The 115343-nt window shown below is 70.9% G+C and carries 99 protein-coding genes (2 of these 99 running past the window's edge); 48 read left to right on the top strand and 51 right to left on the bottom strand.

What is annotated here, in order from left to right:
* On the top strand, positions 1-791 hold the 3' portion of the coding sequence (locus ABEA46_RS08870) for an acetylxylan esterase (protein WP_345544074.1). 193 nt of this gene lie to the left of the window's left edge; 791 of the gene's 984 nt are visible here — the last part of the coding sequence; the start codon falls outside the window, past its left edge; its stop codon occupies positions 789-791.
* Between the two features lie 63 nt (positions 792-854).
* A complete protein-coding gene (locus ABEA46_RS08875) occupies positions 855-1739 on the top strand; it encodes an alpha/beta fold hydrolase (RefSeq protein WP_345544075.1) in 885 nt (294 codons plus the stop codon).
* 328 nt (positions 1740-2067) lie between these two features.
* Here ABEA46_RS08875 and ABEA46_RS08880 read toward each other — a convergent pair whose 3' ends face one another.
* The 3 genes from ABEA46_RS08880 to ABEA46_RS08890 all read right to left on the bottom strand — a co-directional run bounded on the left by ABEA46_RS08880 (position 2068) and on the right by ABEA46_RS08890 (position 3935).
* Positions 2068-2298, bottom strand: coding sequence for a hypothetical protein (locus ABEA46_RS08880; protein ID WP_345544076.1), 231 nt, complete (start codon positions 2296-2298; stop codon positions 2068-2070).
* A gap of 479 nt (positions 2299-2777) precedes the next feature.
* Entirely contained in the window at positions 2778-3290 is a 513-nt protein-coding gene (locus ABEA46_RS08885; protein WP_345544077.1) for a DUF1697 domain-containing protein, read from the bottom strand.
* Positions 3291-3317: 27 nt separating this feature from the next.
* Positions 3318-3935: a TetR/AcrR family transcriptional regulator gene (locus tag ABEA46_RS08890; protein ID WP_345544078.1), complete on the bottom strand. Its 618-nt coding sequence runs from the start codon at positions 3933-3935 to the stop codon at positions 3318-3320.
* Between the two features lie 73 nt (positions 3936-4008).
* Between ABEA46_RS08890 and ABEA46_RS08895 the strand changes: the two genes are divergently transcribed.
* The 7 genes from ABEA46_RS08895 (at position 4009) to ABEA46_RS08925 (ending at position 9363) form a co-directional block, all read left to right on the top strand.
* Positions 4009-5457, top strand: a complete 1449-nt coding sequence (locus tag ABEA46_RS08895) for an MDR family MFS transporter (RefSeq protein WP_345544079.1) — start codon at positions 4009-4011, stop codon at positions 5455-5457.
* Positions 5458-5578: 121 nt separating this feature from the next.
* Positions 5579-6052, top strand: coding sequence for a MarR family winged helix-turn-helix transcriptional regulator (locus ABEA46_RS08900; RefSeq protein ID WP_345544080.1), 474 nt, complete (start codon positions 5579-5581; stop codon positions 6050-6052).
* 36 nt (positions 6053-6088) lie between these two features.
* Entirely contained in the window at positions 6089-6577 is a 489-nt protein-coding gene (locus ABEA46_RS08905; RefSeq protein ID WP_345544081.1) for a glutathione peroxidase, read from the top strand.
* A 123-nt stretch (positions 6578-6700) separates the two neighbouring features.
* Positions 6701-7126, top strand: a complete 426-nt coding sequence (locus ABEA46_RS08910; protein WP_345544083.1) for a MarR family winged helix-turn-helix transcriptional regulator — start codon at positions 6701-6703, stop codon at positions 7124-7126.
* A 9-nt stretch (positions 7127-7135) separates the two neighbouring features.
* Entirely contained in the window at positions 7136-7708 is a 573-nt protein-coding gene (locus tag ABEA46_RS08915) for a YbhB/YbcL family Raf kinase inhibitor-like protein (protein ID WP_345544084.1), read from the top strand.
* A gap of 114 nt (positions 7709-7822) precedes the next feature.
* Positions 7823-9124 carry an MFS transporter gene (locus ABEA46_RS08920; protein ID WP_345544085.1) on the top strand — a complete coding sequence of 434 codons (1302 nt, stop codon included), beginning with the start codon at positions 7823-7825 and terminating at the stop codon, positions 9122-9124.
* 32 nt (positions 9125-9156) lie between these two features.
* The gene (locus ABEA46_RS08925; protein ID WP_345544086.1) at positions 9157-9363 is read left to right on the top strand and encodes a hypothetical protein; all 207 of its coding nucleotides are present in this window, start codon (positions 9157-9159) and stop codon (positions 9361-9363) included.
* 18 nt (positions 9364-9381) lie between these two features.
* Here the strand turns inward: ABEA46_RS08925 and ABEA46_RS08930 are convergent, their stop codons facing one another.
* Positions 9382-10410, bottom strand: a complete 1029-nt coding sequence (locus tag ABEA46_RS08930; protein ID WP_345544087.1) for an NADPH:quinone reductase — start codon at positions 10408-10410, stop codon at positions 9382-9384.
* A 46-nt stretch (positions 10411-10456) separates the two neighbouring features.
* Positions 10457-11956 carry an MFS transporter gene (locus ABEA46_RS08935; RefSeq protein WP_345544088.1) on the bottom strand — a complete coding sequence of 500 codons (1500 nt, stop codon included), beginning with the start codon at positions 11954-11956 and terminating at the stop codon, positions 10457-10459.
* 132 nt (positions 11957-12088) lie between these two features.
* On the opposite strand from ABEA46_RS08935, the gene ABEA46_RS08940 reads away from it, so the two are divergent.
* Entirely contained in the window at positions 12089-12814 is a 726-nt protein-coding gene (locus ABEA46_RS08940; protein WP_345544089.1) for a TetR/AcrR family transcriptional regulator, read from the top strand.
* Between the two features lie 189 nt (positions 12815-13003).
* Here the strand turns inward: ABEA46_RS08940 and ABEA46_RS08945 are convergent, their stop codons facing one another.
* Both ABEA46_RS08945 and ABEA46_RS08950 read right to left on the bottom strand, forming a co-directional pair.
* The gene (locus tag ABEA46_RS08945) at positions 13004-15628 is read right to left on the bottom strand and encodes a S8 family peptidase (protein WP_345544090.1); all 2625 of its coding nucleotides are present in this window, start codon (positions 15626-15628) and stop codon (positions 13004-13006) included.
* A gap of 173 nt (positions 15629-15801) precedes the next feature.
* A complete protein-coding gene (locus ABEA46_RS08950; protein WP_345544091.1) occupies positions 15802-17139 on the bottom strand; it encodes an alkaline phosphatase family protein in 1338 nt (445 codons plus the stop codon).
* A 313-nt stretch (positions 17140-17452) separates the two neighbouring features.
* On the opposite strand from ABEA46_RS08950, the gene ABEA46_RS08955 reads away from it, so the two are divergent.
* Complete coding sequence (locus ABEA46_RS08955; protein WP_345544092.1) at positions 17453-19657, top strand: outer membrane protein assembly factor BamB family protein; 2205 nt, start codon at positions 17453-17455, stop codon at positions 19655-19657.
* Positions 19658-19702: 45 nt separating this feature from the next.
* Here ABEA46_RS08955 and ABEA46_RS08960 read toward each other — a convergent pair whose 3' ends face one another.
* A complete protein-coding gene (locus ABEA46_RS08960; RefSeq protein ID WP_345544093.1) occupies positions 19703-20683 on the bottom strand; it encodes an Lrp/AsnC family transcriptional regulator in 981 nt (326 codons plus the stop codon).
* A gap of 175 nt (positions 20684-20858) precedes the next feature.
* Here ABEA46_RS08960 and ABEA46_RS08965 point away from each other — a divergent pair, with 175 nt between their 5' ends.
* The 6 genes from ABEA46_RS08965 to ABEA46_RS08990 are packed head-to-tail and all read left to right on the top strand — an operon-like array spanning position 20859 to position 29164.
* Entirely contained in the window at positions 20859-22253 is a 1395-nt protein-coding gene (locus tag ABEA46_RS08965) for an ABC transporter substrate-binding protein (RefSeq protein WP_345544094.1), read from the top strand.
* Positions 22250-23209, top strand: coding sequence for a carbohydrate ABC transporter permease (locus ABEA46_RS08970; RefSeq protein WP_345544095.1), 960 nt, complete (start codon positions 22250-22252; stop codon positions 23207-23209). The genes ABEA46_RS08965 and ABEA46_RS08970 overlap by 4 nt, the downstream gene beginning before the upstream one ends.
* The gene (locus ABEA46_RS08975) at positions 23206-24075 is read left to right on the top strand and encodes a carbohydrate ABC transporter permease (RefSeq protein ID WP_345544096.1); all 870 of its coding nucleotides are present in this window, start codon (positions 23206-23208) and stop codon (positions 24073-24075) included. Before ABEA46_RS08970 ends, ABEA46_RS08975 begins: the two co-directional genes overlap by 4 nt.
* Complete coding sequence (locus ABEA46_RS08980; protein WP_345544097.1) at positions 24072-25457, top strand: Gfo/Idh/MocA family protein; 1386 nt, start codon at positions 24072-24074, stop codon at positions 25455-25457. The genes ABEA46_RS08975 and ABEA46_RS08980 overlap by 4 nt, the downstream gene beginning before the upstream one ends.
* Positions 25454-27616: an alpha-N-acetylglucosaminidase gene (locus tag ABEA46_RS08985; RefSeq protein WP_345544098.1), complete on the top strand. Its 2163-nt coding sequence runs from the start codon at positions 25454-25456 to the stop codon at positions 27614-27616. Before ABEA46_RS08980 ends, ABEA46_RS08985 begins: the two co-directional genes overlap by 4 nt.
* 18 nt (positions 27617-27634) lie before the next feature.
* Positions 27635-29164, top strand: a complete 1530-nt coding sequence (locus ABEA46_RS08990) for an arylsulfatase (RefSeq protein WP_345544099.1) — start codon at positions 27635-27637, stop codon at positions 29162-29164.
* A 93-nt stretch (positions 29165-29257) separates the two neighbouring features.
* On the opposite strand, the gene ABEA46_RS08995 is transcribed toward ABEA46_RS08990, so the two are convergent.
* The gene (locus tag ABEA46_RS08995) at positions 29258-29989 is read right to left on the bottom strand and encodes an alpha/beta fold hydrolase (RefSeq protein ID WP_345544100.1); all 732 of its coding nucleotides are present in this window, start codon (positions 29987-29989) and stop codon (positions 29258-29260) included.
* A gap of 210 nt (positions 29990-30199) precedes the next feature.
* Here ABEA46_RS08995 and panD point away from each other — a divergent pair, with 210 nt between their 5' ends.
* The 3 genes from panD (at position 30200) to ABEA46_RS09010 (ending at position 34718) form a co-directional block, all read left to right on the top strand.
* The gene (gene panD / locus ABEA46_RS09000) at positions 30200-30586 is read left to right on the top strand and encodes an aspartate 1-decarboxylase (protein WP_345544101.1); all 387 of its coding nucleotides are present in this window, start codon (positions 30200-30202) and stop codon (positions 30584-30586) included.
* Positions 30587-30621: 35 nt separating this feature from the next.
* Positions 30622-31485, top strand: a complete 864-nt coding sequence (locus tag ABEA46_RS09005; protein ID WP_345544102.1) for an aminoglycoside phosphotransferase family protein — start codon at positions 30622-30624, stop codon at positions 31483-31485.
* Between the two features lie 149 nt (positions 31486-31634).
* Entirely contained in the window at positions 31635-34718 is a 3084-nt protein-coding gene (locus ABEA46_RS09010; RefSeq protein ID WP_345544103.1) for a VWD domain-containing protein, read from the top strand.
* Positions 34719-34738: 20 nt separating this feature from the next.
* On the opposite strand, the gene ABEA46_RS09015 is transcribed toward ABEA46_RS09010, so the two are convergent.
* The 8 genes from ABEA46_RS09015 to ABEA46_RS09050 all read right to left on the bottom strand — a co-directional run bounded on the left by ABEA46_RS09015 (position 34739) and on the right by ABEA46_RS09050 (position 44769).
* Positions 34739-35668 (bottom strand): ROK family protein, encoded by a 930-nt coding sequence (locus ABEA46_RS09015; RefSeq protein WP_345544104.1) that lies wholly within the window; start codon positions 35666-35668, stop codon positions 34739-34741.
* Positions 35665-36423, bottom strand: coding sequence for a copper homeostasis protein CutC (locus ABEA46_RS09020; RefSeq protein ID WP_345544105.1), 759 nt, complete (start codon positions 36421-36423; stop codon positions 35665-35667). The genes ABEA46_RS09015 and ABEA46_RS09020 overlap by 4 nt, the downstream gene beginning before the upstream one ends.
* Positions 36420-38093: an ABC transporter ATP-binding protein gene (locus tag ABEA46_RS09025; protein ID WP_345544106.1), complete on the bottom strand. Its 1674-nt coding sequence runs from the start codon at positions 38091-38093 to the stop codon at positions 36420-36422. The genes ABEA46_RS09020 and ABEA46_RS09025 overlap by 4 nt, the downstream gene beginning before the upstream one ends.
* Positions 38090-39025, bottom strand: coding sequence for an ABC transporter permease (locus tag ABEA46_RS09030; protein ID WP_345544107.1), 936 nt, complete (start codon positions 39023-39025; stop codon positions 38090-38092). Before ABEA46_RS09030 ends, ABEA46_RS09025 begins: the two co-directional genes overlap by 4 nt.
* Entirely contained in the window at positions 39022-40041 is a 1020-nt protein-coding gene (locus tag ABEA46_RS09035) for an ABC transporter permease (RefSeq protein WP_345544108.1), read from the bottom strand. The genes ABEA46_RS09030 and ABEA46_RS09035 overlap by 4 nt, the downstream gene beginning before the upstream one ends.
* Positions 40042-40082: 41 nt before the next feature.
* Positions 40083-41891: a peptide ABC transporter substrate-binding protein gene (locus ABEA46_RS09040; RefSeq protein WP_345544109.1), complete on the bottom strand. Its 1809-nt coding sequence runs from the start codon at positions 41889-41891 to the stop codon at positions 40083-40085.
* Between the two features lie 156 nt (positions 41892-42047).
* On the bottom strand, positions 42048-43529 hold the full coding sequence (locus ABEA46_RS09045) for a M81 family metallopeptidase (RefSeq protein WP_345544110.1): 1482 nt from the start codon (positions 43527-43529) through the stop codon (positions 42048-42050).
* 61 nt (positions 43530-43590) lie between these two features.
* Positions 43591-44769, bottom strand: coding sequence for an ROK family protein (locus ABEA46_RS09050; RefSeq protein WP_345544111.1), 1179 nt, complete (start codon positions 44767-44769; stop codon positions 43591-43593).
* Between the two features lie 183 nt (positions 44770-44952).
* Between ABEA46_RS09050 and ABEA46_RS09055 the strand changes: the two genes are divergently transcribed.
* The 4 genes from ABEA46_RS09055 to ABEA46_RS09070 all read left to right on the top strand — a co-directional run bounded on the left by ABEA46_RS09055 (position 44953) and on the right by ABEA46_RS09070 (position 49936).
* Entirely contained in the window at positions 44953-46251 is a 1299-nt protein-coding gene (locus tag ABEA46_RS09055; RefSeq protein ID WP_345544112.1) for a BNR-4 repeat-containing protein, read from the top strand.
* A gap of 220 nt (positions 46252-46471) precedes the next feature.
* Positions 46472-47335 carry an SAM-dependent methyltransferase gene (locus tag ABEA46_RS09060; RefSeq protein ID WP_345544113.1) on the top strand — a complete coding sequence of 288 codons (864 nt, stop codon included), beginning with the start codon at positions 46472-46474 and terminating at the stop codon, positions 47333-47335.
* Between the two features lie 53 nt (positions 47336-47388).
* Positions 47389-49122: a cation:proton antiporter gene (locus ABEA46_RS09065; RefSeq protein WP_345544114.1), complete on the top strand. Its 1734-nt coding sequence runs from the start codon at positions 47389-47391 to the stop codon at positions 49120-49122.
* A 37-nt stretch (positions 49123-49159) separates the two neighbouring features.
* Entirely contained in the window at positions 49160-49936 is a 777-nt protein-coding gene (locus ABEA46_RS09070; protein WP_345544115.1) for an alpha/beta fold hydrolase, read from the top strand.
* Here the strand turns inward: ABEA46_RS09070 and ABEA46_RS09075 are convergent.
* Positions 49878-50285 carry an ArsR/SmtB family transcription factor gene (locus tag ABEA46_RS09075; RefSeq protein ID WP_345544117.1) on the bottom strand — a complete coding sequence of 136 codons (408 nt, stop codon included), beginning with the start codon at positions 50283-50285 and terminating at the stop codon, positions 49878-49880. The genes ABEA46_RS09070 and ABEA46_RS09075 overlap by 59 nt on opposite strands.
* A gap of 16 nt (positions 50286-50301) precedes the next feature.
* Between ABEA46_RS09075 and ABEA46_RS09080 the strand changes: the two genes are divergently transcribed.
* Complete coding sequence (locus ABEA46_RS09080) at positions 50302-50766, top strand: SRPBCC domain-containing protein (protein WP_345544118.1); 465 nt, start codon at positions 50302-50304, stop codon at positions 50764-50766.
* A 104-nt stretch (positions 50767-50870) separates the two neighbouring features.
* On the opposite strand, the gene ABEA46_RS09085 is transcribed toward ABEA46_RS09080, so the two are convergent.
* Positions 50871-52496, bottom strand: coding sequence for a solute symporter family protein (locus ABEA46_RS09085; protein ID WP_345544119.1), 1626 nt, complete (start codon positions 52494-52496; stop codon positions 50871-50873).
* The gene (locus ABEA46_RS09090) at positions 52493-52861 is read right to left on the bottom strand and encodes a DUF485 domain-containing protein (protein WP_345544120.1); all 369 of its coding nucleotides are present in this window, start codon (positions 52859-52861) and stop codon (positions 52493-52495) included. Before ABEA46_RS09090 ends, ABEA46_RS09085 begins: the two co-directional genes overlap by 4 nt.
* A gap of 169 nt (positions 52862-53030) precedes the next feature.
* On the opposite strand from ABEA46_RS09090, the gene ABEA46_RS09095 reads away from it, so the two are divergent.
* Genes ABEA46_RS09095 through ABEA46_RS09110 form a run of 4 tightly spaced genes read left to right on the top strand, consistent with a single transcriptional unit; the run spans position 53031 to position 56864 of the window.
* Positions 53031-54266, top strand: coding sequence for a sensor histidine kinase (locus ABEA46_RS09095; protein ID WP_345544121.1), 1236 nt, complete (start codon positions 53031-53033; stop codon positions 54264-54266).
* Complete coding sequence (locus tag ABEA46_RS09100; RefSeq protein ID WP_345544122.1) at positions 54263-54997, top strand: LytR/AlgR family response regulator transcription factor; 735 nt, start codon at positions 54263-54265, stop codon at positions 54995-54997. Before ABEA46_RS09095 ends, ABEA46_RS09100 begins: the two co-directional genes overlap by 4 nt.
* Positions 54994-55398, top strand: coding sequence for a DUF485 domain-containing protein (locus ABEA46_RS09105; protein WP_345544123.1), 405 nt, complete (start codon positions 54994-54996; stop codon positions 55396-55398). Before ABEA46_RS09100 ends, ABEA46_RS09105 begins: the two co-directional genes overlap by 4 nt.
* Positions 55395-56864, top strand: a complete 1470-nt coding sequence (locus ABEA46_RS09110; RefSeq protein WP_345544124.1) for a sodium/solute symporter — start codon at positions 55395-55397, stop codon at positions 56862-56864. The genes ABEA46_RS09105 and ABEA46_RS09110 overlap by 4 nt, the downstream gene beginning before the upstream one ends.
* A 16-nt stretch (positions 56865-56880) precedes the next feature.
* On the opposite strand, the gene ABEA46_RS09115 is transcribed toward ABEA46_RS09110, so the two are convergent.
* Positions 56881-57891 carry a glycerophosphodiester phosphodiesterase family protein gene (locus ABEA46_RS09115; protein ID WP_345544125.1) on the bottom strand — a complete coding sequence of 337 codons (1011 nt, stop codon included), beginning with the start codon at positions 57889-57891 and terminating at the stop codon, positions 56881-56883.
* A 155-nt stretch (positions 57892-58046) separates the two neighbouring features.
* On the opposite strand from ABEA46_RS09115, the gene ABEA46_RS09120 reads away from it, so the two are divergent.
* From ABEA46_RS09120 to ligD, 5 genes are all read left to right on the top strand, one after another.
* The gene (locus tag ABEA46_RS09120) at positions 58047-58970 is read left to right on the top strand and encodes a Bax inhibitor-1/YccA family protein (protein ID WP_345544126.1); all 924 of its coding nucleotides are present in this window, start codon (positions 58047-58049) and stop codon (positions 58968-58970) included.
* 103 nt (positions 58971-59073) lie between these two features.
* On the top strand, positions 59074-60291 hold the full coding sequence (locus ABEA46_RS09125) for an ROK family transcriptional regulator (protein WP_345544127.1): 1218 nt from the start codon (positions 59074-59076) through the stop codon (positions 60289-60291).
* Positions 60292-60434: 143 nt separating this feature from the next.
* Entirely contained in the window at positions 60435-63464 is a 3030-nt protein-coding gene (locus ABEA46_RS09130) for an alpha-mannosidase (protein ID WP_345544128.1), read from the top strand.
* Positions 63465-63584: 120 nt separating this feature from the next.
* Positions 63585-63923 (top strand): helix-turn-helix domain-containing protein, encoded by a 339-nt coding sequence (locus ABEA46_RS09135; RefSeq protein ID WP_345544129.1) that lies wholly within the window; start codon positions 63585-63587, stop codon positions 63921-63923.
* A gap of 56 nt (positions 63924-63979) precedes the next feature.
* Positions 63980-65227 carry a non-homologous end-joining DNA ligase gene (gene ligD, locus ABEA46_RS09140; protein ID WP_345544130.1) on the top strand — a complete coding sequence of 416 codons (1248 nt, stop codon included), beginning with the start codon at positions 63980-63982 and terminating at the stop codon, positions 65225-65227.
* Between the two features lie 168 nt (positions 65228-65395).
* Here ligD and ABEA46_RS09145 read toward each other — a convergent pair whose 3' ends face one another.
* From ABEA46_RS09145 to ABEA46_RS09190, 10 genes are all read right to left on the bottom strand, one after another.
* On the bottom strand, positions 65396-65998 hold the full coding sequence (locus tag ABEA46_RS09145) for a ClpP family protease (RefSeq protein ID WP_345544131.1): 603 nt from the start codon (positions 65996-65998) through the stop codon (positions 65396-65398).
* Positions 65995-66621, bottom strand: coding sequence for a ClpP family protease (locus tag ABEA46_RS09150; RefSeq protein ID WP_345544132.1), 627 nt, complete (start codon positions 66619-66621; stop codon positions 65995-65997). Before ABEA46_RS09150 ends, ABEA46_RS09145 begins: the two co-directional genes overlap by 4 nt.
* Before the next feature lie 241 nt (positions 66622-66862).
* On the bottom strand, positions 66863-68248 hold the full coding sequence (locus ABEA46_RS09155) for a glycosyltransferase (RefSeq protein ID WP_345544133.1): 1386 nt from the start codon (positions 68246-68248) through the stop codon (positions 66863-66865).
* Between the two features lie 72 nt (positions 68249-68320).
* Entirely contained in the window at positions 68321-69904 is a 1584-nt protein-coding gene (gene guaA / locus ABEA46_RS09160) for a glutamine-hydrolyzing GMP synthase (protein WP_345544134.1), read from the bottom strand.
* Positions 69901-70401: a DUF3817 domain-containing protein gene (locus tag ABEA46_RS09165; protein ID WP_345544135.1), complete on the bottom strand. Its 501-nt coding sequence runs from the start codon at positions 70399-70401 to the stop codon at positions 69901-69903. Before ABEA46_RS09165 ends, guaA begins: the two co-directional genes overlap by 4 nt.
* A 10-nt stretch (positions 70402-70411) precedes the next feature.
* On the bottom strand, positions 70412-71242 hold the full coding sequence (locus ABEA46_RS09170; RefSeq protein WP_345544243.1) for an SURF1 family protein: 831 nt from the start codon (positions 71240-71242) through the stop codon (positions 70412-70414).
* 62 nt (positions 71243-71304) lie between these two features.
* Positions 71305-72423 carry a GuaB3 family IMP dehydrogenase-related protein gene (locus ABEA46_RS09175; RefSeq protein WP_345544245.1) on the bottom strand — a complete coding sequence of 373 codons (1119 nt, stop codon included), beginning with the start codon at positions 72421-72423 and terminating at the stop codon, positions 71305-71307.
* Between the two features lie 96 nt (positions 72424-72519).
* Entirely contained in the window at positions 72520-74208 is a 1689-nt protein-coding gene (locus tag ABEA46_RS09180; protein ID WP_345544136.1) for an ABC-F family ATP-binding cassette domain-containing protein, read from the bottom strand.
* Between the two features lie 90 nt (positions 74209-74298).
* A complete protein-coding gene (locus ABEA46_RS09185; protein WP_345544137.1) occupies positions 74299-74583 on the bottom strand; it encodes a DUF2277 domain-containing protein in 285 nt (94 codons plus the stop codon).
* 44 nt (positions 74584-74627) lie between these two features.
* The gene (locus tag ABEA46_RS09190) at positions 74628-75302 is read right to left on the bottom strand and encodes a TetR/AcrR family transcriptional regulator (protein WP_345544138.1); all 675 of its coding nucleotides are present in this window, start codon (positions 75300-75302) and stop codon (positions 74628-74630) included.
* Positions 75303-75398: 96 nt separating this feature from the next.
* On the opposite strand from ABEA46_RS09190, the gene ABEA46_RS09195 reads away from it, so the two are divergent.
* Together ABEA46_RS09195 and ABEA46_RS09200 are read left to right on the top strand one after the other, a co-directional pair.
* The gene (locus ABEA46_RS09195; RefSeq protein WP_345544139.1) at positions 75399-76892 is read left to right on the top strand and encodes an MFS transporter; all 1494 of its coding nucleotides are present in this window, start codon (positions 75399-75401) and stop codon (positions 76890-76892) included.
* A 236-nt stretch (positions 76893-77128) separates the two neighbouring features.
* Complete coding sequence (locus ABEA46_RS09200; protein WP_345544140.1) at positions 77129-78238, top strand: FAD-dependent oxidoreductase; 1110 nt, start codon at positions 77129-77131, stop codon at positions 78236-78238.
* 85 nt (positions 78239-78323) lie between these two features.
* Here ABEA46_RS09200 and guaB read toward each other — a convergent pair whose 3' ends face one another.
* Positions 78324-79826, bottom strand: a complete 1503-nt coding sequence (gene guaB / locus ABEA46_RS09205) for an IMP dehydrogenase (RefSeq protein ID WP_345544141.1) — start codon at positions 79824-79826, stop codon at positions 78324-78326.
* A 337-nt stretch (positions 79827-80163) separates the two neighbouring features.
* Between guaB and ABEA46_RS09210 the strand changes: the two genes are divergently transcribed.
* The 4 genes from ABEA46_RS09210 (at position 80164) to ABEA46_RS09225 (ending at position 84383) form a co-directional block, all read left to right on the top strand.
* Positions 80164-81480 (top strand): branched-chain amino acid ABC transporter permease, encoded by a 1317-nt coding sequence (locus tag ABEA46_RS09210; protein ID WP_345544142.1) that lies wholly within the window; start codon positions 80164-80166, stop codon positions 81478-81480.
* A 2-nt stretch (positions 81481-81482) separates the two neighbouring features.
* Entirely contained in the window at positions 81483-82481 is a 999-nt protein-coding gene (locus tag ABEA46_RS09215) for a branched-chain amino acid ABC transporter permease (RefSeq protein ID WP_345544143.1), read from the top strand.
* A 145-nt stretch (positions 82482-82626) separates the two neighbouring features.
* Positions 82627-83574, top strand: coding sequence for an ABC transporter ATP-binding protein (locus ABEA46_RS09220; protein ID WP_345544246.1), 948 nt, complete (start codon positions 82627-82629; stop codon positions 83572-83574).
* A 71-nt stretch (positions 83575-83645) separates the two neighbouring features.
* Complete coding sequence (locus tag ABEA46_RS09225; protein ID WP_345544247.1) at positions 83646-84383, top strand: ABC transporter ATP-binding protein; 738 nt, start codon at positions 83646-83648, stop codon at positions 84381-84383.
* A 129-nt stretch (positions 84384-84512) separates the two neighbouring features.
* Here ABEA46_RS09225 and ABEA46_RS09230 read toward each other — a convergent pair whose 3' ends face one another.
* Complete coding sequence (locus tag ABEA46_RS09230; RefSeq protein ID WP_345544144.1) at positions 84513-85802, bottom strand: ABC transporter substrate-binding protein; 1290 nt, start codon at positions 85800-85802, stop codon at positions 84513-84515.
* Between the two features lie 235 nt (positions 85803-86037).
* On the opposite strand from ABEA46_RS09230, the gene ABEA46_RS09235 reads away from it, so the two are divergent.
* Genes ABEA46_RS09235 through ABEA46_RS09245 form a run of 3 tightly spaced genes read left to right on the top strand, consistent with a single transcriptional unit; the run spans position 86038 to position 88981 of the window.
* Positions 86038-86262 (top strand): heavy-metal-associated domain-containing protein, encoded by a 225-nt coding sequence (locus tag ABEA46_RS09235; protein ID WP_345544145.1) that lies wholly within the window; start codon positions 86038-86040, stop codon positions 86260-86262.
* Positions 86262-88643, top strand: coding sequence for a heavy metal translocating P-type ATPase (locus ABEA46_RS09240; protein ID WP_345544146.1), 2382 nt, complete (start codon positions 86262-86264; stop codon positions 88641-88643). The genes ABEA46_RS09235 and ABEA46_RS09240 overlap by 1 nt, the downstream gene beginning before the upstream one ends.
* Positions 88644-88654: 11 nt before the next feature.
* On the top strand, positions 88655-88981 hold the full coding sequence (locus ABEA46_RS09245) for a metal-sensitive transcriptional regulator (protein WP_345544147.1): 327 nt from the start codon (positions 88655-88657) through the stop codon (positions 88979-88981).
* Positions 88982-88999: 18 nt separating this feature from the next.
* On the opposite strand, the gene rarD is transcribed toward ABEA46_RS09245, so the two are convergent.
* Both rarD and groES read right to left on the bottom strand, forming a co-directional pair.
* On the bottom strand, positions 89000-90007 hold the full coding sequence (rarD, locus tag ABEA46_RS09250; RefSeq protein WP_345544148.1) for an EamA family transporter RarD: 1008 nt from the start codon (positions 90005-90007) through the stop codon (positions 89000-89002).
* 157 nt (positions 90008-90164) lie between these two features.
* Positions 90165-90461 carry a co-chaperone GroES gene (gene groES, locus ABEA46_RS09255; protein ID WP_308867967.1) on the bottom strand — a complete coding sequence of 99 codons (297 nt, stop codon included), beginning with the start codon at positions 90459-90461 and terminating at the stop codon, positions 90165-90167.
* Positions 90462-90626: 165 nt separating this feature from the next.
* Here groES and ABEA46_RS09260 point away from each other — a divergent pair, with 165 nt between their 5' ends.
* Entirely contained in the window at positions 90627-91814 is a 1188-nt protein-coding gene (locus tag ABEA46_RS09260; RefSeq protein WP_345544149.1) for a THUMP-like domain-containing protein, read from the top strand.
* Positions 91815-91824: 10 nt separating this feature from the next.
* Here ABEA46_RS09260 and ABEA46_RS09265 read toward each other — a convergent pair whose 3' ends face one another.
* From ABEA46_RS09265 to coaA, 9 genes are all read right to left on the bottom strand, one after another.
* The gene (locus ABEA46_RS09265; RefSeq protein ID WP_345544150.1) at positions 91825-92448 is read right to left on the bottom strand and encodes a hypothetical protein; all 624 of its coding nucleotides are present in this window, start codon (positions 92446-92448) and stop codon (positions 91825-91827) included.
* Positions 92445-93512, bottom strand: a complete 1068-nt coding sequence (gene tsaD / locus ABEA46_RS09270; RefSeq protein ID WP_345544151.1) for a tRNA (adenosine(37)-N6)-threonylcarbamoyltransferase complex transferase subunit TsaD — start codon at positions 93510-93512, stop codon at positions 92445-92447. The genes ABEA46_RS09265 and tsaD overlap by 4 nt, the downstream gene beginning before the upstream one ends.
* Positions 93509-93994 carry a ribosomal protein S18-alanine N-acetyltransferase gene (gene rimI / locus ABEA46_RS09275; protein WP_345544152.1) on the bottom strand — a complete coding sequence of 162 codons (486 nt, stop codon included), beginning with the start codon at positions 93992-93994 and terminating at the stop codon, positions 93509-93511. Before rimI ends, tsaD begins: the two co-directional genes overlap by 4 nt.
* Positions 93991-94650 (bottom strand): tRNA (adenosine(37)-N6)-threonylcarbamoyltransferase complex dimerization subunit type 1 TsaB, encoded by a 660-nt coding sequence (gene tsaB / locus ABEA46_RS09280; protein WP_345544153.1) that lies wholly within the window; start codon positions 94648-94650, stop codon positions 93991-93993. Before tsaB ends, rimI begins: the two co-directional genes overlap by 4 nt.
* Complete coding sequence (gene tsaE, locus ABEA46_RS09285) at positions 94647-95168, bottom strand: tRNA (adenosine(37)-N6)-threonylcarbamoyltransferase complex ATPase subunit type 1 TsaE (RefSeq protein WP_345544154.1); 522 nt, start codon at positions 95166-95168, stop codon at positions 94647-94649. The genes tsaB and tsaE overlap by 4 nt, the downstream gene beginning before the upstream one ends.
* Entirely contained in the window at positions 95165-96289 is a 1125-nt protein-coding gene (alr, locus tag ABEA46_RS09290; RefSeq protein ID WP_345544155.1) for an alanine racemase, read from the bottom strand. Before alr ends, tsaE begins: the two co-directional genes overlap by 4 nt.
* The gene (locus ABEA46_RS09295) at positions 96286-96660 is read right to left on the bottom strand and encodes a holo-ACP synthase (protein WP_345544156.1); all 375 of its coding nucleotides are present in this window, start codon (positions 96658-96660) and stop codon (positions 96286-96288) included. Before ABEA46_RS09295 ends, alr begins: the two co-directional genes overlap by 4 nt.
* 95 nt (positions 96661-96755) lie before the next feature.
* Positions 96756-98606, bottom strand: a complete 1851-nt coding sequence (glmS, locus tag ABEA46_RS09300) for a glutamine--fructose-6-phosphate transaminase (isomerizing) (protein WP_345544157.1) — start codon at positions 98604-98606, stop codon at positions 96756-96758.
* A 209-nt stretch (positions 98607-98815) separates the two neighbouring features.
* A complete protein-coding gene (coaA, locus tag ABEA46_RS09305; RefSeq protein ID WP_345544158.1) occupies positions 98816-99781 on the bottom strand; it encodes a type I pantothenate kinase in 966 nt (321 codons plus the stop codon).
* 161 nt (positions 99782-99942) lie between these two features.
* Here coaA and ABEA46_RS09310 point away from each other — a divergent pair, with 161 nt between their 5' ends.
* Positions 99943-101427: a peroxidase family protein gene (locus ABEA46_RS09310; RefSeq protein ID WP_345544159.1), complete on the top strand. Its 1485-nt coding sequence runs from the start codon at positions 99943-99945 to the stop codon at positions 101425-101427.
* Positions 101428-101489: 62 nt separating this feature from the next.
* Here ABEA46_RS09310 and ABEA46_RS09315 read toward each other — a convergent pair whose 3' ends face one another.
* Genes ABEA46_RS09315 through ABEA46_RS09325 form a run of 3 tightly spaced genes read right to left on the bottom strand, consistent with a single transcriptional unit; the run spans position 101490 to position 104709 of the window.
* Positions 101490-103100 carry a tripartite tricarboxylate transporter permease gene (locus tag ABEA46_RS09315; RefSeq protein WP_345544160.1) on the bottom strand — a complete coding sequence of 537 codons (1611 nt, stop codon included), beginning with the start codon at positions 103098-103100 and terminating at the stop codon, positions 101490-101492.
* Positions 103101-103111: 11 nt separating this feature from the next.
* Positions 103112-103696 carry a tripartite tricarboxylate transporter TctB family protein gene (locus ABEA46_RS09320; RefSeq protein ID WP_345544161.1) on the bottom strand — a complete coding sequence of 195 codons (585 nt, stop codon included), beginning with the start codon at positions 103694-103696 and terminating at the stop codon, positions 103112-103114.
* Complete coding sequence (locus tag ABEA46_RS09325) at positions 103693-104709, bottom strand: Bug family tripartite tricarboxylate transporter substrate binding protein (protein WP_345544162.1); 1017 nt, start codon at positions 104707-104709, stop codon at positions 103693-103695. The genes ABEA46_RS09320 and ABEA46_RS09325 overlap by 4 nt, the downstream gene beginning before the upstream one ends.
* A 192-nt stretch (positions 104710-104901) precedes the next feature.
* On the opposite strand from ABEA46_RS09325, the gene ABEA46_RS09330 reads away from it, so the two are divergent.
* The 3 genes from ABEA46_RS09330 to ABEA46_RS09340 all read left to right on the top strand — a co-directional run bounded on the left by ABEA46_RS09330 (position 104902) and on the right by ABEA46_RS09340 (position 108215).
* Complete coding sequence (locus ABEA46_RS09330; RefSeq protein ID WP_345544248.1) at positions 104902-106518, top strand: ATP-binding protein; 1617 nt, start codon at positions 104902-104904, stop codon at positions 106516-106518.
* Positions 106515-107189, top strand: coding sequence for a response regulator (locus ABEA46_RS09335; RefSeq protein ID WP_345544163.1), 675 nt, complete (start codon positions 106515-106517; stop codon positions 107187-107189). Before ABEA46_RS09330 ends, ABEA46_RS09335 begins: the two co-directional genes overlap by 4 nt.
* 81 nt (positions 107190-107270) lie before the next feature.
* Positions 107271-108215 carry a Ppx/GppA phosphatase family protein gene (locus ABEA46_RS09340; protein WP_345544164.1) on the top strand — a complete coding sequence of 315 codons (945 nt, stop codon included), beginning with the start codon at positions 107271-107273 and terminating at the stop codon, positions 108213-108215.
* Positions 108216-108267: 52 nt separating this feature from the next.
* Here ABEA46_RS09340 and ABEA46_RS09345 read toward each other — a convergent pair whose 3' ends face one another.
* The 4 genes from ABEA46_RS09345 to ABEA46_RS09360 form a co-directional block, all read right to left on the bottom strand.
* Positions 108268-111768: an alginate lyase family protein gene (locus ABEA46_RS09345; protein ID WP_345544165.1), complete on the bottom strand. Its 3501-nt coding sequence runs from the start codon at positions 111766-111768 to the stop codon at positions 108268-108270.
* A 115-nt stretch (positions 111769-111883) separates the two neighbouring features.
* Positions 111884-113473, bottom strand: coding sequence for a glycoside hydrolase family 43 protein (locus tag ABEA46_RS09350; RefSeq protein WP_345544166.1), 1590 nt, complete (start codon positions 113471-113473; stop codon positions 111884-111886).
* Positions 113474-113489: 16 nt separating this feature from the next.
* Positions 113490-114452 carry a hydroxyacid dehydrogenase gene (locus ABEA46_RS09355; RefSeq protein ID WP_345544167.1) on the bottom strand — a complete coding sequence of 321 codons (963 nt, stop codon included), beginning with the start codon at positions 114450-114452 and terminating at the stop codon, positions 113490-113492.
* On the bottom strand, positions 114449-115343 hold the 3' portion of the coding sequence (locus tag ABEA46_RS09360; protein WP_345544168.1) for a family 43 glycosylhydrolase. The gene runs 23 nt beyond the window's last position; the window shows 895 of its 918 coding nt (coding positions 24-918); its start codon lies beyond the right edge, outside the window; its stop codon occupies positions 114449-114451. The genes ABEA46_RS09355 and ABEA46_RS09360 overlap by 4 nt, the downstream gene beginning before the upstream one ends.

Genomic DNA, 115343 nt, shown 5'->3' on the forward strand with positions numbered 1-115343 from the left:
CCGGCGACCCGATCGCCGCGTGGCTGCTCGTGCCGACCGGCGCCAAGGGGGCGCCAGGGATCGCGTTGTTCCAGGGATACGGGGGCGGACGCGGTCTGCCGCAGGACTGGCTCGCGTGGCCGAGCGTCGGCTACGTGACCCTCGTTGTCGACACGCGTGGCCAGGGCTCCCGGCAGGACTCGGGTCCGGGAACGGCCGACCCCCACGGTGCGGGCCCGGCCGTTCCCGGATACATGACGCGCGGAATCCTGCAACCCGAGACGTACTACTACCGACGCGTGTTCGCCGACGCTGTGCGTGCGGTCGACACGCTGGTCGGCCATCCCGCGGTCGACCCCGCCCGCGTTGCGGTGACCGGTGGCAGTCAAGGTGGCGGGATCGCGCTCGCGGCCGCAGGACTGCATCCCGGTGTCGCGCTGTGCATGCCCGATGTGCCGTTCCTCTGCCACTTCGAGCGCGCCGTCGGCTTGGCCGATGCGGACCCGTACGACGAGGTCGTGCGGTGGCTGCGTGTGCACCGCGGTAGCGAGGATGCGGCCTTCCGCACGCTTTCGTACATGGACGGGGTCAGCTTCGCCGCTCGGGCGACCAGCCCCGCCCTGTTCTCGGTGGCGCTGCACGACGCCGTCTGCCCGCCCTCGACGGTCTTCGCCGCGTTCAACGCGTACGCCGGCCCGAGCGAGATCGAGGTCTACCCGTTCAACGGCCACGAGGGCGGCGGCTCCGCCCAGTGGCAACGCCAGGTCGCGTTCGCGGGTGCCGTGTTCTCGTCGGGCGCGCAGTCGAACTGATGGTGCGCAGCCCGGACGCGGACGCCTCTGGTCGCGAGGCAAGCGGAGGTCTATTGTTCGCGCATGAGCCTCGCGCTTCATCGGCGATCGCTGCTTGCAGCACTCTTCGTGGGAGTCCTCCTCCTGTCCGGCTGCACAGGTCCGAATCAGCCGGTGTCGGACGCGCTTCCGAGTCCCTCGGGGACGCCCCACGACTCTCGCCTGATCGACGTGGATGGCCACGGTCTCTACCTCGACTGCAAAGGGAGCGGGAGTCCCACCGTCGTGTACGTCCACGGCTGGACCGACAAAAGGACGCACGTGCCCCACGAGGGCGCCGAAGCAATCCAGACGCTGCTCGCCGACGACCACCGCGTGTGCCTCTACGACCGCCGCAACGTCGGCAGCAGCGAGACCGTGGATGCGGCGCAGACCCCGGATGACATGCTCCACGACATGGAGGGCGTGCTCGCCAATGGCGGGGTCGAGCCACCGTACATCCTGATGGCGGCGTCCTTCGGAGGCCTGCTCGCGTACAGCTTTCTGAATCACCACCCCGACCAGGTGAGCGGAGTCGTCTTCCTCGATGCGTTCTTCCCCGACGAACTCGCCCTGGACGCGTACTTGCCGGCCGACAAGACTTTCCAGCACTTCCAGGACGACGACATGTGCTGCACGTTGGAGCGGATCAACGAGTACGCACTCATCGACGGACTGCAGCAGTACATCGGTCACGAGCCCGCGATCCCGATGATCTATCTCGCTGCCGCGCAAGGCCCGCGTGGCGGGTGGAACCCGAAATCCCCTGACTACAGTCCGCATTTCACCGAAGCACAACAGGCCTTCGTCGATCGCTTCTCACCGGGCGAGCTCCGGTGGGTGGATGCGCCCCACTTCATGGAGCCCGAGATCCCCGACGTGATCGCTCAAGCCGTCCGGGACGTGGCTGCCGGGGCAGAAACCGGCTGACCCTCTGGAGCGGACCTGCGAGCCCTGAGCCCGCAGCGCCGCGCGCGCCAGGTCGATCTCCACCGCCCGTCGCGAGTCCGCGATCGCCGGCTGGGAGAGCCGGTATGTGCACGCACTCCGCTCGCCGACGCCGCTTCGTCGAGGTCGGCGGCCGGAACGCCTCAGAATCGGAACGTCACCGCATACCGGAACGTCGCCGGCAGCAGCCGCTGCGCCGGAAGTGCGCCGGGACCGCACGAGCCGGAGCCCAGACCGCTCTGCCCGGCGGCCCATGCGCATGCCGAATCGCGGCAGCGGCACGACAGCGGCGTCGCTGAGGGCAGGCAGATCAGTTCGCGGACACCGGGACAACCAGGGTCCGCACCGAGGAGATCCGTCCTTCACGGACCGCGATGATGTCGATGCCGCGCACGACCGGCGCGCCGGCGGGGCCGAAGGCCCAGGCGAGAGCACCGCTGTCGTCCCCCGTGTACAGGATGCTGTCCTCGACGAACTCGAAGTCGGCGGGCGCCCGTTCCAGCAACGCTGCCGCCTTGGACCCGAGTGCGGCGCGACCCACGCTGGCGCCTTCCGGATCTGTGAACGTGACGTCTTCTGTGTACACGCGGTCGATGGCGGCGCGGCGCGGCGCGCCTCAGCGTCGCGGTTGTTGAAGACCTGGTGCAGATTGGCACTCAAGAGCTCGGCGACCGATGCCATGAATCACCCCTTCATCTCGTCGCTCAGAACTTACATGCGCAACGACGCAGCCGACGGCTCAGACCTGCCGCGGCACCGTGTCGGCGGCTCAAGCCTGCAGCGCGAACACCGTGACGATGGCCGCGACCAGGACGTCCAGCACACCGCAGAACTCGGCGAAGCTCCCGTCCACGACGCGGTGCGCGCGGTGGTGGTACACAGCTCAGCGTGATCCAGGCGATCCTGCACGGCGCATCGGCGGCGGCCTACCGCGGTGAGATCGCCGCGGCGGACGCGCCCCGACTGGTCCACGACACGGTGATCGCCGCGCTCGCCCGCTGAACCGGGAGGGCCGGGCCCTCACCACAAGCCGTGGCGGTCGAGCAGCCGCAGCACCGTGCCGATCGACCGCGACGTTGCCGGCCCGCCGGTCACCTGCTCGACGACGGGGGTGCCGTTGCTCTCTCGCTCCCTCTCGTTGAGCGACACCACCCAGCCCGCGCCAGACGCGATCACTCGGCACCGCCGATGTGTCGCCGCGCGCACCACCGCATCATCGTCGAGGTCGATCACGTCGGCGCCGTGCAACGTGAGTTCCATCCGCGACGCGGCCTGTGCGGTGGCATACGTGCGTCCGAGGTTCGCAATCTCGGACGCCGCCATGGCGAAGCCGGCCCGCGGGTAGCCGAGCGAGTCGAGCATGGCCGCAGCGTCCGCGACGACAGCATCGGGCTCCGCCGCCGAGAAGACGACAGTGCCGTTGCTCTGGAATGTCACAGCGCCGTCGCATCCGGCCACGGCGAAGGCATCCAGAATCATCGCCGTGGACGGATGCCCGCGCTGACCCTGATTGACGTTCCTGAGGAAGGCCACGTACCGCACGCTTGCACGATAGCCCGCTCACGTCTCGTGCGGCCCGGCCTCAGCCCCCGGCTTCACCAGGGGCAGGAACACCTCGTCCACGATCTCGACGATCGCCTCGTCCGACAGCGGCGCCGCATTCATCAGCAGGTCGTGCCGATACAGGTCCACGGCCACCGTCCGCACCCGACGCGTGAGCTTCGCGGGGTCCGCCTCACCTCGCTCGACCGCCCGCGCCAGAATCACATCCAAGGATCCGCCCGCCCGCGCGCCGAGCGCCCGCTCCCGCACGTCGGCGAACGTGCGCCCGGAATCGGCGTAGTACGCACCCATGAAGACGCTCATCAGCGGGGCGAGCTCCGCCCGTGCCAGGTTCGAGTGCCGCAGCGACTCGATCATGTCTCCGCGCAGGCTCCCCGTATCGGGAGGACCGATGCGGTCGCGATTCAGCCCGTACGTGAGTGTCGCGTCCAGCAGTGAATCGCGGTCGGGCCACCGGCGGTAGATCACCGAGCGGCTCGTCTCGGCCTTGTCGGCGACCGCGTCGATCGTGAACGCGTTGTACCCGCCGTCGATCAGCTGCGCCCAGCCGGCGGCGAGGATCGCGTCTTCGAGCTCCTGTCCGCGACGTCGCTTCGCCGGCTGCTCAAGATCCATTTGTGTATCTTATCCGCTCGGCGTACACTCTGCCACGGAGATACACATCTGTATCTTATTTTGAGGAGCGCACATGTCCACCACCACTGCACCGGCCGTGCCGCGCAGCGCCGTCGTCTCCGCGCTCGTGCTCGTCGCCGGCGGCCTCGCCGTCATCTTCGACAGCACGATCATGAGCATCGCGCTGGCCACACTCGCGACCGATCTCAACGTTCCCGTCAGCACGATCCAGTGGGTGACGACGGCCTATCTGCTCGCACTCGGCGTCGCCATCCCGATCGTCGGGTGGGCGCAGGCACGGCTCGGCGGCAAGCGGCTCTGGATGATCGCGCTGACGATCTTCCTGGTCGCCTCGGTCGCCTGCAGCCTCGCGTGGGACGCCCCGAGCCTCATCGCGTTCCGCGTCGTGCAAGGCTTCGGCGGCGGGCTCATGATGCCGCTCATGGCGACGCTCGCCATCCAGCAGGTACCCGCCGGCGCGAGCCTCGGTCGCCTCATGGCCATGGTGAGCCTGCCCGCGGCCCTCGGTCCCATCATCGGCCCGGTGCTCGGCGGGCTCATCCTCAACTGGCTCGACTGGCACTGGATCTTCTGGATCAACGTCCCCCTCTGCCTCATCGGCCTCGCCCTCGCGTGGCGCTTCCTTCCCGCCGATCCGCCCCTCGGCCGCCCGGTGCTCGACTGGGTCGGCCTGGTGCTCGTCTCCCCCGCGCTCGTCGGCATCCTCTACGGACTCTCGAACGTCAGCCAGGACGGCGGCTTCGCCCGCGCGGATGTGTGGATGCCGGTGGCCGCCGGACTCGTGCTGATGACCGCCTTCGTCTTCACGCAGGTGCGTCGCCCGGCCAAGGCCCTGATCGACGTCGGACTGCTGCGCCGGCGCCCGGTGGCGGCATCCTCCGCGGTCCTCTTCCTCTCGGGAGCCTCGCTCTACGGGTCGATGCTGCTGCTGCCGCTCTACTTCCAGATCGTCCGCGGCACCGACGTGCTCACCGCCGCGCTGCTGCTCATCCCCCAGGGGGTCGGCGCGCTACTCAGCCGCACGCTCGCCGGACGCCTCACCGACTCGCTCGGCGCGCGCACCGTCGCGATCGCCGGGTTCATCGTCATGGGTCTCGCGACCGTCCCGTTCGCGCTGTCGGATGCCACGACGAACGAGCTCTGGCTCATCGTCACGCTGCTCGTGCGCGGATTCGGCATGGGCGCGGTGATGATCCCGGTCATGTCGGTGGGGTTCGTCGGCCTCGAGCGCGACCAGGTGCCGCACGCGAGCATCATCACGCGACTCGCGCAGCAGATCGGCGGCGCGTTCGGCACTGCCATCCTCGCCGTGATCCTCGAGGCGACGACGAGCGGGGCCACCAGCATCGCCGACCTGGCCACCGGGTTCGACGTCGCATTCTGGTGGGCGGTCGGGTTCACCGTCGTCGCCGTCGGCGTGTGCTTCGCACTGCCTGCGCCCGCGAAGAAGGCGCCGGTGGCGGCATCCACTTCTCACGGATCAGGGGCTGCCACCCGATAGACCCGAAGGCGTGGGCCGAGGCAGACGCTGCCGCTGTGTGCAGCGTCTGCCGGATCGCCTGGTTCTCGCCGCACCACCAAGTACCTTGTATCCAAGTTACTTGTGTACAAGAATCATCCGCATGAACGCGACCGCGATGCCCGAGGCCGACCTGGAGGCATCCGTCTGCTTCGCGCTGTACACGTCGATGCAGGCGACGCTGCAGCTGTACCGCGACCTGCTCGCGCCGTGGGGCCTCACCTTTCAGCAGGCGCTCGTGCTGGCGGTGCTGTGGGAGCACGGCGACGCGTCGCCAGGAGATCTCGCGACGGCGCTGCAGCTGGACTCGAGCAGCATCTCGGGACTGCTCAACCGAATGGAAGCGGCCGGGCTCGTGCAACGCGCACCATCGCAGGCAGACCGTCGAGCTGTGCGCGTCACACCCACAGAGCGCAGCCTGCAGATCAGGTCGGAGCTCGCACCGGTCGGGCAGTGCATCGTCGAGGCTCTCGCTCTGGACCGCGACGACGCTGTCACGCTCGTGGGCTCGTTGCACGCCCTGCGCGACCGCATCACCGACTACGACACCGCGGCCGCACTCGCCGCACACCGCTGATCCCCCAGAAGCTGATCCCCCACCCAAGGAGTGAGCATGGCCCTTCAGGACATCCCCGTCACCACCATCCGCGGAGAGGAGACGACGTTCGGCGGCCTCGCCGACGGGCGGGTCACCCTCGTGGTGAATGTCGCGTCGCGATGCGGACTCGCCCCGCAGTACGAGCAGCTCGAGCAGCTCCAGCGCGCATACGGCGACCGCGGGTTCACGGTGATCGGGTTCCCCAGCAACCAGTTCCTGCAGGAGCTGTCGACAGAGGAGGCCGTGGCCGAGTACTGCTCGACGACGTGGGGGGTGACCTTCCCCATGTCCGAGAAGGTGCGCGTCAACGGACGGCACGCCCACCCGCTCTACAAGGAGCTGACCGGCAACGCCGACGTCCACGGCAAGACCGGGCGCATCACCTGGAACTTCGAGAAGTTCGTGATCAGCCCCAGCGGCGAGGTCAAGAGGTTCGCGCCGAAGGTGCTGCCCACCGATCCCGAGGTCGTCGCGTCCATCGAGGAGTGGCTGCCCGTCGGGTGATCCGCCGTGGACTGCCCGCTTCGCACCTGCCCGCACCGATCAGACAGCGGGCGGTGGCGGCATCCCAAATGCTTAGTACTACTCACTAACTGCTAAGGTGTACTAAGCATTCAGGAGGCGGGCATGTCGCAGAGCGTCGAAGAGGTCGGTGACGAGCTTCGTCGCGCAGTCACACGGCTCTACAGCCGGTTCCGGTCCGAGCGGATCGAAGGGGAGGTTCCGGATGCCGCCCTGCTGGTGCTGCTCGTGCTCGACAAGCGCGATCGCCTGAGCCTGACCGAGCTCGCCGATGAGGCGAAGGTCACGCTCGGCTCGATGAGCCAGACGGTGCGGCGTCTGGAGGGGCTCGCCTACGTGACGAAGACCCGCGCCACCGACGACCGCCGCAAGATGCTGTTCGCGCTCACCGACGCCGGCCGGGTGGCAGTGACGTCGTCGCGGCGGCACCGGCGCGACTGGCTCAACAGCCGGCTCGCCGAGCTCACGCCCGCCGAGCGCGCCGACGTCGCCCGCGTCGCTCCCCTGCTGCTCCGCCTCGCCGACTCCTGAAAGCCCGTCATGCACCCCATCGAAGTCCTGCTCACCCCGCTCGGCCGGGCATTCCGCAACCGCCGCTCCGACGAGTCGGCGAGCCTGTCGCTCGCGCCCGAGCTCGCCACCGACACCCGCCTCCACCTCGCTTCGCCGAGCTTCGACGACGGCGGCGTGATCCCCGCCGCGCACTGCGGCTGGCTCATCGGCGCGAACGTCTCCCCCGCGCTCACGTGGCGCGCGCTGCCCGCAGGCACCGTCGAGCTGCTGCTCGTGTTCGAAGACCTCGACAGCCCCGGAACGACCCCTCGCCTGCACACCGTCGCCACCCTGGCTGCGAGCGGCGACGGCATCGCGGAAGGCGCGCTCACCTCACAGACAGCGGGCGTCCGCTTCGTCTCGGTGCGCGGCGACAAGCCGGGTGGTTACCGCGGGCCGCGGCCGCTGCCCGGCCACGGCCCACATCACTACCGGTTCCACCTCTACGCGCTCGACACCCGCCTCGCCGACACAGATCTCGCCGGCATCGAGAGCCTGCTGCACTCTGCGAACGGACACGTGCTGGCATCGGGCACTCTGGCCGGCACACGCACCGCGTGACGGCATCCACTTCCCCGTTGCAGCCCGCGCCGCCGCCGACCCCGTAGACGCCGGCGGCGCACGGGACTACTGTCGCGGTGTCGTCGACGTCCCCCGGGAAGAGGCGGTGCCGCCATGTCGAGGAGCAACGCCGTGCGCTCGCTGCCGACGCCGCGCCGCGTGCAAGGCACGTACTACACGCTGATGCTCGGCAACACGGTCGCGGCGTCGTTCATCTGGGGCATCAACACGCTGTTCCTGCTCGACGCAGGCCTGACGAACTTCGAGGCGTTCTCGGCGAACGCGTTCTTCACCGCCGGCATGCTGATCTTCGAGATCCCGACGGGAGTGGTCGCCGACACCGTCGGGCGGCGCGCGTCGTACCTCCTGGGCACTGTCACGCTCGCGACGACGACGATCCTGTATTGGATGCTGTGGGTCTGGCACTCCCCGTTCTGGGCGTGGGCGGTGGTCTCGGTGCTGCTCGGGCTGGGGTTCACGTTCTTCTCAGGCGCAGTGGACGCGTGGCTCGTCGACGCCCTGAAGGCGACCGGATACGAGGGGAGCCTGGAGACGGTGTTCGGCCGGGCGCAGATCGTCGGCGGCATCGCGATGCTCTCGGGCTCGGTGCTCGGCGGGATCGTCGCGCAGGCGACCAACCTCGGCGTGCCGTTCCTGATCCGGGGTGGCATCCTCGTGCTGATGCTGGTGGTCGCCGCCCTGCTGATGCACGACCTGGGCTTCCAGCCCGACCGCAGCGAGCGCCCGCTCCGAGCCACCCGCACCGTCCTGCGCAACTCCGTCCGGTACGGCCTCGGCGACCCGCCGGTGCGCTGGCTCATGCTGACGAGCCCCTTCACCGCGGGCGTCGGCATCTACGTCTTCTACGCGCTGCAGCCGTACCTGCTGGAGCTGTGGGGCGACGAGGAGGCCTACTCGATCGCCGGGCTCGCCGCCGCCCTGCTCTCGGGCGCTGCCATCGTCGGCGGCGCACTCGCGCCCCGGGTGCGCGCGCTGGTCCGGCGGCGCACATCGGTGATCCTGCTCGCCACCGTGGCGAGCGCGCTCGTGCTCATCGGGCTCGGGTTCGTGCAGAACTTCTGGTTCGCCGTCGTGCTGGTGGCGCTGTGGGGCATCGCGTCGGCGCTCGACGACCCGGTGCACCGCGCCTACCTCAACGACATGATCCCGTCGAAGCAGCGTGCGACCGTGCTGTCGTTCGACTCGCTGATGGGCTCCGCCGGCGGTGTGGTCTTCCAGCCGGCGCTCGGACGCGCCGCGGATGTCGGCGGATACGGCACGTCGCTCATCTGGAGCGGCGTGATCTCGGCCGTCGCCGTGCCGTTCGTCCTGCTGAGCCGTGCCCAGCGCGCACCGGCCGACACCGCCCGCCAGGTCACCGGCGAGCCGGACCCGGCCACCGGAACGGAGGCGTGACGGCATCCCCTCTCCGGGAGTATGTTCGCGCCATGAAGCGAATGTGGCCGTGGCTCGCGCTGGGCGTGCTGTTGGCGCTGGTCGGCGCGGTGTGGACCCTGCAGGGGCTGAACGTGCTGGGCGGGTCGGCGATGAGCGGATCGCCGCTGTGGGCCACGATCGGGCCGATCGTGCTCATCGCCGGCGTCGTGCTGATCGTCGTGGCGATCGTGATCTCGCGCCGGCGCAAGTCCGGCTAGCCCACTGGCAACCCGCCGTCAGTGATTGTCGCCGGTGACGTCGATGAGCACCTTGCCGACGGCGCCCCGCTCGACGGCATCGTGGGCGGCGGCGGTCTCTTCCAGCGGGTACCAGGTCAGCGGCAGTCCGGCCGCCTCTCCGACCGGAAGCGCACCGTCGCGCAATGCGGCGGAGATGTCTTCGGCGGCGGCGGTCAACGCCGAGTCACCGACCGTGTACAGCAGCAGGCCCTGCAGGCGGACGTTCTTGGCGAACGTGGGCCGCACCGGGAGGGTCGCCTGGTCGCCGCCGTTGTCGGCGTAGTACGCGATCGAGCCGTGGTTCGCGATCACCTGCCCGTCGAGGTCGACGTTCTGCGTCAGCGACACCTCGACGATGTGGTCGACTCCCTCGGGCGCGAGGGTCGAGATCTGCGCGGCGGCGTCGTCCTGCCGGTAGTTCACGACGTGGTGCGCGCCGGCTGCCTTCGCGAGCGCGGCCTTCCCGTCGCTCGAGATCGTGGCGATCACGGTCGCTCCGGCCCAGACCGCGAGCTGGATGGCGGCATGCCCGACGGCTCCCGCTCCTCCGGCCACCAGCACGATTCGTCCTTCGAGCGATCCCGGCGACAGTCTCGCCGGCCCGAACTCGTGCACGGTGAGAGCGCGGTGCGCCGTCATCGCGGGCACGCCCAGGCTCGCTGCCACATCGAAGCCGACTGCGTCCGGCAGCCTCACCGCCCGCTCGGCACGGACGACCGTGTACTCCTGCGCCGTGCCGGTGGGGCGCTGGGCTGCCGAGAGGTACAGCCACACGCGATCGCCGACCGCGAGCCGCGTCACGCCGTCACCCACGGCGTCGATGACGCCGGCTCCGTCCTGGTTGGGAACAGCCTCTTCGAACGCCAGCGGGGACGCATTGCCCGCGCGGGCCTTCCAGTCCGTCGGGTTCACGCCCGACACGGCGACCTTCACGCGCACCTCCCCCGGGCCGGGGGCCGCGGGCTCACGCTCCGCGAGTTCGAGAACGGACGAGGTGCCGGTGTGGGAGTACACGATCGAGCGCATGCGAACAGGCAACGCCACAAGCGCGCCGAGCCTTCCCGCTCGAGCGCTAGCTCTTCACCGATGCCAGCGCCTCGTCGGCCTCGGCCGCCGGCATCGGGTGCTCATCGACAGTGCGCGCATTGGTCAGCGTGAGTGCGCCGATGCCCGAGATCAGCCCGACGGCGACGGCCAGCACGATGAACACGAGCTGCTCGCCGTGGAAGAAGGATGCCGTCAGCTCGGGGCTCCACGCTCCATCGGGCAGCACCGTCGTGACGAGCACGGCGATGAGCGTGCCGACCACCGCAGTGCCGATGCTGGTGCCGACCTCTTGCGCGGTGTCGTTCATGGCCGCGCCCATCGAGGTGCGGTTGTCGGGCATGGCTCCCACGAGCGCGACGGCGCAGATCGTCATGACGGTGCGCAGGCCGATCGTCATCACGACCATCGCGATCGCGATCGCGACGTAGGTCTGCTCGACGCCCCACGCCATGAGGCCGAGACCGGCAGCAAGCAGCACCGCGCCGACGAGGCACGCGATGCGGTGACCGAAGCGCCGCACGAGCCATTCGGTGATCGGGGTCGCACCGATCATGGTGACGATGATCGGCAGGTTCGCCAGCCCTGCCTGCAGCGGCGACCAGCCCCACGCGTACTGGAAGTGCAGGATCAGCGCGAACATCACGCCCGCCATCGCGACCGAGGTGCCGATCTGCGCGATCGAGGCCCCGCGCACGGTACCCAAGCGGAACAGCTTCAGGTCGAGCATCGGCGACGCGGCGCGCCGTTCGCGGATGATGAAGAGGACGAGGGATGCCGCGGCCCCGAGCGCGACGGCGAGCGTGATCGGCGACATCCACCCGTTCTCGATGCCGCTCGTGAGCGCATAGCAGGCGAGGCCGATGGTGAGGATGCTGAGGGCGGAGCCGGGCAGGTCGAGGCGGTCCTTCGTGAGGCCGTCAGCGGTGTCGGCAGGCACACCGAAGTGGACGCCGAGGGCGGCGATGAGGGCGATCGGGGCGTTCACCAGCAGCAGCCACTGCCACGGCAGGTGAGCGAGCATCGTGCCGCCGAGGAGCGGGCCGAGGACGAAGCCCGACATGCCGACGACCATCATGAGCGTGATCGCACGCATGCGCAGCTTCTCGTCGTCGAACAGGCGGAACACCAGGGAGTTCGTGATGGGCGCCATCGCGGCGGCGGCGATCCCGAGCGCGGCGCGCAGCGCGATGAGCTCGCCGGTCGAGTTCACGAGCAGCACGGCGAGGCTGACGAGCCCGAACAGCGCGAGGCCGATCTGCAGCACGCGGCGGCGCCCGAAGCGGTCGGCGATCGAGCCGGCGGTCAGCAGCAGGCCGCCGAAGGTGAGCGAGTAGGCGCCGGTGATCCACTGCAGCGACGTGGTGTCGCCGCCGAGCTCGCGGCCGATCGTCGGCAGCGCGATCGAGAGCAGCGTGTTGTCGACCATCTCGACGAAGAAGGCGAGGCAGAGCGCGGCAAGGGGGATCCACGCGGCCTTCATGGACGTGTAGGTGCGGGAGGTGGAGGTGGTGGGTGCGGTGCTCATGGCGACTCCTCGGATCGAGCAGCGAATCGAACAGTGTTCGTTGTTCGAACACCGTTCGATAGAATAGAACAATGTTCGATAACACGCAAGCGCCTCCCCTGCCGGCGGTGCGTCCTGTGGTGGGATGGAGCCATGGCCACAGCCCCGCCGCCAGGTGAAGCGCCCGCGCAGCCGCCCCGAGGCCCGCGCACGCGCACCCGCGCCTCGCACTCCCTCGAGTCCGTGCTGGCCGGGGCGGTGGAGATCCTCGACGAGTCCGGCGCGCAGGGCCTCACGATCCGCGCGCTGGCCGCACGCCTCGGCGGCGGCGTCGCGAGCGTGTACTGGTACGTGTCGGGCCGCGACGAGCTTCTCGACCTCGCCGCGGACTCGGTACTCGGCGGGGTGCTCGAGGCCACCGCCGACGTCGGCGGCGGCGACCCGATCGACGACCTGCGCACGATCGCGGTCGCGATGTTCGACGCGATCGTCGACCGCCCGTGGCTCGGCGCCTACGTGCTGCGCGACACCGCGATCCAGACCCACTCGCTGCAACTGTACGAGCGGATCGGCGAACAGGTGATGCGTCTCGATCTGACGCCCCGGCAGTCGTTCCACGCGACGTCCGCCGTGGTCGGCTACGTCATCGGCACGGCCGCCGACATGGGGCAGGAGCCGCCCCAGGCCGTCGTCTCGGGCGAGCTGAGCAAGGAGCACTACATGGCCGGTGCCACCGCGCAGTGGCGGGCGCTCGACCGGACCCGGTTCCCCTACATCCACCACATCATCGACGAGTTCGACGGCCACGACGACCGCGACCAGTTCGTCGGCGGCCTCGATCTGCTGCTCGCCGGCCTGCGGCTGCAGGCCGGGCACTGAGGTGGATGCCGTCACCCCGGCGTGACGGCATCCACTCCCTCACCCCGCGGCGGGTCGCCAGGCTCGGAGATCTCGCGTCCCTCGGATGCCTGCAGCCGAGGCGTCCGAGATACGCGAGATCTCCGCGCGGGGCGTGAGCCCCACGCAGCACGGAGGGCCCGACCCGCAGGCCGGACCCTCCGCAACACCTCACGCCGCGGCGTTGATCGCCTCGTAGAGGTTCTTGAACGAGGTGAGTACGCTCGCCGGCGTTCCCGCCACCACCCGAGCAGCCTCACCGGCCTGGATCACAGCCCCGACGGTCGAGTCCGCCACGCCGTCGCCGTTCGTGTCGACGGGGTCGCCCAAGGCGATGGATCCGTCGGCCACGTTCAGCCACAGCGACAGCAGGTGCGCGTCGAACTGATCGGTCGGGTTCTTGGTGTTCTTCGGCCACAGCGCCGACACCGCCTGCGGCATGGTCGTGAGCGCCACCTTCTCGTCGAACACCGCGCTCAGCACCCGCACGACCGACAGCAGGCACAGCTTCTCGTCGGTCGTGTGACGGTTCGCCCGCTTGTCGCGGTAGTCCGTCTGCCAGACGCCGAGGGTTCCGGCATCCGCGCTCGTCCCGAGAATGACGACCTGAACGGCATCGGATGCCGATCCCGCGTCGTCGTCCGCCACCGTCACACCGGTGGTCGCCGCACAGGCGATCGCGTAGGTGTGGGGCGCGGCATCGGTCACGTCCCTCGGCTGGATGGTGGGACTCGGATCCGCGTCGGCGGCCGGCGGGTTCACCAGGCTGGTGTGACTCGTGGTCGCGCCGTCGCCGTAATCCCAGGCGAAGCCGAGATCGTCGCTGCCCGGGTCGGTGCCGCGCGCCGTGAACGCCACGGGGACGCCCTCGGTGCCGAACACGATGTCCTGCCCGTTCCACGACGTGGTGGGCGGACCGGTGATGTCCGCCGTCGGGGCGACGTTCGCGACGACCGCCGAGCCCGTGTCGGATCCGGCGCCGCCGTCCTTGTCGGTGACGGTCAGGGTTGCGGTGAACGCGCCGTCGTCGCCGTACACGTGCGACGCGTCGACCGAGGTGCCGGTGACCGTCGCCGCGGTCACGACTCCATCACCCCAGTCCACTGTCGCGGTCTGCGTGTCGACGACACCCGGGTCGGAGAAGTGCGCGGCGAGGGTCACCGGGCTGTTCTCGTTCGCGGGCGTGACGGCATCCACCACGACGGTGGGCGCCACGTTCGAGACGTGCAGGGCGAAGGTCGACTGGCCTGTCTCGCCCTTGTCGTCGGTCGCGGTGATCGTCACCGACGTGTCGGCCGGACCGTCCGGCGGCGTGTACGACCACGTCCACGACGTGCCCGACGGCGTCACTGTGCCGATGCTCGCGGTCACCGACGTGACAGTGCCGTCGGCATCCGTCGCCGAACCGGTGTTCGTCGCGAGCGAGCCCTCGTCGACCGTCACCGACGCGTCGTCGACGGTCACGACGGGTGCGACGTTCGCCGCCTGCAGCGCAGCCAGCAGGTCGAGGCGCGGCGTGGTGTTCGTCGTCGTCCCGGCCGCATTGGTCGTGTAGGTGATCGGCACCCCTGTCGAGGTGATGTCGCTCATCAGGTTCGCCACCGACCGCGCCGGGTACGCCGAACGCAGCACGGCGAGCGCACCGGTGACCATCGGCGTCGACATCGAGGTGCCGCTCTTGGAGCCGTACACGTCGTCGTCGATCGACGAGATGATCGACGAGCCCGGTGCCATCACATCCAGCAGCGGACCGCGATTGCCCGAGTTCGTCGTGGTGTCGTCGTTGTTGGTGCGACCGACGGTGAACGCCGTCGAGATGCACCCCGGCGCGCCCACGGCGTTCAGGAACGAGCTGTTGCCCGACGCGATCACCGTGGCGATGCCGGCAGCGAGGTTGCTGTCGATCGCCGCCTTTCGGGTGTCGCCGTCGCACGCCGAGGAGTTGTTGCCGCCGCCGAGGCTCATGTTGCTGGCCACGACGTTCCAGCCCGGGTTCGCCGCGGCCTGGCCGCGCACCCAGTCCAGCGCCTCGATCTGGTCGGACGCGTACGACAGCACGCACGGCGCGGGGTTCGGAGAGCAGCCGCTCGCGGTGTTCACCCGCGTGAACACCTGCACCGCGATGATCTGCGCACCGGGCGCGACACCGTTGCCCGGAGGCGACCCGGCGGTGTCATCGGCCGCACGACCTGCCGCGATCCCGGCGACATGCGTGCCGTGGTCGCAGATGTTGCTGCCCGCATCGACGCAGCTCGCGTTGTTGTCGCTGTCGATGTCGGCCGAGGTGTCCTCGGTCGTGCCGTCGGGGCACAGGCTCGCCTCGTCGCCGTCGCCGTCGTCGTCCGTCGGATCCGAGAAGCAGTGCTGTGCGACGATGCGCGACCCGAAGAACGGGTGGTCGGCGTCGATGCCGGTGTCGAGGATCGCGACTGTCGCGGCGGACCCGGTGAATCCGAGCGCCTGCACGTCGTCGCCGTTCACGACCGGCAGGGCGTTGGACAGCGCGGGCGGATCGGCGAAGTCCTCGACCACCCCGACGACGTGCGGATTGTGCTTCAGCCCCTTCAGCGCGGGCCGCGGCACCTCCATGATCACGTACGGCATGGTCTTGGTCGCCTTGATCTTGGTCGCTCCGCCGGCGACGCTCTTGGCGACATCGGTCGCCGACGCCTTGTGGTCGAGCTGCACGATGACCCGCACCTTCTCCGGCGGCGCGGCGTACGCGGGCGGCGCGACGGCCACCATCCCCAGCGCGACCGCACAGGCGGCGAGCACCGAGACGACTCTGGATCTCATGATGGTTCTCCCCCCATCATTCGGCGCGCGGCCCACTCCGGGCCCCGCGCCCGGTGGTACTTCCACCACCCGCAAGGAGGGACCCCATCCCGGGGTGATACGCCTGGAGCGCAGAGAAGTGGATGCCGCCACCCCGGCGTGACGGCATCCACCATGTCGTTCTGACCTGCGATTCAGCGCACGCGGATCGACTCCGTCAGCACCCGTCCGTCGGCGCCCGACGGGCCGTCGAACCCGAGGAGTGCGGCGATCGTCGGCGCGATGTCGATGTGACGCGGGTCGTGTGGCGCGGCGTGCGGACGCACACCCGCTCCGGCCAGCACCAGCGGCACGTGCATGACGCGCGTCATGCCGTGGACGCCGGCGGGATCGGCGGGCGTGGCACCCAGGCTCCAGCCCTCGACCGGCTCGATGATGAGCTCTCCGTAGTTGGGCGACATGTGCATCGCGCGCTGCTCGTCCTTGTCGTAGACGGCGGCCACGTGCGGCAGGGCCGCCACCGCCGCCTCGATGGCCGCCGCAGCCGCGGGGTCGCCGGCCGCGTCGCCGACCAGGTGCAGCGAGCCGACGCCGCCGACCACGATCACCGCGTCCGTCCCGGGCTTCGGAGACTGCCCCGCGGTGAGCATCTCGGCGTCGTAGCCCGCCGCCGAGATCGCGGCGAGCAGCTCGTCGCGCATGCCGTTGGTGAACGTCTCCATGCCGTGGTCGCCGGTCACCACGAACGCGGTGCGGCCGTAGATGCCGGCATCCTTCGTGGCCTGCACCAGCCTGCCGATCTGCACGTCGATGTCTGCCAGAGCCGCCGGCATCCCCTCCGCCTGATCCCCTTCGGCGTGGCCGAGTGCGTCGAGCCTGTCGCAGTACACCGCGATGAGGTCGGGCACGCCGGCCATCTGCACGGACGCGCCGCCGCTCATCACGGGTCGGCCGTCGATCACGGCGACGGCGTCGTCGGTGCGCCGGGCGCAATCGCCGCCCGGCTGCGTGTAGAGCCCCTCGGGGTCGCCGAACGCGACGCCGTAGTTCTGCACGATGAACCACTGGGACGACATCACGGTCCCACCCTGATCGCGGATCGCCTGCGCGATCGTCGGCACCGCGAGATCGCGCTGCTGCCCGCGGGCCGTGCCGGTGGACGGATCGAACCAGTACGCGGTGTTGCGGTGCGTCTCAGGCCATGCGCCCGTGGCGACCGAAGACCACGACGGGTTGGTGATCGACGACATGACGCCGGTCGACACGCTGAGGCTCCCCCGATTGGCGAGCGCCGACAGGTTCGGCAGCGCCACGTCGTCGAGGTAGTCGATGTCGAAGCCGTCGAGCGCGATGAGCACGACGTGCTCTGCAGGAGTGGATGCCGCCGCACCTGCACTGCGGCCGGCGACCGCCGACGGCCCGCCGGCCGAGACGGCGTCGGCAGCCGCGGGTGCGGCTATGCCGAGCGTCGCCGCGACGAGACCGGCGGCGGCGAGGGCGGACAGGCGGCGGATTCGCTGGGAAGAACGCATCGCTCAGACTCTCTCTCACAATTCACACACGGATGCCGGTCTGGGGGGCCGGCCCTCCCGACGCTGGCGGCCGCATGGCCGCGGCGGCAACCACCCGACGGGCTCGTGCAAGGAATCGGCGATCGCACCGGTGGCCCTGCGCGATTCCGTCATCGGCGGCGGTGCCGGCCCGGAGGCGCCGCCCCGGGCATCGGCGGTTTCTTGCGCGGCCCGTCCCCCAGATGTCAGAACCTCGCATTTCGTGCGTCCTTTCTCGGCGCGGCTCGCCCGCGCCCGGTTGGGTACCGATCAGGACGACGACCGGAGGAGCGAGATGACGGACGACACCAGCACGGGCGCACACCGCAGGACGCCCCTCAGCCGACGCGGGTTCCTCGGGCTCTCTGCCCTCGGTGTGGGCGTCGGGCTGAGCAGCACGGCGTGGGGGCCCTGGCCGGGCGCCGCCGTGGGCGCGCCCGTCGACGCCGGGACGCTGCACTTCGTCGTGCTCACCGACACGCACGCCAACGAGGAGGAGGGCGCGCGCCTGGAGAACCTGCGCCGGGTCTTCGCGGCGGTCGAAGCGGAGCAGCCGCAGTTCGTGCTGCACTGCGGCGACATCACCGACTACGGCGACGATGCCGGCTTCACCGCCTACCGCGACACCATTCCGCGCGGCCTGTGGGATCGCCTGCGCCACGTGCCCGGCAACCACGAGATCCGCTGGGACACGAGCGCGCGCGAACGGTTCCAGCGCTGGTTCGGCCCCACCAGCTACAGCTTCGACGCGGGCGGCGTGCACTTCCTCGCCCTGGATCCGACGCAGGCACTGCAGGAGCCCGGGCTGTTCGGCGACGACCTCGCAGCGCTGCGCGACGACCTGACCGCGGCCGCCGGCATCCCGTCGATCATGTTCCTGCACTACCCGCTCGCGGGCCGCAACTACTACGTGAACGACACCGACGAACTGCTGCGCACCATCGAGCCCTTCCCGGTGCGCGGCATCTTCGCCGGGCACATCCACCGCTACGAGGTCGACAGTTTCAACGGCCTCACCCAGGTGGCCTCGACGACGACGCGCGGCGGCCCCTTCTACCAGCGCGTGACCGAGCGTCGCAGCGATCAGGGACGCGTGCTCGTCGTCGAGGCGGTGACGCTCGGGGCCACCGATGCCGACGCCCCGACCGTCGACCTGCTCGCCGAGATCCCGCTGGACGCCCCGCCCGGCGGCACCGTCCCGATCCGCGGATCGGTGCGATCCCACCCCGGACGGATCGACCTGACCGCGGTGGCCGGCGCCGCGGCCGTCACGGTGGAGGCGCGGGTGTTCCCCCAGTCCGTCTTCGGCGCGGTCGACGACGGGCCCTGGACGGCGCTGCAGGCCCGCGGGTCGTCGTGGCACGGCTCGCTCGACGCCGCCGCACTCGCCCCGGGACCCCACCGGGTGCAGCTGCGGGCCACCGACGCGCGGGGCGTGCGGCGGCACGAGACGACGCCCGTGGCCGTGGACGGCCCGGCACGCACCCGCTCCGCGTGGGAGCTGCCTGTTGGCGGGCAGCTGCAGGGCGCGCTCGCGGCATCCGGGGCCACCGTCGTCGCGGGGTCGACCTCTGGCAGGGTCGTCGCCGTCGACATCGCCGGCACGTCGTACCGGCCCCGCTGGACGGTCGACCTCGGTCCGGTCCACCGCGGCGCCGCATTCACGACCGACGGCGCGCTCGTCGTGCTCGCGAGCGCGGACCACCGGCTCACCGCCGTGGACGCGCGGACCGGCGCCGTCGCGTGGACGAGCGGTTTCGGCAAGCCGGTCATGTCGACGCCTCTCGTGGTGTCGACCGGCGGTGGCGACCGCATCCTGGTCGCCGCCGAGGATCGGCTGCGCTGCCTCGACGCCGCCGGGCGGACGCTCTGGGAGGCTGACGTGCCGGTGCGCACTGCGGGGCGCGCCGCGTCGGACGGCGAGCGTGTGTACGTCGGCGCCGGCGACGGGCGCGGATACGCGTACGACCTGCACTCCGGCACGCGGCTGTGGTCGTTCCTCACGAACACCCGGCCCGATCGGTACCGCCAGCTGATATACGGCCCCTGGGACGACTGGGTGGAGGTGCTCCCAGGCGGAGCCGTCCTGTTCAGCACCGTCACCGACGCGATCGCCGTCGATCCGGTGACCGGCGCCGAGCGATGGCGCGTCGCAGGCAGCCACATGTTCGCGCCCGCCCTGATGCTCGCCGACGGCGGCCTGCTGCTGACCACCGAGTGGGGCGTTGTCACAATCGCCGACCCGGCCTCGGGCGGCGTGCGGTGGAGCGCACAGGCCGTGCCGCGCGTCGTCAACGCCGGCCCCGTGATCGACCCCGAGACCGGCACAGCGTGGCTCGTCTCGGTCGGTGGACTGCTGGCGGCCATCGATCCCGCGGCGGGAACCGTCGCGATCGACAGGCAGCTGTTCACCGCGAACACCTTCTCGACGCCGGTCGTCGTCGGTCGCCAGCTGATCGTGGCGGCGCAGGACGGCGTGCTGCGCGGGCTCGCCCTCTGACACGCGACGCCCGGTCGAGCCGAGCCGCCGACCGGGCGTCGCACGTCAGCGCACGGCGGTGAGGTGGCGCGTGCGGCCCGCCCGCTTCAGCGAATGCAGCGCCACCGCGACATCGGCGTGCTGCAGTCCGGGGAGCCCCCCGATCGTCTCCGAGATGAAGGAGTAGAGGGCGGCGTCCGAGGCGAGCGCGACCTCGCCGCACAGATTGCGGTCGCCCGTCGTCGCCGAGATCATCAGGACGGATGGATGCCCCGCCAGCAGTTCGCCCGCGCGGCTGAGCTGTGTGGGGTTGACGCTGAGCGCCACGAAGGCGTTCACCGGAAGCCCGATGCGCTCGGGCTCGATGACCGTGCGCATCCGCAGCGCACCTGAGGCCATCATCGCCTCCGCGCGGCGCCGGACCGTGACCGGACTGACCTCGCACAGCTCCCCGAGGCGCTGCCACCCCAGCCGACCATCCTCGGCCAGCGCGGCCGCGATGCGCCCGTCGAGCGCATCGGTCTTGACGCGCCGGTCCGGCAGCGGATCGGCCCACGGATCCAGGCGCTGGGCGCGCAGCTGCTCGACCACCTCGTCGGGCAGCAGATCCGGCAGCCAGCTGTGCGGCGTGGCGAAGCGCCGGATCACCTGATTGCTCCACACCGCCAGGACCCCGTCCAGCGCCGGCAGCTGCTCGAGGGTGAGCGCGAGCAGATGGTCGTTGGAGGTGTACCCGATCTCTGCGATGCAGTCCACGCTGCCCGTGACGAGCTTGACCGAGCCGCATGCCGACCACGCGGCGATGCGCTGCGCCGACCGGTGGGCCTCGCCCGGGCGGCACCGCAGCCGCACGAACAACGACCGGGATCGTCCGGTCGCCTCGCCGTCGAGCACGCCGATGACGCGCACATCGCCGTCGCGCACCAGGCGCGCCACGCGCCGCGACGCCGTGGCCTCCGACGTGAAGACGGCTTCGCTGATCTGGGCGTTGCTGGCACGCGGGTTGGCCAGCAGGGCACCGGTGATGCGCCGGTCGAGATCGTCCACGAGAGGCACCTTACATTCAGGAGTACCGTCGACAGAGGTGCTTTCTTGCATTCTGTCGCTCGATCTCTACGAGATTGCTCGCCTGGCGGAATGATCGCACCGTCGGCGCAGCATCGAGGCTGCGCCGCTTCGCCCCGTTCCCCGGCGCTCGCGCCACGACAAGAGGAGTGATGCAATGACCCGGACCCCCACACAGCGTCTCGTGGCTCCACTCGCGATGGCGGCGGTGCTCGGCCTGCTGGCCGGCTGTTCCGCCGGCACGCCCGACACCGACGACACCAGCACAGGGGAGGCGAGCGGCAGCGTCGTCTTCTGGACGCCGCAGACCACGCCCGATCGCCTCGCCGCCCAGGAGGCGGTCGCTGCCGCCTTCACCGAAGAGACCGGCATCGACGTCGAGGTGGTGCCGATGGCCGGCGCCGATCAGGACCAGGCCCTCGTGACCGGATCGGCAACCGGCGACGTGCCGGACGTGATCCTGCACTCGTCGAGTCAGACCGGCGCCTGGACCTCGCAGGGCCTGCTCGACGCCGACGCCGCCACCGCGACGGTGGACGCGCTCGGGCTCGACACGTTCAACGAGCACGCGATCGACGCCGTGACGATCGACGACCAGATCTCAGCCGTCCCGAGCGACGGGTGGACCCACCTCGTCGCGTACCGGGCCGACCTGCTGGAGCAGGCGGGCGTCGACGTCCCGACCAGCGTCGAAGAGCTGGCCGATGCGGCCACGACGATCAAAGAGAAGCTCGGCATCACCGGACTGGCATTCGGCACCCAGGCGGGCACGGCCTCCGCGACCGAGGGCATCCAGTCGATCTTCCAGAGCGCCGGGTGCGATCTGGTCGAGGACGGCGACGTCACGATCGATTCGGACGCGTGCACCGAGGCCGCCGAGCAGTTCCTCCGGCTGCGCGACTCGTCCGTCGCCGGAGACTTCGACGTGACGAGCGCCCGTGCGGCGTACATGAACGGCGACGCCGCCATGCTGCTGTTCTCGACGCACATCCTGGACGAGCTGGCCGGGCTCGACGAGGCCACGCCTGCGACGTGCCCCGAGTGCGCCGCGCAGCCCACGTTCCTCGCCGACAACACCGAGTTCATCACGGTGCTCGATGAGGACGACCCCGCGCAGTACGGGGCGATCCTGAGCTACGGCATCCCCACCGGCGCCAACACGGCGGCCGCGCAGAAGTACATCGAGTACGTGATGAGCACGGGCTATGTCGACACCCTCGCCGTCGCGACGGAAGGGCGCATCCCGCTGCGCAACGGCACCGCCGACAACCCGACCGAATTCATCGAGGCGTGGGGCGGGCTGGGCATCGGTCCGGGTCAGACCAAGACCTCGGTCGACCTGTACGGCGAGGAGTTCGTCGACAGCATGCGCGACGGCATCAACTCGGTCTACCTGTGGGGCATGGGCACGCCGGACGCGACGCTGGCCGGCCTCGTGTCCAGCCAGGGCGTGCTGTCGGGGCAGATCGAGCAGCTCTACAACGGGGTTCCCGCCGATGAGGTGACAGCCGCCATGAAGGCGGCCGTCGAGGAGGTACAGGCGGGCCTGTGACCACCGGAGTCCTCCGTCACCGCTGGGGGCGGCCTCGCAGCCGCTCCCAGCGGGACAACCGCAACGGTCTGCTCCTGACCGCCCCGACCTTCCTGGTCATCCTCTTCGCATCGCTGCTCCCGCTGCTGCTCGTGGTGGTCTTCGCGTTCAGCGAGATCCGCCTCGTCGACATCCCCCGTCTGGGCACCGAGCCGATCGACTGGTCGCTGGAGAACTTCCGGCGGGCGCTGGCCAATCCGGCCTTCTGGCGGGCGCTGGGCACGACCCTGCTCTACGCGTCGCTCACGATGGTCGGCTCCGTCGGGCTCGGACTCGTCCTGGCGCTGGCGCTGCGCCGGCCGTTCCCCGGCCGCGGCATCGTGCGGGCGCTGCTGCTGGTCCCCTACGTGCTGCCGGTCATCGCGGCCGTCACGATCTGGCAGACGATGCTCAACCCGCAGTACGGCGTGATCAACGCGTTCGGACGCGAGGTGCTGGGGTGGGAGCAGTCGATCGGCTTCCTCAACACCACCACGACCGAGGTATGGGGCATCCCCATCCCGCTGTCGCTGCTGGTGGTCGTGGCGTTCGAGATCTGGACGTCGGCGCCGCTGTCGTTCCTGTTCATCACGGCACGCCTGCAGGGCGTGTCGCCCAGCATCGAAGAGGCGGCGGCGCTGGATGGGGCGAACGGGATGCAGATCATCGGCCGCATCGTCCTGCCGCAGCTGAAGGGCGTCATCCTGCTGCTGTGCCTGCTGCGGTTCATCTGGACCTTCCAGAGCTTCAGCGAGATCTTCCTGCTCACCGAGGGCGCCGGCGGCACCCAGGTCATGGCGCTGAAGGTGTACACCGAGCTCGTCACCCGCGCCGACATCGGCAGCGCCGCCGCGTACGGGCTTCTGATGTCGGTCGTGCTCATCTCGCTCCTTGCCGTGTACGTCGCGCTCTCGCGCAGGAAGGTGGACCTCGAATGACCCGGCATCGGTCCGCTCTGCGGCCCCACCCGCTGGCCACCACGGGTCGCGTGGCGATCATCGCGCTCGCGCTGATCTTCGCCCTCGGCCCCGTCCTGTACGGCTTCGTGCTCTCGCTGCGTCCGTACGCGTCGATCGTGCAGGCGCCGCTGAACCTCTTCCCGGCATGGGACGAGCTGGACTTCTCGGGCTACACGACGGCGATGCTCGACCCCGCCCAGGGCGGCTTCGGCCTCGGGCGGTTCGTCATCAACTCGCTGGTGGTGGCCGCCTGCACCGTCGCGCTGTCGATCATCGTCTCGATCCTCGGCGCGTACGCGGCCGCACGACTGCGCTATCGCGGGCGCGGCTTCGTGAACGGCATCATCCTGGGCGTGTACCTGTTCCCCGGGATCGTGCTGTCGGTCCCGCTGTTCGTGCTGCTCGCGAAGGCGGGGCTGACGGGCTCGCTCGTCGGGCTCTTCCTCGTCTATGTCGCGACGACGGTCCCCGTCGCCATCTACATGCTGCGCAACTACTTCCAGGCGCTGCCCGAGAGCGTGGAAGAGGCCGCGATCGTCGACGGCGCCTCGCTGCCGCAGATGCTGCGCAGCGTCGTGCTGCCGATCGCGCTGCCCGGCGTCGTCGCGACGGCCATCTACGTCTTCATGATCGCGTGGAACGAGTACTTCTATGCGCTGCTGTTCCTCGTGCAGGACCGCGAGCTGTGGACGGCGCCGCTCGGCATCTCGCAGCTCGCCGACTTCAATGTGCCGGTGACAGTGCTGCTGGCGGGCTCTCTCGCCGTCACGGCACCGGTCATCGTGCTGTTCTTCGTCGCGCAGCGATACCTGGTGGAAGGCCTCACGGCAGGAGCGGAGAAATGACCCGACAGCAGCGTCTCGTCGTGATCGGGGCCGGCGGGCGCGGACGCGACGCCTACGGCCGCTGGGCGATCGAACACCCCGATCGCGCGCGCATCGTGGCGGTGGCCGATATCTCGGCACCGCGGCGCTCGGCTCTGGCCGCCGAGGCCGGTGGGGCCGCGGAGTACGCCGACTGGCGAGACGTCGTCGCCGACCTGGGTGCGCTGCGGGCCGACGGCGTCGTGATCGCCGTTCCCGACGTGCTCCACGTCGACGTCGCGATCGCGGTGGCCGAGGCCGGCATCCCGTTCCTGCTGGAGAAGCCGGCCGCACCCACCCTCGCCGAGCTCTCGCGGCTGGCCCGCCACGCCGCCGACGCGTCGTCGCGGCTCGCGGTGGGTCACGTGCTGCGGTTCACGCCGTTCTGGCGCTCGATCAAGCGCATCCTCGATTCCGGCGCGATCGGGCGCACGATGACGCTCGAAGTGAGAGAGAACATCGGGTTCTGGCACTTCGCGCACTCGTACGTGCGCGGCAACTGGCGCAGCACAGCCCGTGCCGGTGCGATGGTGCTCACCAAGACGTCGCACGATCTGGACCTCATCCGGTGGCTGGCCGGCTCTGCGCCCGAATCGGTCTACAGCATCGGCGAGCTGACCTGGTTCCGTCCCGAGAACGCCCCTCCGGGCGCCCCGGAGTTCTGCCTCGACGGCTGCCCCGTGGCCGACAGCTGCCCGTTCTACGCGCCGCGCTACTACGTCGACGCGCTGGCCGGCGTGTCGGGTCATCCCGTGCACCTGCTCGGCGCGGACACGTCGCCGGCCGGCCGCATCGCGGCGCTGCGCACCGGCGAGTACGGACGCTGCGTGTACCGCAGCGACAACGACGTCGCCGACCATCAGCAGACGACGATGATGTTCCCCGGCGGGCTCACCGCGACCCTCACGGCGTCCGCGTTCACCGCCGAGAACACCCGCAACGTCGCCATCACCGGCTCGGCAGGGCAGCTGACCGGTCACATGGAGAGCGGAGAGATCGTCGTGGACCTGTTCTCGCCGGCGGCGGTCCTTCCCGACGGCCTGCCGCTGGCCTCGCACACGACGCAGGCGAGGCCCCCGATGGGGCACGAGCGCCACACGCTGCACGTCGCGATGCCCAACGCCGACCTCGGCGACCACGCCGGCCATGCCGGTGGCGACGCGGCGCTGATGGCCGAGTTCGTCGACGCGCTGGTCGCCGGCACTGTCGGCGAGGGCGAGCTCTCGTTCGCCACGGCGCTCGACAGCCACCTCATCGCGTTCGCCGCGGAGGAGTCGCGCCTGTCGGGGGTCCCGGTCGACTTCGCCGCGTGGTCGTCAGGCCTGGACATCGCCGCCGGTGCAGAAGGGGTCGCCCAGGCATGAGCGAGCCGGACTTCGCGGATGCCCTGCGCCGGCTGATCGCGCGGGCGGGGGGCGATGCGTCGCGCGTCCGGGTCGAGCGGGAGCCTCGGAACCGGGATGCCGCCGCCACCGGCTCGTTCCACGCCGACGCCGGCACGCTGACGCTGCGCGGAACGGACCTCGTCGCGGCGGCGAGCGCGTTCGCACGCTATCTGCAGTCCCATGGCCGGCGCATCACGTGGGAATCGCCCGTGATCACGGCCCGCGGGGCAGCCTGGCCGGATGCGCCCGACACGGCGCAGGCGACGCGGTTCGGCATCCGCTATCACCTCAACGTCGTCACGCACGGCTACTCGACGGCGTACTGGGACTGGCCGCGCTGGGAGCGGGAGCTCGACTGGATGGCCCTGCACGGGGTGACCCATCCGCTCGTCCTGACGGCGTACGAGGTCGTCCTGGCGGAGGCGCTGCAGCGCTCAGGCGTCGCCGACGACGAAGCGCGCGCCTGGGTGGGCGGCGCGGCCACGATCCCGTGGATGTCGATGGGCGGCCTGCACGACTTCGGCGGCCCGTTGCCGCAGGCGTGGGCGACGCGGCGCGTGGAGCTCGCGCGCAGCATCCTCGCCCGCACCCGCGAGCTGGGCATGACCCCCGTCCTGCCGGTCACCGGTGGGCAGGTGCCGACGTCGCTCGCCGGCGATGGAGCCGCCGAGATCGACTGGCAGGGGTGGCGGACGCCGCTGCTGGCCCCCTCCTCCACCGGATATGCGAGCTTCGTGCGCACGTTCCTCGAAGTGCAGCAGGAGCTGCTCGGCGACCCGGGCACGCAGCCGTGGTTCGCCGTCGATCCGTACATCGAGTCGCTCCCGCCGTCCGGCGACCTGGACGAGCTGGCCCGGGCCGGCGCCGGTGTGCACCGGGCGCTGGCCGCGGTGCATCCGGAGGCGACGTGGCTGCTGCAGGGCTGGCCGTTCCACTACCACCGCGCGTTCTGGTCGCGCGAGCGGATCGCGGCCTATCTGTCGGGCGTCCCCCGCGACCGTCTCGTGCTGATCGACCTGTGGGGCGAGCACGCTCCGATGTGGCGCGAGGGCATGCACGGGCGGCGATGGATCTGGACGGCCGTCCACAACTTCGGCGGACGCTTCGCCCTGTTCGGAGATCTGCGCGGACTCGCTCAGGACATGGCAGAGCTCGCGGCGCGGCATCCCGAGGGGGTCGAAGGCGTGGGACTGGCTCCCGAAGCGATCGAGAACAACACAGTGTTCTACGAGGCGGCTGCCGACGCCGTGTGGTGCGAGCTCGACGTCGACCAGTGGCTCGCGGACTTCGCGGTGCAGCGCTACGGCGTCGACGACCCGGCCGCCCGCGAGGCATGGCGGCTGCTCGGAGCGACCCTGTATGCGCCGGGCCGCACCCGCTCGATCCCCTCCCCGGTGATCGCGCGCCCCTGGACCGCGTCGGCGCCGTTCGCGACCCAGCGTCTCGCCGGTGAGGCGCTGCCGGCTGAGCCCGCACGGATGTCGGCCAACATCGATGCCGAGAACGATCCCGCCGTGCAGGGCGACCTGCCGGCCGTCGCGCACGCTGCGCGACTGCTGATCGGGCTCGAGGGGCAGGCGGTGAACCGTGACGCGCTCGAGCGCGATGTCGTCGAGCTCACCGGACACGTCGTGGCGCAGCAGCTCCGGCAGCACATCCGCGGGGTGCTCGCCGCGTCGCAGGCGCACGACGCCCCCGCGCTCCGTGGCCACGCCGCGCGGCTGCAGGACGACCTGCGCGCCCTTGACGACCTGGTCGCGACACGGCCGGAGTCGCGCGCGTCGACGTGGATCGCCGCAGCCCGCTCGTGGGCCGAAGGGGCGTCCGAAGCCGACATCATGGAGCGCGACGCGCGCAGCCTGGTGTCGGTGTGGGGCCATCAGGGCAGCGGCCTGCACGACTACTCGGGCCGGCACTGGGCCGGCCTCGTCCGAGACCTGTACGCGCCTCGGTGGGCGGCCTGGACGGACTGGCTCGAGGATGCCGCCGAACGCGGGGTCGCGCCCGACGAATCGGCCCTGCGGGAGCAGATCGTGCGGATCGAGGAGTCCTGGCGCGGTGCGACCGGAAGCGACGACGCGTCCTCCGCCGAACCGCTGGCCGTCGCGGCGGCGACCCTCGACCGGCTCGGCCTCTGAGAGCGGACGGCGCGGACCATGACCACGCGACCGAACGTCCTGCTCATCGTCACCGATCAGCAGCGGTGGGACTCCCTCTCGTGCGAGGGCGGCTTCGCGCCGACGGCGAACCTCGACCACCTCGCCGCGACCGGCACCCGGTTCCGCAGCGCGTACTCGTGCACACCGTCCTGCACGCCGGCGCGGGCGTCGCTGCTCACGGGACGAGATCCCTGGCATACCGGCATCCTCGGCATGGGACAGGGTCAGCCGCCGCTCGCGGGGCTGACCGACACGCTCCCCGAGGTGCTGGGCCGGGCCGGCTACCAGACGCACGGCGTGGGCAAGATGCACTTCACGCCGCAGCGGGCGCGCTACGGATTCGACGAGACGGTCCTCGACGAGTCGCTGCGGGTGCAGGACGATCGCTTCGTGTCGGACTACACGGCGTGGTTCGAGCGGAACGCCCCGGCGGACGTGAGGCAGTCCGATCACGGGGTCGACGTCAACTCGTGGATGGCGCGTCCCTCCCATGTGCCCGAGCACCTGCATCCCTCGACGTGGACCGCGACCGAATCGATCCGCTTCCTCGAGCGGCGGGACCCGACCCGGCCCTTCTTCCTGATGACGTCGTTCGCCCGCCCCCACTCGCCGTACGATCCCCCGGCGTTCCACTACGAGCACAACCTCGAGCGTGCCCGCGCCGGGATGATCCCCGACCCCGCGGTGGGCGACTGGGCACGGCTCCACGACGTCGACGGCGCCGACCGGGCGGACGTCAACGCGTGGCGCGGAAGACGCAGCGACGACGAGATCCGCCGCGCCCGCGCCGGCTACGCCGGACTCGTCCATCACATCGACGACCAGATCGGGCGCCTGATGCGCGTGCTGCGCGACCGCCGGCTGGATGACGACACCATGGTCGTCTTCGTCTCGGACCACGGCGACATGCTGGGGGATCACAACCTGTGGCGCAAGACGTATGCGTACGAGGGCTCGGCGCACGTGCCCCTGCTCGTGCGTCTGCCCGCCGCGCTGCGCGCCGACTCCGATGCCCGCACGGCGGACGAGCCGGTGTGCCTGCAGGATGTCATGCCGACCGTGCTTGACGTGTGCGCCGTGGACGCCCCTGCCGGCGTCGACGGGCGGAGCGTCCTGCCTCTCATCCGCGGCGACGAGGTGTCATGGCGGGACGTCGTGCACGGCGAGCACTCGACCTGCTACGACCCGTCGCAGGAGATGCAGTTCCTCACCGACGGACGCTGGAAGTTCGTGTGGTTCCCCCGCTGCGCACCGGGTGCGCCGGCGGAGCAGCTCTTCGACCTCGCGGTGGACCCCTACGAGCGCCATGACCTCGCCGCCCGCGCCGAGTACGCCGCGGATGTCCGGCAGTGGCGCAGCCGTCTGGCTGAGATCCTCCAGGCCCGCCAGGCGGGACTGGTCGACCGGGGCCGACTCGTCCCGCAGCACGAGCGGCCCCCGCTCGTGTCGCCGGCCGCGGCCGAACGACGGACCCCGGCTCCCGCGCTGCCCCGCGACGAGCGGATGGATGCCGCCGCGCCGGCGTGACGGCATCCCTCCGATCCTGCTGTCGCCCGGTGCGACGGATCCCCGGGCCGCGGCGCCTCGGCCGCGGACCCGGGGATCCGTTGCGCACGGATCTCAGCCGATCGACGCCGCGGCAGCGCGGATGGCCGCGAGCGCGACCTCGGGCTGCGACACCATCGACACGTGCGACGCGTCGACCTCGCTGATCGTCGCGCCCGCACGCTCGGCCATGCGGCGCTGCGTGTCGATGGGGATGACGAGGTCCTGCGTGCCGAGCACGGCCCAGCTCGGGATCGTCTTCCACGCCGGCGCCGCCGAGGGGGTCACGTTGGCGACGAAGGATGCCGGGCGCTGCGTCGCGACGATCGTCCAGCGATCCACCTCAGGCAGGTCCTGCGCGAACGCGGTGTGCACAGTCTCGGGCTTGAGGAACGCCTCGGCGGCACCTTCGGGAGCACCCGGGTAGCCGGCGACGTCGAGCACCGTCGTCGGGTCGGCGACGGCGAGCGCCGAGCCGGATCCCTCGAGGATGCCGACGACGGTCTCGCCCTCGTCGGGGATGAATGCGTCGACGTAGACGAGCGCCCGGACATCGCCGCCCTGCGCCCCGGCATTCGTGATGACCGCGCCCCCGTAGGAGTGGCCGACGAGCACGACCGGTCCGCTGGTCCGCTGCGCCAGGAACGACGCGATGTAGGCGGCGTCGGACTGGAGCCCGCGCAGTTCGTTCGGCGGTGCGAGGACGGTGTAGCCCTCGGCCTGCAGCGGGACGCTCACGGCGTTCCAGCTGGATGCATCCGCCCACGCGCCGTGCACGAGGACGATGGTCGGCTTGGTTTCTGACATACGACTTCCCATCGGTGATGCCGCCTCTCGGCGACGGTTGATGAATCAGTCACGTCACGTGCTGCCCCAGACGCGCTACGCACAAGATAGGGGTCGCGCTCGGACTCGCGCCAGAGTCAATGTCGAAACGCTTTCCCAACGAATCGCGTGCGCGATCATCGCCTATTCTTGGATGCCGTCCATCAATCCCTCCACCATCCCGAGGTCCCTGTGCTGCGAACGCTGCTGAAGTCCAAGCTCCACCGTGCGACAGTGACCGGCGCCGACCTCGCCTACGTCGGCTCGATCACGATCGACGAAGACCTGCTCGACCTCGCCGACATCCTGGAGCACGAGCAGGTGCACGTCGTCGACATCAACAACGGCGCCCGCTTCGAGACGTACACGATCGCCGGAGAGCGCGGCTCGGGCGTCGTGCAGATCAACGGCGCCGCCGCCCGGCTGGTCCACACCGGCGACATCGTCATCGTCATGTCGTACGCGCAGTACGACCGCGACGAGATCGCCGGCCACGAGCCCATGGTCGTCGACCTCGGCGAGTCCGAACCGGGCCTCGGCGCCAACCGTGCGATCAGGGTGCTCTCGCACGGCGGTTGACCCGCGTCGCGTCCGCGCCTGCCAGGCTGGCGGGGATGCACATCGACGAATCCCTCGCCTCCGCCCTGGTCGCAGAGCAGTTCCCCGACCTGGCCGGCCTCCCCGTGCGGGCCGTCCCGCGACAGGGGTGGGACAACCGCACCTTCCGCCTCGGCGACGACCTCTCGGTGCGGCTGCCGAGCGCCGAAGGCTACGTCGCCGCGGTCGCGAAAGAGGAGCGGGCGCTCCGCTTCCTCGACGGCCGGCTCCCCGTCGCGGTGCCCGCCGTCGTCGCCGTCGGCGCACCGGGCCCGGGCTACCCCTATCCGTGGTCGGTGCGGCGCTGGCTGCCCGGCGACACGGTGGCGGCGGCATCCACTCTCGATCAGCTCGCCCTCGCGAACGACGTCGGAGGGATGCTGGCGGCCCTGCGATCGCTGCCCACCGAGGCCGGGGCGGCGGCCGGACGGCATTCGTTCTATCGCGGCAGCCACCCGAGCGCGTACAGCGACGAGGTGCAGACGGCGCTGCGCAGGCTCGACGTCGACGCGGAGGCGTGCGCCGCGGTGTGGCTCACCGCGACCACGAGCGTGTGGGAGTCGGCGCCGGTGTGGTTCCACGGCGACGTCGCGGTCGGCAATCTGCTGGTGCAGGACGGCCGGCTGAGCGCGGTCATCGACTTCGGCACGTCCGGCGTCGGCGACCGGGCGTGCGACCTCGTCCTGGCGTGGACGCACTTCCGCGGCGAGGGGCGCACGGCGTTCCGCGAGGCGGCCGGACTCGACGACGCGACGTGGCAGCGGGCGCGCGGCTGGGCGCTGTGGAAGTCGCTCGTCGTGCTGTCGGGCCAGTCCAGCCCGGACGAGGGCGATGAGCACCGGCGGATCCTCGCCGAGGTGCTCGCCGACCCCGTGGTCTGAGCGGCCTCAGTTCAGCGAGACCCCGATGGTGGTGCGTGGGTATCAGCGCGCACCCCAGCTGCCTCCTTCTCCGCGCATGCCATCGACGGCGAGCGCGCACGGGAACACGATGTGCTGACGGGGCATCCGCTCAGCGGACGGGTGGGGCGATGGGCAGGCGGCTGGGGACCGTGGTCATCACGGCGGCGTTGGTGGCGGGAATGACGGCGTGCTTTCCCGCGCCGGGACCCGAGAAGGATGCCGCCGACCCGACTCCGACGTCCGGCGCGGTGACCACGACGGACGTGCAGCCGCCGGTCGAGGACTGGGAGCCGAGCACCCGCACCGAGCAGCTGCTCACCGAGATCGACGCGTCACTCGCCGACGGCGGTACGACGGCGCAGCAGGCGATCGACGCGTTCGCGCTGTACTTCGATGACGTGCCCGGCGCGAGTCCATCGGCGCTGCCGGACGGAGACGGGCCGGGCCTCACCTACACACTGCAGCTCATGGAGCAGCACCGGTCCGAGCTGACGCCGGAGCAGGTCGCACGCCTGGACGCGGCACACGGGGTGCCCGATCCCGACGAGGCCCCGGCATCCCTCACCTCCCTCGTCCAGCCGGTGACGGGGTGGCTTCCTCCCTCCGACGAACGCGCCAGGCTGCGGCGTCTGGTCGCACTCGCCATGAAGGACTGGCGCCAATACCAGCCGGGGTGGGGCGAGCTCGTGCCGCACCTGCTGTACTCCGACGAGGTGGTGGACGTGCCCCTCATGGAGGGCGCCGCTGCGGCGAGTGCAGAGCTCTCGGGCTCGGCGAGCGGAGTGTGCGACATCACCGTCTACCGCGACGGTGTCGAGCCTGCCGCCGACGACGACTGGTGGCGCTACGCGTTCGCCCACGAGCTGTTCCACTGCTACCAGCAGATCTGGCGGGGCGACCTGCTTACCGAGCCGTCGTGGGTGATCGAAGGATCCGCGGTGTTCGCGTCGCTGGATCTGCATCGTGGCGAGCCGATCCCCGACGGCGTCGTGGGCACGGACTGGTTCTCGTCGCAGTCGAAGCCGTTGCCCGCGTTCTCGTACGACGCCTGGCCGATCTTCGAGACGTTCCATCAGGCCAAGGGCGAGCCTTACGGCGCCGTCCGGCACATGCTCGAGGCGGCAGCTCACAACACCGCGAGTGCGCTCCGGGCGGGTGGGATGGATGCGCTGCCGTTCCGCCTGCGCATGGCCACGGCATCCTCCCGATTCGACGAGTTCCACCGGCTGTTCTCGATCGACCCGACCCAATGGGATCTGGCCTGGCCGTCCGGCAACACCCACGAAGGACCACGTGACAACAGGATCGACCAGCCGGCACTGGGGGTCGGCGAGATCACCAAGTCGTTCATCGATTCGTTTGCGCACAACGTGCATCGGTTCACGTTCACCGCCGACGTGGGACTCGTCACGATCGCCGCGCAGAGCACGTTGCTGGGCGTCGCAGGCGAAGCCGACATCGTCACCATCGCGGACGGCACGTCGAAGACGTTCTGTGTGGACGCGTCACAGTGCCGGTGCCCTGACGACACGACGTCTGACACGATTCCGCTGGACGAGCGTGCCATCCTGCTGGCGATGGCAGCCGGCGACGAACAGCACGGCTACGCCATCAAGACCCAGAAATGGGACCCCGACACCCGGTGCGAGAAGCCGAAACCGAACCCGAAGACGGCGGGCACGCACGGCGACCCGCACATCCGGACCTTCGACGGGCTGTCGTTCGATGTGATGACGCGGGGTGAGTTCGTGGTCGCGCGTGACACCGCGGGCGGGTTCGAGGTGCAGGGGCGCCACGAGGCGGTGAGCCGCAGCGAGACGGCGCCCGCGGGCAACAGCGCGATCGCGATCACGGCAGCGGGGCACCGGTTCACGTTCACGGCGGCCGAGTTCGCCCTCGACGCCGAGGTCACCGTGCGGGCCGATGGTGAACCGCGCGCGGACGCGCGGTTCACTGTGGCAGGCGTACGCGTCGAACATTCCGACATCGACGGCTATCGCGCGTGGACGGTGACCCTCCCCGACTCGAGCACGGTCACGCTGGTCTGGGGCTCGTGGTTCTTCGTCGATCTGGCACTGACGCCCGAGCGCGCCGCGCGCACGGTGGGTCTGGTGGGCTCCGCCGACGACGACGCCACGAACGACCTGCGGCTGCCCGACGGGTCGCTGCTGCCGGCCGGCGCAAACATCGAGACCGACTTCGCCGAGAAGTGGTGGGTGGATGCCGCCACCAGCCTCTTCGACTACGCCCCGGGCACCTCGGCGCTGGGCTATCGTGCCCCCGCACCGCCGGTCACCGAGTTCGAGAGCAGATTCGAGCGGGAGTGCGCGGACGCGCTCGGCCCACGCGCCACTCGCGACGAGGTCGCCGAGTGCGCCCTCGATCTCGCCTTCGCCGAGCTGAAGGCCACGCTCGACATGTATGCGAAGCAGATCGGCGCCCGGGTGGACCGCGAAGACATCGAGTGGGTGCAGGTGCCCGAGCCCGCACCCGAGCCGCTCCCCGATCCGCTGTCCGTGGTGCGGCCGGTGGCAGGCGCCCCCACGCTGGCGATGACGGCGCGGGCCGCCGAGTCCGATGACGGGCCCCTCGACACGCGCGCGGTCGCGGTGCCCCGGGGTGCCCTGCTGCTCGCCCGCACCGCGGACTGCGACGCGGCCGAGATCTGGGTCGAGGTCGGCGACAACGAGCCGGCGACCGACGACCTCCCGGTGCGCATCCCCCTGTGCGGTGACCGGCCGGGGTTCGACAACTACAGCGGGACGCAGTACGAGGGTGAAGGCTATGCGTTCACCGGTCCCGCGGGCGATCGAAGGTTCGAGCTGCACGCCACGTCCGACACCCTCCCGGAGGTCCGCGTCGACGTGTACGTGGACCCCACACCGACGATCGTCGATCAAGCCGCGATCGACGCGAAGCACGGGTTCGCCGGTGCGCTGGACGGGGTCGGCGACGCCGTGCTGCTGCTTCCCGACGTCGACCACGTCGCGACCTGGCCTGCGACCGGCCTCGACACGGTGTGCCTCAACATCGCGTACGGCGGCTCGCTGGACGACGACGTCTGGGTGATCGAGCCGCGCTGTCGGCACACCGATGCGCTCACGCTGTCGGTGAACCGCCTGTCCGAAGACGTCGGAGTCGAGATGCCGGTCCTGCTCTTCCGCCGGGATGCCGGCAGCACCCGGGTCGAGATCGACGTCCCCGCCGACTGAGGACGACGACGCTCGCGGACTCAGTTCGCAGAGACACCGATCATCACGCGGGCGGCGAGCTCGCGCGCCTCGGCGACCGCGCCCACGGCGCCGGCCCACTTGCCCAGGGTCGCCGGGACGATCGGCGGCACGCGGTGGAACGTCGCCCGCTCGTCCACGAGGGCCCTCGCGCGCACGACGATGCGGTGCGGCGGGCTGGCCAGTCCGCCGCCGATGACGATCACGCCGGGGTCGACGAGCGCCAGCAGCGTCAGGATGGCGTCGGCCAGCGCTCCCGCGCCCCGCTCGACCACGCGGATCGCACGCTCATCACCCGCCTCGTATGCCGACAGGAGGTCCTTCGGCGAGCCCTCGCCACCGGCCCGGTTCCAGGCCTTCCGCAGCGCAGGCGCGCCGACGACGGTCTCGAGGCAGCCTCGCTGCCCGCACCCGCACCTCGCACCGGACGGCACGACGACCACATGACCGAGCTCCCCGGCGATGCCGTGGGCGCCGTCGACGACCACGCCGTCGACGATGTGCGACCCGGCGATACCGGTCCCGAGCGCCAGCGTGAACACGTCGCGCTCCCCCGCCCCCGCGCCCCATCGGGCTTCGGCGACGGCCGCCGCACGCCCGTCGTTGATGACGGCGACCGGCGCATCGAGCTCGGCAGTGAGGGCGGGACCCAGCGCGAGCCCGTCGAGCGCCGGCAGGTTCGCCGAGCGCAGCACCGTCCCGGTCGTCTCGTCCACGAGTCCGGGGATCCCGACGACGACGCCCACCAGCCGGTGCGGCCCGGTCACCTCCCGCGCGATCGCGGCGAGGCCGACCACCGGATCCTTCTTGGGCGTGGACGCCGTCCCCTGCACGAGCGCCTCAGGAATCCGGTCCGACGGGGCCGCCGAGGCAAGCCGGTACTTCACGCTCGAGCCTCCGACATCGAGGCCGAGCACCACTGCAGAGCTCATCGGACGGAACCGCCCCCGTAGGCACGGACGGCCGCGGCGATGCCGCGCGCGAGGTCCGCGTCGACGGTGTCGTACGAGCCGACGCCGCCGGTCTCGGCGGAGCCCATGCTCACACCGGAGTCGCCCGGCACGGTGCGCTTGGCCGAAAAATGGATCGCGGGCACACCCGTGCGCAGAATGCCGTCGACCGCGGCGGCGGTGACGCCGCCGCCCGCCATGACGTCGATGCGTCCGCCGGCGCGCGCCACCATCGCGGCGAGCGTCGCGGCTCCTTCGAGAGCGGTGGATGCCCCACCCGACGTCAGCACGCGGTCCACGCCGAGCGAGACCAGGTCGTCGATCGCGGCGAGCGGATCCGCGGCCAGGTCGATCGCACGGTGGGCCGCGAATCCGGCCTCACCGGCGGCATCCCGCAACCGCCTCATCTGGTCGCGATCGAACCGTGCGTCCTCGTCGAGGCAGCCGACGACCACGCCCGACGCGCCCGCGGCGATCGCCGCCCGCACGTCGTCGGCCATGACCCCCACCTCGTCTGCGCTGTAGCGGAAGCCGCCGGGACGCACGCGGATCAGCGCGTGCACCTCCACGGCACCGGCCGCAGCGGCCACTGCGTGCTCGAGCGTCGCGATCGACGGCGTCAGGCCGCCCAGCGCGAGCGCCTGGCACAGCTCGACGCGCGCGGCGCCGATCTCGACCGCGACCTGGACCGCGGCCGCGTCCTGGGCGATCAGCTCCAGCGCGGGCACTGCACTCACGCGACGCTCCGCGCGGTCAGACGGGCCAGGCGGCGGCCCGACTGCACCACCGGGTCGGGCACCGGCACCGAGGCGAGCAGCCGCTTGCTGTACGGGTGCTGCGGACGCAGCAGCACGTCGTCGGTGCGCCCGAGCTCCACGACCTGCCCGGCATACATGACGGCCACGCGGTCCGAGAACTCGTGCACGACCGCGAGGTCGTGGCTGATGAACAGGCACGCGAAGCGCATGCGCTCCTGCAGCTCGCGCAGCACCTTGAGCACCGCGGCCTGCACCGACACGTCGAGCGCGCTCGTCGGCTCGTCGGCGATGATCAGCTCGGGCTCCAGCGCGATCGCGCGGGCGAGGCCGATGCGCTGACGCTGACCGCCCGACAGCTCGTGCGGGTAGCGGCTGGCGTACGATGCGGGCAGCTCGACCGCCTCGAGCAGTTCGCGCACGCGCGCCGCCCGGGCGCGGCCCGACATCGGGTGCGAGCGCCGGTGCACGATGAGAGGCTCCGCGATCGCGTCGGCCACTGTCGCCCGCGGGTCCAGGCTCGAGCCCGGATCCTGGAACACCGTGCCGACCCGGCCGCGCAGACGCCGCTCGGCGCGGCCGCGCACGCCGCCGTGCCCGACCTTCTCGCCGAACAGGCGCAGCTCGCCACCCGACATCGGCACGAGGCCGAGCGCGACCTTGCCGAGCGTCGACTTGCCCGAGCCGGACTCGCCGACGAGTCCGAGGATCTCACCCGGGGCGATGTCGACCGACACCGCATCGAGCGCCGTGAAGTGCTGGCCGGCCTTGCGGTACGTCACGCTCGCCTCGCTGAGCGACAGCACCGGCGTGACCCCGGCGACCGCCGGATCGAGCTCCGGCTCCACCTCGTCGGCGTCGGGCAGCCGCGGGACGGCCGAGAGCAGTCGCTGCGTGTACGCCGCTTCGGGATGCCGCAGCACCTGGGTCGTCGAGCCCACCTCGACCATGTCGCCCCGGTACATCACCGCGACCCGGTCGGCGATGTCGGCGACGACGCCCATGTTGTGGGTGACGAGGAGGAACGCCGTCCCCCGCTCGGTCGCGAGGTCGCGGATGAGGTCGAGGATCTCGGCCTGCACGGTGACGTCCAGGGCGGTCGTGGGCTCATCGGCGATGATGAGCTTCGGGCCGCAGGCCAGCGCGATCGCGATGACGACGCGCTGACGCTGGCCGCCCGACATCTCGTGCGCGTACCCGGTGGCACGGCGCTCGGGCTCGGGGATGCCCACGCGGCGCAGCAGCTCGACGGCCTGGGCGTGCGCCTGGGCCTTCGTCAGGCTCTCGTGGTTGCGCAGCGCCTCGGCGATCTGGTCGCCGATCCGCATCGAGGGGTTGAGCGCGGTCATCGGCTCCTGGAAGATCATCGAGATCTCGCGGCCGCGCACGTCGTTCATCTGCGCTTCGCTCAGCGCGGTGAGCTCGTGGCCCTCCAGCGCGATCGACCCGGTGCGCGTCGCGGTCGCCGGCAGCAGCTGCAGGATCGACATCGCGGTGACGGACTTGCCCGACCCCGACTCGCCCACGAGCGCCAGCACCTCGCCGGCGCGGATCTCGAGGTCGATGCCCTTCACTGCCTCGACCGGGCCGTCGTCGGTGCGGAACGTGACCTGCAGGTCACGGATGCTCAGCAGCGGTGCGTTCGCGCTCAACGGTCGCGTCCCTTCACGTCGAAGAAGTCGCGCAGGCCGTCGCCGATCGCGTTGAACGCGACCACGACCAGCACGATGCACAGGCCCGCGGGGAAGATGAGCCACCAGGCGCCGGCGTACGTGTACTGCATGCCGCCGGTGAGCATGGCGCCCCAGTCGGTCGCGGGCTTCTGCAGCCCCATCCCGAGGAACGAGACATAGGCGACGAGGAGGATCGCGTCGGCGACCTGGAAGGTCGCGTTGACGACGATCGTGCCCACGGTGTTCGGGACGATGTGCTTCATGACGGCGCGGCCGTGGGTGCCGCCCATGGCGCGGAGCGCGAGGACGTACTCGCGCGATTTGAGCGAGATGGACTCGGCGCGCACGAGACGCGCGGGCACGAGCCACGAGACGAGTCCGATCACGACGATCATCAGCGGCACGGACGGCTTCATGATCGCCGAGAGGATCAGCAGCAGGAAGGTGGCGGGGATCGCGATGCCGGCATCCACGATCCGCATCATGACGGCATCCACGGCGCCGCCGACGTAGCCCGAGACCGCACCCCACAGGGTCCCGATCACGGTGGCCAGCACGCCCGCCGCGAGGCCGATGACGATCGACACCTGACCGGCGATCATGAGGCGGCCGAGCACGTCGTAGCCGACGTCGTCTGTGCCGAGCGGGTGGCCGGCGGTGCCCGGCGGGAGCATCGTGCTCGTCAGGTCGGTGTGCACCTGGTCGGTCGGGTACACGAGCGGCCCGACGAAGCAGAACAGCAGGAAGAAACCCAGGATGACGAGGCCGAACACGGCCAGCTTGTTGTGCGTGAAGCGTCGCAGTCCGCGACGGAACGGCGAGCCGGAGCCCTTGCGCACGGGGGTGGCGGCGGTCTTGCCGGACGCCGGGTCCGCGGTCTTGTCCGCGGCGGGCACGGTGACGGTCGTCATGACAGTTCCCCTCGGGTACGGGGGTCCAGCAGAGCCTGCACCAGGTCGGCCAGCAGCGAGCCGACGACCGTGGCAACCGCGATGACCATCACGCAGCCGAGCAGAACCGGGTAGTCACCGGTCTGGGCGCTCGTCCAGAAGAGCAGCCCCATCCCGGGGTAGTTGAAGAGCGACTCGACCACGATCATGCCGCCGAACATGACGGGCAGGTAGTAGCCCAGCATGGCGATGACCGGGGTGAGCGAGTTGCGCACGACGTGACGCCGCACGACGACGGCCTTCGGCGTGCCCTTGGCGCGCGCGGTGCGCACGTAGTCCTCCGAGAGGTTGTCGATCGTCGCCGAGCGCATGTAGCGCGAGATCGTGGCGATGATGCCGAGTGCCGCGGTGGCCACCGGCAGGACGAGCCCGGCGGGGTTGGCCAGCACGTCGGCCACGGTGTCGCCCTGCGGCGCGAGGGCCGGGAACCATCCCAGCCACTGCGAGAAGACGATCACCAGGATGAGGCCCAGGAAGAACGAGGGCGTCGAGTAGATGACGAAGTTCCAGGTCGTGAAGGCGTAGTCGCCGGCCTTGCCGCGACGCACCGCCTGGTAGATGCCCATCGGGATCGCGACGATCAGCGCCACGATCATCGAGAGGGATGCCAGCAGCAGCGTCTTCGGAAGACGCTGGCCGATCGCGTCGGCGACCGGGCGATTCAGTGTGAACGAATCGCCCAGGTCGCCGACGGCGAGGTGCGACAGGAAGGTGAGGTACTGCTGCCACAGCGGCTGGTCGTAGCCGTTGGCCGCGTTGAACGCGTCGATCTGCTCCTGGGTCGCCTGCATCCCCAGGATGCCGAGGGCCGGGCCCTCGGGCATTGCCAGGTTGAGCAGCGCGAACACGATGAGCGTCACGATCAGGATGACGATGAGCCCTTGGACGACACGTCGCCCCAGGAACATCCAGATGCCGAACCGGTTGCCCCCGGCTTTGGCCGTGGTGCGCGCGGACTGCGCCGTCGCCGTGGTCATGCTTCCTCTACTTCTGCTTCTTGTCGCCGGTGACTGTCAGATCAGTCGGTCCACGACCACCGCTGCGGGTAGAACGACGCACCCGGGTCCTGGTGTGCGACGTCGAGACCCTTCTTGATGACCGAGACCTGATACACCGGGTTCGGCATCCACATCACGGGAAGGTCCTCGGCCAGCAGCGCCGAGTACTCCTGCGCGATCTGCGGGTCGGTCGAGGCCGTCATCTGGTTGATGAGCGTCTCGGCCTCGGGGTTGTCGTACTGACCGGCGTTCCACTTGGTGTCCTTGGCGAACACGCGCTCACCCGTGGGGTAGGCCGGGAAGTACCACGAACCGGCGGTGCCGAAGAAGACCAGCTCCCAGCTGCAGGTGGTCGAGCCCTCGACCTTGCACGACTGCGCCTCGGTGAGCACCGAGTCCAGCGGCTTGGCGTCGATCGTCATCTTGACGCCGACCTTGGCCAGCGACGACTGGATCTCGGCCATCATGTTGTCGGTCTCCTGCGAGCCGTTCTGCGTCGTCACGACGATCTCGGCCTTCGTGCCGGCGGCGATGCCCTCACCGCACTGGTCGTCGCCCGAACCGGGCGTCGTGCACTCGAAGACGTCGTCCGAGTTCTTCGTCCAGCCGTGGCTGCTGAACAGCTCGGCCGACTTGTCGAGGTCGAACGGGTACGGGTTGTCCTTCTGGACGTCCGAGAGGTACGCCGAGTCCTGCGTCTGCGGCACCGGGCCGTAGTCCGGGGTCGCCGCGCCGTGCCAGATGACGTCCGAGATCGTCTCCTGGTCGACCGCGTGCTGCAGCGCCTGGCGCACATAGAGCTGGTCGTAGAACGCGCCCTTCTCGGGGTTCGCGAAGTTGTACGGCATGTACGTGATCGACCAGCCGGCCCACGGCTCGACCGAGTAGCCGAGGTCCGTGAACTGCTTCTCGTTGGTCAGCTGCGCGCTGGTGACGTAGCCGTAGTCGACGTCGCCCGAGCGCACCGCGTTCATCTCGGCGTCGGCCGACGTGAACGGGACGAAGGTGACCTCGGTGATGGCGGGCTTGTCGTCACCGGTGTACTTGTCGTTCGCGGTGAGGACGACCTGGCCCGAGTCCGACCAGCTCTTGACCGTGTACGGTCCCGAGACGGTCTTCCACAGCTCGTTGGTCGCGTACGTCTTCATGTCCTCGGCCTGCGAGAACAGGAAGTCGAACACCTGGACGGCCGTGTCGGCGTCCTGGTCGAAGTCGCCGATCTCGCCGTCCGCGCTCGTCTTGTCCCACGCGTGCTGGGGCATCGGGTAGACGAGGCTCAGCTGGTTGGCCAGCAGGAACTCCTCGTTGTAGACGGCGTCGAACGTCAGCGTGAAGTTCTTGTCGTCGATGATGTCGAACGCGGTGATGTTGTCGGGGATGCGGCCGGCCGAGTAGCCGCCCGTCTTCTCCGCGTTGTAGCGGACGAGGTTGTACCAGAACTCGACGTCGCGCGACGTGACGGGCTCGCCGTCCGACCAGTCGAGGTCGTTCAGCGTGATGGTGACCGAGAGGTGGTCGTCGCTGAACTCGTAGGACTTCGCGGCCGAGCCCTTCTGGTCCCACTCCATCTTTCCGCTGGTGCCGTTGTACTCGAACAGGCGCGGCCACATCGTGGCCTTGATCGCGCTGTTGTGCGTGGCCATCGTGTCCGGGCTCGAGATCGGCAGGATCCAGTTCGGGCCTGTCCCTGCCGGAAGTGCGTAGCTGACCGAGTCCTTCGTGTCGCCGGCCGACTCGGTGCCGGACGACGCGCATCCGGACATGACGAGGGCCCCGGCCGCCACGACGCTCAGGGTCGCGACGAGACGTCGCATCACTGGCTTACGCATCAAACCTCCTTGTTCACACGGTCGAGACGGGTCATGTTCGTTGGTTTCTCGACGCACTTTTCATCATTCACGCAGAAAGTACCCGCGCAATGCCATCCTTATTACGTTCTCGTAACTAACTTGCTCCATATTCGGAGCAAGTAAGTTACGAGACGCTCAGCCGAAGAGCCGCGGAGACAGGTCGGGAGCCGTCTCGAACCGGTCGAACGGGAACATCGGCCGCTGGATGCGGTGGTGTCCGAGACGCTGCAGATCCTGGTCGACGCCGCCCGGCGTCAGTGCCAGCGTCCAGCCGCGCTGGATCGCGTACAGCGTGGGCTCCAGGTAGCCGATCTTCGTGACGACGATCTGTGCAGTCAGCGGGTCGAGCCCGATCGCGGTGAAGTCCTCGACCGCGTGGTACGCCTTGCGGAACTCCGTGACGACGACCCGCAGACCGCCGACGCGGATGACGGCGATGCCGCCGGCATCCGGATCCCCCTCGTAGAGCCCGTCGAGCACGCCGGCGATCGCGACCGGGCCGTGCGGGCCGTGGTCGATGCGCGCTCCCGCGGTCACCGCGACGCGGTCCCCCACGCTGTGGCCGCGCAGCTGCGCGAGCGCGTCGGCGTCGAAGATCGACCCCACGAGGACCGTGGGCGCATCGGGTGCGGTCAGCCGCTCGTCGGCCAGCAGCTGGGCGAGCGTCCACGTGACGTCACCGGTGCCGCCGGCGCCCGGGTTGTCGCCCGAGTCGCTGATGAAATACGGCGTGTCGGTCGCGGCGAGTCCGGCGTCCACGCCCTCGGCGAGGGTGCCCGGAGGGCCGACGAACTCGAACTCGTCGCGCACGTCCCAGAAGGCCTGCCCGAGCTCCTCGGCGGCGGCGGAGATCGCTGCGTCGTCCGTGCCGGTCACGACCACGACGCCGTGGCACCGCGGTTCGTCGGCCCACGCGTACCCGATCCACACCGCGGCGTCGATGATGCCGGGGCGCTGCTCGATCTCGTCGATGCGGGCGTACAGGCTCTTCGCCGGCTCGACGCGCGTCGAGGTCTTCTCGCCGGGGAGCAGGATCGGCACCGTCACGTGCGCGCGGCGCGGCACGATGCCCGACTGCAGCGTCTCGACGAGGTTCTTGATGGCGCGGTCGCGGGTCTCCCACGTGTCCTCGTGCGGCGCGAGCCGGTAGCACGTGATGATGTCGACCTGCGCGACGAGGGGGTCCGACACATTGCCGTGGAGGTCCATCGAGGCCGACACGACGACGTCGGCGCCGATCACCTCGCGGATGGCGGTGATCAGGTCGCCCTCGGCGTCGTCGAGGCCCTCGACGCTCATCGCGCCGTGGATGTCGAAGAAGAGACCGTCGAGCGGCGCTTCGGCGACCAGGGCGCGCAGTCCGTCGAGGATCCGCCCCTTGATCTGGTCGTACACCTCGCGCAGCACGGCGCCGCCGGGGATCGACCGGGCGTAGTACACCGGCAGCCAGTGCGCGGCGTCCAGGTACGTGCCGTCGCGCAGCGACGGGTAGCGCTGGATCAGATCGTCGCCTTCGACGCGCTGGAAGTCGCGCGCTGCGGCGCGGTGAGGAGAGAACGTGCTCGACTCGATCGCCATGCCGGCGATCGCGATACGCGGGAGAGGATGCTGGGTCACCTGGCCAGTTTAGGCAGACTGCGGAGAATCTCCCCGGCTTCCAGAATCAACTAGACGATCTTTATTCGATTTTGGATGAATAGTCCTTGAGGTCGCGGTCGATGCGCTCGGGTTCGAGCAGCGACGCCAGCAGTGCGTCCCCGACGCCGCGCGCGCCGCCGAGCGGCCCCGCCGCCGAGACGCTGATCTCGAGCAGGTCGGTCGACATCGGCAGGCACAGCGTGTAGATCGCCTGGCGCACCCCCGCGATGAACGCGTCAGCCGTCGCGAGCTGCCCGCCGATCGCGAGCACCCGCGGATTGAAGAAGTTGATGATGGTCGCGAGCACCTCGCCCGTGCGCTGACCGGCCTCGCGCAGGAGCCCGGTCGCCCGCGGATGCGCGTCGGCGGCGAGCGCGAGCACGTCTTCGAGGTGGTCGACGGCGATGCCCGACTCGCGCAGCGCATCGACGATCGCGGCGCCGCTGGCGACCACGTCGAGGCAGCCGACGCGTCCGCAGGAGCAGATCACCGGCGGGGCGCCGGCGAGCGCGACATGGCTGATGTCGCCGGCCACTCCGCGGTACCCGCGGTACAGCTCGCCGCCGACGATGACGCCGCAGCCGATGCCAGATCCGGCCTTCACGAAGACCAGTTCGTTGACGCTCTGCCCGCGCTCGACGAACTCCCCCATCGCCATCGCGTTGGCGTCGTTGTCGACGTGGGCCGGCAGCCCGGTGATCTCACGGAGCAGGTCTGCGACGACGATGCCGTTCCACCCGGGCATCCGCATGGGCGCGAGCAGCCGGCCGTCGCGCGAGTCGACCGGGCCGGGCAGGCTCATCGCGATGCCCTCGATGCGGGTGCCCGGAAGGTCCTCGCCGAGCGCCTGGACCTTCTCCCACACATCCCCGAGCACGCGCTGCGGGCCGTCCAGCAGCGACAGCGGCCGGTTCGCGTCGGCGAGCACCTCGCCGCGGCGGTTCATCAGCACGATCGTCATGTGGCGCTCACCGAGGTCGACCGCGGCGACGATGGTCTCGCCGGCGCTGACCGCCAGCATCCGCGGCCGGCGTCCGCCCTTCGAGGCGCCCCTGCCGGTCTCTTCGAGGTAGCCGTGCGCGATCAGCTCTTCGACGCGCAGCGCTACGGTCGACGCGCTCAGCCCGGTCAGGCGACTGAGGTCGGCGCGCGATTCCGCGCGGCCGGTCTGCACCAGGCGGAACAGCTCCCCGGCGCTCGGCGTGCTGGTGGCGGTCATCGTCAGCCTCCCTCTCGGAGACCCACCATACGGGCAGCACGCCCAACTTGCGTCGAATTCGCACGAACTATTTCAAGCCTCGTAGGAACGGGGGATCGCTCGCGGTCGCAGAGCGGCAAGTCGGGCCACCCGGCACTGCCAGACTCGAGGGCACCGACGGCCGACGACGAACCGGAGCCACGCATGCCCTCCCCCTACGTGATCAACGACAACGGCGCATGGTGCTGGTTCCAGGACGAACGGGCGCTCATCGACCCGGAGGCCGGCCTGCTCGTCGTCGGCTCCATCGCCGTTGCGGAAGGTCCCGGTGGGGCGGAACGCGCCGGAAACGTCGAGCTCACCGTGGTCGACCTCGCGAGCCGCACCAGCCGGATCGTCGTGCTGCACGAGAACCTCGAGGCGGACGACCACGACGTGCCGGCCCTGTGGCGCCGGCGCGACGGGCGGTGGCTGGCGATGTACGCCAAGCACAAGACCGACGACCTCATGCGGTGGCGCGTGAGCGAGCCCGGCGACCCGACCCGGTGGGGGCCGGAGTCGACGTTCGACTGGACGGAGCTCACCGAGGGGCGCGGCGTCACCTACGCCAACATCCATGAGCTCGACGGCCGGCTGTACTGCTTCACGCGGGCGATCAACGACGACCAGTGCGCGCTCGTGTCGGACGACGACGGCGACACCTGGAGCTTCGCCGGCAAGCTGTTCACCCGGCCCAAGGTGGGCTACGTCAACGGGTATACGCGCTACGCCTCGACGCCCGACCGTATCGACCTCGTGACCACCGATCACCACCCCCGCGACTACGACAACTCGATCTATCACGGCTATCTCGAGCGGGGGATGCTGCACCGCAGCGACCGCTCGGTGCTCGATCCGCGGGCGCTGCAGGGCGGCGCCCCGTCTCAGGAGGGACTGACCCGCATCCTCGCCGCCGGCACCGACCTGGGCGGCGCGACCCTCACGCACGCCTGGACGTCCGACATCCGCGTCGACCCCGCCGGCGGGATCGCGGCGACTCTGACCGCGCGGGGCGACGACGCTCCGGCATCCCCCACGCCGGAGCTCGAGCGCATCCGCGAGATCGCCGACCACCGGTTCGTGTACGCGCGGTTCCGGCCCGACCGCGGCTGGACGGTGCACCCGCTGGGCCTGGCGGGCCCGGGGCTGCTCCCCCACGAGCAGGACTACACGGGCCTCGCCACGATCGACCCGCATGACCTCGACACCGTGTTCGTGTCGACCCCGTTCGACCCGCGTGACGGCAGCCGGGCGCCGCACCACGAGATCTATCGCGGCCGCACCGCCGACGACGGCGCGAGCTGGCGATGGACGGCGATCACCTCGGAATCGGATGCCGACAACCTGCGTCCGATCGTCGCTCCAGGTGACGCGACGCGCACCGCGCTGCTGTGGTTCCGCGGCGACATGACGGCCTCTCAGCACTACCGCTGCGAGATCGTGCTGCACGACAGCCTGGGGTGAGGGTCGGCCGCCGAGGGACCGGCAGCCGCTCTCCGCGGGCGTCTGCGCAGAATTCAGGCCCGGCGAGATGGCAGCTCGTCGGATCCCGCGTGATTCCGCGGTCGCCCGACGCCGGCCTGTCGAATCTCCTGAATTCTGAACGCGGCGACCAGACTGGGGGCCCGTTCCGCCAGCAGCGAATCGGTCTCGGCGCGGCGGACGCCGCGGCGAAGATGGGTGCATGCCCGTGAATGGTGTCGGAGTCACCGCGGTCGCCGTCGCTGCGGCCCGCGCCCTCGAATCGGATCGCCCCGACGCCCTGGTCGTCGATCCGTGGGCGGCCGCGCTCGTGCGCGCCTCGGCGGTCGCCGTGCCGTTCCCCGAGCGCTGGCCCGACGACCTCGACGCCGTGCCCGCCGTGGAGCAGTCGCTGCTGCTCGGCGCCACCTACATCGGCATGCGCACGCGATTCATCGACGACGAACTGCGCGCGGGCGCGCTGCGGCAGATCGCGATCCTCGGCAGCGGCCTGGACACCCGCGCCTGGCGCCTGGACTGGCCCGCCGGCACGCGCGTGTTCGAGCTCGACTCCCCCGAGGTCGTCACGTTCCTGAGCGGGACGATGGATGCTGTCGCCCCGGCGCCGACGGCCGACCGCCGGGTCGTCGCAGCCGATGTGACGGCGCCGTGGGCCTCGGCGATGGTGCGCAGCGGCTTCGGCCCCGGCGAGCCCACGCACTGGGTGCTGGAGGGGCTGCTGCCCTACCTGAGCTCGCCTGACCAGAGCGCACTCCTCGACGACGTGATCGACCTGTCGGCGCCCGGCTCGCGCGCGGTCATCGAGCGCGCCCCCGCGCTGACCGACACCCCCGAGACCCGCGAACGGCTGCAGACCTTCGCCCTGGCCACCGGCATCCCTTTCGACGAGCTGCTCGCCCGCACCGACCCGCCCGACCCCGCTCGCGTGCTCGCTGCCGCCGGCTGGACCGTCGCCGAGGTGTCGGTCGCCGACCTGGAGCACCGCTACGACCGGCCGCTCGTCGCCGACCGCAGCGCATCGACGGCCGACCAGCGCGGCGGGTTCGTCACCGCGGTCAAGGGCTGATGCGGCGCGCAACACGGCGCGAGCCGCTTCGCACGGCTCAATAGGCTGGACAGATGGGCCTCGAACTCGGCTTCTATGCGGTCATCGCCGTCGCGGTGATCGTGGCGGTCGCCGCGTTCTCGAAGAAGCTCGGCGTCGCGGCGCCCATCATCCTCGTGGTCGTGGGCGTCGGGCTCTCGTACCTGCCCGGGGTGCCCGACATCGAAGTGCCGCACGAGATCATCCTCGACGGACTGCTGCCGCCCATCCTCTACGCGGCGGCCATCAGCGTGCCGATCACCGACTTCCGGCGCAACCTCGGGCCGATCGCCAGCCTGTCGGTGGTGCTGGTGATCGTCACGGCCTTCGCCACCGGCATCCTGCTGTTCGAACTGCTCCCCGACCTCAACCTCGCCGCCGCCATCGCCCTCGGCGCGATCATCAGCCCGCCGGATGCCGTCGCCGCGACCTCGATCGGACGACGACTCGGTCTGCCGCCGCGGCTGCTCACGGTGCTCGAGGGCGAGGGGCTGCTCAACGATGCCACCGCCCTCGTGCTGCTGCGCTCCGCCGTGGCCGCCGCGACGGTCGGGCTCGCCTCTCCGTGGGCGGGCGTGCTCGACTTCGCGTACGCGGTCGTCGTCGCCGTGGCGGTCGGGCTCGTCGCGGGCTACGTGACGGTCTTCGTGCGCTCCAAGCTCAACGACCCGGTGCTCGACACCGCGCTGTCGCTCGCGGTGCCGTTCGTCGCGTTCATGCCGGCCGAGGCGCTGCACGCATCGGGGGTCCTCGCGGTCGTGATCGCGGGGCTCTACACCGGGCACGCGGCGCCGACGAAGTTCACCGCGCAGTCGCGCATGAGCGACCGGATCAACTGGCGCACCATCCAGTTCCTGCTCGAGAACGGCGTCTTCCTGCTGATCGGCCTCGAGATCCGCACGCTCGTGGGCGATGTGGACCCGACGATCCTGAGCGCCGGCGAGGCGTTCGGGATCGGCCTGCTCGCGACACTGGCACTCATCGTGATCCGCTACCTGTGGATGGGTCCGCTCGTGTGGGTGCTGGGCAGGCGCGAGGAACGCGACGAGAAGAGCACGTACCATGCCCTTCTCGCGCTGTACTACTACCGCAGCCATACTGTCGCGACGAAGCGTCAGGCGAAGCTGCGCAACAGGCTCGAGCGCGACTACGAGCGCCGTCGTGCCGACCTCGAACAGCGGCGGATGGAGCGCATCGACTGGCGTGGCGGCATCGTGCTCGGCTGGGCCGGCATGCGCGGCGTGGTCACGCTCGCCGCTGCGCAGTCGCTGCCGGAAGACACCGCCTATCGTCCGCAGCTCGTGCTCATCGCGTTCACCGTCGCGGTGGCGAGCATCGTCGTGCAGGGCGGCACGCTGCCATGGGTCATCCGGCTCCTCAAGATCCAGGGCGTCGACGCCCGCGAAGACAGCAAAGAGCTGGCGGCACTGCTCGACGACATCAGCAACGCCGGGCTGCAGGCCCTGGACGAGATCGAATCGGACGCCGCCACCACCACGCCCATCGACCCCGATGTGATCGAGCGCGTGCGGCAGTCCTCGTTCCTGCGCACCGAGGCGGCCTGGGAACGCGCCCGCGCGCTGCGCGCCGGCGCTCGTCCGCACCAGCGGTACCGCGAGCTGCGCCTGGCTGTCGTCAACGCCGAGCGCGACCGGCTGCTCGAGCTGCGCTCACAGGGCACGTATCCCTCGCGCGTGCTGTCCGAGGCACAGTCGCTGCTCGACCTCGAAGAGACCCGGCTCGCCCGCCAGACCGGCGGCGAGCACTGACCTGTCGCGTGTCGGCGACCCGTGATTGGCTGACGGCATGAACACCGCGACCTCTGCTGACGGAACCCCCATCGCGTACGAATCGCTCGGCGACGGCCGCGCGGTGGTGATCGTGAACGGCGCGCTCTCGACGGCCGCCGACGCTGCAGGCCTGGCTCAAGAGCTGGTGGATGCCGGCTACCGAGCCGTCACGTACGACAGGCGTTCGCGCGGATCGAGCGGCGACGCCCCCGGATCCACGCCCCAGCGCGAGGCCGAGGACCTCGCCGCCGTGATCGAGTCGGCCGGCGCCGTGGACGCGGTGCTCGGGCATTCCTCGGGCGCCGTGCTCGCGCTGTACGCGGCCGGACGCGGGGTGCCGACGGGTGCGCTGTTCCTGTCGGAGCCGCCGCTGCGGTTCGGCATCGAAGAGCCGGCCGACGACCTCGCGACGCGGCTGCAGCACTACGTCGACGAGGGCCGCCCCGACGACGCGATCGTCACCTTCCAGCTCGAGGGCGTCGGGCTGCCGCAGCAGATGGTCGAGGCCTTCCGCGCCGGCCCGCAGTTCGCGGCGGTCCTGCCGCTCGCGCAGTCGACCGTGTACGACACGAACCTCGTCCATGACTCGTCGACGCCGAGCCCCGAGATGCTCGCGGTGCCCGGTCCGGTGACGATCCTGCGCGGCGAGCAGACCTTCCCGATCCTGCTCACGGCCGCCGATCGCCTGGCGGAGGAGCTGACGGGCGCCGAGCTCGTGATCGTGCCCGAGTCGGTCATGCACCGCCCCGATCCGGCGGCGACGATCCGCGTCGTTGCGGAGCGGCTGGGCTAGCGCCCGGGCGGACCGCGTCCAGGCGGTCGAGCAGATCGACCGCGGCTCGTGCGTACTCGTCGATCCAGCGGTCGTGGATGCGCTTGATCGGCAGCGGCGCGAGGGCGAGGTGCCGCTCGCGGCCGATCCGGCGGCCGGTGACGAGCTCGGCGCGCTCGAGCACGCGCAGATGCTGCAGCACCGTCGTGCGGTCGACCTCCGGAAAGCGCGCGCACAGCACCCCGGTCGTGAGCGGCTCCCGCTTGAGCGCGTCGAGCATGCGCCGCCGCAACGGCGCGGCAAGCGCCTTGAAAACCAGGTCGTCGTCGGCCGCGTCGCCCGGAGGGGGGTTGTGTGCGGCATCCGTCATGTTATAAAACTACAACATGTCTGAAGAACTGACCGCACTGTCGTTCACCGTGTCGGGGCGCGTCGCACGGCCCGTCGCCGAAGTCTTCGAGGCCGTCGCCGACCCTGAGCAGCTCTCGCACTACTTCACGACCGGTGGCGCACGCGGGCGCTTGGAGAAGGGCGCCGACGTCACCTGGGACTTCGCCGACTTTCCGGGGCGGTTCCCGGTGACGGTCGTCGAGGCCGATCCGCCGCGACGGCTCGTGATCCGGTGGGAGGCCCGCGACGGCGTCGAAGCCGAGACCACCACGACCTTCGAGTTCGAACCCGTCGACGACGACACCCGCACGCTCGTCACGATCACCGAGTCCGCCTGGCTGGCCTCGCCCGCCGGCGCCAAGAGCGCGTTCGGCAACTGCGAGGGCTGGACAGGGATGCTCGCCGCGCTCAAGGTCTGGGTCGAGCACGGCATCAACCTGCGCGACGGCTTCTACGCCTGACGTCCGACCCGCCCACCGTACGGCGGAGGACCGCCCGGGCGAGCCGGACGGTCCTCCGCGTTGCCGGCGGTCCGCCTCCCCCGGGGGCGGCACCGCTCGTTCCGCTAGTGCTGGGTGGCTCCCTCGGCTCCGATGCCGGTGAGCGCCCGCACCTCCATCTCGGCCTCCTTGGCGGCATCCTCCGTGCCCTTGTCGAGGATCGTCCCCAGCCAACCGAGGAAGAACGCGAGCGGAATCGACACGATGCCCGGGTTCGACAGCGGGAACCAGGCGAAGTCGATCGCGTCGGTCTTCAGCATCGACGTCTCGGACCCCGACACGACGGGCGAGAACGCGATGAGGATGATGGCCGAGGCGAGCCCGCCATACATGCTCCACAGCGCGCCCTTCGTCGTGAACCGCTTCCAGTACAGCGAGTACACGATGGTCGGCAGGTTGGCCGATGCCGCGACGGCGAACGCGAGCGCGACGAGGAACGCCACGTTCTGCCCGTTGGCGCCGATGCCGCCGATGATCGCGATGACACCGATCACCACGACGGTGCGACGGGCGACCTTGACCTCGGCGCCCGCGGCCGGCTTGCCCTTCTTGACGACCGACGCGTAGATGTCGTGCGCGAACGAGGCCGCAGCCGTGATGGTCAGGCCGGCGACCACCGCGAGGATCGTCGCGAAGGCGATCGCCGAGATGAGGCCGAGCAGCAGCGGTCCGCCGAGCGCGTTGGCCAGCAGCGGGGCCGCCGAGTTCGCGCCGCCCGGTGCCGCCGCGATGACGGCCGGTCCGACGAGGGCCGCCGCGCCGTAGCCGAGGACGAGCGTGAAGACGTAGAAGATGCCGATCAGCCAGATCGCCCACACGACGGATTTGCGGGCCTCTTTGGCCGTGGGCACCGTGTAGAAGCGCATCAGCACATGCGGCAGGGCTGCGGTGCCGAGCACGAGGGCAAGGCCCAGCGAGATGAAGTCGACCTTGGTGATGTCGCTGGCGCCGTACTTCAGGCCGGGGTCGAGGATCGCCGGGTTCTCGGCGACGGTGGCGGCCTTCTCGAGCAGCGCCGACAGGTCGAAGCCGTGCAGCGCCAGCACCCACACCGTCATCACCGCGGCGCCCGCGATGAGCAGCACGGCCTTGATGATCTGCACCCACGTGGTGCCCTTCATGCCGCCGATGAGCACGTAGAGGATCATGAGCGCGCCGACGACCGTGATCACCAGCGACTGCCCGAGGGTGTCTCCGATGCCCAGCAGCAGCGAGACGAGACCGCCCGCGCCCGCCATCTGCGCGAGCAGGTAGAAGAAGCACACGACGAGCGTCGTGATGGCCGCGGCCACCCGCACCGGCGTCTGCTTCAGTCGGAACGACAGCACGTCGGCCATCGTGAACCTGCCGGTGTTGCGCAGCAGCTCGGCGACCAGCAGCAGGGCGACCAGCCACGCCACGAGGAAGCCGATCGAGTACATGAAGCCGTCGTACCCGGTGATCGCGATCGCGCCGACGATGCCGAGGAACGACGCCGCCGACAGGTAGTCGCCCGCGATCGCGGAGCCGTTCTGGCCTCCGGTGAACGAGCGGCCCGCCGCGTAGTAGTCGGACGCGGTCTTGTTGTTGCGGCTCGCCCGGAAGACGATCACCATCGTGATCGCGACGAACAGCGCGAAGATGCCGATGTTGAGCCAGGGGTTGCCCGGCGACGACGCGGGAGCGGCATCCGCTGCGAAGACGATGCTCATCGCGAGACCTCCTCAGGGGCCGAAGCGGGGTCGACGGCGACCGACTCGCGGATCTCGCTCGCGATGGGGTCCAGGCGGCGGTTCGCGAAGCTCACGTACCAGGTCGTGACCGCGAAGGTGGTGACGATCTGCGCGAAGCCGAGCAGCATCGCCACGTTGACGTGCCCGAACACGGGCGTCGACATGAAGTCGTGTGCGTACATGGCCAGCAGCACGTAGGCGAGGTACCAGACCAGGCACGCCACCAGGACGGGGAAGACGAAGCCGCGCTGGCGCTTCTTCAACTGCTGGAACCGGTCGGATTGCTGTACCGCGCGGTAGTCGACGTCTGGTGCCGTCACCGCGCCCGGGGCGTCGTTGCCCATGGCTTCTCCTTCGAAGGGGGATGGAACACGCAGCGCGTGCTGCGCGTGACGATGTTGCCGCGCGCGGGACCTCTCCGACGGGCAGCGCCGCTCGTCGTCGACGAACGGCGTCGACGGTGCGACGAACGGAGTCCGGCCGCGCCGGGCGACGGATTACGCTGGCCTGAGAATGCCCGACTCGCTGCTGCTGTTCGCGGGCGCCGGCGCTGTCGCCGGGGCCGCCGCGGTGGGTCTCGTCGTCCTTCTGCGGCGGGTGCTGGTCTCATCGCGCGAGCTCGGGACCGACGCCGAGCAGGCGACCTATCAGACCCTCCACCTGGCCGCCCGGGCTGCCAAGCACCTGCGGGGCGGCGTCAGCCAGCAGGATGCCGTCAAGGCCGGCCGCCACCTGAAGTCGCTGCTCGGCTGCGACACCTTCGCGATCGTCGATCCGCACGGGGTCGTCGCGCTCGACGGCGACGAACGCCTGCGCGAGGTCGCCGCGCAGCTCGCGGCGAGCGTGCACGCGGCGGGCAAGGCGCAGGTGCGCCGCGGGGTCGGCGCCGACGTCGACGCCGTGTCGGCCCCGATCCTCATCGGCAAGCGTCCGGCGGGCGCGATCGTCGCGTTCTCCAGCCCGGTGCGTGCCGGGCTCGTGCGCGCGACGGCGGAGGTCGCGGACTGGATGGCCGCGCAGATCGAGCTCGGAGAATTGGATGCCTCCCGCACCGCGCTCGCCGAGGCCGAGGTGCGCGCGCTCCGCGCGCAGATCAGCCCGCACTTCATCTACAACGCGCTCAACGCCATCGCATCGTTCATCCTCACCGACCCGCAGCGGGCGCACGAGCTCGTCCTCGAGTTCGCCGACTTTACGCGGTACTCGTTCCGCCGCCACGGCGAGTTCACGACGATCGCGGAGGAGCTGCACTCGATCGACAGCTACCTGCGCCTGGAGCGTGCGCGCTTCGGCGATCGGCTGCAGGTGACGCTGCAGATCGCGCCTGAGGTGCTCGGCACCGTCATCCCCTTCCTGTCGATCCAGCCGCTCGTCGAGAACGCCGTCCGCCACGGGCTCGAGGCGAAGGAGGGCGGCGGGCGCATCACGATCGAGGCCTCCGATTCCGGCGCCTTCGCCGAGATCACGGTCGAGGACGACGGCGTGGGCTTCGACCCTGAGCAGATCCGCGAGGTGCTCGCACCCGGTCCGCTCGGCGCCGCGGCGGCCGGTTCGGCGAGCGCGCGACCGCGCGACAACGTGGGGCTGCGCAACGTCGACGCCCGGCTGCGCCAGGTGTACGGCGACGAGAACGGCCTGGTCGTCGAGACCCAGATCGGCGCCGGGACGCTCGTGCGCATGCGGATCCCCAAGACCCTGCCCAAGGCCGCGTCGGCGACCGGCCCCGTCCCCGCGAGCACTGACGCATGATCGACGTCCTCATCGCCGACGACGAAGAACCCGCCCTCGCCGCGCTCGCGTATCTGCTGGAACAGGATGCCCGGATCGGCCGCGTGCACCAGGTGTCGACCGGCGCCGATGCCATCCGCCTGCTCACCCGGGAGCGCATCGACGCGGTGTTCCTCGACATCCACATGCCGGGGCTCTCGGGGTTCGACCTCGCCCGGGCACTGCAGCGGTTCGAGCACCGGCCCGCCCTGGTGTTCGTCACCGCCGACGAGGACGGAGCGCTCGAGGCGTTCGACCTCGAAGCCGTCGACTACCTGCTCAAGCCCGTCCGTGGCGTGCGCCTCGAGCGGTCGATCTCGCGCGTGATCGACGCGCTTCGGCAGACGCCCGAGGCCACGGCGCCCCCGGCCGCCGAGCTCATCGCGGTGACCCTGGGCGGCACCACGCGCATGATCCGCCGCGATGACGTCCGCTACGTGCAGGCCCAGGGCGACTACACCCGGCTGTGCACCGCCGAGGGCGGGTTCCTGGTGCGCGTGCCGATCTCGGACCTCGAGCGCCAGTGGGCGGACGCCGGCTTCGTCCGCGTGCACCGCTCGTATCTGGTGGCGCTGGCACACGTCGCGCAGATCCGCCTCGGCTCGGATCATCCGACCGTCGTCGTCGGCGATGCGGCACTGCCGGTGAGCCGCCGGATGCTGCCCGGTCTGCGCGACCGCCTCGCCCAGTCGACGGTGCGGGCGGACCCGTGACCGACGACCTCGGCGAAGCGCCTCCGCCCGCCCGCCCGGAGCGCGTCCGGATCACGGCGGCAGGCCTCGGACCGGCCGCACGCCCCGCGTTCGACCTGCGTTCCCCCGCGCCCAGCGGACGGGCGACGGAACCGGCTGCCGTGTACGTGCGCTCGCTCATCCGCTCGCAGCTGCGCCTCGGGATCGTGGCGACGACGGGCTTCATCGTGGCGACGATCGCCTTCGTGCTGATCCTCGCGCTCGTGCCCGATCTCAGTGCCGCGGTCGTGTTCGGGGTGCCGGCATCCTGGCTCCTCCTCGGATTCGGGCTGTACCCGCTCGCGATCACCGTCGCCGTCCTCTACGTGCGCGCGGCGGCCCGCAACGAGGCGCGGTACCGCGCGCTCACGGTGGACGAATGAACCCCTGGGTGGGCTACGTGAGCATCGCCGCCGTGGCCGCGGCATCGACGCTGATCGGCTTCTACGGGCTGCGGGTGTCGCGCACCACGAGCGACTTCTACGTCGCGAGCCGCACCGTGCGCCCGTGGTGGAACGCGTCGGCCATCGGCGGCGAGTACCTCTCGGCGGCGTCGTTCCTCGGGGTGGCCGGGCTGGTGCTGCTCACCGGATCGCAGGGCCTGTGGTTCCCGATCGGCTACACCGCGGGCTACCTCATGCTGCTGCTGTTCGTCGCCGCGCCGCTGCGCCGCTCCGGCGCGTACACGATCCCCGACTTCACGCAGGCGCGGCTCGAATCGACAGGCGTGCGCCGTGTCACCAGCGTCCTCGTGATCGTCATCGGCTGGTTCTACATCGTGCCGCAGCTGCAGGGTGCGGCGCTCACCGTGAGGATCACGACGGGGATGCCGGCGTGGGCGGGGTCCGTGGCCGTCGCGGTCATCGTCGCGGCGGTCGTGGTCGCGGGCGGCATGCGCTCCATCACGTTCGTGCAGGCGTTCCAGTTCTGGCTGAAGCTCACCGCGCTCGCGATCCCCGCCGTGGTCATCCTCATCGTCGTCGCGGGAGGCGTGCCGGGGATCGTCGCGCATGCGGCATCCATCGATCCGTTCCCGGCGGAGGCCGGACCGGCGGGGCTCGACGTCTACCGCACCGTGTCGCTCATGGTCGCGCTGCTGCTGGGCACCCTCGGCCTGCCCCACGTGCTGGTGCGGTTCTATACGAGCCCCGATGGCGTCGCCGCACGCCGGACGACGGTCATCGTGCTCGCGCTGCTGTCGGCGTTCTACTGCTTCCCGACGGTGTTCGGCCTGCTGGGCCGCGTGTTCGCCCCCGACCTCGCCGCCGGCGGGCAGGCTGACGCCCTCGTCCTCATGCTGCCGGGACGGCTCGTGCCGGGCCCTGCGGGCGTGCTGCTGACGGCCCTCGTGATCGCCGGCGCGTTCGCCGCCTTCCTGTCGACGACCTCGGGTCTGGTCGTATCCCTCGCGGGTGTCATCAGCCAGGACATGCTGGGCGGCAGCGTGCGCGGCTTCCGGATCGCGGCCGTGCTCGCCACGATCGTGCCGCTCGTGGTCGCCCTCGCGACCGAGTCGTCAGGGCTCGCCGGCAGCGTCGGCCTCGTCTTCGCGTTCACCGCCTCGACGCTGTGTCCCGTCCTCCTGCTCGGCATCTGGTGGCGCGGGCTCACCGCACGGGGCGCGGTGGCCGGCATGCTCGTCGGCGGCACGCTGTCTGCGGCGGCGATCTTCGGCGGCGGGATGCTGGCGGCCTGGGCCCCCGGCATCCGTCCCCTCCTCGAACAGCCCGCCGCCTGGACGGTGCCGATCGCCGTGGCCGTGATCGTCCTCGTCTCGCGCACCGACCGCCGCGGCACGCCGCGCGGAGTGGACACGTTCCTCGCGCGATTGCACACCCCTGAGATGTAGGGGCGAGGGCCCACTGTCAGGGGCGGAAGAACTCCACCCCGAGATCGGGGTGGTCGACGAAGACGCCGTCGATGCCGGCATCCCGGATCACACCCCACTCGCCCTCCCATTCGCCGAACGCCGACGGGCCGCCGGGGCCGCGGAATTGGCCGATCAAGAACCGGTTCTCGGGCCGGCACGTCCAGGTGAACACCCTCAGCCCGCGTTCGTGCGCGTCGGCGACGATCGCCGACGGGCCGTTCGTGCGGCCCAGCCGGTCGGGGGCGAGGATCATGCGCTTGTCGACGCTGATTCCGTCGACCTGCCCGACGAGTCCGTCCAGACCCGCCGGCGTCGCGAGCGACGGATACGTCGGCGCGGCCTTGCCCTGCGTGGACGCGAGGTCGAACGGACGCCCCGCCGCTTCGAGCAGGTACACGTACGAGGCGCGGATGCCGCGTTCCTTGAGCGCCAGCAGCACCGTCGACTCGAACGACTCGACGGTGAGCGGCCATTGTCCCGCGTCCCAGCCCGCGTCGCGGAGCTCGGCCTCCACGAGCGCGGCGACATCCCAGCCGAGCGATGCGAAGTACGTCGCGTGCTTGATCTCGAGCACGACGCCGATCTCGCGCCCCTGCTCCAGCGACGCGGCCCGCGCGGCTTCGAGCACGTCCCGTAGACACAGCACGGTCTGCTCGCCGTCGAAAGTGGCACTCGACGGCCGCAGGTCGGCGATCCGTTCGCGGCAGTACAGCGTCGAGAGCTCGTCCCACGTGAAGTCCTCGGTGAACCAGCCGGTCAGCGCAGCCCCGTCCACGGTCTTCGTCGTGCGGCGGTCGGCGAACTCGGGGCGCTCGGCGACGTCGGTCGTGCCCGAGATCTCGTTCTCATGACGCACGATCAGCACTCCGTCGCGCGAGACCACGACGTCCGGCTCGACCGCGTCCACGCCGAGCTCGAAGGCGAGGGCGTACGACGAGCGGGAGTGCTCGGGGCGATACCCCGGCGCTCCGCGATGACCGATGACGAGCGGAGTCCGGCGCGGCATCGCACCAGGCTAGCCCGAGCGCCGGACGACCCGGGGCGGGCGGCATCCCTTCATAGTCCTCTCACAGGGCCCATCCGACCCCGGCGGCCGCCTGTCGGTTAGTGTTGATCAACAGCACCGTGCTGGGATTCCCTTGACATTGGAGTGTGAGAGCAGTGGCCCTCAACAACCCCGCGTTCAACAACCCGGCCTTCCAGGACCCGAAGGCCGTCAAGACCTACCCCGGGGGTGCGCAGGCAGCCAACCTGGGTGCGCAGACCCAGTACGCCACCGCGCAGCACGCCACAACGGATGCAGCCGCGCAGGCGCAGCTCGAGGGCATGTACGCCGCTCCGTCGGCCGGCGCCGCCGAGACCGGGCGCATGTCGTACGAAGACACCATCTGGAAGACGGTCGGCCTGTTCGCCGTCCTCCTCGCCTTCGCCGCCGTCGGCTGGGTGTGGACGATGGCCGGCGTCACCGCGATCAACCCGCAGATCAACGCACTGCCGTGGATCATCGGCGCGCTCGGCGGCTTCGTCCTGTCGATGGTCGTCATCTTCACGTCGCGCAAGAAGATCCGCCCGGCGCTGATCTTCGGCTACGCGGCGTTCGAGGGTCTGTTCGTCGGCGGCATCTCGGCGTTCTTCGAGTTCATCTACCACGGCATCGTCCTGCAGGCGACCCTCGCGACCCTCGCTGTCGTCGGCGTGACCCTTGCCCTGTTCGCCAGCGGCAAGGTGCGCGCATCGAAGCGTGCCACCAAGGTCTTCCTGATCGCGATGGTCGGCTACCTGGTGTTCTCGCTCGTCAACATCGGCCTGATGATCTTCAACGTCCCGATCGCCGGTGGCGCGTTCGGCATGCTCAGCAACCAGAGCCCGCTGTTCGGCATCCCGTGGGGCGTGCTGATCGGCATCTTCGTCGTCATCATGGCCGCGTACTCGCTGGTGCTCGACTTCGACAGCATCCAGCAGGGCGTGCGCAACGGCGCCCCCCGCCAGTACGGCTGGCTCGGCGGCTTCGGCATCATGGTCACCGTCGTGTGGCTGTACGTCGAGATCCTGCGGATCCTCGCGATCGCCCGCGGCAACAACTGACGCCGTTCTCACGAAGAGGCCGCCCGGTCACCGGGCGGCCTCTTCGCGTTCCACGGCGGACTCCGGGTAGCCTGCGGGGAGCGACGGCTGCACGGAGGGGACGATGAAGCGCGGATCGAACATGCCCGCGGTCGGCACGTACAACCAGACTCTCGTGCTCGACATGATCCGGCGCTCGCCCGCCGGGCTCAGCCGCATCGAACTCGCGGCGCAGACCGGGCTGTCGGCCCAGACGCTGGGCAACGTCGCCCGCCGCCTGGCCGCAGAGGGCTTCGTGGTCGAGGGCGACAGGGTCGTGCTCGGCCCCGGGAAGCCCCGCACCCCGCTGCAGCTCAACCGCACCGCGCGGTATGCCGTCGGCATCCATCTCGATCCCTCCGTCGACACGTTCGTCGTCGTGGACCTGGCGGGCGACATCGTCGCGCACAGGGAGCGGCCGCCGGCCGCCGAGGCCGGCGCGGCCGAGCTGATCGCCGCGCTCGCCCGAGATGCGACGGCCTTGCTGCGCTCGGCCGACGTGCCGATGGACCGCGTGCTGGGCATCGGCGTCGCCGCGCCGGGGCCGATCGACCACGAGTCCGGCACCGTGCTCACGCCCCCGCTGCTGCCGCGCTGGCACCACACCCGCTTGCGCGAGCTGCTCGCCGAGGCCGCCCGCCACCCCGTCGTCGTCGAGAAGGACGTCGTGGCCGCCATGGTCGGCGAGCTGTGGGCCGAGACCGAGCATGCCCTCGACGACGCCGCGCTGGTCTACTACGGCGCAGGGGTGGGGCTGGGCATGGCGGTCGACGGCGAGGCGGTCCGTGGCCGCACCGGCAACGCCGGTGACATCGGCCACCTGCTCGTCGAACCGGGTGGACCGCCGTGCCACTGCGGGCAGCGCGGCTGCCTCGGCGTCTCGGTGGCGCCGGAGCGCCTGCTGTTCGACGCCGGCATCACGGACTCCCCCGCGATCGCGCCGACCGCGGTGTGGGGCGCGATCGACGAGATGCGCACGCGCATCGCTGACGGCGACCGCCGTGCGCTGGCCGTGCGGGACTTGGCCGCAGCGGACTTCGCGCGGGCGATCGTGCTGCTGAACAACGTGCTGGACGCCGGCACCTTCGTGATCGGCGGCCCGGTGTGGAGCCGTCTGGGTGAGGCGCTGCGGCCGGCGCTGGACGCCGCACTGCCGGTAATGCCGCAGATCACGACCACGCGGCCGATCGTGCTGCGCGAGGCACGGCTGGGGACCGACCTGGCGGCAGCGGGTGCGGCATCCCTCGTCCTCGACGAGGCGTTCACCGCGCGCGCGTCGGACCTGATGATCGGTCTCGCGTAGAAGTGGGGCGCTCCGCGTCCCGTCGACGCTTGACAGATTTACTAAATCTGTTTGAATAACATGTGCGCGAGGCTGCACGACCCATGGAGTGCGCGTTCGCCGGTTCTGTCCAGGGCCGCGGCCCCACGTCTGAAAGCACAGGCATGCACGACCGTTCCTCTCTCGCCCGTCTTCGCGTCGACCGGTTCGTCGTCGAACGGCTCCGGCCGCACGTGTACCGCGCATCGGCTCCTCTGCAGGCGACCCGATGGGATGCCGCCGACGAGCCCGTCCCGTTCGACACCGCCGCGGCGGGTCAGTACACCCCGATCGCGCCCGGCGACCTGTGGGGCCTCCCGTGGGGCACGACCTGGTTCCGTGTTCGGGGCGCCGTGCCCGCGCAGTGGCGCGACGCCGACGGCGCCCTTCCCGCGCGTACGCGCCCCGAGATCGTCGTCGACCTCGGCTTCACTCAGGGGCAGCCCGGCTTCCAGTGCGAGGCCATGGTGTGGAGCACCGCAGGCAGCCCGGTGCGCGGCATCGAACCGCTCAACAACGCGGTCGCCGAAGCCGTCGATGCGGCGGGCGAGGTCGATGTGTACATCGAGGCGGCCTCGAACCCCGACGTCGGGAGCCTCTTCACCTTCGCACCGACACCGGTGGGCGACCGCGCGACGGCGGGCACCGACCCGATCTACACCCTGCGGCACCTGGACGTGCGGCTGCGCGATCTGGAGGTCGCCGACCTGCTCGCCGACACGCTCGCGCTGCGGGGCCTCGCCGACGAGCTCGACGCGGGATCGCCGCGGCGGGCCGACATCCTCGTCGCGCTGGAGCGCATGATCGACACCGTCGACCCCGACGACATCGCCGGCACCGCGGCCGCCGGTCGCGCCGTCCTCGCCCCGGTGCTCGCGAGCCCCGCGTCCGCGTCCGCACACACGCTGCACGCGGTGGGCCACGCGCACATCGACTCGGCCTGGCTGTGGCCGGTGCGCGAGACGGTGCGCAAGGCGGCGCGCACCTTCTCGAACGTGCTGTCGCTCATGGACGAGGACCCCGAGTTCGTGTTCGTCGCCTCCAGCGCGCAGCAGTACGCGTGGATCAAGGAGGTCTACCCCGACCTGTTCGAGCGCATCCGCGCCCGCGTCAAGGAGGGCCGGTTCATCCCGGTCGGCAGCATGTGGGTCGAATCCGACACGAACATGCCCGGTTCGGAGGCGATGGCGCGCCAGTTCGTCGCGGGCAAGTCGTTCTTCCTGCGCGAGTTCGACCTCGACACCCCCGAGGTGTGGCTGCCCGACTCGTTCGGCTACTCGGGCGCCCTCCCCCAGATCGCGAAGGCCGCGGGCGCGCGCTGGTTCCTGACGCAGAAGATCTCGTGGAACGAGACGAATCGGATGCCGCACCACACGTTCCTGTGGGAGGGCATCGACGGCACGCGCCTGTTCACGCACTTCCCGCCGGTCGACACGTACAACTCGCGCGTCACGGCCGACGAGCTGGCCCACGCCGAGCGCAACTACGCCGACAAGGGCCGCGGCACCGTGTCGCTCCTCCCCTACGGATACGGCGACGGCGGCGGCGGCCCCACCCGCGAGATGACGGCCGCGGTCGCCCGCACCGGGTCGCTCGAAGGCTCGCCGCGCGTCGAGCACAGCACGCCGCGCCGCTTCTTCGAGACCGCCGAGGCCGAGTACCCGCTCCCCGAGGTGTGGTCCGGCGAGCTCTACCTCGAGTTCCACCGCGGTACGTATACCAGCCAGCTCAACACCAAGCAGGGCAACCGCCGCAGCGAGCACCTGCTGCGCGAGGCGGAGCTGTGGGCGGCGACGGCGAGCGTGCGGTGCGGCATCCTGTATCCGGCCGAGCGGCTGCAGCGGGTCTGGGAGACCGTGCTGCTGCAGCAGTTCCATGACATCCTGCCCGGCTCGTCGATCGCGTGGGTGTACCACGACGCCGAGCGCAACTACGCGTGGGTCGCACGCGAGCTCGAAGACATCATCGGAGAGAGCCTGCGCGCGCTCGCAGGGTCGGGCGACCGCACGCTCGTCGCCAACGCCGCACCGCACGACCGCGGCGGCGTGGTGGCGCTGGGCGCGGGTCCGGATGCCCTCGCGGCCGAGGTCGCTCCCGTGGTGGAGGGCACCGGCTGGGTACTCGACAACGGGATCGTGCGTGCGACCGTCGACGCTCGTGGGCTCGTCGTCTCGGCTGTCGACCTCGCGAAGGGCCGCGAGGTCGTGCCGCCCGGACGCGCTGCAGGCCTGCTGCAGCTGCACCGCGACACCCCGACGCAGTGGGACGCGTGGGATGTCGACGTGCACTATCGCAACACGGTGCGCGACCTCACCGAGGTCGCCTCGATCGGGGTCGAGGGGTCATCGGTCGTCGTCGAGCGGCGGTTCGGCGAATCCACCGTGGTCGAGCGCATCAGCCTCGCCGAGGGCTCGCGCGTGGTGTCGTTCGCGTTCGAGCTGGACTGGCACGAGAAGCAGAAGCTGCTGAAGCTCGCGTTCCCGCTCGACCTGCACACCGATCGCGCCGCGTCGGAGATCCAGTTCGGCCACATCGAGCGTCCGACTCACACGAACACGTCGTGGGATGCCGCCCGCTTCGAGACCGTCGCGCACCGGTGGATCCGCGTCGCCGAGCCGGACTTCGGCGTCGCGGTGGTGAACGACTCGACGTACGGGCACGACATCACGCGGGAACAGCGCGACGAGCGCGGCGGCACGATCACGATCGCACGCCTGTCGCTCATCCGCGCGGCGCTGTTCCCCGACCCGACCCAGGACCAGGGCGCCCACGCGCTCCGGGTCGGGCTCGTCGTCGGCGCCGACATGGCGCAGGCGGTGACCGAGGGCTACCGCATCAACCTGCCCGACCGGCGCGTCGCCGACGCCGCGGCCGAGGCCATCGAGCCGCTCGTCGCGGTCGACCGGCCGGGTGTGGTCGTCGAGGCCGTGAAGCTCGCCGAGGACGGCAGCGGCGATGTCGTCGTGCGCCTATACGAGGCGCTGGGCGTGCGCGCCCATGCGACGCTCACCGTGGGGTTCGACGTCGCCGGGGTGCGGCAGGTCGATCTGCTGGAGCGCGACGTGCCCGCCGATGGAGTGGCTGCCGACGGCGCGTCGGTGCATCTGGAACTGCGCCCGTTCCAGATCGTGACGCTGCGGTTCACCCGCGTGTGAGGGGGATCGGGACTGATCCTGCGGCGTCGCGCAGCACGGCCGCCCAGTCTCCGGGCGGGGCCGTTCTGCTGTGGGCGGAACGGGTCGCCGGGTGGCGGCATCCCGTTCTATCGTGACGCCATGGCCGAGATCATCACGCTGCCGACGAAGCCCGCGCGGCCCCGCCGCGACCCCGAGCCGCTGTGGCGCGACGCCCTCGGGGAACAGCTGCGACGCCTGCGGCACGAGCGCGGCGAGCGCCTCGCCGACACGGCCGACCGCGCGGGGGTCTCGCCGCAGTATCTGTCCGAGATCGAGCGCGGGCTCAAAGAGCCGTCGAGCGAGATGATCGCCGCCGTCGCCGGCGCGCTCGACGTGACGCTCATCGAGCTCACCGCGGCCGTGGTCGACGACCTGCGGTCGCGCGAGACCGAGCGCGCCGCCGTGGGCTGCCGCGCCGCCTTCGCCCTCGCCGCCTGAGCCGGTTCGGGGCAGCCCCCTGGTCGATGTCGCGAGGCGTCGCTAGCGTGGGCCGGGTGACCCCCGCAAAGGCAGAGGCCGAGATCCTCGACATCGGCGGGCACGAGGTGCGCATCTCGAGCCCGACGAAGATCGTGTTCCCCGAACCCGGCGTCACCAAGCTCGACATCGTGCGCTACTACCTGTCGGTCGCCGATGGCGCACTGCGTGGCGCGGGCGGCAGGCCGATGGTGCTCAAGCGCTTCCCGAAAGGGATCGACGCCGAGCCCTTCTTCCAGAAGCGCGTGCCCGAGAACCACCCCGACTTCATCGACACCGCGACGCTCCACTACGCCCGCGGCACGTCGGCAGAGGAGGCCGTGATCCGGGATGCCGCGGGCCTCGCCTGGATCGTCAACCTCGGCTGTCTCGACCTGAACCCGCATCCGGTTCGCGCGGAGGACCTCGACCATCCCGACGAGCTGCGGATCGACCTCGATCCCATGCCCGGTGTGGACTGGTCGCAGATCGTCGACACCGCGTTCGTCGCCCGTGAGGTGCTCGACGATGTGGGACTCGTCGGCTGGCCGAAGACCAGCGGCTCTCGCGGCATCCACATCCTCGTCCGCATCGCGCCGCAGTGGGACTTCCGGCAGGTGCGCCTAGCCGCAGAGACGCTCGCCCGCGAGGTCGCGAACCGCGCACCGGGCCTCGCCACCGCACAATGGTGGAAGGAGGAGCGCGGCGAGAGCGTGTTCGTCGACTTCAACCAGAACGCGAAGGACCGGACCGTGGCATCCGCATACTCGATCCGGCCGCTGCCCGACGCGCGCGTGTCGACGCCGCTCGGCTGGGATGAGGTGCGCTCGCGCCGGCCCGAGGAGTTCACGGTGCTCACTGTGCCCGCGCGCTACGCCGAGCTCGGCGACCCGCACGCCGGCATCGACGAGACCGTCGGCACGCTCGACGGATTGCTGCGCCTGGCCGAGGAGCTCGGCCCCGCCGAGAAGCCGCCGCGCGGCGGCGGCGCGGACGGTCGCCGGCAATCCACGATGCCGCTCATCGAGATCGCCCGCACGAAGACGAAGTCCGAGTCGATCGCCGCACTCCAGGAGTGGATCCGGCGCCACCCGGCCGCGAACGCGCAGCTGCACCCCGCGGACGTGCTGATCGACGGGATGCGCGGCTCGAGCTCGGTCTGGTACCGGGTGCGCGTGAACCTGCAGCACGTGGCCGAGGACGAGCGCCCGCCGCAGGAGGAGCTCATCGCCGACTACGACCCCTGGGAGGGCAAGGTGTGGCCGGGCGCCCCCTCCGGTCGTTGAGCGGAGCGACGAAGGAGCGAAGTCGAAACGTCGTGAGACGCTCTCGGGGACCGGCTCGACGCGGACGTCGCCGACGGGGCCGGGTCCGATCGGCGGCTCGCGGCGTCTCGACTGGCTCCTCTCGCTCGACGACCGGGGCGCGACCGGAGCCCGGCGCAACCGGCGGGCTCACCCGGCGTGCGCCGGGACCCGGTCCAGCACGTGGTCGGCGAGACCATAGGTCACGGCGTCGGCGGCGGTGAACACGCGGTCACGGTCGGTGTCGGAGCGAAGCTGTGCGGCATCCTTTCCGCTGTGCCGCGCGAGGATCTCTTCGACCTCGCCACGCACCCGCACCAGTTCGTCGGCCTGCAGGATGAGGTCGGGGATCGCGCCCCTCCCCTGCCCCGCCGGCTGATGCAGCACGACGCGTGCGTGCGGCAGCACCGAGCGCTTGCCCGGCGCACCGGCGGCGAGCATGACGGCGCCGACCCCGATCGCCTGTCCCACGACCGTCGTCGCGACGTCGGGGCGCACGTGCTGCATCGTGTCGTAGACGGCGAGCATCGCCGAGGGATCACCGCCCTCGCAGTTGATGTAGAGCTGGATGTCGCGGTCGGGGCTGTCGGCGTCGAGGTGCAGCAGCTGCGCGATGAGGGCGTTGGCGACGCCCGCGTCGATGCCCGTGCCGAGGTAGACGACGCGTTCGGCGAGCAGGTGCGAGTAGACGTCCATGATGCGATCGCCCCGTGGATGCTGCGCCACGACGTTCGGGATCGTGTACCCGCTCATGCTGCGACCTCCGTCCCGATCCCGAGCCCCGCCGGTCGTCGGCGCCTGGGCACGACCTGGGCGAAGTCGTCCACGATCGCGTCGATGAAGCCGTACTCGCGCGCCTGCTCGGCGGTGTACCACCGGTCGTGCAGCGAGTCCTCGAAGATGCGGTCGAGCGGCTGTCCGGTGTCGTTCGCCACGATGCCGAGCACCGTGTCGCGCGTGTAGCGGAGGTCGTCGGCCTGTACCTCGACGTCCACCGTCGAGCCGCCGATGCCTGCCGAGCCCTGATGCATGAGGATGCGCGCGTGCGGGAGCGCCCGCCGTTTGCCCGGGGTCCCTGCCGACAGCAGGAACTGCCCGGCGCTGCACGCGAGGCCGAGCGCGAGCGTGGCGACGTCGTTGGGGATCAGCCGCATCACATCGCGGATCGCGAGCATCGACGGCACCGAGCCGCCGGGCGAGTGGATCCACAGCGCGATGTCGGCCGCCTCGTCCTCCGCCGCCAGGGCGAGCAGCTGGGTCGTGAGCAGCGTGCCGTTGTCGTCGTCGAGCGGGCCGTCGAGCACGAGCACGCGCTGCTGGAACAGCTCGCGCCGCGCTTCAGCCCCGAACTGGGGGATCTTGCCTTCTTCTGCCATGACCCCAGCCTGCGCGCGGCGGCCCGGCGCAGCGTCCGTTTCCGCTCCCGGCGGCTCTGCCCTCGGCGGATCGACGGGGCCACGCTCCCGCCTTCCTCCCCCAGGTCGAGTCGTCGCATATGTACGCGAAATGCCCTGGATGGCGTACATATACGACGAACGGACCCCATGGGGCGGGCGGAGCGGGGCGTGGACGGGGCGGGAGGAGGCGGCAGCAGGGCCCCGCCCGGCGAAAGGGGTGTCAGCGCGCGCGGCGCGAGGGGTGCCCGACGGCGGCACGCAGGGCCGCGACCAGCGCCGGGCGCACGGCCTCGGGCGTGAACGCCGCGGCCGCGGCGCGGGCGCGGGCGGCGAGCTGCACGCGGCGGCGGTCGTCCCGCAGCAGGTCGATCAGCGCGGCCGAGAGCGCCTCGACATCACCCGGCGGCACGAGCACACCCGCATCGCCGACCGCCTCGCGCGGCCCGTAACGCGCATCGGTCGACACCACCGGAAGCCCGCGCGCGAGCGCCTCGGCGATCGACAGGCCCTGCCCCTCGAACGCGGTGGAGGTCAGGAACACGGACGACCTGTCGAAGACGGCATCCCGTTCCGAGGTCGCCCCGTGCAGGGTGACGGATGCCGCGACCCCGAGCTCGTCGACCAGCGTCTGCAGCTCGTCGCGCAACGGGCCGTCGCCGTACACGTCGAGGTGCGCGTCGGGCACCGCCGCGACGACGGCGGGCCACGCCCGCACGGCGAGGTCGACGCGCTTCTGCGGCGCGAGGCGGTTGAGCATCACGACGCGGTGCGGGTCGCGGCGCACTGCCGCACCGGGCTCGGGGCCGAGGTCGATCGTGTTCGGCACGACGTGGAACGTGCCCGGGTCACCGAACCGCGCGGCGACCTCGTCACGCTGCGCCGCCGTGGGCCACAGCACGGCATCGTGCGCGTCGAGGGTGCGCAGCCAGCGCTCCCACAGCCCGGTCACCGGCGCGGCCGGGTCGTCGTGCGGGGCCGGCAGGTGGGAGTTGTGGATCGTGTGCACGAGCCGCACGCGGGGGTCGTCCCACCCGACGAGCGCCTCGCCGATCTGGCGGGACTCGCACACGACGACGAACAGGCGATCGGGATCCCCCGCCGCGCCGCGTCGCGACGCGGCGATCGCCTCGAGCCACGCGATGTAGAGCCCGCGGAACCCGCGCAGCACGCGATCCCCGTCCGGCGCGTGGACGACGACGTTCGCGTCGCGCAGGTGCCATTCGGGGTCGTTCTCGATCACCGGGAGCTCCGCGATGGGCCGGTCGGCGGCATCCCGCACCGTCCGGTACGCCACGCCCGGCGTCCGTCCGCCCGGCTCGCCCGCGCGCGACAGCCAGTCGCCGCCCGCGAGCAGCTCGTCGAACAGGTTGCGCACCCGCGACGGATCCGGGACATGCCCGCCGTCGACGAACGCCTGCCGCTGCGCGGCGTGGGCCTCGGGCGACTGGCCGTCGACGCTCAGCATCAGCGGCTCGCGCGCGCCCGCGGCCTCCAGCAGCCGCAGCCGCGCGGGCACCGCCACGGCGAATCCGCCGTCGAGCCCGAGGGCGATCCGGCTCCCGAGCACCACGTAGTCGGCCTCGGGCAGCTGCGTCTCAGAGCTCACCCGTCCATCCTTCCCTGCGACGCCTGCCGAAACGAATGGATGCCGCAAGCCAGGGCTTGCGGCATCCAGGAATCACTCCCACTCGATGGTCCCCGGGGGCTTCGAGGTCACGTCGAGGACGACGCGGTTGATGTCGCGCACCTCGTTGGTGATGCGGTTCGAGATCTTCGACAGCACGTCGTAGGGCAGGCGCGTCCAGTCGGCGGTCATCGCGTCCTCGGACGAGACGGGGCGCAGCACGATCGGGTGGCCGTACGTGCGGCCGTCGCCCTGCACGCCCACCGAGCGCACGTCGGCCAGCAGCACGACCGGGCACTGCCAGATCTCGCCGTCCAGACCCGCCTTGGTCAGCTCCTCGCGGGCGATGGCGTCGGCATCGCGCAGAATCTCGAGACGGTCAGCGGTGACCTCACCCACGATCCGGATCCCGAGGCCGGGGCCCGGAAACGGCTGGCGGGCAACGATGACCTCGGGAAGGCCCAGCTCGCGGCCGATCGCGCGCACCTCGTCCTTGAACAGGGTGCGCAGCGGCTCGACGAGCTCGAACTGCAGGTCCTCCGGCAGGCCGCCCACGTTGTGGTGCGACTTGATGTTCGCGGTGCCGGTGCCGCCGCCGGACTCGACGACGTCGGGGTACAGCGTGCCCTGCACGAGGAAGCTGATCGGCTCGCCCTCGGCCGCCGCCTCGGCGACGAGGTCGGCCTGGACCTTCTCGAAGGCGCGGATGAACTCGCGGCCGATGATCTTGCGCTTCTGCTCGGGGTCGCTCACGCCGGCGAGGGCGTTCAGGAACGTCTCACGCGCGTCGACAGTGACCAGACGCACGCCCGTCGAGGCGACGTAGTCCTGCTCGACCTGCTCGCGCTCGCCCTTGCGGAGAAGCCCGTGGTCGACGAAGACCGCGACGAGCTGGTCGCCGACGGCCTTGTGCACCAGGGCCGTCGAGACGGCCGAGTCCACGCCGCCCGACAGGGCCGACAGCACACGGCCCGTGCCGACCTGGGCGCGGATCTTCTCCACTTGCTCGGCGATGACGTTGCCGCTGTTCCAGTCAGCGGGCAGACCCGCCGCCTTGTGCAGGAAGTTCTCGATGACGTTCTGACCGTAGTCCGAGTGCTTGACCTCGGGATGCCACTGCACGCCGTACAGCCGGCGCTCGTCGCTCGCGAACGCGGCCACGGGGGTCGCGCCGGTCGAGGCGAGCACCTCGAAGCCCTCGGGGGCCTTCGCGACCTGGTCGCCGTGGCTCATCCACACGTTCTGCTCGACCGGCTGGCCGCCCAGCAGCACGCCGCCGTCACCGGTGACCGCGGCATCCGTCGCGCCGTACTCGCGGAGGCCGGTGTTGGCGACCTCACCGCCGAGCGCCTGCGCCATGACCTGGAAGCCGTAGCAGATGCCGAGCGTCGGCACGCCGAGGTCGAACACGCCGGCGTCGAGCGCGGGCGCGCCCGCTTCGTACACCGACGACGGGCCGCCCGACAGGATGATCCCGACCGGGTTCTTGGCGGCGATGTCGGCGGCGGTCGCGGTGTGCGGCACGATCTCGCTGTACACGCCGGCCTCGCGGACGCGGCGGGCGATCAGCTGCGCGTACTGCGCGCCGAAGTCGACGACGAGGACCGGACGCTGGTCGGTCTCAGATTGTTCTGTCAACGCTTGTTCTCCGTAGGGATCGCGTGAGTGAGGGACGAGTGCTCGGCTCGCGAGTGCAGTTCATCGGCCTCGCGCTGCGCGAGGTAGGACTTCACGTCGCGGGCGACGCGGGCCTCCATGAAGAACGACAGCAGCGGCACGATGCCACCGGCGGCGAGCATCGCGAGACGCCCGAGGTTCCACCGCATGAGGCTCCACACCCGGAAGCACGAGACGAGGTAGACGACGTAGAACCAGCCGTGCGCGACCAGGATGCCCAGCGACAGGTTCAGACCGTCGCCGGTGGACTCCAGGCCGGAGGCGGTCTCGACGACGGGCGCGAACCACAGGAAGCCGCCGGATCCGCCCAGGAACAGCTCATAGTGGAGGCCGTACTTGACGATCATCTCGGCGACCAGCAGCAGCAGCATGGTTCCCGTGATGATCGAGCAGATCTGGTAGAACTTTAGGGCTCCGCGGATCGCCGGAAAGGAAGCGAGCTTCGGGGCGCGGGGCATGACCCCCAGTCTACCCGCGCGCCGCCGCGCCCCCGCCGGGGGCGTCGCCGGCGGGCTCGCCGTCGCCCTCGCCCTCGTCGTCAGCGAAGTCCTCGAGCTCCTTCTCCCACGCGTCCTTCGCGAGGCGGTACCAGAGGTAGAACGCGAAGCCGGCGAAGACGGCCCACTCCACGGCGTAGAAGATGTTCAGCCAGTTGACGGTCGAGCCCTCTTCGGGCGCCGGCGACGAGATCGCGTCGAGCCCGCCGAGCGCCTCGGTCGACGCCAGGTACGGACGGAAGACGCTCAGCTCCTCGATGTCGTGCCAGCGACCGAGCAGCGCGGCCGGCGACATGCGCGTCATCGTCTGCGGATCGGCGCCGTGGGGCGGCAGCACCGGGCCCTCGTCGGCGATCAGGCGCCCGGTCACGTCGATCGGATCGGCATCGGATGCCTCACGCTCGAGCGTCTCGACGGCCGCGTGCGCGGCATCCATCGTCGAAGCCCAACCCAGCGCGACGGCCACCGACACCGGACCCGTGACCTCGGTCTCGCCCTCGCCGAGGCGCAGCTGCCCGGTCACCCAGTAGCCCTTGACGCCGTCGTTGTAGCGGGACTCGACGATCAGGAAGTCGCCGGGCACCCACGTGCCGCTCGTCTCGACGCGCTGACCGACCAGCGGGTCGTTGAGGTACTCGCCCGGCTGGACGACATCGCCGATCGGGCGCACCTCTTCGGTGGCACCGGGCGGGTTCGGGTTCACCTGCACCGCCCGGGCGAGCTGCCACTGGCCGAGCCACGCGAACACACCCGCGACGACGAGGCACAGCAGCAGCATGCCGATCCAGCGCGGACGCAGCATCACCTCGCGCAGCGTCGGCGGAAAGACCTCCGGGGCCGGAGGGGATTCGGGCGCGGGTGAGCTCATCCTGCGGCGTACGGGGCGACGACGACCTCGACGCGCTGGAACTCCTTGAGGTCGGAGTACCCGGTCGTGGCCATCGACTTGCGCAGCGCCCCGATGAGGTTCGCGGTGCCGTCGGCGACGGGCGCGGGACCGTACAGGATCTCTTCGAGCGAGGCGACCTGGTCGACCTTCACGCGGCGGCCGCGGGGCAGCTGGGCGTGGTGCGCCTCAGGGCCCCAGTGGAATCCTCGGCCGGGAGCATCGGTCGCGCGCGCCAGCGCCACTCCGAGCATGACGGCATCGGCGCCCATGGCGATCGCCTTGACGATGTCGCCCGACGTGCCCACGCCGCCGTCGGCGATGACGTGCACGTAGCGCCCGCCCGACTCGTCGAGGTAGTCACGGCGCGCGCCGGCGACATCGGCGACGGCGGTGGCCATCGGGGCGTGCAGGCCCAGGGTGGCGCGGGTCGTCGACGCCGCCCCGCCGCCGAACCCGACGAGCACGCCGGCCGCGCCCGTGCGCATGAGGTGGAGGGCGGCGGTGTACGTCGACGCGCCACCGACGATCACCGGGACGTCGAGATCGTAGATGAACTTCTTGAGGTTGAGGGGCTGGTCGACGCTCGACACGTGCTCGGCCGACACCGTGGTGCCGCGGATCACGAACAGGTCGACGCCCGCGGCGACGACGGTCTCGTAGAGCTCCTGCGTGCGCTGCGGCGTCAGCGAACCGGCGACTGTCACACCGGCGGCGCGGATCTCGGCCAGCCGGTCACGCACCAGCTCGGGCTTGATCGGCTCGGAGTACAGCTCCTGCATGCGACGAGTGGCAGCGCCCTTCTCGAGGGCCGCGATCTCGGTGAGCAGAGGCTCGGGGTCGTCGTACCGCGTCCACAGCCCCTCGAGGTCGAGGACGCCGAGGCCGCCCAGCTGGCCCAGCATGATCGCCGTGCGCGGGCTCACCACCGAGTCCATCGGGGCGCCCAGCACCGGGATGTCGAAGCTGAACGCATCGATCGTCCAGGCTGTCGAGACGTCCTCGGGGTTGCGCGTGCGCCTCGACGGCACCACCGCGATGTCGTCGAACGTGTAGGCGCGACGCGCGCGCTTTGCCCGGCCGAGTTCGATGTCCATGCTCACCCGACCAGCCTACCCGTCACCCTCGGCGCCGCCCGATCCGGAGGGACGAGGGATGCCGCCGGCCCCGGCCGCCGGCATCCCCTCGCCGCCTCACCGGGCGCGCACGACGCGGGCCTCGTCCCACACCGGAGCGTCGGACTCCACGACGCGGCCGTCCGAGCCGAACACGAGGAACCTGTCGAACGACTTCGCGAGCCACCGATCGTGCGTGACAGCGAGCACCGTGCCCTCGAACCGGGCGAGCGCGTCCTGCAGCGCCTCGGCCGAGACGAGGTCGAGGTTGTCGGTCGGCTCGTCCAGCAGCAGCAGGGTCGCTCCCGACAGCTCCAGCAGCAGGATCTGGAACCGCGCCTGCTGCCCGCCCGACAGGCTGTCGAACGTCTGCTCGGCCTGCGCCACGAGCCCGTAGCGGTCCAGCGCGCTCGACGCCGCGTCGCGCGGGAGACCCGCGCGGGCGTCCTCGCCGCGGTGCAGGATGTCGAGCAGGGTGCGTCCGTCGAACTCGGGATGCCGGTGGGTCTGAGCGAACCAGCCCGGCACCACGCGGGCGCCGAGGATCGCACGACCCTCGTGCGCGACCGGCTCCAGCGCGGCGCCGGTGGCGGTGATGTGCCCCAGCCGTCCGTCGGGATCGGTGCCGCCACGGGCCAGCAGCCGCAGGAAATGCGACTTGCCCGACCCGTTCGAGCCGAGCACGGCGGCCCTGTCGCCGAACCACACCTCGACGTCGAACGGCTTCATGAGCCCGGTGAGCTCCAGCTGCTCGGCGACGACCGCGCGGCGGCCGGTGCGCGCGCCGCGCAGCCGCAGGTCGAGGTCCTGCTCCTTGGGGCGCTCCTGCGGCGGACCGGCGTCTTCGAACTTGCTCAGCCGCGTCTGGGCGGCACGATAGCGCGAGGCCATGTCGCTGTTGTTCGCGGCCTTGACCTTGAGCATCGCGACGAGCGCCTTGAGCTTCACGTGTTGCTCGTCCCAGCGCCGGCGCAGCTCGTCGAGCCGGTCCATGCGGTCCTCGCGTGCCCGGTGGTACGTGCCGAACCCACCGCCGTGCACCCACGCCGTGCTGCCGGCGCCACCCGCTTCGAGCGTCACGATGCGGTCGGCCGCACGGGCCAGCAGCTCGCGGTCGTGCGAGACCAGCAGCACCGTCTTCGGCGTCTCGCGCAGGCGCTCTTCGAGCCACCGCTTGCCGGGCACATCGAGGTAGTTGTCGGGCTCGTCGAGCAGCAGCACCTGGTCGGGGCCGCGCAGCAGCGCCTCCAGCGCGAGTCGCTTCTGCTCGCCGCCGGACAGCGTCGTGAGTTCGCGGTAACGCGCCCGAGTGAACGGGATGCCCAGGGCCGCGGTGGTGCACGTGTCCCAGACCGTCTCGTACTCGTAGCCGCCCGCTTCGGCGTAGTCGGCGAGCGCCCCGGCGTACCGCATCTGCGTGTCGAGGTCGTCGTGCTCGATGATGGCCGCCTCGGCGTCCTCCAGCTCGCGCGCCGTGCGGCGGACGCGGTCGGGCGCGACCGAGATGAGCAGGTCGTGCACGGTCTGGCCGGGCTCGCCGTGGCCGACGAACTGGTCCATGACGCCCAGCCCGCCGTCGATCGAGACCACGCCCGACAGCGCGGGGAGCTCATCGCGGATGATCCTCAGCAGCGTGGACTTGCCGGCGCCGTTCTGCCCGATGAGCGCCGTCGTCGATCCCTCGCCCACCCGGAACGAGACATCGTCGAGCAGTGGTCTGCCGTCCGGCAGTGCATACGAGACGGCGGCGATGTCGATGTGACCCACGGGGTTCCCCTCTGCTCCGAAGCGGCAGTCATCGCCGGAAGGGGAGCCGACCAGACTATCCGAGTCGGAGGTCTGCGTGGGACATGCGCGTCAGGCGGCCGGCGCCGCGTACCGGCCGGAGCGGATCGCCCGCTCGCGCGCCTTCGCCGCCTCCACCTCGCGGTTCTTCGGCGGCGCGACCGCGACGAGGTCGTCGAGCAGATGCTGCGTGAGGTGCGCGATCTCGTGGACGGCGTGGTCGAACGCCTCCTGGTTCGCCTTCGAGGGCTTCGTGGTGCCCGCGATCTTGCGCACGTACTGGAGCGCGGCGGCGTGCACCTCTTCGGAGGTCGCGGCGGGCTCGAAGTTGTGGAGCGTGTGGATGTTCCGGCACATGCCCCCGACGATACGCCGGGGCCCGGACGCGGACCAGGGCGCGGCTAGAAGCGGTCGACGCCGCGCGGGAGCACCTCGAGCACGTGCGGCAGCTCGGAGGGGAAGCATGAGCGGAACAGCTCGGTGATCTGCGGATCTGAGCCGTAGTCGTCGACGATCCGCAGCCCGATCATGGTGCTGATGAGCATGCCCTCGGCCATGAACGCGCGCGCCTCGTCGGCGTCGAGCCCCATCTCGTCGCGGAAGAAGCGCCACACCGTGGCGAATCCCTTGCGCGCGGCCGCGCCGATCGCGGGGTGGCTGCCGAGCAGATAGGCGTGCGCGAGCGTCTGGTGCAGACCGCGGACCTCGATGAGGTCGACATAGGCCTGCCCGATGCGCTTGGCCGCCGCCTTCTCGGGCGTGATGTCGGGATCGTGCGGAGACTCGTCGGCCAGTGCGGCGCGGAAGCCGGAGAGCATGCGGGCGAGGGCGTCCTCGATCGCGGCGAGGAACAGGTTCTCCTTCGACCCGAACAGCCGGACGACGTACGGCTGGCTCACGCCTGCGGCGCGGGCCACCTCGTCGGTCGTCGCGCCCTCGTATCCTCGGGCGCCGAACACGGCGAGCGCCGCCACGAGGATCTGCCGACGCCGCTCCCCCGACGACAGCCGCTTGCCCGATTCGATCGCGTCGTCGAGCGCGACGACGCCACTGTCGCCCATAGCCGCAGAAGTCATACCCGAAGGTTATCAGCGAATGACTTGACTTTGTAATCAGTCGATTACTACATTGCTCTCTAGCAGGTAATCATCCAATTACAACCGGAGCCTTCCATGTCCGCTGCAACACCCGCCGCCGTCGCCCGACGGACGCGCCCCTTCGCCCTCATCGTGGCCGCGGCATCCCTCCCGATGTTCATGGCCACGCTCGACAACCTCGTCATGACCAATGCGCTGCCGGTCCTCCACAGCGAGATGGGCGCGAGCGTCGAAGAGCTCCAGTGGTTCGTCAACGCCTACACGCTCGCCTTCGCGGGTTCGATCCTCATCGCCTCGGCGCTCGGCGACCGGTTCGGCCGGCGCACCGTCTTCGCGATCGGCATCGCCGTCTTCGGCGCGGGGTCGATCCTCGCCGCGCTCAGCACCGATCCGGGCCAGCTCATCGCCGCCCGCGCCGTGCAGGGGGTCGGCGGCGCCGGCGTCATGCCGCTGTCGCTCGCGCTTCTCAGCGGCGCGGTCCCGAAGGAGAGGCGCCCGCTCGCGATCGGCATCTGGGGCGGTGTGTCGGGACTCGGCGTCGCCGTCGGTCCGCTCGTCGGCGGCGCGATCATGGAGGGCTGGAACTGGCAGGCGATCTTCTGGATCAACGTGCCCGTCGCGCTGTTCGCGATCCCGCTCGCCCTCGTCGTGCTGAACAACGACTTCGGCGCCCGCTCCCGCATCGACGTCCCGGGCGCCGTGCTGGCGGCGGCCGGTGTGCTGGCCCTGGTGCACGCGATCGTGCGGGGCAACGACGACGGCTGGGACTCGCTCGGCGTGATCGCCGAGATCGCGCTCGGCGCCGTGCTCGTGGCCGGGTTCCTGCTCTGGCAGCTGCGCGCCAAGGCGCCGCTCGTGCCGCTGCGCCTCTTCCGCGACCGGTCGTTCTCGATCACCAACATCGTCGGCTTCGCGTTCAGCTTCGGCACGTTCGGCGCGGTGTTCATCCTCATCCAGTACCTGCAGGTCGTGCAGGGCTCCTCCCCGCTGGAGGCCGCGGTGCAGACCACCCCGTGGACGCTCGCGCCGATGTTCATCGCCCCGATCGCCGGCATTCTGGCACCTCGCGTGGGCACCCGCATCCTGCTCGTGCTGGGACTGGCCCTCCAGGGGGCGGCGCTCACATGGATCGCCGCGGTCATGTCGACCGACCTCGACTACCCGACGCTCATCGCACCGTTCGTGATGGCCGGGGTCGGCATGGCGCTCGTGTTCGCGCCGTCCGCGACCGCGCTGCTGGCGACGCTCGGCCTCATCGACCACGCGAAGGCCTCGGGAGTCAACTCGACCGTCCGCGAGCTCGGCGTCGCCCTCGGCACGGCCGTCATGACCGCGATCTTCGTCGGTGCCGGCGGAGAGCTGCTCCCCGACATGTACGTCGACGCCGCCCGCCCTGCCGTGTTCACCGGCGCTGCGGTGCTGTTCGCCGCGACGGTCGTGGCGCTCTGGCTGCCCTCGGGCAAGGCGACGCCGGTGGATGCCGCCACCCCGAAGACCGCGGCCGCGGACGCCGGAGCCGCGGCTGGCTCCGAGCCCGCCGCGGAGCCGGCACTCGCACCCACCGCGTAGCGAGCAGCGCACAGACTTCGCGCGCCAGCCTCGGAGAAATCGCCTGGCTCGGACCGATCAGGCTCAGGCGTCCGAGTCGGGCGAGATCTCCGAACCTGCTTCGCAGATCCGCGCGGATGTGCGAAGTGTGTGCGGCCGGGTGGAGGCGTCACACGCCGTGGTTCTCGGCGGCCCTGCGCGAAGATGGAAGGGACGGGATGCCGCCGCCCGGCGACGCCCCGCCCCGTGGAGGACCCATGACCGAGCACGTCCCGTTCGTCGTCGTCGGAGCGGGCGCGATGGGGCTGGCCACCACATGGCAGCTCGCGCGCCGCGGCCATCGCGTGCTCACCCTGGAGCGCTTCGCGCGCGGCCACACCCGCGGCGCCTCGCACGGCGCGACCCGCAACTTCAACAACGCCTACGACGCGGCGCACTACCTCGACCTGCTCGGCCTCGCCCGAGGCGAATGGGACGAGCTGTCACGTACCACCGGCGAGCCGCTGCTGCGTCTGCACGGATTGGTGACGCACGGCGATCCGCAGCGCATCGACGGCGTGCACGCAGCGCTGATCGCCCGCGGCGAGCGCGCCGAGCTGCTCACGGCGACCGAGGCGGCGCGGCGCTGGAGCGGCATGAGGTTCGAGGGCGACGCGCTGTTCACTCCCGACGCCGGGGTCGTGCGTGCTGCGGCAGCACTGCACGCGCTCGAGCAGGGCGCCCGGTCGCACGGCGCCGACATCCGCTTCGAGCACGCGGTCACCTCGATCGACGAGGGCCCGGACGGGGTGAGGCTCACGATCGAGGCCGGCGGCGAACGCCACGACCTCGTCGCCGAGACGGTCGTGGTGACGGCGGGAGCATGGACCGCCGGCATCCTCCCCGACACCTTCCCGCTCCCCCGACTCACCGTCAGCGAGGAGAGCCCGGCGCACTTCACCCCGCGCTCCCCCGACCTCGCGTGGCCGTCGTTCAACCACTTCGTCGATCCGCAGCGCGGACCGATCGGCAACGTCTACGGCATGCCCACGCCCGGCGAGGGCGTCAAGGTGGGATTCCACATGGTCGGCCCCGTCGTCGACCCCGACGCCCGCACCTTCCGCCCCGTGCCCGAACAGGCTGCGCAGCTGCGCGACTACGTCGCCGAGTGGTTCCCGGGCCTCGACCCCGACACCGCCGTGCCGGTCAGCTGCACGTACACCTCGACCGACACGGAGGACTTCGTGCTCGATCGCTGCGGCGGCATCGTCGTGGGCGCCGGGTTCTCGGGCCACGGCTTCAAGTTCACCCCCGCGGTCGGGTCTGTGCTCGCAGACCTCGCCGCGGACGCCTCCGCACGGGCCGCCGCGCCCTTCCGCCTCCCCTGACGGCAGGGCGGGACGCCCGGACCACGCAAGCGAACAGCGGATGCCGTCACGCCCGGTGGGCGTGACGGCATCCGCTGTGCTGGAGCTACTTCTTGTAGTTGGGGGCCTCGACGACGATCTGCACGTCGTGGGGGTGGGACTCCTTGAGGCCGGCGGCCGTGATGCGCACGAACTTGCCCTTGGCCTTGAGCTCTTCGACGGTGCGGGCGCCGACGTAGAACATCGACTGACGCAGGCCGCCCACGAGCTGGTACGCGACGGCCGAGACCGGGCCGCGGTACGCGACCTGACCCTCGATGCCCTCGGGGATCAGCTTGTCGTCCGAGGGGACGTCGGCCTGGAAGTAGCGGTCCTTCGAGTAGGACGTCTTCTTGCCGCGGGTCTGCAGCGCGCCGAGCGAACCCATGCCGCGGTACTGCTTGAACTGCTTGCCGCCCTGGAAGACGATCTCGCCCGGCGACTCGTCGGTGCCGGCGAGGAGGGAACCGAGCATGACGGTGTCGGCGCCGGCGACGAGCGCCTTCGCGATGTCGCCCGAGTACTGCAGGCCGCCGTCGGCGATGACGGGCACGCCCGCCTCGCGCGCCGCGAGCGACGCCTCGTAGATCGCGGTGACCTGCGGCACGCCGACCCCGGCGACGACGCGCGTCGTGCAGATCGAGCCCGGGCCGACGCCCACCTTCACGGCGTCGACGCCCGCGTCGATGAGCGCCTGGGCGCCCTCGCGCGTCGCGACGTTGCCGCCGATGATGTCGATGTGGGCGAAGGAGTCATCGCCCTTGAGTCGGCGGACCATGTCGATGACGCCGGCCGACTGGCCGTTGGCGGTGTCGACGACGATGACGTCGACACCCGCGTCACGGAGCGCCTCGGCGCGCTGCCACGCGTCGCCGAAGAAGCCGATCGCCGCGCCGACGCGCAGGCGACCCTGCTCGTCCTTGGTCGCGAGCGGGTACTTCTCGCTCTTGTCGAAATCCTTGATGGTGATGAGGCCGGACAGCGTGCCGTCCTCGTCGATGAGGGGCAGCTTCTCGACACGGTGCCGGGCGAACAGCGCGATGACCTCACCGGCGCTGATGCCGACACGACCTGTCACGAGGTTCTCGGTCGTCATGACGTCGCGGACCTTCGTGGTCTGACGCTCGAAACCCGAGACGAACCGCATGTCGCGGTTGGTCACGATGCCCACGAGGTGGTTGTCGGCGTCGACGACCGGCAGGCCCGAGATGCGGTACTGCGCGCACAGCGAGTCGACCTCTTCGATCGTCGTGTCTGGCGTCGTGGTGATCGGGTCGGTGATCATGCCCGACTCGCTGCGCTTGACGCGGTCGACCATCGAGGCCTGGTCCTCGATCGAGAGGTTGCGGTGGATGATGCCGATGCCGCCCTCACGTGCGATGGCGATCGCGAGGCGGGCCTCGGTGACCGTGTCCATGGCGGCCGACAGCAGTGGCGTGGCGACCGTGATGCGCCGGCTGAGCCGCGACGACGTGTCCGCCTCGCTCGGGATCACATCGGTGTGCCCGGGCAGCAGCAGCACATCGTCGTAGGTCAGTCCGACGAAGCCGAAGGGGTCGTTGTGCTCCATGGGGTCTCCTCGCGCGCGGCGCGTTCAGTTGGGGGTTGGACGGCGACGGCCGGCGCGCTTGTGACGCTCCGTACTCGATTCTAAGCGCCCGGGAGGGCCGTTTTGTTCCCGCAGAAACGGCACGCGCGAGGGCGCGCGCGAGGCCCTTGTCCGGTCCGATTTCGATCGGATCACGTATCCGCAGGTGACCGTAGGCGAAACAGCGACGACACATTACAGTCGTACCGTCGCCATCACGGCCGATGCGACCCGAGCTTCGGTGTCCGCGTGGTGGCGAACTGGAGGTTCTGTGGGTCCCACGAATGCGTCCGCGACCAGAAGTCGCCATTGGATCATCGTGCTCTTCGGACTGCTGCTTGCTGCAGGCATGGTGTTCCTGTCCTCTCCGGGCGGCGCGTTCGCCGCCGAAGCACCCGACACCCCGGGCGGCGACCAGGAGAAGACCGACTTCTACTTCGGCGGCATCATCACCTATGACGACGCGCCTGTCGCGGGCGTCACCATGACCATCGAGGGCGGCGGCTTCAAGGCCGAGACCGTGACCGACGCCGAAGGCAAGTGGCGTCTGTACGTGCCCGAGAAGGACGACTACGTGCTCACGGTCGACGAGGACACGCTGCCCGACGGGGTCATCGTCGATCCCACGCAGCTGCCCGAGGGCATCCAGCCGAAACAGGGGACGACGGCGTCCTTCGACGTGACATTCGGCCTCACCGGGTCGAAGATCGTCAACCTGTTCCTCGGCGAGGGCGAGCGCGTCACCACGTCCTTCATCGACCAGCTGGTCGAGCGCCTGATGAACGGCCTCAACTTCGGCCTGCTGCTCGCGCTCGCCTCGGTCGGCGTCTCGCTCATCTTCGGCACCACCGGCCTCAGCAACTTCGCCCACGGCGAGATGCTGACCTTCGGCGCCGTGATCGCGCTCGTGTTCGGCGTCTGGCTCCAGATCCCGATGTGGCTGACGATCCCGATCGTCCTCGTCGCCGGCGCTGCGCTGGGCTGGTCGCTCGACGCCGGTCTGTGGAGACCGCTGCGACGCAGGGGCCTGGGACTCGTGCAGCTCATGATCGTGAGCATCGGCCTGTCACTGGCCGGACGCTACGTGTTCCAGTACTTCATCGGCGGCGGCACGTACCAGCTTCCCGGCGCCGGCGCCCCGCGCGACATCACGTTCGGGCCGATCTCGCTGTCGTGGATCGACATCGTGTCGATGGCCACCAGCATCGTGCTCCTCGGCGCGGTGGCGTTCTGGCTGCTGCGCACCCGCGTCGGCAAGGCCACCCGGGCCATCAGCGACAACCCCGGCCTGGCCGCGGCATCCGGCATCAACGTCGACCGGGTGATCCGCATCGTGTGGATCCTCGCGGCGACCCTCGCTGCGATCGCCGGCGTCCTGTGGGCGTACTTCCGTCCGGGTGTGAAGTGGGACATGGGCGTGCAGGTGCTGCTGCTCATCTTCGCCGCGGTCACCCTCGGCGGTCTCGGCACGGCGTTCGGCGCACTGATCGGCTCGCTGATCGTCGGCATCCTGGTCGAGATCTCGACGCTCTGGATCCCGCCGGACATGAAGTACGTCGGTGCCCTCGCCGCACTGATCGTGATCCTGCTCGTGAGACCCCAGGGCATCTTGGGCCGGAAAGAGAGGCTCGGCTAGCCATGGACTGGGGACAGATCTTCAACAACACCGCCTACTGGGTGTTCAGCCCGGAGACGATCGCCTACGCGCTCGCCGCGACCGGCCTGGCCGTGCAGTTCGGCTTCGGCGGCCTGCTCAACTTCGGCATGGCGGGCTTCATGGCCCTCGGCGCTTACGGCTACGCCATCTCGATCCTGAGCTTCGGCTGGCCCTGGTGGGTCGGCATCCTCGTCGGCTGCGCCGCAGCCGTCGTGTTCGCCCTCATCCTCGGCATCCCGACGCTGCGACTGCGCGCGGACTATCTCGCCATCGTCACGATCGCGGCCGCCGAGATCGTGCGACTGCTGCTGACGACGCAGCTGTTCGATGCGTTCACGAACTCCGCGGACGGGCTCGGCGGTTACCATGCCGGGTTCCGCGCGGCGAACCCCTTCCCCAAGACGGGGGCCGACGGCGAGCAGATCGTCTACGGCTTCGGGCCGTGGCAGTGGACGGCCGACCAGCTGTGGGTGCGCGTGTTCGGCATCATCCTCCTGGGCATCGCCGTCTATCTCGTGTGGGCGATCATGCGCAGCCCGTGGGGCCGCGTGCTCAAGGGCATCCGCGAGGACGAGGACGCCGTGCGCTCGCTCGGCAAGAACGTGTTCTCATACAAGATGCAGGCGCTCATGATCGGTGGTGTGTTCGGCGCCCTCGGCGGCGTCGTGTTCGCCCTCCCGTCGGCGGTGGTCCCTGCCACCTATACGACGAGCCTCACGTTCTTCATCTGGACGATCCTGCTGCTCGGCGGCGCCGCGACCGTGTTCGGCCCCGTCGTCGGCTCGGTGATCTTCTGGGTCATCATGGGCTTCCTCGACAACGTGCTGCCCGTGCTCGCCCAGGCCGACATCCTGCCCATGACGTCGCAGCAGGCCGCGACGCTGCGGTTCATCCTCGTCGGCGTCGCCCTCATGCTGATCGTCATCTTCCGCCCGCAGGGCATCTTCGGAAACAAGAGGGAGCTGACCTTTGTCAAGTAACCCGCCCAGCACCCCGCCCGCCGACCAGCCCGACGTCCCCGAGGAGGCGCCCACGCCCGCCACGCCGGTCGAGCCCGCCACGCCGGTCGAGCCCGCCACGCCGGTCGAGCCCGCCACGGGCGCCGTCACCACGCCGACCGGCAGCATCCGTCGTCCGAAGACCGCGGGACTCGCGAAGGGGGAACCCGCTCCGGGCGTCCCCAAGAACGACCCCGTCCTCGTCATCGACAACGTCACGCGGCACTTCGGCGGTCTGACCGCCGTCGACGTCGAGCACCTGGAGATCCCCCGGCACGCGATCACCGCGCTCATCGGTCCCAACGGCGCCGGCAAGACGACGCTGTTCAACCTGCTGTGCGGCTTCGACAAGCCCAACTCGGGAACCTGGAGCTTCGACGGCACGTCGCTGTCGGGCATCCCGTCGTTCAAGGTCGCCCGCATGGGTCAGGTGCGCACGTTCCAGCTGACCAAGGCGTTGTCGCTGCTCACGGTGCTCGAGAACATGAAGCTCGGCGCGACCGGCCAGAAGGGTGAGAGCCTCTGGGCGAGCGTGATCCCGGCGATCTGGCGCAAGCAGGACGACGCGATCGAAGACAAGGCGATGGAGCTGCTCGCGCGCTTCAAGCTCGACGCGAAGGCCGACGACTACGCCGCCTCGCTCTCGGGGGGTCAGCGCAAGCTGCTGGAGATGGCGCGGGCGCTCATGAGCGATCCGACCCTCGTGATGCTCGACGAGCCGATGGCCGGTGTGAACCCGGCCCTCACCGAGTCCCTGCTCGACCACATCCTCGATCTCAAGGACCTCGGCATGACAGTCCTCTTCGTCGAGCACGACATGCACATGGTGCGGCACATCGCCGACTGGGTCATCGTGATGGCCGAGGGCAAGGTCGTCGCCGAGGGGCCGCCCGAGACGGTCATGCAGGACAAGGCGGTCATCGACGCGTACCTGGGCAGCCATCAGGACGTCGACCTCGGCGTCGTGACCGGACGCGTCGCCGGCGAGCTCGGCGAGTCCGCCGAGGAGCTGCTCGAAGAGATCAAGGAGGCCGAGGAGGCCTCGATCGCCGAAGCCGAGGAGGAGAGCAAGTGAGCGACGAGTCGCCGGCCCCCCGGACTCCCGGATCGGCCGTCCCCGATCCCGGAGCCGCCCGCGTGGAGGGCATGAAGACCGAGACGGTCATCGTCGAGGTGAAGGACCTCACGGCGGGCTATCTGCCGGGAATCAACATCATCAACGGCGCCAATCTGATCGCCCGCAAGGGCGAGCTGATCGGCATCATCGGCCCCAACGGCGCCGGCAAGTCGACGCTGCTGAAGGCGATCTTCGGCATGGTCAGGGTGCGCGGCGGCGACATCACGGTCGACGGCGAGAGCGTCGTCGGGCTGAAGTCCGACAAGCTCGTGCAGCGCGGGGTCGGCTTCGTGCCGCAGACGAACAACGTCTTTCCGTCGCTCACGATCGCCGAGAACCTGCAGATGGGGCTGTATCAGCGCCCGAAGGTGTACGCCGAGCGCCTCGAGTTCGTGACCGGCATCTTCGCCGAGCTCGGCAAGCGGCTCGGCCAGCGTGCGGGGTCGCTCTCGGGCGGCGAGCGACAGATGGTGGCGATGTCGCGCGCGCTCATGATGGACCCGTCGGTGCTGCTGCTCGACGAGCCGTCCGCGGGCCTGTCCCCTGTTCGTCAGGACGACGCGTTCATCCGCGTCTCCGACATCAACAAGGCCGGCGTCACGACGATCATGGTCGAGCAGAACGCCCGCCGCTGCCTGCAGATCTGCGACCGCGGCTATGTGCTCGACCAAGGCCGCGACGCATACGAGGGCACGGGGCGGCAGCTGCTCAACGACCCCAAGGTCATCGGCCTCTACCTGGGAAGCCTCGGCTCCGAGGCGGCCTGACCCAGCGACACAGAAGGACGAGGGGGTGGATGCCGCGGCATCCACCCCCTCGTCCTTCTCTGTGGGCGCACGCGGCGGACGCACGAAGGGCCCCGGATCGCTCCGGGGCCCTCGCTGCTGCGCCGTGGATTACAGGTCGATGCGCGTGTAGTTGTTGTCGGCGCCGTACTGGAAGATGCCGATGGTGGCCTCCGTCGGGTCGCCGTGCTCGTCGAACGTGATCGGGCCCGAGTAGCCGTCGTAGTCGGCCTTCTTGCCGTCGAGGATGAGGTCGGCGCAGTCGGCGTACGACGTGCACTTCTCACCCGGGTCGTCGCCGCCGCCGGAGACCTCCTGCAGCTTGCCGGCGATGTCGGCGGGGTCGGACGAGTTCGCAGCCAGCGCGGCCAGCGAGATGAGCACGATCGCGTCGTACGCCTCGTTCGCGTAGGTGTAGTCGGCGATCTCGGGACGGCCGTCGGCGACCGCCCAGTCGTTCAGCCGCTTGTAGAAGGACTCGTCCGGCGCCGGGCCGGCAGGCGTGGTGCCCTTCGCACCCTCCATGCTGACTCCGGCCGGCCACTTGCCGTCCTTGCCGAAGTTCTTCAGGTTGCCGTCGACGAGGTACAGGTCCTTGGCCGGGTAGCCCGCTGCGAGCAGCGCCGGACCGATCGTGTAGATCTCGTCGAACGTGATCAGGGCGATCGCGTCGGGGTTCGACGCGAGGACGGCCGAGATCTGGGCGTCGAAGTTGGTGTCACCGGTGTTGTACGACTGCTCGGCGACGATCTCGCCGCCCGTGCTCTTGAACGTGTCCTGGAACGTCTTGTTGAGGCCCGTTCCGTAGGAGTCGTTCTGGTAGATGACGGCCACGTTCTTGTGTCCGTCCTCGCCCACCAGGTTGCCGAGCACCTCGCCCTGGAGCGTGTCGGCCGGGGCCGTGCGCCAGTAGAGGTTGTTGTCGTCCCAGTTGGTGAAGTCGAGCGAGGTGTTCGCGGGCGAGAACGTGAGGATGCCGGCCGCGACGGCGTCGTCGAGGAACAGCTTCGTCACACCCGACGACGCGGCGCCGATGGCGGCCGTCACCTTCTCAGAGATCAGCTTCTGGATCGTGGTCGCGTAGGCCTTGTTGTCGGTGTCGCCGGAGTCGCCCCACACGATGTCACCGATCGCGACGCCCTTGGCGGCCTCGTTGACGTCGTCGACAGCCAGACCGACACCGGCCTCCTCGGGCGGGCCGAGGTACGCGAGGCTGCCGGTCTGGGGCAGGATCGTGCCGATCTTGAGGGTGAGGTCGCGGGCCTCCTGCGACGACCCGTCGCCGTCTCCCTCGTTGCCGCTGCCACCAGAGGCGCAGCCGGCGAGGACGAGGGCGCTGGCGCCGACGAGCGCGATGCCGCCGAGGAGGGCAGATCCGCGCGAGCGGGTGAAGACGCTCATGTTGCTCCTTGCTATGGGTGATCGGGGGAACGACTCGGGCGCCGCCCCAATGCGACAAACCTAATCGCGACAAGCGTTCGTGAATGTTGCCGTTCGTTAACGATGTGTAACGGGCGCGACCGGGGGATTTCGATCCGATATCGGCTTTTCTCGATCCCCATACCCCCTAAGGGTATAGGCTGATCCCGCGGTACCCCTCAGGGGTATCCTGGAACTCCACGAGAAAGGCGGCGACATGGCCGGGTCCGAGAAGAGCACTGTCGAGTACAACGTGACGGGAATGAGCTGCGGGCACTGCGAGGCGTCCGTACGCGGCGAGGTGTCGAAGCTCGCCGGCGTCGAGGACGTGCAGGTGAGCGCCGCCGCCGGCACGCTGCGCATCGTCTCTGCGACAGAGCTCGCCGACGACGCCGTCATCGCGGCCGTCGACGAGGCCGGCTACACCGCGGTCCGCGCCTGATGGACTCCTCGACCCCTGCCGCCAGGATCGAGCTCGAGATCGGCGGGATGACGTGCGCCTCGTGCGCCGCGCGGATCGAGAAGCGCCTGAACCGGATGGACGGGGTCGAGGCATCCGTCAACTACGCCACCGAGAAGGCCGTCGTGAGCGCCCCGGCGGGCATCGACCCGCAGGCGCTGATCGACGAGGTCGTCAAGACCGGGTACACCGCGGTGCTGCCCGCTCCCCCGGCCGCCACGGCCGAGGGCGACGACGCCGAGCCGGCCGATCCCGAGCTCACGAGCCTGCGCCAGCGGCTCATCGGCTCGATCGTGCTGTCGACGCCGGTGATCCTGCTCGCGATGATCCCGGCGCTGCAGTTCACCTACTGGCAGTGGGCGTCGCTCGCCCTCGCCGCGCCGGTCGTGGTGTGGGGCGCGTGGCCGTTCCACCGAGCCGCGTGGATCAATCTGCGCCACGGCGCCGCGACGATGGACACGCTCATCTCGCTCGGCGTCTCGGCGGCGTTCCTGTGGTCGCTGTACGCGCTGTTCTTCGGTCACGCCGGCATGCCGGGGATGACCCACACGTTCGAATGGTCGGTGACCCCGAGCGACGGCGCGGGCGACATCTACCTCGAGGTCGCGGCGGGCGTCACGACGTTCGTGCTCGCCGGCCGCTACTTCGAGCAGCGCTCCAAGCGTCGCGCGGGGGCGGCGCTGCGCGCGCTGCTCGAGATCGGCGCGAAGGACGTGGCGGTGCTGCGTCCGGCCGCCGACGGCACGACCGCCGAGGTGCGCGTCCCGATCGCCGAGCTGCGCGTCGGTGAGGAGTTCGTCGTGCGCCCCGGTGAGAAGATCGCCACCGACGGCGTCGTCGTGTCGGGAACGTCTGCCGTCGACGCCTCGATGGTCACGGGCGAGTCCGTCCCCGTCGAGGTCGCGCCGGGCGACCCCGTCGTCGGAGCGACGGTCAACGCCGGCGGGCGTCTCGTCGTGCGCGCCACCCGCGTCGGCGACGACACCCAGCTCGCGCAGATGGCGCGGCTCGTCGAGGACGCCCAGTCCGGCAAGGCCAAGGTCCAGAGGCTCGCCGACCGCATCTCGGGCGTCTTCGTCCCGATCGTGCTGCTGATCGCCCTGGGCACCCTCGTCGGCTGGCTGCTGACCGGCGCCTCGGCCTCCATGGCCTTCACCGCCGCCGTCGCGGTCCTCATCATCGCGTGCCCGTGCGCGCTCGGGCTCGCCACCCCGACCGCGCTGCTCGTCGGGACGGGGCGCGGCGCACAGCTCGGCATCCTCATCAAGGGTCCGGAGGTGCTGGAGTCCACCCGCACCGTCGACACCGTCGTGCTCGACAAGACCGGCACCGTCACGACCGGCCGCATGTCGCTCGTGGATGCGGTCGTCGCCGGGCGCGCCGAGGCATCCCTCGCCGATCCGAACGTCGGACAACTCGCCGCTTTCCGGACCGACGGCGGCGACGGCTCCGAGAAGCGCGCCGATGTCCGAATTCCGGATGCCGCATCTCACGCCCGCGCGGAGCTGCTGCGCCTCGCCGGGGCCCTGGAGCACGCCTCCGAGCACCCGATCGCCCAGGCGATCGCCCAGGCTGCGGCCGCCGAGGGGGCGCTCCCCGAGGTGGAGGCCTTCCAGAACATCCCCGGCACGGGCGTGTCGGGCGTGGTCGACGGTCACGCCGTGCTCGTCGGACGCGAGGCGCTGCTCGCCGACTGGGCCCTCACCCCGGGCGCCGGCATCCGCGCCGCCAAAGCCGAAGCCGAGGCACTCGGCCGCACCGCGGTGCTGGTCGCGTGGGACGGCGAGGTGCGCGGCCTGCTCGTGGTGGCCGACCAGGTCAAGCCCACCAGCGCCGAGGCGATCGCCCAGCTGCGATCGCTCGGGCTCACCCCCGTGCTGCTCACCGGCGACAACGCCGCCGCGGCCCGTGCGATCGCCGACGAGGTCGGGATCGAGCGCGTGATCGCGGAGGTGCTCCCCCACGACAAGGTCGCCGTCATCAAGGAGCTGCAGACCGAAGGCCGCGTCGTCGCGATGGTGGGCGACGGCGTGAACGACGCCGCAGCCCTCGCGCAGGCAGACCTCGGCCTCGCCATGGGGACGGGGACGGATGCCGCCATCGAGGCATCCGACATCACCCTGGTCCGCGGCGACCTGCGCAGCGCCGCCGATGCCATCCGGCTGTCGCGGGCGACGCTCGGCACGATCCGCGTCAACCTGTTCTGGGCGTTCGCCTACAACGTGGCCGCCCTGCCGCTGGCAGCCCTGGGCCTGTTGAACCCTATGATCGCGGGAGCGGCCATGGCGTTCTCGAGCGTCTTCGTGGTCGGCAACAGCCTTCGCCTGCGGCGGTTCCGCAGCCTCTCGAACTCACGTCGTTGAAGGAGTCAGACATGACCGACACCGCACTGGACCAGGCACCCCTGGACCACGAGCACGGACACCACGGGTACATCACCGACAAGGACAAGTACCTCAACCGCCTCAAGCGGATCGAGGGTCAGGCCCGCGGCATCCACAAGATGGTCGAGGACGAGAAGTACTGCATCGACATCCTCACCCAGATCAGCGCGCTGACCTCGGCCCTCGAGGCCGTCGCCGTGGGCCTGCTCGACGACCACCTGCGCCATTGCGTGGTGGATGCCGCGCGCCTGGGCGGCGAAGAGGCCGACGCCAAGATCACCGAGGCCACCCAGGCCATCGCACGCCTGGTGCGCTGAGCCGCCGCCTCCGGTGTGTCAGCGCGCAGCGCGCTCACGCCGGGCATGGACCACCGAGTCGACGGTCAGCACGATCAGCGCGATCCACACCAGCCCGAACCCGATCCAGCGGCCGGCCGGCATCGGCTCGCCGAGCACCAGCCACCCGACGAGGAACTGCAGGATCGGCGCAGCGAACTGGAGCAGGCCGATCGTGGTGAGCGACACACGCCGCGCCCCTGCGGCGAACAGCAGCAGCGGCACGGCCGTGATGACGCCGGTGAGACTCAGCAGCACCGTGTGCTCCCAGCCGTTGGCGCCCATCGTGAGGCCCTGCGTTGAGGCCACCACCACGAGCACGATCGCGGCGATCGGGGTCAGCCACAGGGTCTCCAGCGTGAGCCCGCTCACCGCGTCGACCGACGGCCCCACCTGCTTCTTCACGAGCCCGTAGACCCCGAAGGATGCCGCCAGCGTGAGCGCGATCCAGGGGAAGGCGCCGTAGCCGACGATGATGACGATCACGGCCGCCACCGCGATGCCGATCGCGACCCACTGCGTGACGCGCAGGCGCTCGTGGAGGACGAGCACGCCGAGCATCACGGTCACGATCGGGTTGATGAAGTAGCCCAGGCTCGTCTCGATCACATGGTCGCTGAGCGCCCCGATGATGAAGACCTGCCAGTTGATGTAGATGAGCACGCCGGCGAGCGCCGTCAGCCACAGCAGCCGTCGTTGGCGCATGACGGCGAACAGACGCCCCCACGTGCGGGTCACGGCGAGCAGCAGCGCGCAGAACACCAGCGACAGCACGATGCGCCAGGCCACCAGCTCGAAGGGCCCCGTCGGCGCCAGCAGCAGGAAGTACAGCGGCAGGAAGCCCCACAGCAGGTACGCGAGGAGCCCGTAGACCGTGCCGAGCGTGCGTTCGCGACCTGACTCGTCGGTCGTCGGCGTCGGCAGCGCGATCCCGGCCGTCGAGGCAGCGGCCTCGGCGAGATCCTCGACGCCGGCCTCGGCGGGGCGGGGCATCGGTTCGGGGCTCACCGTCCCAGCCTAGGACCGCCCGCGACCGGCCGGACGCGCGAGCAGGGGCGGCGGCATCCGCTCCTCTGCCGTTCCTCGCACGATCCCTGCCACAGGAACGACGAGAGGGCCGGATGCCGAAGCATCCGACCCTCTCGGCACGCGGTGTGCGCTGAACTCAGCGGACGACGACCGCGAGCACGTCGCGAGCCGACAGGACGAGCAACTCGTCGCCGCCGAACTTGACCTCGGTGCCGCCGTACTTGCTGTAGATCACGCGGTCGCCGACGGCGACGTCGAGCGGGATGCGGTTGCCGTTGTCGTCGATGCGGCCGGGGCCGACCGCCACGACCTCGCCCTCCTGGGGCTTCTCCTTGGCGGTGTCGGGGATGACCAGACCGCTGGACGTGGTCTGCTCGGCCTCGACCTGCTTGATGACGATGCGGTCCTCGAGCGGCTTGATGGAAACCGACACGGTCTACCTCTTCTTTCTTGAGACTGAAGACTCGTTAGCACTCTGACGTTGAGAGTGCTTACGTCAGTCTAGGCAACGCACTGGCACTCACGCAACGCGAGTGCCAATGCTGTGACCCAGTCCGACACACGCGGCACGCGCACGCCCGCGGCATAGGCTTGCCCGGTGGAGAAAGCCGAGCTGACCGCCCTCCTGACGCCCGAAGGACTGCGTCTGCTCGACGCCATGCCGGCGGTCGAGTCGTCCGACGACGTCGCCCGCGCGGTGACGCGGCTGCGGCGCGACGGACACTCTCCCGACCTCGTGTCGGCCGTCGTCGGCCAGGCCCGGCTGCGCACCCGCGCGCAGGCCAAGTTCGGCGACCTCGCCGAGCGCATGCTGTTCACCCGCGCGGGTCTGGAGCAGGCGACACGACTGCCCATCGCGGCACGGCACGCCGCGCGCTTCCGCGACGCCGGCCTCGGCCGCGTCGCCGACCTCGGCTGCGGCATCGGCGGCGACGCGCTGGGACTCGCCGCGCTCGGACTGCGCGTCACGGCCGTCGACGCCGACGAGGTGACGGCCGGCATCGCCGCGTACAACCTGGCGCCGTTCGGCGACGACGTCGACGTGCGCCACGGCACGGCCGAGACCGCCGACCTGTCCGAGGTCGACGCGGTGTGGCTCGACCCCGCGCGCCGCACCGCCGGGCACACCGAGACGAGCCGCACGCGCCCCGAGGACTGGTCGCCGTCGCTGGACTGGGTCTTCGGCCTCGCGCGACGGCTGCCTGCCGGGATCAAGCTCGGACCGGGCCTCGACCGCGACCTCATCCCCGACGACGTCGAGGCGCAGTGGGTGAGCGCCGACGGCTCGACCGTCGAGCTCGTACTGTGGTCGGGCGCGCTCGCCCGCGAGGGCGTGCGGCGTGCCGCCCTCGTCATCCGCGGGGGTGCGGCCCACGAGCTGACGGCGGAGAAGGATGCCGCAGACGCCCCCGTGCGGGAGCTCGGCGCATATCTGCACGAGCCCGACGGCGCCGTCATCCGCGCCCGCCTGATCGGCGAGGTCGCACGGTCGCTGGATTCCGGCATGCTCGACGAGCACATCGCCTATCTGACCTCGGATGCCGCGCTCACGTCGCCGTTCGTGTCGACCTTCCGCGTGCGCGAGGTGCTGCCCGCCGATCCGAAGGCGCTGTCGAAGGAGCTGCGCGAGCGCGGGATCGGGCGGCTGGAGATCAAGAAGCGCGGCGTCGACATCGACCCCGCGACGTTGCGCACCAGGCTGAAGCTGCGCGGCCCCGAGTCGGCGACGCTCTTCGTCACCCGCATCGGCACGCGCCGCACCGCGATCCTCGCCGACCGCGTGTGATCCGGTCGGCTCAGCCGAACAGGTTGGCGCGCAGCGCCGCGTACAGCAGCCAGCCCGCGCTGTAGAGGATCGACACCGAGCCGATCACGATCGCCCACACCGCGACCGCACGGCTCTCCAGCGGCCGCCGCAGCGCGAACACGGCCGACACCACGGCGACCAGCCCGATCGGGAACCCCCACCCGACGAACAGCGACACGATGAGCCCGATGATCGCGAACGCCAGCGCCCAGCCGGCGAGGCCGCGGTGGATGCCGGGCTCGTCCGAGGCGAGCCACTGCGCCGACGCCGCCGTGAGGTCGTTCGTCGGCTCGGCCGGCGCCGACTGGGTCGTCACCGCGACGGGCGCCGTCGGCAGCCGGAAGAACCCGCCGCGATGCTCCCCGGGGAGCATCGACGACGCGGGCACGATGTCGATGTCGGGCGAGGCCGGCTCGACCTGGGGGGCGCTGGGCCGGGGAGCCGGGGATGCCTCGGCCGCCGGCATCCCGTCCTCCTCCGATGCGGCGGCAGCGGGTGCGGGACCCGTATCGTCCGCGCTCGACGCCCAGGAGCCGGCGGCGGACACGGCCTCGGATGCCGCAGGCGCGGGCGCGTCGGCGTCTTCGGGAGGCGGCATCCGCGCGTCGGTCATGACGACTCCGCGACCTGGATCTCGGTGACCGGCAGCGTCGAGTCGGCGCCGAAGGCGAGGGTCGACGGCTCGCGCCCCGACATGATGAGCTCGGATGCCAGCGCGGCGATCATGGCGCCGTTGTCGGTGCACAGCGACAGCGGTGGGATCCGCACTGTCACGCCTGCGGCAGCGCCCCGCTCGAGGGCGGTGTCGCGCAGCCGGCGATTGGCGATCACGCCGCCGCCGAGAAGCAGGCGCGGAACGTCGTAGTCGCGGCACGCGGCGAGCGCCTTGGTCACCAGCACATCGACGACGGCTTCGCGGAAGCTCGCGGCGACGTCCGCGACCGGCACGGGCTCGCCCGCGGCCTGGCGCTGCTCGACCCAGCGGGCGACCGCGGTCTTCAGCCCCGAGAACGAGAAGTCGTAGCGGTGGTCGGCCATGTCGCTCGCGCGCGAGAGCCCGCGCGGGAACGCGATGGCCTTCGGATCGCCGGATGCCGCGGCCCGGTCGATCTGAGGCCCGCCGGGGTACGGCAGGCCGAGCAGGCGGGCGACCTTGTCGAAGGCCTCGCCGGCGGCATCGTCCATCGTCTCGCCGAGCAGCTCGACGTCGGTGGTGAGGTCGCGGACGAGGAGGAGCGACGTGTGCCCGCCGCTGACGAGCAGCGCCACCGTGGGGTACTCCAGCGGCTCGGCGTCGTCGTCGAGGATGTCGGCGGCGATGTGCCCGACGAGGTGGTTGACGGCGTAGAGCGGCTTCTCCAGCGACACCGCGAGCGCCTTGGCCGCGCCGACACCGACCATCAGCGCGCCCGCGAGCCCAGGCCCGGACGTCACGGCGACAGCATCGACCTCGTCCAGCGTCACGCCCGACTCGGCGAGCGCGGCCTCGATCGACGGCTGCAGCGCCTCCAGGTGCGCCCGCGCGGCCACCTCGGGGACGACGCCGCCGTAGCGGGCGTGCTCGTCCATCGAGCTCGCGATCGTGTTGGAGAGCAGCGTGCGGCCGCGCACGATCCCGATGCCGGTCTCGTCGCAGCTCGTCTCGATGCCCAGCACCAACGGCTCCGCACGGTTCACGAACACACCCCTCCATCCGCGTCGCGTGCGCCCCAGGCGCGCAGGTCGAGCTTCATCACCACGGCGTCCACGTCGTCGGGCTGGTAGTACCGCGGCTTGCGGCCGATCTCGTGGAAGCCCTCCGACACGTACAGGGCCTGTGCGACCGGGTTGTCGGCGCGCACTTCGAGGAACACGTCCGCGACATCGCGCCGCACGGCCTCCTCCAGCAGCGCCCGCAGCATCGCGCGCCCCCGGCCCCGGCCCCGCGCGACTTCGGCGATCGTGATGGTCTGGACGTCGGCATCCTTCGCGCTCTTCACCGCCCGCAGTCCGGCGTAGCCGACGAGGCGGCCGGCTTCGTCGTCGACGACGTACCAGCCGTGCGGGGACGCGAGCTCCTCGCGCATCATCGCCTCGGACCATGCGTCGGTCGGGAACGACGCCCGTTCGAGCCTCATGATCTCGGCGAGGTCGTCGCCGGTGGCCGGACGCAGCGTCACAGGCCCACCCGCTTCGGCGCGTGCGGCAGGGTCACGTCGGGCGAGCGCAGGTACAGCGCGTCGGCCGGTCCGATCGTCCGGCCCGCAACGAGCGCCCGGGACGCCGCGAGCGCGAGCATCGCGGCGGGAATGCGCTCGGCGTCCCGGCGCACCGCGCCGGCATGCGCGAGCACCGCGTCGATCTCGTCGCGGGGGGTCAGCGCGGGCTCGGCGAGCCGGATCGGCAGACCGTCGGCGTCCAGTCCGCGGTACAGCGTGTAGGCGAACTCACGGCGGCGGGCGTCGGTGACCACGGCGAAGGTCTCGTCGGCCGCATCCTCGTATCCGCCGGTGAGGGCGTCGTGGATCAGCAGCTCCAGGGCGACCGCGTCGTGGCTCGCGACGGGAACCACGGGGACACCCCGGCCCAGCGCGAACGCGCGCGCGGCGGCGATCCCGACCCGCAGCCCGGTGAAGGGTCCGGGTCCCATTCCCGCGGCGACATGCGTCACGTCGGAGGGACGGATGGATGCCTCGCCCAGCGCCCGTTCGATCAGTGTGCCGATCACCTCGGCGTGGCCGCGGGGGTCGGCGCTCACGGTCTGCGAGCGGATGACGCCGTCGGGCTCGACCACCGCCACCGCGGAGCCGAGCGACGTGTCGATGCCGAGGATCACCCTTCCAGGGTAGTCGGCGCTCCGTGCCGGGTGACCTTCACCCGTCTCGGGGCGTCCGCGTCGAGGTCAGCCTCGTGGGCGACGGTGCCGCACGCGTCGTCGACGCCGTGGCCGTGCCACTCACGTTCGATCTCGAGCTCCCACCACACGTCGCGGATGCCGTCGACCATGCCACGACCCCACTCGACCACGACCACCGAGCCGTCGAAGTCGATGTCGAGGTCATCGAGCTCGGCCGCCGAACCCAGGCGGTAGGCGTCCACGTGCACGAGCGGTGCACCGCCGTCGAGCGAGGGATGCGTGCGTGCGAGCACGAACGTCGGGCTCTGGATCGGACCGCGGACGTTGAGCCCTGCGCCGATGCCACGGGTGAGCGTCGTCTTGCCGGCGCCGAGCGGTCCGGTCAGCACGACGAGGTCGCCGGGTCGCAGCATCCCGCCGATCCGTCGACCGAGCGCCTCCATGTCGCCGGGCGACATGATCTCGTGGGTGCCGAGGATCGGATCCAGGCCGCTCATTCGGCCACCTGCCGGCGGGGCACGCGCGGGCCGATGCGCGTCACGATCTCGTAGTTGATGGTGCCGGCGGCATCCGCCCACTCCGTCGCCGACGGCGCCCCGAGCGTCGGGTCGCCGAACAGCACGGCCTCGTCGCCGACCGAGACCGGCGCGTCGCCGACGTCGACCACGAACTGGTCCATCGCGATGCGGCCGGCGACCGTGTAACGACGGCCGCCGATCACGACCGGCCCGACGCCGGACGCCTGCCGCGGCACGCCGTCCGCGTAGCCGAGCGGTACGAGCGCGAGCGTCGTGTCGCGGTCGGTGCGGTAGTCGTAGCCGTACGACACGCCCTTGCCGGCCGGCACGCGACGCACCGCGGCGACATTGCCGCGCAGGGTCATGACCGGCCGCAGCCCCAGATCGGCCGACGAGCGGTCGGCGAACGGCGACAGCCCGTACAGCCCGATCCCGATGCGCACGCACCCCAGCCGCGACTCCGGCAGATCGATCGCCGCGTGGGTGGCCGCGATGTGCCGCAGCGGCGGGGCGAGACCGAGCGAGGCGGCGACCGCGACGCCCTCCTCGAAGGCACGCAGTGCGGCGCGGTCGTCCTCGTCCGACGCATTGGAGAGATGGCTGAAGAGTGCGACGACCCGTACGCGGCCGATGCGCTCCAGGCGCGCGGCCTCGGCGAACACGACCCGGTAGTCCTGCGGTGCGATGCCGTTGCGCGAGAGTCCCGTCTCCAGCTTCAGGTGCAGCGCGACGGGACGGTCCGCGGATGCCGCGGCCGCCGCCTTCTGCAGCTGGTCGAGGTTCGAGATGCCGAGCTCGATGCCGTGTGCGGCCGCCTCGGAGAAGTCCGCGCCGGGGGCGTGGAGCCACGCCACGATCGGAGCGTCGATGCCGGCACGCCGCAGCGCGAGCGCCTCGGAGATGTCGGAGACGCCGATGCGGTTCGCGCCGCCGGCGAGGGCGGCCAGCGCCGAGCGGGCAGCTCCGTGCCCGTAGCCGTCGGCTTTGACGACAGCGATGATCTCGGAGCCGGTCAGCCGGCGCAGGTGCCGCACGTTGTCTTCGATGGCCCCGACGTCGACCGTCGCCTCACGCAGCGCTCCGGCGGGCAGACGGCTCATGCGGTTTCCTCCGGGGTCGGGACGGACTCGGCGACGACGTACGCGGTCGCAAGGCCCGCGTCGTGCGACATCGACAGATGCAACGCGGTGATGCCCCGCTCGGCGACGATGGCGGCGGTCGAGCCGGTGAGCGAGAACAGCGGGCGGCCCGAGGGCTCCGACGCGACCTCGATCTCGGTCCAGTGCACGCCGTCCGAGCCGCCGAGCGCCTTGATCAGCGCCTCTTTGGCGGCGTACCGCGCTGCGAGCGAGTGCGGCTTGAGCAGCCGCTCACGCTCCGAGAACAGTCGCGTCAGCAGTCGCGGTGTGCGCTGGATGGTGCGCTCGAACCGCGGGATGTCGACGAGGTCGACGCCGATTCCGACGATCACGTGCACCTCCTGCCGCGCCGGTGCGCGGCATCCGCCACCCTATCGCGGGGCGCGCCCGCCCCGGCCTACCGGCGGGCGCGGCCGCCGGCATCCCCTCACTCGACGGTGACGGACTTCGCGAGGTTGCGCGGCTGGTCGACGTCGAGGCCCTTGGCCGTGGCGAGGCCCATCGCGAAGATGTGCAGCGGCACGACGGCCAGGAGCGGCTCGAAGAACGGGCCCGCGAGCGGGATGCGCAGCACCTCGTCGGCTTTCGGCAGCACCGCGGCGTCGCCCTCTTCGGCGATCGCGATGACGCGGGCGCCGCGGGCGCGGATCTCTTCGATCGACGAGATGACCTTCTTGTGCATCTCGGCCGACTTGCGGGGCGACGGCACGACCACGAACACGGGCTGGCCGGGCTCGATGAGCGCGATCGGGCCGTGCTTGAGCTCGCCGGCGGCGAAGCCCTCGGCGTGGATGTAGGCGAGCTCCTTGAGCTTGAGCGCGCCCTCGAGGGCGATCGGGTAGCCGACGTGGCGGCCGAGGAACAGCACCGACCTGGTATCGGCCATCCAGCCTGCGAACTGCTCGATGCGCGGCTGCTCGTTGTCGAGGATGCGCTGGATCTTGGCGGGGACGGCCTCCAGCTCGCGCACGTGGGCGGCGGCCACGGCGGCCGAGACGGTGCCGCGCACGCGTCCGATGTGCAGACCCATCAGGTACAGCGCGGTGATCTGCGCGACGAACGCCTTGGTCGACGCGACCGCCACCTCCGGCCCGGCGTGCGTGTAGACGATCGCGTCGGACTCGCGCGGGATGGTCGCGCCCTGCGTGTTGCACACCGAGAGCGTCTTCGCGCCGTGCTCGCGGGCGTACTTGACGGCCATGAGCGTGTCCATGGTCTCCCCGGACTGGCTGATCGACACGACGAGCGTGTCGGGACCGATCACCGGTTCGCGGTAGCGGAACTCGTGTGCAAGCTCGACGTCCACGGGGATGCGCGTCCACTGCTCGATCGCGTACTTGCCGACCTGCCCGGCGTACGCCGCGGTGCCGCAGGCGATCACGATGATGCGCGAGATGCCGGTGAAGAGGTCGTCCAGGCCGTCGAGCTCGGGGATCGTGACCGCGCCGTCGTGGATGCGGCCGCGCAGCGTGTTGGCGACGGCCTCGGGCTCCTCCGACACCTCCTTGGCCATGAACGACGACCAGCCGCCCTTCTCGGCGGCGGCGGCGTCCCACGTGACTTCGAACGGCTCGACCTCGACCGCGCCGCCGGCGAAGTCGGTGACCTCGACGCCCTCGGGCGTGATCGCGACGATCTGGTCCTGGCCGATCGCCAGCGCGTGGCGGGTGTGCTCGACGAATGCCGCGACGTCCGACCCGAGGAAGTTCTCGCCCTCGCCCAGGCCGATCACCAGCGGCGAGTTGCGGCGGGCGCCGACGACGAGTCCCGGCTGCTCCTGGTGCAGCGCGAGGAGCGTGAAGGCGCCCTCCAGCCGCGGCGCGACGGCGCGGAACGCCGCGACCAGGTCGCCGGTGCGGCGGTACTCCCGGCCGAGCAGCACGGCGGCGACCTCGGTGTCGGTCTCGCTGCGGAACGTGAAGCCCTCCGACAGCAGCTCGGCCTTCAGCTCGGCGAAGTTCTCGATGATGCCGTTGTGGATGACCGCCAGACGGTCGTCATCGGCCAGGTGCGGGTGCGCGTTGCCGTCAGTGGGACCGCCGTGGGTGGCCCAGCGCGTGTGGCCGATGCCGGTGGTGCCGTCGGGCAGCGGACGCGCCGCGAGGTCGTCGCGCAGCACCTGAAGCTTGCCCGCGCGCTTGCGCATGTCGAGCGCGCCGTCGCCGGCGATGACGGCGATGCCGGCCGAGTCATAACCGCGGTACTCGAGGCGTCCGAGCCCCGAGATCAGCACGTCCTGGCTCTGACGAGAGCCCACATATCCGACGATTCCGCACATGCCGTCCATGGTAGGCGCGCGGTTTTGCGCGGCTCCCTTACGAAAAGTGGATGCCGGCAGTCAGGCTGTGTGTGCGACCGAGCCACCGGTCGTTGAGCGAAGCGACGAAGGAGCGAAGACGAAACGCCCGCGGGCTTCGACTCGCTTCGCTCGCTCAACCTTGACCCGCATCGCATCAACGCTCCTTCGTCGCATTGATCCGACGCGCGTCAAAGCTTGCGCAGCAGGACCGTCTCGACCTTGTGGTCGGCGGCCTTCTGCAGCACGAGGTTCGCGCGGTGGCGGGTGGGGAGCACGTTCTCTTCGAGGTTCGGGAGGTTGATGGAGTTCCAGAACCCGAGCGCGCGCTCCACGGCCTCGTCGTCCGACAGCTGAGCGAACACGTTGAAGAACGACTTCGGGTTGCTGAACGCCGCACGACGGAGGGCCAGGAATCGGTCGACGTACCACTGGGCGATGTGCGAGGCATCCGCGTCGACGTAGATCGAGAAGTCGAACAGGTCGCTCACCGCGACGTCGTTCGGTGACGGCGGCGGCTGCAGCACGTTGAGACCCTCGACGATGACGATGTCGGGGCGGCGCACCGTGACGACGGCATCGGGGACGATGTCGTACCGCATGTGCGAGTAGAAGGGCGCCTTGACCTCGGGCGCCCCGCTCTTGACCTCGGTCAGGAACGACACCAGCGCACGCCGGTCGTAGGACTCGGGGAAGCCCTTGCGGTCCATCAGCCCGCGGCGCTCGAGCTCGGCGTTCGGGTACAGGAACCCGTCGGTCGTGATGAGCTCGACGCGAGGCGTGCCGGGCCAGCGCGATGTGAGCTCGCGCAGCAGACGGGCGATCGTCGACTTGCCCACGGCCACCGATCCCGCGACGCCGACGATGAACGGCGTGGTCGAGTCGTTCTCGCCGAGGAACGCCGACTCGTCCGCGCCGAGCCGCTTCGTCGACTCGGCATACAGCGACAGCAGACGCGACAGCGGCACGTACACCTGCGCGACCTCGTCCATGTCGAGCCGGTCGCCGAGACCGCGGATCTGCACGATCTCGGTCTCGCTGAGCGGCTGCGCCATGCCCGACGCCAATCGCGCCCAGTCCGCGCGGTCGATCTCGCGGTACAGCGACAGGGCGGGGGCGGCGGTCGTCTCAGAGACAGCGGCTTCGTCGGCGGACATCGCGCCCCATCGTAGCCGCACCGGCCCGTTGCGCCGATCCGGCCCTCCCCACCACCGGAGGCCGAGTGGATGCCGGGCGCCCGGCATCCACTCCCCCCATGTATCTCGGCACGGAACGTGACGCTCTGCGGTCAGGGGGACTGGATCGAAGGAGAACTCTCATGACCCGTCACGGCTCGTACCCGGTGGACGTCGTCCCGCCGCGGTCGAAGTACTACGACTCGGGGCGCTTCGGCCGCATGTTCGGAAACCTGCCGCCGTTCGCGGCCGACACCCCGGAGGTGCGGGCGGCGCTGCTCGACATCGGCAAGCCCCAGGGGATCATGGATGCCGGCGACAAGCTGTCGGCCGGACCGGTCAAGCTCATCACCGACCCGGAGCTGTCGAAGAAGAACCGCAACAGCACGACGCACGTCGCGGGCGACACCTTCCTCGGGCAGTTCATCGATCACGACATCACGTTCGATCCGACCTCGAGCCTGGAGCGCCAGGTCGACCCGGAGCTGATCCAGAACTTCCGCACACCCGGTCTCGGGCTCGACAACGTGTACGGCTCGGGCCCGAACGTCTCGCCGTACCTCTACGACCAGACGACGGGCGGCATCTCGATGCTCATCGAGGAGTGCGGCACCGCCGGCAAGTCCGATGTGCCGCGCAACGCGCAGGGCGTCGCGCTCATCGGCGATCCGCGCAACGACGAGAACCTGATCGTGTCGCAGCTGCAGACGGCGATGCTGCGCTTCCACAACGCGGCCGTCGCACACGTGCGCGCCACGACGGGGCTGACGCATCCGGGCGAGGTGTTCGCCGAGGCGCAGCGGATCGTGCGGTGGCACTACCAGTGGATCGTGGTGCACCACTTCCTGCGCACCACGTGCACGCCGGCGGTCGTCGACGATGTGCTGCAGAGGGGGCGCGCCTTCTACAAGTGGAAGAACGAGCCGTTCATCCCCGTCGAGTTCTCGGTCGGCGCGTACCGCTTCGGCCACAGCCAGATCCGTCCGTCGTACCGGGCGAACTTCACCGGCAACCCGGGCGGCACGCCGTTCTTCGGCATGATCTTCACGAAGACGAGCACGCCGGCGGACGACCCCGACGACCTGTCGGGCGGCCGCCGGGCGCCGCGCCGGTTCGTGGACTGGCCGACCTTCTTCGACTTCGGCGACGGCAGCGTGCGCCCCAACAAGAAGATCGACACGACGCTGTCGTCGGCCCTGTTCGCGCTCCCGGGATCCGTGGTCGCGGGCGCGGACCCGACCCGCAACCCGGCCTCGCTCGCGCAGCGCAACCTGCTGCGCCACCTCACGTTCTCGCTGCCGTCGGGCCAGCGGGTCGCCAGCGCGATGAACCTGCCGGTGCTGGCGAAGCGCGATCTGGCCGACCTGCAGCAGTACGGCATGGACGACCGCACGCCGCTGTGGTTCTACGTGCTGCGCGAGGCCGACGTGGTCGCCGACGGCGACGCGCTCGGCCCGGTCGGAGCGCGGATCGTCGCGGAGGTCATCATCGGCCTGATGCAGGGCGACCGCGGGTCGTACCTCTCGCAGGACCCGGACTGGCAGCCGACGCTCCCGACAATCGACCCGGCGCGCCAGGGCGATGATTTCCTGATGATCGACCTGCTGCGCTTCGCGGGCGTCGCATAGACGAATGGATGCCGCCGCCCGGCCGGGGCGGCGGCATCCATTCTTCGTCGCCGGGGGGCGCGTCAGCGGCCGTCGCGCCGGCCGAGCTCGTGCTGGGCGTCGTGGCCCGGCAGGAGGTCGGCGGTCTCGGCCGCCGCGACGACAGCGATCTCGGAGGTGAGTGCCCGCTCCATGGCCGCCTCGTACCTGCTGCGACGGCGCTTGAGCCACAGCCCGCCGACGATGAGCACCGCCAGCACGCTGTAGGCGACCGCGGCGAACGGGTGCAGGAACAGCGATGCGACATCGCCCTGGCTCTGCTGCAGCGCCTTGCGCAGGTACTCCTCTCCCATCGGACCGAGGATCATTCCGACCACGAGCGGCGCGACGGGGTAGCCGTAGCGGCGCATGAAGAATCCGAGCACCCCGATCACGAGCAGGATGAACACGTCGACCGTCTGGAAGCTCACCGCATACGCGCCGAGCGCGGCGAAGGTCATGATGCCCGCATACAGGTACGGACGCGGGATGCGCAGCACCTTGGCCCACATGCCGACCAGCGGCAGGTTCAGCACGATCAGCATGACGTTGCCGATGTAGAGGCTCGCGATGAGCGCCCACACCAGCGCCGGCTGGCTCTCGAACAGGCGCGGCCCCGGCTGGATGCCGTACGACTGGAACGCCGTCAGGATGATCGCGGCCGTCGCCGTCGTCGGCAGGCCCAGCGTCAGCAGCGGCACGAGCACGCCCGCCGCGGCCGCGTTGTTGGCGGACTCGGGACCGGCGACTCCCTCGATGGCGCCGTGGCCGAACTCCTTCTTGTGCTTCGAGAGCTTCTTCTCGGCGGCGTACGACAGGAACGTCGCGACGTCGGCGCCGCCGGCGGGGATCGTGCCGATCGGAAAGCCGATCACGGTGCCGCGCAGCCACGGCGCCCATGAGCGCTTCCAGTCCTCGCGCTTCATCGAACGCCGCCACGACCCGCCGACCGGCGTGACCGGGATCGTGCCGTGGCGCAGGCGGGCCGCGACGTACAGCGTCTCACCGACGGCGAAGAGGCCGACCGCGACCAGGACCACGTCGATGCCGTCGGCCAGCGGCAGCAGGCCCATCGTGTAGCGCGCCTGACCCGACAGCAGGTCGGTGCCGATGAGCCCGATGAACAGGCCGACACCGAGCGACGCCATGCCGCGCGACACCGACGAGCCCAGCAGCGCGCCGACGGTGATGAACGCCACCACGATGAGCGCCACGTAGTCGGCGGGGCCGAGGCTGACCGCGAACTTCGCGAGCACCGGCGCCAGCAGCGTCAGGCCGATCGTGGCGATCGTGCCCGCGATGAACGAGCCGATCGCGGCGGTCGCCAGCGCCGTGGCGGCCCTGCCCATCCGCGCCATCTTGTTGCCTTCGATGGCGGTGATGATCGATGCCGACTCCCCCGGCGTGTTCAGCAGGATCGAGGTCGTCGAACCTCCGTACATGCCGCCGTAGTAGATGCCGGCGAACGTGATGAGGGCGGCCGTGGGGTCGAGCGTGTAGGTGAGCGGGAGCAGCAGCGCCACCGTCATGGCGGGGCCGATGCCGGGGAGCACGCCGACGGCGGTGCCGACGAGCACGCCGAGGAAGGCGAAGAGGAGGTACTGCGGCTGGAACGCCGTCGCGAACCCCTCGAGCAGGAGTGAGATGTTGTCCATGGGGTGGTCCGTCAGATGAGGGGGCCGAGCCAGCCGAGCAGGGGCCCGAGGGGCAGCGAGAGGCCGAGCAGCTCGCCGAAGAGGATCTGCACCAGCACGCCGATCACGAGGCCGACGACGAAGCCGAGCCACCAGCGCCGGTTGCCCAGTGCCCACGCGACGCCGCCGAACAGCAGGGTCGCGGCGAGCGCCCAGCCGATGTACTCAAGGAGCAGCAGATGCGCCATCAGCAGGGCGAGGATGATCGCGATCGTGCGCCAGTCCGTCTTGGCGTTCGGGTCGGTGTCCTCGGATTCCTCGGGGGTGCCGAGGTGTCCGCGCAGCACGCCGACCAGCACCGCGAAGCCGGCCGCGAGCAGGATCACCGAGACGAAGATCGGGAAGACCATCGGCCCCACGCGCGCCCCGGCAGGCTGACGGATCAGGAACGCGCCGACGAGCGCGAAGACGCCGAGGCCGATGACGAGCAGTGCGAAGACGAGCTCGCCGGTGCGGCGCGCCGCCCGCGGCGCAGGCACCGCGAGCGCGGGCTTGGTGATCGGGGGCGGGCTCCCTTCCGAACCGGAAGGGAGCCCGCCGGGGACCGGCGTCGTCATTCCACGAGGCCGATGCTCTGCAGCGTGTCACCGACCGCGGTCACGTTCTCGACGATGAACGCGTCGAAGTCGTCGCCGACGAGGAACGCGTCGGTCCAGCCGTTGTCTTCGAGGGTGCTCTGCCACTGCGCGCTGTCGTGCATGTCGGTCACGACGTCGGCGAGCGCCTGGGCCTCGGCATCCGAGATCCCGCCGGGGGCGAGCACGCCGCGCCAGTTGGTGAGCACGACGTCATAGCCCTCGTCGACGAGCGTGGGGGCGTCCGGCAGCAGCGCCGCCGGCTCGTCGGAGCTGACTCCGAGGGCGCGCATCGAGCCGTCCTCGATGAACTCGGCGAACTCGCCGACGCCCGAGATGCCCGCGTCGGCGTTGCCGCCGAGCAGCATCGTGACGGCCTCGCCGCCGCCGGCGTTGGGAACGTAGTTGAGCTTCTCGATGATCTCGCCGGAGTCGAGCCCGGCCTCGGTGAGCAGCAGGCCCGCCAGGATGTGGTCGGCGCCTCCCGCCGAGCCGCCGGTCACGACGACGGACTGCCCGTCCTCGGCGATCGCGTCGACGAGGTCTTCCAGCTTCTTGTACGGCGAGTCCGCGGGCACCACGACGACGAGCGGCTCCTCGGTGAGGCGCGCGATGGGCGTCGTGTCGTCGATGGTGGTGGCCGAGGCATTGGTCTCGATCGCGCCGACCATGACGAGGCCGGTGACGATGAGCGAGTACGGGTCCTTCTCGTTCGCGAACGACGCCAGCCCGACGGTGCCGCCCGCGCCGCCGACGTTGGTGACGGGCGCGGCCGAGACGAGGTCCTCGCCGGTGAGCACGGCGCTCATGGCGCGGCCGGTCTGGTCCCAGCCGCCGCCCGGATCGGCCGGGACCATGATCCCGACCTCGTCGACGGCGGCCGCCTTCTCGGCGTCGCTGCCGGTGCCAGCAGCGCCGCCGGCACCGGACGACGTGCAGCCGGCGAGCGCCAGGGCGCTCGCGGCGATGATCGCGGGGATCGCGAATCTGCGCATTCCACTCCTCCTCGAGTGCGTGCGGGGCGACGTCGCCCCGTGCTGTGTGCCTCCCGACGCTAGGCACCCGCCCGGTCGGGTCCGGGGTTGCGTAACTAATGCGCGGCTTCCGTAACTATTGGTCGCGGGCGAGGGATGCCGCAGCCCGCCGCCCGACCGGACAGCCGACTTACACTTGCCTGCGTGACGCCGATGTCGCTCAAGGTGCAGCTCCTGCTGCTGCAGGCCGTGATCGTGTGCCTGGCGACCCTCATCACCGGCGTGATCGCCGCGACGCTGCAGGAGCGGGCGATCCGCACCTCGTACCAGGACCGCATGGTCGCGGTGGCGCAATCGGTCGCCCGGCAGGAGGTCATCCTCGAAGCCTTCGACGACCCGGAGCCTTCGCGTGTGATCCAGCCGCTCGCCGAGCTCATCCGCCAGGCCTCGGACATCACCTACGTGGTCGTGACGGATGCTGACGGCATCCGCTTCTCGCATCCCGATCCGGGGCGCATCGGCGAACAGGTCTCGACGGATCCGTCGGTGCCGCTGTCCGGCGAGACGTTCATCGGCACGCAGGAGGGCACGCTCGGCGTCTCGTGGCGGGTCAAGGTGCCGATCTTCGACCCCGGCGACGGCGACGTCATGGGAACCGTGTCCGTCGGCATCCTCGAATCCGAGATCAGCGAGCAGTTCCTCTCGCAGGTGCCGTGGCTGCTCGTCGCGATGGGCGCCTCCGCCGTCATCGGCGTGTTCGGCGCGGCGTGGGTCACCTCGGTCATCCGCAAGCGGATCTTCCGACTCGAGCCCGGCGAGATCGCGTCGCTCGTCGAGCAGCGCGAGACCGTGCTGCACCGCATCGGCGAAGGCATCATCACCGTCGACGCGAGCGGCGTCATCACGGTGGCGAACGACGCCGCGGCACGTCTGCTCGGAGACGACGACCTGGTCGGACGCGCTGCGGTGGAGGCGCTGGAGCCGGCGGTCGCGGACGTGCTGCGGCGCGGCGAACCGGACGGCGCGCTCGTGCTCGTCGGTGAACGCGTGCTCATCGCGCGCAGCACCGGCGCCGTCGTCGACGGCGAGACGACCGCGGCGACGCTCCTGCTGCGCGACCACACCGAGCTGCACCAGGCGCTGCGCGAGATGGACGGCGCGCAGTCGCTCACCGACGGGCTGCGCGCGCAGGCGCACGAGTTCGCCAACACGATGCACGTGTTGTCGGGGCTGCTCGAGCTCGGCCTCGTCGACGACGCGCGCGAGTTCATCGCCGGCTCGACGCCGGGCGGCGCGATGGGCGGCGGCGAGACGCGTCCGATCCTCGGGCAGTTCGAGCTCTCCGCGCTGCTCGCGGTGAAGACCGCGCAGGCGCGCGAGCTCGGCATCGTGCTCGACGTGCGCCGGGACCGCGGCGACGCCGCCGCCGATGCCCCGCGCCTGGCCGACGACCTCGGCCACGACCTCGTCACGATCGTCGGCAACCTCGTCGACAACGCGGTCGAGGCGTGCGGGCTGGGCGACCGCATCGAGGTGTCGGCCCGCATCGACGGAGAGGCCGTCGTGGTGGCCGTCGACGACAGCGGACCCGGCGTGCCCGAGACCGAGCGCGCCGGGATCTTCGTCGAGGGCGTGAGCTCGAAGGCCCCCGCCGGCGCCCGCGGCCCGCACCGCCGCGGCATCGGGCTCGCCCTGGTGCGCCGCATCGTCCGGCGCCGACGCGGCGCGGTGGAGGTCGCGGACTCCCCGCTCGGCGGCGCGCTGTTCCTGGTCCGGCTGCCCGTCGAGGCGGCACCCGCCCCGGTCGCACCCGCGGCGGTGCCGGCGTGACCGCACCCCTGCGGGTGGTCGTCGTCGACGACGAGCCCGCCGTCGCTCGCCTGCACACGCGGTTCGTCGCCGCCTACGAGGGGTGCGAGGTCGTCGCGGTGGCGGGCACCGGCCCCGAGGCCATCGCCACCGTCCAAGAACTCGAGCCCGATCTCGTGCTGCTCGATCTGCACCTCCCGGGCTGCTCGGGGCTCGATGTGCTGCGCGCCGTGCGCGCGGGGCGCGGTCGGCAGCCGGAGTTCATCGCCGTGACGGCGGCCCGCGACTTCGACAGCGTGCGGGCCGCGCGACTGGCAGGCGTGCGCCACTATCTCGTGAAGCCGTTCTCTGCGGGCGACCTCTATGCCCGCGTCGACGATGTGGTGCGCGAGGTGACGGCCGCCCGGGCGGTCGACTCCGCCCTCGATCAGGACGACATCGACTCCCTCATCGGCGGTGCACCCGCCACCGCCGTGCTCCCGAAGGGCCTCAGCGTCGAGACGCTCGACGCCGTACGGGTCGCGCTGGCGGGAGCACCGTGGTCGTCGGCATCCGACATCGCCCTCACCGTCGGCATCTCGCGCGTGACGAGCCGCCGCTACCTCGAGCACCTCGCACATACCGGCGCCGCTGCGCGCCGGCTCGACTACGCCACCGCCGGTCGGCCGAGCACTCTCTACGCCGCGCGCTGACGCCCGCGCACGCAGCGCCTGAGCCGAAACGGTCACAGCGGCCGGACTCCCTCTCGGGCAACCGACCGCTACTCTTTCTCCGTGCGCTTGGGAGTCCTCGACATCGGATCGAACACCGTCCACCTGCTGGTCGCCGATGTACGGCCCGGCGGCCGTCCGCTCGCGACCACGAGCCAGCGCACGGTGCTGCGCCTCATGCGCTACCTGGCGCCGGACGGCTCGATCACCGACGAGGGCGTCGCGGCGCTGGTCGCCGCCATGACCGAAGCACGCAAGATCGCCGCCGCCGAGCATGTCGACGAACTGCTCGCGACCGCCACGAGCGCCGTGCGCGAGGCCACCAACGGACCCGAGGTGATCGCGCTCATCGAAGCGGCGCTCGGACAGCCGCTGCAGGTCCTCGGCGGCGAGACCGAGGCCCGCTACACGTTCCTCGCCGTCCGTCGCTGGTTCGGCTGGGCGGCCGGGCAGATCCTGCTGTTCGACATCGGCGGCGGCTCGCTCGAGCTCGCAGCCGGGGCCGACGAGCTGCCCGAGGCGGCGGCATCCGTCCCCCTCGGAGCGGGTCGCATGACGATCCAGTTCCTCCCCGACGACCCGCCCGGCGAAGAGGCTGTCGACCGGCTGCGGCAGCACGCGCGCGCCACCCTCGCACCGGTGGCCGAGTCCTTCGGCTCTCTTGCGCGCCCCGATCACGTCGTCGGCTCGTCGAAGGCGATCCGGTCTCTGGCGAAGCTCGTCGGCTACCCGGTGCCCGGCTGGTCGGGGATCGAGCGGATGCTGCTCCCCCGCGCCGCGCTCGGGTCGTGGATCCCGCGCCTGGCCCGCATCCCCGCCTCTGCCCGCCAGGAGCTGCCCGGCATCACGCCCGACCGGACGTTCCAGATCGTCGCCGGCGCCGTCGTGCTGCACGAGGCCATGCGGGCGCTCGACGTCGACGAGCTCGAGGTCTCGCCGTGGGCCCTGCGCGAGGGCGTGCTGCTGCGCTACATCGAGTCGCTGAGCTGGAGCGCGCCCGGCGCGTGAGACACCCGGAGGCGAGGGGCCGCACGGCCCCTCGCCTCCGCTGTGTGCGAGCTCAGCCCGCGGGCGTGATGCTGCCGAACAGCCGCAGCTCGGCGACGCCCAGGATCTGGCCGTTCGCGATGCGGATGTACCGGTAGCCGGTGCCGGCCTGCACGCCCCAGCGCTGCCACTCCAGCGTCTTACCGGGCACGGCCGGGGTCAGGCGCGTCCAGCCCTGGAGATCGTTCGAGCCCTCCAGGCGCATGTCGGCGATGCGCGACGTGCCGTATCCGTCCTGACGGACGAGCAGCTCAGCACCCGTGAGCGTCACCTGCGCGCCCGCGCCGAAGTCCCACATGTTGCCGTACGTGCCGGCGTTGAGGCGCGTGTCGGAGTGCGTGGCGGCGTCGCCGTCGAACATCTTCGCCGCGTTCTGCGTCCACGCGGTGTCGACCGCGCCGTCGGGGCGCAGCACCTTCGCTGAGCGGAACGCGTCGTCGAGCAGCCCGGCCTCGGTCGACAGGAACAGCTTCGAGCCGTCCGTCGTCGCGGCGACGGGGTCTGCCGCCCGGCCGTCCGGGGTGGTGAACCCGATCGTGAAGGTGACCGCCGCTCCCGCCTGGGCCGACGCCGGCACGACCGCCGACGCCACCCATTCGCCCCCAGCGGGCGACGTGACGGTCGCGGGCTCGCCGAGCACCGTGACGGTGACGCCGGTGTTGCCGGCCGGACCGGTCAGGTGCAGTTCGACGCGGTCACCGGCCACGACGCGACCGGCCACGCCGTCGGGCGATGACATCGTGACGGTGTCCATGGCGCCGGTCGCCTCGCTGCGCACGCCGTCGATGCGGATGTCGGCGATGCTCCAGATGCCCGGGTACGCCGGGTCGGACGGCACGCCCGGCTCGTCGACCTGGAACTTCAGGAACCGGTAGCGCTGGTCGCGCACGTCCTCGCGCACCGGGATCCACTCGACGGCGGCATCCTGTCCCGCATTGGGGCGCTCGGTGAGGAGCGTCCAGGTCGATCCGTCGTCGGAGCCGTACACGTTCGTGCCCTCGGCCCGGTTCGGGAAGGTGTCGCGCGCCTGGAACCCGAACGCGTCCGAGGTCACCCGGAAGCCGGGGCCGAAGTCGAACACGATGCCCGTCACGCGCTGGTCGCCCCATGAGGTCTGGTTGTCGCCGTCGGCGAGGGCGCGCAGCTGCGACGACGTGAGCGCCGGAGCGGTCACGATGCCGGTGTAGTCCAGCGTGCCGTCGCCGAGCCTCGGGGTGAGCAGCCGCAGGTCGGCGATCGCGTCGCCCAGTCGTGCGAGCGCGTCCGCGAAGTCGGGCGTGCTCGCCGTCTTGCGCAGCTGCTTCGCCTTCGTCTGCAGCTCGTCGACCTTGAGCCAGGATGCCGTCGTGTAGAGCTCACTGCCGCCCTCGATGCCGTCCATCAGCTTGCCGATGGCCGAGGCCCGGTTGGGCGCGACAGTGATCGCGACCGGCAGCGCCGTCACCGCCGTGCCGTCCGAGGCGACGACGAGCACGTCGGCCTTGCCGTTGCGCGACGGAGTCCAGGTGACGGTGTCGCCCGACAGCGCAGCGCCCGCGGGCGCGTTCTGCAGCGCCAACTGCGCCTGTCCTCCACCGGCGTCGGTGGTCGCGAAGCTCCGCGTCCACGCCTCGCCGGCGACGGCCATGACGGCGACGCCCGGGGCATCGGCGAACACCGGCGGGGTGAGCACGCCGTTCGCCTGGGCCAGCACGCCTGCGACGTCGACAGCGGCCTTCGAGCCTGTCGCCTTCAGGAACACGATGTTGTCGCCCACAGCACCGGGCGTCTTGTCGACGTTCAGGTCCAGCCAGACGTAGCGCCACTCGCCTGAGGTGTCGGGGACGACGATCTCGGCGAACGGCGACTCCTGCGAGGTGCGGGCGAGCTGCAGCCGCGCCACGCCGTCGCTGCGCACCTTGACGCCCACGAGCGCAGTCTTGGTGCGGTCGGGCCAGATGACGCGGCGCACGGCGAGCTGCGCGTCGGCCGCCGCCGCGTCGAGCCGGACGAACGCGGTGCCATCGGCGTCGGTCCCGGCCTGCGCGCCCGCACCGAGCGCCGTGCCGAACGTGCCGACCGACAGCTCCGCGGACGGCGCGGTCGGGGCGACAGACCCCTCGACGTCGGCGAGCTGCTTCGGGAACGCCACCCAGTACTCGGCGCCGGTGTAGTCCGAGCCGCGGTCGTTCCAGAAGTTCTGGATGCCGGTCCCGTAGTAGTACAGCGGCCCGTCGCGGTGCTGGTAGAGCTCGGCGACGTGCGGGGCCTCGGCCTCGACGTCGACGCCGGCCACGTAGCGGTACTGCAGGTACGCCTCGCTGAGGGGATCCTGCAGCCGGCCACGGTACGCCTGCGAGATCGCACCGCCCTCGTTCGCGGGGATGTAAGGCACCTCTTCGCCCATCATGAAGGCGTCGAACGTGTCGGCGCCGGCGAGGATCCGGTCGTCCAGGAACCGGTACGGCGACACCGCGTCGGCGGCCGTCGAGACGGTGCCCGCGACGGGGTCGACCTTCGTGCCCTGGTTGTCGACGAGGCGTGCGAGCGCGACGAGCAGGTCGACGTCGCCCTGCCCGTGCGCCTGGTCGCGCAGCATCTCCATGTGCTGCACGAACGGTGCTCCCGTGGCGTTGCCGGCGGCATCGGCGGGGATGAGCCGGAACAGCGACTCGAGCGCGCCGTTCACGTTGCCGCCGTACAGGTCGTGCTCGCTCTGGTACCCCGAGTTGACGGTGAACCACTCGACGTACTTCGCGTACAGGTCGGCGTCGTCGAGGAAGATCGCGGCGGCCACCATGCCGATCACGCCGTAGAGGTGCTGGTTCCACAGCCGGTTCTGCGAGTACAGGAACGTGCTCAGCACCGGACGCACGAGGTTGTCCTCGATGCGCTGCTGGTCCTGGGCGGTCCAGCGCAGGTCGTAGCCGTCGAGCGACGGGTTCGCGGGTTCGGTGCCGCGCACCACCTCGGCGGCGATCAGCATGTAGTACAGCGGCACGCCGGTGTGGATGTGCGCGTCGGCGAAGTACTCGTACTTGGCCGGGTCGAGGCTGCTCCACGTGCGCAGGATGTGCAGCGTGTTCGCGCGGTACTGCTCGTCACCCGTGACGACGTACTCCAGCGCCTGCGCCATGGCGCCGAGGCTGTCGCGCAGCGCGCTCGAGCGCATGCCGGCACTCGCATACGCGTCGTTCTTCGGGATGTCGGTGCCGGGCTGCGCGTTCTCGGCCCAGAAGGTGCGCGACGCGTACTTCGTCTGGCTCATCGCGTCGTAGTAGCTCGCCCACGGGTCGACTCCCGCGAGCACCTGTGTGCGCATGTTCTCGAGGTGGTCGGCGGTGAAGCCGATCCCCGGGTGCGCGAAGCCGGCGTCGCTGAGCGTGCGGACGATGGCGGGAGGGGATGCCGCGGCAGCCGGCTCCTCGGCGCCCGCGGGCTGCAGGGCGGTGACCGCGCCGGCCACCGCCAGGGCTGCCGCGGTGACGGCGCCGATCAGGCGCCGCGCGCGGCTTCGTCGGTACTCGATCCTCATCGATCTCTCTTCCTGTCGCCGCGGTCGACACCGGCCGCGGATGGGGGTCCTGCCTTGTGGATAACGTTTGCCGCTTAACGATGACGTCCGCCGCGCCCGACGTCAAGGGGCGATCTCAGCCGATGCCGGGAAGGAACCGCAGGTCGGCGCGACCGAGGTCGACGGTCCAGCCCCGGCCGTCGAGGTCGTCGGCGCGCACGCCGAAGAAGAGCCCGGTGAAACGCAGCCGCGGGCCGTGGTCGTCCGACAGCGTCCACGCCGGCTGCGCGCCGGGGAGCGGCATCCACTCCTCCGCATCGGCGACGGACCACCCGCACCGCAGCTCGGGGCCCTCGAGATCGAGCCGCAGCCGCAGCGGCCCGTCGGGCACAGCGACCGGCGCCGACCTCGTCGTCGTCCCACCGTCACGACGCACGACCCGCACATGCCGGCCGTTCTCGTCGTCGTGCGTCACCTGCAGCCAGATCCAGCCCGATCGGTCGTACCAGGCGATCGGACCGGCGGCTTCACGCGGCGTCCGCGGCGAGGCGTCCAGGAGGACCTCGAACGACGCCCGATGCTCCTCGACGCGCGTGAGGATCATCGACTGGTCGAAGACGGATGCCGTCGAATGCCCGCCCCGCAGGCGCAGCCATCCGGGCCTCGCACGGAAGTCGGCCACCACGGCGGGCAGCGTCGCCCGCAGCGTCGACCACCGTCGTGTGTCGAGCGCGCCGGCGTCGAACCCGTCGGTCCAGCCGCGCGTGGCGGGTGCGGCATCCACCTCCTCCGCGTCGCCGGGGAGCGCGACGTCGACCGAGGCGTGATGCCCGCCGCCGGCGAGTCGCAGCCGGCCGTCGTCGTCGAACACGACGCGCTGCAGGCACGTCTCACGGCCCAGCGTGCTGTACCGCTCGCCGAGGTGCAGCGTGGGACGACTGGCCAGGTGCACCAGCATCCACTCCCCCTCGGGCGTCTGCACCAGCTCGCCGTGCCCGGCCTTCTGCAGCGGATGCCCCGGCGCGTCGCGCGTCGTCAGCACGGCCTCACGCGGATCGCGCTCGTACGGGCCGAGGAGGCTGCGCGAGCGCGCGATCGTGATGCCGTGGTTCCACCCGGTGCCGCCCGCGGCGATCAGCAGGTGGTACCAGTCGCCGATGCGGTAGAGGTTCGGTCCCTCGACCAGACCGTCCTCCCGGTACACGACCGAGGCGGAACCTGACGTGCGGCGCTCGTCGGGCAGGTACTGCTCGACGACGAGGCCCGAGAACGAGGGATGCTCGGGGCGCTGGTCCCACTGCACGCCGACGATCCAGTGGGTCCCGTCGGGATCGTGGAAGAACGAGAAGTCGAACCCTCGCGAGCCCAGGTGCACGGGCTCGCTCCACGGCCCGGCGATGTCGTCGGCGGTGACGAGGTAGTTGTCGATGTCTTTGTCGTCGCCGTCCATCGTGCGCACGATCGAGTACGCGAGCCAGAACCGGCCGTCGGCGTACGACAGGCTCGGCGCCCACACTCCGCCCGAGTCCGGGATGCCGCGCAGGTCGAACCCCTCGTCCAGGGCGTGGCCGATCGTCCTCCAGTGGACGAGGTCGCGCGAGTGGTGCAGCCGCACCGCCGGATGGAACTCGAACGTGCTGGTGGCGATGTAGTAGTCCTCGCCGACGCGCAGGATCGAGGGGTCGGGGTTGAATCCGCGCAGGATCGGGTTGTGGATCACGGGCATGGGCTCTCCAGGGTCGTCAGGGCACCGGGTGCGCGAACGGCTCGTCGGCGACGAAGCGCTCCGCCTCGGCGAGCGCGACTTCCCCGAGCCGGCGCAGCTCGTTGCCCATGGAACCCGCGAGGTGCGGGGTGAGGAACACGTTCGGCAGCGCGTAGAGCGGGTGCCCCGCGGGCAGCGGGTCGGGCTCGGTGACGTCGAGGACCGCCCGCAGCCGCCCGCGCTGCAGCTCGGCGACCAGCGCCTCCTGGTCGATCAGCGCGCCGCGGGCGGTGTTGATGACCGTCGCGCCGTCGGGCAGTGCCGCCAGCACCTCGGCCGAGATCATGCCGGTCGTCGAGGGCGTCTCTGGGGCGTGGATCGAGAGAAGGTCGCTGCGGGCGGCGAGCGCACCGAGGTCGTCGACGAGCTCGGCGCCGAGCTCGTCGGCGTCGGCGGCCGACGCGTACGGGTCGTACAGCAGCACCCGCGCGTCGCTGCCCCGCAGCTTCTGCAGCACGAGCCGGCCGATGGTCGACGCGCCGACGATCCCGACCGTGGTGCCGTACAGCCCGGTGTCGGGCAGCTCGGCCTCGCGGTCGATGAAGCGCTGCTCGGCGGTGTAGGCGCGCGACGCCCAGAACGCGTCCTTGGCGGCGAGCGTGATCATCGCGAGGGCGAACTCGGCGACGGGGATCGCGTTGGCCGCCCGCGCGGACGAGATGCGGATGCCGCGCCGCGCCGCCGCACCGTCCAGGGCGCCGTTGCCGCCGCTCCAGTGCACGACGCCACGCAGCGCGGCGAAGGCGTCGAGGTCGGCGGCGTCGATGGTCGCGCCCCAGCCGACGATCAGCAGCTCGACCCCGGACGGCTCGGGGATGCCGCCGAGCGAGGTCGCGGCATCCGTGAGGTCGATCTCGAGCAGGTCGCCGAGCCGCGCCTGCGTCTCGGCTCCGAAGACGAACGGAACGAGAGACGGGTCCATCAGCAGCGCGGCCCTCATGCGCCGAGCTCCGCGATGGTCCACTCGTCGCGCCACTGGAGCTGCACGCGACCGTCGCGGATGCGCAGCGGCAGCCAGACGGCCGGCGACTCGGCGAGGTGCGACGGGTCCCACCGGTCGCCGATGTACACGTACCCGTCGCCGACGGGCGCGACGACGCTGACCTGCGACTCGAACGTGTGCGTGCCCACGGGGGCGATCGCGCGCCACGGGTCCCACGGGCCCTCGAGTGCCGGTGCGCTCGTGTACATGTTGTCGTTCATGCCCCAGCCGGTGAGGTCCGAGCCGAACAGGAAGTAGCGGCCTGCGTGTTCGACCAGCGTGGGCGACTCGTAGCCGATCGCCGGGTTCGCCTGCTGGAGCAGGGTCGCCACGACCGACTCGACGCCGAGGTGGTCCTCGCGCAGCCGGTAGATGTGCAGGCCATGGTCGCGGTCCTCCGACAGCAGGTAGCCGACGCCGTCCTCCTGGAACACCCCGATGTCGCGGCTGAGGTTGCCGAGCGGACGCTCGCTGCGCACGTAGGTGAAGGGCCCCTCGGGGCGGTCGCCGATCGCGAAGCCCACGCGTGCGTAGGCGTAGTCGCCCCGCTCCCCCTCGACCGGTCCGTCGACGTGCAGCAGCATGACCCAGCGACCGTCGGGACGCTGCAGCACCTTGGGCCGCTCGACGACCCGGTCGGCGGCGATGTCGCCGTCACCCACTGTCAGGGCGTCGCCCTCGTAGCGCCAGCGCGCGAGGTCGTCCGACGAGTAGCACGCCACGGCCGTGAACCTGTCGCCCGCGGTCTTGTCCTCGCCCCACGCGAACCACCGGTCGCCGATCCGCTGCAGACCTATGCCGTGCAGCTGCGCCGTCCGGCCCCGATCGTCGACGAACACGCGCCCGGGG

This window comes from Microbacterium jejuense (genome assembly GCF_039544225.1).
Taxonomy (GTDB): domain Bacteria; phylum Actinomycetota; class Actinomycetes; order Actinomycetales; family Microbacteriaceae; genus Microbacterium; species Microbacterium jejuense.

What these genes read in the sequence shown, in the direction of transcription:
- ABEA46_RS09090 (WP_345544120.1), bottom strand. Translation starts at nt 52,861, where the DNA reads ATGGGCAACGACGCCCCGGGCGCGGTGACGGCACCAGACGTCGACTAC.
- ABEA46_RS08925 (WP_345544086.1), top strand. Translation starts at nt 9,157, where the DNA reads ATGAAGCGAATGTGGCCGTGGCTCGCGCTGGGCGTGCTGTTGGCGCTG.
- ABEA46_RS09005 (WP_345544102.1), top strand. Translation starts at nt 30,622, where the DNA reads ATGCACATCGACGAATCCCTCGCCTCCGCCCTGGTCGCAGAGCAGTTC.
- ABEA46_RS09310 (WP_345544159.1), top strand. Translation starts at nt 99,943, where the DNA reads ATGACCCGTCACGGCTCGTACCCGGTGGACGTCGTCCCGCCGCGGTCG.
- ABEA46_RS09055 (WP_345544112.1), top strand. Translation starts at nt 44,953, where the DNA reads ATGCCCTCCCCCTACGTGATCAACGACAACGGCGCATGGTGCTGGTTC.
- ABEA46_RS08985 (WP_345544098.1), top strand. Translation starts at nt 25,454, where the DNA reads ATGAGCGAGCCGGACTTCGCGGATGCCCTGCGCCGGCTGATCGCGCGG.
- ABEA46_RS09040 (WP_345544109.1), bottom strand. Translation starts at nt 41,891, where the DNA reads ATGCGTAAGCCAGTGATGCGACGTCTCGTCGCGACCCTGAGCGTCGTG.
- ABEA46_RS09070 (WP_345544115.1), top strand. Translation starts at nt 49,160, where the DNA reads ATGAACACCGCGACCTCTGCTGACGGAACCCCCATCGCGTACGAATCG.
- ABEA46_RS09145 (WP_345544131.1), bottom strand. Translation starts at nt 65,998, where the DNA reads ATGAGCGGGTACACGATCCCGAACGTCGTGGCGCAGCATCCACGGGGC.
- ABEA46_RS08935 (WP_345544088.1), bottom strand. Translation starts at nt 11,956, where the DNA reads ATGAGCACCGCACCCACCACCTCCACCTCCCGCACCTACACGTCCATG.
- ABEA46_RS08890 (WP_345544078.1), bottom strand. Translation starts at nt 3,935, where the DNA reads ATGGATCTTGAGCAGCCGGCGAAGCGACGTCGCGGACAGGAGCTCGAA.
- ABEA46_RS09225 (WP_345544247.1), top strand. Translation starts at nt 83,646, where the DNA reads ATGAAGACCGAGACGGTCATCGTCGAGGTGAAGGACCTCACGGCGGGC.
- ABEA46_RS09065 (WP_345544114.1), top strand. Translation starts at nt 47,389, where the DNA reads ATGGGCCTCGAACTCGGCTTCTATGCGGTCATCGCCGTCGCGGTGATC.
- ABEA46_RS09265 (WP_345544150.1), bottom strand. Translation starts at nt 92,448, where the DNA reads ATGACCGACGCGCGGATGCCGCCTCCCGAAGACGCCGACGCGCCCGCG.
- ABEA46_RS08955 (WP_345544092.1), top strand. Translation starts at nt 17,453, where the DNA reads ATGACGGACGACACCAGCACGGGCGCACACCGCAGGACGCCCCTCAGC.
- ABEA46_RS08990 (WP_345544099.1), top strand. Translation starts at nt 27,635, where the DNA reads ATGACCACGCGACCGAACGTCCTGCTCATCGTCACCGATCAGCAGCGG.
- ABEA46_RS08900 (WP_345544080.1), top strand. Translation starts at nt 5,579, where the DNA reads ATGAACGCGACCGCGATGCCCGAGGCCGACCTGGAGGCATCCGTCTGC.
- ABEA46_RS09195 (WP_345544139.1), top strand. Translation starts at nt 75,399, where the DNA reads ATGTCCGCTGCAACACCCGCCGCCGTCGCCCGACGGACGCGCCCCTTC.
- ABEA46_RS09190 (WP_345544138.1), bottom strand. Translation starts at nt 75,302, where the DNA reads ATGACTTCTGCGGCTATGGGCGACAGTGGCGTCGTCGCGCTCGACGAC.
- ABEA46_RS09320 (WP_345544161.1), bottom strand. Translation starts at nt 103,696, where the DNA reads ATGACGACGCCGGTCCCCGGCGGGCTCCCTTCCGGTTCGGAAGGGAGC.
- ABEA46_RS09345 (WP_345544165.1), bottom strand. Translation starts at nt 111,768, where the DNA reads ATGAGGATCGAGTACCGACGAAGCCGCGCGCGGCGCCTGATCGGCGCC.
- ABEA46_RS09135 (WP_345544129.1), top strand. Translation starts at nt 63,585, where the DNA reads ATGGCCGAGATCATCACGCTGCCGACGAAGCCCGCGCGGCCCCGCCGC.
- ABEA46_RS09110 (WP_345544124.1), top strand. Translation starts at nt 55,395, where the DNA reads ATGAACCCCTGGGTGGGCTACGTGAGCATCGCCGCCGTGGCCGCGGCA.
- ABEA46_RS08975 (WP_345544096.1), top strand. Translation starts at nt 23,206, where the DNA reads ATGACCCGGCATCGGTCCGCTCTGCGGCCCCACCCGCTGGCCACCACG.
- ABEA46_RS09215 (WP_345544143.1), top strand. Translation starts at nt 81,483, where the DNA reads ATGGACTGGGGACAGATCTTCAACAACACCGCCTACTGGGTGTTCAGC.
- ABEA46_RS09010 (WP_345544103.1), top strand. Translation starts at nt 31,635, where the DNA reads ATGGGCAGGCGGCTGGGGACCGTGGTCATCACGGCGGCGTTGGTGGCG.
- ABEA46_RS08910 (WP_345544083.1), top strand. Translation starts at nt 6,701, where the DNA reads ATGTCGCAGAGCGTCGAAGAGGTCGGTGACGAGCTTCGTCGCGCAGTC.
- ABEA46_RS08875 (WP_345544075.1), top strand. Translation starts at nt 855, where the DNA reads ATGAGCCTCGCGCTTCATCGGCGATCGCTGCTTGCAGCACTCTTCGTG.
- ABEA46_RS09060 (WP_345544113.1), top strand. Translation starts at nt 46,472, where the DNA reads ATGCCCGTGAATGGTGTCGGAGTCACCGCGGTCGCCGTCGCTGCGGCC.
- ABEA46_RS08980 (WP_345544097.1), top strand. Translation starts at nt 24,072, where the DNA reads ATGACCCGACAGCAGCGTCTCGTCGTGATCGGGGCCGGCGGGCGCGGA.
- ABEA46_RS09100 (WP_345544122.1), top strand. Translation starts at nt 54,263, where the DNA reads ATGATCGACGTCCTCATCGCCGACGACGAAGAACCCGCCCTCGCCGCG.
- ABEA46_RS09330 (WP_345544248.1), top strand. Translation starts at nt 104,902, where the DNA reads ATGTCGCTCAAGGTGCAGCTCCTGCTGCTGCAGGCCGTGATCGTGTGC.
- ABEA46_RS09035 (WP_345544108.1), bottom strand. Translation starts at nt 40,041, where the DNA reads ATGACCACGGCGACGGCGCAGTCCGCGCGCACCACGGCCAAAGCCGGG.
- ABEA46_RS08905 (WP_345544081.1), top strand. Translation starts at nt 6,089, where the DNA reads ATGGCCCTTCAGGACATCCCCGTCACCACCATCCGCGGAGAGGAGACG.
- ABEA46_RS09230 (WP_345544144.1), bottom strand. Translation starts at nt 85,802, where the DNA reads ATGAGCGTCTTCACCCGCTCGCGCGGATCTGCCCTCCTCGGCGGCATC.
- ABEA46_RS09185 (WP_345544137.1), bottom strand. Translation starts at nt 74,583, where the DNA reads ATGTGCCGGAACATCCACACGCTCCACAACTTCGAGCCCGCCGCGACC.
- ABEA46_RS09095 (WP_345544121.1), top strand. Translation starts at nt 53,031, where the DNA reads ATGCCCGACTCGCTGCTGCTGTTCGCGGGCGCCGGCGCTGTCGCCGGG.
- ABEA46_RS09355 (WP_345544167.1), bottom strand. Translation starts at nt 114,452, where the DNA reads ATGAGGGCCGCGCTGCTGATGGACCCGTCTCTCGTTCCGTTCGTCTTC.
- glmS (WP_345544157.1), bottom strand. Translation starts at nt 98,606, where the DNA reads ATGTGCGGAATCGTCGGATATGTGGGCTCTCGTCAGAGCCAGGACGTG.
- ABEA46_RS09050 (WP_345544111.1), bottom strand. Translation starts at nt 44,769, where the DNA reads ATGACCGCCACCAGCACGCCGAGCGCCGGGGAGCTGTTCCGCCTGGTG.
- guaB (WP_345544141.1), bottom strand. Translation starts at nt 79,826, where the DNA reads ATGGAGCACAACGACCCCTTCGGCTTCGTCGGACTGACCTACGACGAT.
- ABEA46_RS09245 (WP_345544147.1), top strand. Translation starts at nt 88,655, where the DNA reads ATGACCGACACCGCACTGGACCAGGCACCCCTGGACCACGAGCACGGA.
- ABEA46_RS09075 (WP_345544117.1), bottom strand. Translation starts at nt 50,285, where the DNA reads ATGACGGATGCCGCACACAACCCCCCTCCGGGCGACGCGGCCGACGAC.
- ABEA46_RS08940 (WP_345544089.1), top strand. Translation starts at nt 12,089, where the DNA reads ATGGCCACAGCCCCGCCGCCAGGTGAAGCGCCCGCGCAGCCGCCCCGA.
- ABEA46_RS09175 (WP_345544245.1), bottom strand. Translation starts at nt 72,423, where the DNA reads ATGGACATCGAACTCGGCCGGGCAAAGCGCGCGCGTCGCGCCTACACG.
- ABEA46_RS09030 (WP_345544107.1), bottom strand. Translation starts at nt 39,025, where the DNA reads ATGACGACCGTCACCGTGCCCGCCGCGGACAAGACCGCGGACCCGGCG.
- ABEA46_RS09115 (WP_345544125.1), bottom strand. Translation starts at nt 57,891, where the DNA reads ATGCCGCGCCGGACTCCGCTCGTCATCGGTCATCGCGGAGCGCCGGGG.
- ABEA46_RS09165 (WP_345544135.1), bottom strand. Translation starts at nt 70,401, where the DNA reads ATGCCCCGCGCCCCGAAGCTCGCTTCCTTTCCGGCGATCCGCGGAGCC.
- tsaE (WP_345544154.1), bottom strand. Translation starts at nt 95,168, where the DNA reads ATGAGCGGCCTGGATCCGATCCTCGGCACCCACGAGATCATGTCGCCC.
- ABEA46_RS08945 (WP_345544090.1), bottom strand. Translation starts at nt 15,628, where the DNA reads ATGAGATCCAGAGTCGTCTCGGTGCTCGCCGCCTGTGCGGTCGCGCTG.
- ABEA46_RS08920 (WP_345544085.1), top strand. Translation starts at nt 7,823, where the DNA reads ATGTCGAGGAGCAACGCCGTGCGCTCGCTGCCGACGCCGCGCCGCGTG.
- ABEA46_RS09015 (WP_345544104.1), bottom strand. Translation starts at nt 35,668, where the DNA reads ATGAGCTCTGCAGTGGTGCTCGGCCTCGATGTCGGAGGCTCGAGCGTG.
- ABEA46_RS08995 (WP_345544100.1), bottom strand. Translation starts at nt 29,989, where the DNA reads ATGTCAGAAACCAAGCCGACCATCGTCCTCGTGCACGGCGCGTGGGCG.
- ABEA46_RS09125 (WP_345544127.1), top strand. Translation starts at nt 59,074, where the DNA reads ATGAAGCGCGGATCGAACATGCCCGCGGTCGGCACGTACAACCAGACT.
- ABEA46_RS08965 (WP_345544094.1), top strand. Translation starts at nt 20,859, where the DNA reads ATGACCCGGACCCCCACACAGCGTCTCGTGGCTCCACTCGCGATGGCG.
- alr (WP_345544155.1), bottom strand. Translation starts at nt 96,289, where the DNA reads ATGAGCCGTCTGCCCGCCGGAGCGCTGCGTGAGGCGACGGTCGACGTC.
- coaA (WP_345544158.1), bottom strand. Translation starts at nt 99,781, where the DNA reads ATGTCCGCCGACGAAGCCGCTGTCTCTGAGACGACCGCCGCCCCCGCC.
- ABEA46_RS09235 (WP_345544145.1), top strand. Translation starts at nt 86,038, where the DNA reads ATGGCCGGGTCCGAGAAGAGCACTGTCGAGTACAACGTGACGGGAATG.
- ABEA46_RS09080 (WP_345544118.1), top strand. Translation starts at nt 50,302, where the DNA reads ATGTCTGAAGAACTGACCGCACTGTCGTTCACCGTGTCGGGGCGCGTC.
- ABEA46_RS09325 (WP_345544162.1), bottom strand. Translation starts at nt 104,709, where the DNA reads ATGCGCAGATTCGCGATCCCCGCGATCATCGCCGCGAGCGCCCTGGCG.
- ABEA46_RS08915 (WP_345544084.1), top strand. Translation starts at nt 7,136, where the DNA reads ATGCACCCCATCGAAGTCCTGCTCACCCCGCTCGGCCGGGCATTCCGC.
- ABEA46_RS09170 (WP_345544243.1), bottom strand. Translation starts at nt 71,242, where the DNA reads ATGCTGCGTCCGCGCTGGATCGGCATGCTGCTGCTGTGCCTCGTCGTC.
- ABEA46_RS09150 (WP_345544132.1), bottom strand. Translation starts at nt 66,621, where the DNA reads ATGGCAGAAGAAGGCAAGATCCCCCAGTTCGGGGCTGAAGCGCGGCGC.
- ABEA46_RS09085 (WP_345544119.1), bottom strand. Translation starts at nt 52,496, where the DNA reads ATGAGCATCGTCTTCGCAGCGGATGCCGCTCCCGCGTCGTCGCCGGGC.
- ABEA46_RS09240 (WP_345544146.1), top strand. Translation starts at nt 86,262, where the DNA reads ATGGACTCCTCGACCCCTGCCGCCAGGATCGAGCTCGAGATCGGCGGG.
- ABEA46_RS09200 (WP_345544140.1), top strand. Translation starts at nt 77,129, where the DNA reads ATGACCGAGCACGTCCCGTTCGTCGTCGTCGGAGCGGGCGCGATGGGG.
- ABEA46_RS08930 (WP_345544087.1), bottom strand. Translation starts at nt 10,410, where the DNA reads ATGCGCTCGATCGTGTACTCCCACACCGGCACCTCGTCCGTTCTCGAA.
- ABEA46_RS09130 (WP_345544128.1), top strand. Translation starts at nt 60,435, where the DNA reads ATGCACGACCGTTCCTCTCTCGCCCGTCTTCGCGTCGACCGGTTCGTC.
- ABEA46_RS09315 (WP_345544160.1), bottom strand. Translation starts at nt 103,100, where the DNA reads ATGGACAACATCTCACTCCTGCTCGAGGGGTTCGCGACGGCGTTCCAG.
- ABEA46_RS08950 (WP_345544091.1), bottom strand. Translation starts at nt 17,139, where the DNA reads ATGCGTTCTTCCCAGCGAATCCGCCGCCTGTCCGCCCTCGCCGCCGCC.
- ABEA46_RS08895 (WP_345544079.1), top strand. Translation starts at nt 4,009, where the DNA reads ATGTCCACCACCACTGCACCGGCCGTGCCGCGCAGCGCCGTCGTCTCC.
- ABEA46_RS09350 (WP_345544166.1), bottom strand. Translation starts at nt 113,473, where the DNA reads ATGCCCGTGATCCACAACCCGATCCTGCGCGGATTCAACCCCGACCCC.